Consider the following 113,761-nt stretch of genomic DNA (forward strand, 5'->3'; position numbering starts at 1 on the left):
AACGCCGACTCTGCAACACTCAAAGCTCTCGACCAAATGACCCGGCGCAGAGTCATTACCAAATTGAACGCGGACTACACAGTTGAAGTCCCTCTGGTGCGCCGCTGGTAAATGAACGAGCGCCGCTGTAAACCCAATCTCTAATCTCCAGCCTGCAATGCCAACTTCCCTCCTCACTCACGGTCGCGTCACCTGGACCAACATCGTCAAGCCGACGCAAGACGATATTAACGGACTCAGCGCCCGCTACCCGCAGTTTCATCCCCTGAATCTCAAAGACTGCCTGAGCGAATTGGAGTTCCCCAAGCTCGACCATCACGACGATTACCTGTTCATGGTGGTGCAAATGCCGGTTCATGACGACAAGGCCCAGTTCTCCCGCCCGGTGGAAGTGGACATCTTCGTCGCCCGAGGTACGCTCGTCACCTCACACAGCGGCCAACTTCCCCCGCTCGACGATCTCTTCACCCAGGCCCAGAAAGACGCCGACGCCCGTGAACGTCTGATGGGGCGCGGGGCCAGCCCCCTGCTCTATCACCTGCTCGATGCGTTTATTGGCTATAACTTCCCTCTCGTCCAGCGCCTCGACCACGAGATTCACCATATCGAAGACAATTTGTTCAGCAATGACACCCGTCACATCCTCAACGAGATCGCCCTCGTCCGCCGCGAACTGATCGCCCTGCGCCGCATCCTTAGGCCGCAATTGGATGTGATTGCCTCCCTGGCCACCGGCAACTGGCCCTTCATTCACGACGATTTGACTCTCTACTGGGGCGACATCAATGACCGGCTCAAGCAAACCCAGTCCATGCTCGACGAGCACATCGAAGTGGTGGACGGCCTCTCGGACACGATTGACACTCTGGCCTCGCACCGCATTGATGAAGTCGTCAGAGTGCTGACGATCATCACCGTCCTCACCCTGCCCCTCACCTTGCTCTCGACCATTTTTAGTATGAACGTCGTTTTGCCGTTCAAGGAACATCCGGCGTCGTTCTACGTGGTCATTGCCTTTGGCGTCGCCCTCACCGCCGCGCTGGTGTGGTATTTGCGACAACGAAGGTGGCTGTAAACAGAAAAGAGAAGAGAGAAGAGCGTAGCGATTGCCACCCCTCTCTCTTCTCTCCTCGCTCCTCTTTCAGCAGGTCTTACGGCGTCGCCAAAAACGCTTCTACAACTGGCCCGATACTTGCACGTTGAGGGATCCAGACGTTCGCCCCGCCGGGCGTGACCCACGCCGCCAGATAAGTCTGGTCAATGGCGTAAGTTGTGATCCGCGAGCGGTCAATTTTCTGCGCCGTCAAGCCGTAGGAAACGAGTTGCGGCAGAGTCAAGTCGGTCTCGAACGTGCCGGCGGCGGCAGTGTAAAGCTCCGGCAGGCGCGAAACAGCGTCAACACCGATGGCCTTGTCGCGGATGGCGAGCAGAACCAACTGCTGGCGTTTGATGCGCTCGGTGTCGTTGTCCTGATGGCGAGTGCGGGCGTAACGCAAGGCAGTGAGGCCATCCATGTGCTGGAGGCCAGGCTCGACGATCAGAGTCATGAAGCCGTAATCGTCGGTCGGGAATTTGTCGTCGTAGATGCGCTTTGGCACCTCAATGTCAATGCCGCCCAACGCGTCCACGCCGTTGACAAAGCCTTGAAAGTTGACGAGGGCGAAATGATCGAGCGGGATGCCGAAGTTGAGAGTCACAGCGTCCATCGCTTCGCGCGGGCCGCCGCCGGGCAAATCGTAAAGTTCGCCGTAGTAATAAGCAGTGTTGATTCGGCCTTCGGTGATCTTGTAGGCCTCCAGGTTGGGCAGGGCCACCCACACATCGCGTGGCAGAGCCAGCAATTTGGCCGTTTGATTATCAAAGTCAACACGAAGCACCATCATGGTGTCGGTGCGGGTGGGCTGACCGGCTTCGTCGGGACGCTCGTCCTTGCCCATGAGCAGGATGTTGACCACGCCGGTTGATGGAACTAGCGTGGCGGTGGGAACCGGAGTCGGCTCGCGAATGGTTGGCCCGGAAACCCCCGGCACTATCGTCTGCAACACTTCGAGCGGCGGCGGCGGAGTCTCGTTGGCGGCCAGAGCCTGAGAGCGAGTCCGCCAGTAAACGCCGATGAAGCCCAGAGTCAGGCAAATGTTTGCGCCCACCACCCAGGCCAGAGCAATGGTCAAAAAATGAATACACCCGGAACGTTTCCGGGCTGGCTGTCTTTGTGTTGGTTGAGGTTGTTCGTCCATCAATCCGTTGATCCTGGTAGGGGCGCAGCATTCGGAAGGAAAGTTTGCTATTCGCCAAACAATTCGCCCGAATGCTTCGCCCTTACGACCGCACTAAAAGACATTACCCGACTTGTGTTATGAGCCTTGTGACCGTAGAATTACCCGCAATGTCCCTTGAAGCCGATGTAGCTTACGTGCATTTGATTGACGGCGTTCGCCAGACTGAAGTTCCGCCCGGCTTTGCCGTGCGAGCCGCGCCCCGCCGCGCCGCCCGAAGCCGCGACCGCGACATGTTGCTCCTGGGACTCTACATGAACTCGCCCTTGCAAGCCGAGTGGCTTGACCACATTGCCAGCGTGTACTTTGGCACACCCGGCTCGGTGACGGCGGCCACCCGCGCCGCCATCAGCGCCCTCAACAGCAAATTGCTCGACACTAACCGCCTGCTCGGCGTGGACGCCGTCTCGGGCGGGCTGAGTTGCGCCGTGCTTCGCGGCAACGAACTCTACGTGGCGCAATCGGGGCCAGGGCAGGTGATCATTCTGCACGCCAACGCCGTCGAACGTTTCCCCGCCGCCTCACGCGACTCGCGGCCTCTCGGCCTGGGGCAAATGCCCGACGTGCAATACTTTCACACCTCAGTCGCCGCCGCCGATTATGTCTTACTCACTCGCGCCGCGCCGGCGGCATGGGAATCCACGTCCTTTACCAATCTGCCCAGCGCCACGCTCGAGTCGGCGGTGGCCCGCCTCACCCGGCTCTCCGGTTCTGAGGCGTGTGTGCTCGTCGCTCGTTTCGTAGCCGAAGGCATTCCGCCCGCCAGGCCGCGAAGCGCGATCACTGCCGCGCCGCTGCCGCCCGCCGAGCCGTTGGTGAAAGCGTCGGTTGAGCCGCCGACGGCGGTGACGATGCCGGAATCCGCTCCCCAACCAGTGGCGGCTGAACCGGCCTCGGAGCCGGTCATGGAAGCAATCCCGGTTTCCGAGTCCGACACCTCGGCGTTGGCTGGAATTATATCGCGGGTGCGCGCCTCGACGGCGATGGGCGACTCCTCATCCGTCGAAGTGGAAGCCGCCTCCGCGCCTGACTCGAATACGCTCCCGGCTGTCGTTCAAATTGGCGAGCATGCTTACGAGTTTGAGGAAGACGAGAACGCCGAGCCGGTTGAAGCCGACGAGGAATCGAAGCGCTTTGATCTCAAGACAACCCTAAGCGAACTGGGCGAGCGCCTCAAACGTTGGTTCACCGGCCTGCCTCTCGCCAACCTTGATGCTTCACTCAAGCGCGGCTTCTCGTCGCTGGGCGGCTCCCTCTCCGGCTCCAGCAGCAATTTGCTGGGCCGCGTTTTGCCGGAAGGCGGCCTCCGCGCCGGCGACCTTCGCATTCCAAACTCGGTCTTGATGGCAGTGGCGATCCTGACTCCGATCCTGATCGGTTTGCTGGTCGGCGTTGTCTACGTCCAGCGCGGGCGCGACAAGGAGTTCAGAGAATATCTGGAGGCCGCGAAACTGGAAGCTAGCCTGGCCCGCACCGCGCCCGACCCGCTGGCCGCCCAGCCACACTGGGAAACCACGCTCTCTCTTTTGAATCAGGCCGACATCATTTATGCCGGACGCCCCGAGTCGGCGGCCCTGCGCGCCGAGGCCCAGCAGGCGTTGGACGCAGTGGACAACGTCCAACGATTGGCGTTCGAGCCGCTGATTCAGGGCGGCCTGGCCCCGGATGCCACGCTCACCGAATTGGTCGTCAACGGCAACGAAGTGTATGCCCTCGATTCGTCGCAAGGGCGAGTCTACCGCGCCCTGCTCACCGAAGCCGACCGCTTCAGCGTTGACCGGGGCTTCGAGTGTAGCGCCGGGCCGGTCGGCTCGTATAACATCACCCACATCGTGGACATCGTCTGGCTCAACACGCCGAACATTGTGGGCAAGCCCGCCCTGCTGGCGATGGACGCCGACGGCGACCTAATGTACTGCAAGCCCGATGGCACTTTGCCCGAAGCCTCCGGTTTAATTCCGCCGGACTCTGGCTGGAAGTCGCCACAAGCCATTGAACTTTACGCCGACCGGCTGTACGTGCTCGACCCGGGCGGCAACCAGATTTGGTCGTATGATCGCGTGGGCGGCGTGTTCTCTGACCGGCCCAAGAATTACTTCACCACTCAGGTCTTCGATCTTTCAAGCGCCGTCAGCTTCACCATCGCTCAGGGCGATATTTACATTCTGCGGGCCGACGGGCGGCTCACCTTTTGCGCCCGCGACCCAAATACGCTGGAGCCAAGCTGTGTTGAAAACGCGCTCTACTCCGACTCGCGGCCGGGCCGCCCCAGCGGCGACCGTCTGCAAGACATGATCGCGCCCAGAGCCTTGTTCTACGACCCGCCGCCGGAGCCTTCGCTCTACCTGCTCGATCAGGGATTGAATGGCGTTTATCAACTGAGCCTGAAGCTGGTTCTGCAACGCCAGCAAAAGCCTGAGGCAGTTCTGCCCGAAGCAATGACGGCAATTGCCATCGGCTCGAATAAGGATATTTTCGTCGCCGCCGGAAACAACGTCTTTCGGGCACAGCGGCCTTAAATCAAACGCCAAGTATCTGGCCCGACACTTGGCGTCTGATTGCTTGACTCTCATTCTCGCGAAAGATAGAATACTGCCCATGAGCCAATGGCCCGGAAAATACGTCATCGGTCTGACCGGCAACATTGCCACCGGCAAGAGCGTGGTGCGCAAGATGCTGGAGCATCTGGGCGCGTTCGGCATTGACGCCGACGGCCTCTCGCATCAGGCCATGGCCAAGGGCGGCCCGGCTTACAACCAGGTGGTGCAGGCGTTCGGCCAGTTCATTCTGGGCAGTGACGACCAGATTGATCGCCAGGCCCTGGGCAACATTGTCTTCTCCAGCCCCAAGGCCCTGGCCAAGCTTGAAGCCATCATTCATCCCATCGTCCGCCAGGCAGTGAACATTCTGGCCGCCCGCGCCAAACAACCCGTCGTCGTCATCGAAGCCATCAAATTGCTGGAGGGTGAATTGGCCGCCCTCTGTGACTCAGTGTGGGTGGTGAGCGTGCCCGAAGAGATGCAGGTGGTGCGGCTGATGCAGAAACGCGGGATGACGATTGAGCAGGCCCGCTTGCGCATTGCCGCCCAGTCGGCACAAGCCGAGAAGATGGCCAAGGCCACCATCGTCATTCAGAACATGGGGTCGTTTGAAGATACCTGGTCGCAGGTGCAGGGCGCATGGAACAAGCTGGTGCCGACGGCGCAAAAACAAAAGGCCGAGGAGGCCGAGGCGGCTCCCCAAGCCACCCCGGCCAGGGTCGGAGCCGCGCCCGCTGTCGCCATTCGCAAAGGCAAACCGGCAGACGCCGCCGCCATCGCCAACTTTATTAATCAAACGGCAAAGAGTTCGCTCACCCGCGCCGACATCATGGCCCTCTTTGGGCAAAAGGCGTTTGTGCTGGCGCACGTCAACAACACCCTGGGCGCGCTGGCCGGGTGGCAGGTGGAAAACCTGGTGACGCGGGTGGACGACCTTCACCTGCTCAACAGCGTGCCGCCGGATGTGGTCATCGGCCCGATGTTGGACACGATTGAAGCGGCATCGCAGGAACTACAGAGTGAAGCCGCCTTTGTGTTTGTTCAGCCCGATCTTGGCAACGGGGCCAAAGCCGCCTTCGCCGGCGCCGGCTACGAGCCAATCACTGCCGATAGCATCAGCATCACTGCCTGGCGCGAAGCCGTGAAAGAGTCGCAGCCGCCGGGAACGATGACGATGTTCAAGAAACTGCGCGAAGACCGGGTGCTGAGGCCGGTGTAGCACTTCAACTTCGCTCAGGGCGCAAAAGCAGGTTGTCAAACCCCCACTGACTCTGTATAATGCAAACACTTCGGGCGGTTAGCTCAGTTGGTTAGAGCGTTGCTTTGACATAGCAAAGGTCGTAGGTTCAAGTCCTATACCGCCCACACAATCTCCAATCCTCCAATTCTCCCATCAAAAGAGAATTGGCAAATTGGAGAATTAGAGAATTGAAACGCGTTGACCGGGACGAGTAACTGTTGAGCGTGCAACAGGAAGCGGCGGCCACGGACTGAGAGCCACCGCCGGCAAAGCAACAGCCAAAACCACCCGCAAGCGTAACCCTGAACGTAGGGGCGCAATTCCTTCGCCCAACCTAGTAAGGGAAACGGGCCGGCCCGTTACAGCCGCAAGAGATGGTCTGGTCGTCCAGTAGTCTCGTGGTCTGGTAGTCAGCGTGTTGCTCGACTATTCGACCAATTGACCACTCGACCACCCGACTAAATTGGGTGGAACCGCGTGAGGAAGCTCTCGCCCCAAACTTGGGGCGAGAGCTTTTGTTTTGTGCCATTGAACCCGCAAAGGTTTCCCTTCGTTTCCTTTCTTTCCTTTGCGCTCTTCGCGTCTTGGCGTGAGGTGAACCATGCCCGAAATTTACGTCAGCACCGACATCGAAGCCGATGGCCCGATTCCGGGGCCGCACTCCATGCTCAGCTTTGCCTCGGCGGCTTACCTGCCGAACAAAACGCTGGTGAGCACATTCGCGGCCAACCTGGAGACACTGCCCGGCGCGTCGGGCCACCCGGAGACCATGGCCTGGTGGCAGACCCAGGCCGAGGCCTGGGACGCTTGCCGAAAAGAGTTGTTGCCGCCGCATGTGGCGATGAAGAATTACCTGACGTGGTTGAAGCGATTGCCGGGCAGACCGGTGTTCGTGGCCTACCCGGCGGCCTACGACTTCATGTTCGTCTACTGGTATCTCATCAAGTTCACGGGCGAAAGCCCGTTCTCGCACTCGGCGCTGGATATCAAAACGTATGCGATGGCGCTGTTGAGGAAGGAATACCGCGAGGCGACGAAGGACAACATGCCGAAGCGCTGGTTCGACCAACTGCCGCACACGCATCTGGCATTGGACGACGCCATTGAGCAAGGGGCGTTGTTCTGTAATATGCTGGCCGAGAATGTGGGGATGAAATGCGAGTGATCAGCTTTCGGCGGAAAGCAGGTCGTCTACCGCAAGTTCGAAGCCGTTGAGAAGAATTGAGCGGGCGTGGTCGCCGGAGTTGAACTGTCCCGAAAGCTTGAACGTCCGACCGTCAAGAGTGTAAACGGAAACGCGGCGAGCCTGCGGGTTGATGATCCAATATTCAGGAATGCCGGCCTGGGCGTATTCGCGAAACTTCGTTTCTGTGTCGTGCGGCTCGTTACTGGGTGAAATGATTTCTACTGCTAAATCGGGCGGCCCACTTTCTCGTTCGCCCATGCGGTCACGATTCTCATTGAGCCAGAACATAAAGTCCGGCTCGCGGTATTTGCCCGGCCACAGGCGGACAGGGTGAGGCGCGAACAAAACCTCGCCGATGTTGTTCTCTTTCAGCCAGTCAGTCACAAGATTGATGTAACGCTTCAGAATGCGTTGGTGAGTCAGGGTTGGCATAGGCAAAACCACCAGTCGGCCGTTCGAGAGTTCCATCGGGCGGTTAAAGGCTTCTGAAAAGACCAGGTAAGCCTCTTCGCTCCACACTTGTTCGCTGAGGAGTTCGTAGGCCAGTTCCTGCTCAGTCTGGGCAGTGGGCGAATATGTCTGAGGCGTAAACGGAGCGCTTACAATTGTCATTCTTTTACCTTGCCGAGAGTCTAGCACATTCGGCGAAGGACGGCAAAAGGAGGGAATATGACTAACCCCAACACCAACACTATCAAGCGGCCCCGGCAAAGGCTGTGAACCGCGCCTCTGCCGGGCCGCGCCATGTTTGCTAAAGCGGTTCGGCAGAGAAACCCAATTGTTCGTAGAGCGATTTGCCAAATCGCTCTACTGAAGGAGATCAAAAATGCCCAACCAACCGAAAGAACGCTACGAAGAGTCGGAGCTTTACAAGATTCGCCACTCGGCGGCGCACGTGATGGCCCAGGCTGTGAGCGAACTGTTCGAGCCGGGCCAGGCCAAGATCGCCATCGGGCCACCCATTGAAAACGGCTTTTACTACGACTTCGACCTGCCGCACGCCCTCACGCTCGACGACTTCGAAGCCATTGAGAAGCGCATGAGGCAAATCATCGGCGGCAACCACAAGTTCGCGCGCCAGGAAGTGAGCGCCGACGAGGCCCGCGTCCAGTTCAAAGATCAGCCTTACAAGCTGGAGCTGATTGACGGGCTGGACAAGGGTGGCGTGGACGAGTACGGCAACCCAACCACAGAAAAGCCGGTCATCTCGTTCTACACGCACGACACGTTCACGGACTTGTGCCGGGGGCCGCACGTGGAGCACACGGGCAAGATCAACCCCTCGGCCTTCAAGCTGATGAGCATCGCCGGCGCGTACTGGCGCGGCGACGCGGAGCGCCCGCAACTGCAACGAATCTACGGCACGGCCTGGAAGACGGCGAAAGAGTTAGAAGAGTATCTCTGGAAACTCGAAGAGGCTAAGAAGCGCGATCATCGCAAGCTGGGCAGAGAGCTTGGCCTGTTCTACCTCTCCGACGACGTCGGCCCCGGCCTGCCTCTCTTCACACCTAAAGGCGAGATGTTGCGCTACCAGATGGAGAAGTATGTGCGCGAGGCGCAGACGAGGTATGGCTACCAACATGTGTGGACGGGCCATCTGGTGAAAGAGGACCTGTACAAGAAGTCGGGGCACTACGACAACTACAAGGACTCGATGTTCCCGCCGATGGAAGACGAGGGCGTGACGTTCCGCCTCAAGCCTATGAATTGCCCCAGCCACATGACGCTTTACAAAGAGATGGGCCTGCATTCGCACAAGGAACTGCCTTTGCGCTTCGCCGAGTTCGCCACGCTCTACCGTTACGAGAAGACAGGCGAGTTGAGCGGCCTCACGCGCGTGCGCGCCCTGACGCAGGACGACTGCCACATCTTCTGCCGCCCGGATCAGATCGAGCAGGAGTTCACCCTCTGCCTCAACCTCATTCGCGAAGTGCTGGGCCGCTACAAGTTCACGGATTACAGTGTGCGCCTCTCGTTGCGCGGCAGTGAAGGCAAATTCGTGGCCGACGACGAGAAGTGGACGCTGGCGACGAACGCCCTCAAGGCCGCACTCGACGCGAACGGCGTTGAGTACGAAGCTGTCGAAGGGGAAGCCGCCTTCTACGGCCCCAAGGCCGACTTCCTGGCCCGCGACGTTTTAGGCCGCGAGTGGCAGTTATCCACGATTCAAGTAGACTTCATTCAACCGGCTCGTCTCGGTTGTGAGTACGTTGGCGAGGACGGCCAGGCCCACACGCCCGTGCTTCTGCACCGGGCCGTCACGGGTTCGACGGAACGGTTCCTGGGCGTCATCATCGAGCACTTCGCGGGCGCGTTCCCGGTATGGCTCGCGCCGGTGCAGGCAATGATCATTCCCATCGCCGACCGCCACGCCGAGTATGCCAACAAAGTGGCCGAGCAGTTGAAGGCCCAGGGCTTCCGGGTGGAAGTGGACTCGCGCAGTGAACGTATGCAGGCCAAGATTCGCGACGCGCAACTGCAAAAGATTCCCTACATGCTGGTAGCGGGCGACAAAGAGGCCGAGGCGGGCGCAGTGGCGGTTCGCCTGCGTTCCGGCGAAGACCTGAAGGCCAAACCACTGGCTGAGGTGATTGAAATGATGAAGAAGGCGGTTGAGAACGGCGATTAAGTCAGACCCAAAAACTACTCACGAGTAGGAAATTGGAACGCAGATTACGCAGATTTGCCGCAGATTTACGCCGATGTTTTTTGAAAATCAGCGAAGATCAGCGTTTTATCCGCGTTCATCAGCGTTCTAAGAGAGATCGATGGTAGTTACGACTCTGGAAATAAGGAGACTAACAATGACCAATCCACAACGACTTGATCTGCCCGATCCCACCGTCACAGCCAGTGGCAAGGGGCAAACGGGCATGGAGTACAAGATCATCGGCACAACGTTGCAAGCGGTGATCATGGAACTCGATCCCGGCGAGACCGTCTACTCGGAAAGCGGCGGCATGGCCTGGATGAGCGGCAACATCGTGATGAAGACCAGCGGACGCGGCGGCGGCCTGGGCGGTGTGCTCAAGCGCGCCGTCAGCGGCGAGTCGCTCTTTCTGGTCGAGTACACCAGCCAGGGCGGCAAAGGCACAGTGGCCTTCGCCTCCGACTTCCCCGGCAAGATTGTTCCGGTGACGCTTGCCGACGGCCAGCAGATGATCGCCCAGAGGTCGGCGTTCCTGTGCGCCGAAAAAACCGTTGGGCTGGACATTCACTTCCGGCGCAAGCTGGGCGCGGGCTTGTTTGGCGGAGAGGGCTTCGTCATGCAAAAGCTCACCGGGCCAGGCGTCGCCTTTGTCTGCCTCGACGGCGAGATCATGGAATACACGCTCGGCCCGAATGAGGTGCTCAAGGCCGACACCGGCCATGTAGCGATGTACGAGCCGACGGTGAACTTCGACATCGAGATGGTGAGCGGCATGACCAACATCCTGTTTGGCGGCGAGGGGCTGTTCCTGGCAACCCTGCGCGGGCCGGGCCGGGTGTGGTTGCAGACCATGCCGACGATGAACCTGGCAAAGGCTATCATGCCCTACATGCCCAAAGCTTCGGCCGGCTAAAACTCAACGGTCACCATCAAATGCCCGGCTCTTGCGCCGGGCGTTTGACTCAAGGAGCAAGATGTCTTATCTGGATGTTGCTCAACAGGGAAAGAATCAATGGTGGCGGTTTTTGATCGCCGTGCCATTTATTCTGTTCGTCTGGCTCATCGTCGGCTCGCTTCCGCTTGTCGCTGCTGTCATCATTCTCAAAGCCGATGGTAACCCGGCCACCGACGTTGACTTAAACACCGGCCAGCTTATCGGAGTCGATCCGCTGTGGTCGTTTCTTCTGTTGATGATCAGCTTCGTGATCTTCCTCGTCGGCGTCATCATCGCCGTGATCCTGATTCATCGGCGGCCCCCAAGAACATTGATCACCGCGGCCAGCGCCGTCAACTGGAAACGGGTCGGGCAGGGATTCCTGGTTTGGGGGTTGTTGGCGGCGGCCATGTCGGCAGTCGAGTCGATTCTGTATCCTGGCCGTTATCAACTCGAATTCGACCTCGCCCGCTTCATCCCGTTTGCCATCGCCTCCGTGATTCTGATCCCGATTCAAACGACGGCTGAGGAGTTTTTCTTTCGGGGCTACCTTCTGCAAGGCTTCGGCCTGCTCATCAAGAATCCGGTTGTGTTGAGCCTGTTGTCCGGCTTCCTCTTCATGTTGCCGCACCTTGCCAACCCAGAAGTCGCCGTCAACTTCTGGCTGTTGGTTCTGTTTTATTTCAGCTTCGGCACATTCCTGGCCTGGGTGTCGCTCAAGGACAACAGCCTCGAACTGGCGCTCGGCGTCCACGCTGGCAACAACCTGTTCACCGCCCTGTTCGCCAACTACAAAGGCGGCGCGCTCATCACCCCCGCCGTCTTCACGGTGGGCGAACTGGACGCCGTTTACAACCTGGTCGGCTCACTGGTCAGCATTGGCCTGTTTTACCTATGGTTTTTCGGGCCGTTCAGGCCCAAAAATTAGAACATCTGTATTGACAATCGCTCAATACAGTCGTACTATAGGTGCATTCCAATTGACCCACCTGCACAAGGCAGGTGGTAACTTACACAAGGAGACTTACCATGTACCAGAAAATCATTATCGCAGGCAATTTGGGAAAAGACCCGGAGATGCGCTACGCGCCCAACGGGGACGCCGTCACCAGCTTCAGCGTGGCGACCAGCCGCAAGTACACCGACAAGGGCGGCAACAAGGTTGAGGAAACAACCTGGTTCCGGGTGTCGGTGTGGGGCAAGCAGGCCGAAACTTGCAATCAGTATCTCAAAAAGGGGAGACCGGTGCTGATTGAAGGGCGGCTCAATGCCGACAAAGCCACTGGCGGCCCCAAGATTTTCACTCGGCAGGATGGCACCAGCGGCTCGTCATTCGAGATCACGGCTGAGAGTGTGAGGTTCCTCGGCGGTCAACGCGACGGGGAGGCCGCCGCGCCAGGGGCGCCTGTTATACACGATGCCCCCACCGACGAAGAGAACATCCCCTTCTAAACTTCAGCCGCCACTCATAAACACAGCCCTAACAGCCGTCGGCACACCACCGGCGGCTGTTTTTCCTTTTACGAAGAATTGGAAATTGCCATGAGTGATCAGCCTTCTCCCTCCCAATCGCCCGCCCCGGCCCCTCAGCCGCCCCAACAAATTCAACTGGAACTACCCATCAATCTCGACGCCATCTACACCAACTTTGCCATCATCACCCATAGCCCGTCTGAAGTGATCATTGATTACGCCCGCGTCCTGCCCAACACGCCTAAATCCAAGATCGTGGCCCGCATCATCCTCACGCCCATGAACGCCAAAGTTTTGCACAAGGCGCTGGGCGACAACCTGGCGAAATACGAGGCCCAGTTCGGCCCCATCATCCTCCCCACCGGTCTGGCCGACCAGCTCTTCAAACCGCCCAAGCCCGAATGAGGGTCAACGGATTTAGCGAATTGAACGGATGGGAGAAAAATCATGGCTAAAATAATCACGCCTCATGATGCTTTGACCTACAAGGTTATCGGGTTGGCGATGGCTGTTCATAATGAACTTGGGCCAGGATTCCCGGAAGAGTTTTACCAAAAGGCAATGGAAATGCTGATGAAAGCCGAGAAGGTGCAACACGACCGTGAGTTCCCCATAGAGATATTTTTCCGAGGACAGATTGTAGGAAAGTTTGAGCTGGACTTTGTGGTTGAACGAACGGTAGTGCTTGAATTCAAGGCAGTTGCAACCCTTGCGCCAATTCATGAACAACAAGTGCTTTCTTATCTAGCGGCATCCGGTTTACCTGTCGGCCTGTTGATCAACTTCGGCGCCGCCCGACTACAACAGAAGCGTCTCTTCCCATCCCTGGCCGTGCAAGCCTCTCCAGCTTTCATAGCTCGCCAAACCAAATCGAAATAATCATCCGTTATCTCCGTTACATCCGTTGTCAAAACCATGAACAACTTAGACCAAATCGCCTCCCGCATTCGTGACAATTTCACCGCCAAGAACGCCGCCCGCGACAAAGCACTTGAGCGTTCGCGTTCGCTCATCCGTTTCTGCGCCAACTCGATCCGCGCCGCCCACCGCGACGAGCGCGACGAGGCCCGCGCCCTGCTCGCCCAGGCCCGCCAGATCGTGGACGCCATCCGCGCCGACCTGGTTGCTTATCCTGATCTGTATCACGCCGGTTACACCCAGGACGCGCTCAAGGAGTTCGCCGAAGCCAACATCGTGCTGGCCCTGATCGCCAACGAGCCTCTGCCCGAACCGGAAGCCATCGGCGTCGAATATGCCGCCTACCTCAACGGCCTCGGCGAGGCCGCCAGCGAAATGCGCCGCCGCTGTCTCGACATCATCCGCCACGACCACTCCGCCGAAGCCGAGCGCCTGCTGGAAGCGATGGACGAAATTTACAACCTACTGGTGACGATTGACTACCCGGACGCCATCACCGGCGGCCTGCGCCGCACCACCGACCTGGTGCGCGGCGTCACCGAACGCACCCGCGGCGACCTGACGATGAGCATCCGCCAACAGCAATTGCAGGAAGCGTTGAAAAGGCACGAAGACCAAAGTTCTTAGAGTCGGCTAACCCGTTTTACAGGCTTTTTACAAGAGAAGAGTGTGAAGGAAACATGTTGCTCCTATAGTTGAAGCATCTCAAATATAAGGAGCAACGAAAAATGATCACCAAAACTATCACCACCAAAATTCTCTCTCTCGTCGTCACCGGCTTCGCCGCCTGCGCCATTGCCCTGGCCGGAATCGTGGCCGCCCCTGTTTCCGCCGCCCGCGCCCAAGAGGGCACGCCCCCGCAGGGCAACGCCAACGCCCGCCTGGAAAAGGCCTTCCAGAAACTCCAGGAGCGGCTTGAGACTCAGCAGGCCAACATTGATAAGGCCCAGTCGGGCGCAGACAAAGCGCAAACCCTGATTGATGAATTGAAGGCGAAGGGCAAAGACACCTCTGCGCTCGAAGCCGCGCTGGCAACGTTCAACGAGCAGATTGACGAGGCGCAGGCCAAGCACGACGAAGCGCAAGGCATTGTGGACACCCACGCCGGTTTCGACGACAGCGGCAAAGTGACCGACGCCGATCAGGCGAAAGCAACGTTGGAGAGCGCCGGCGCGGCCCTTCGTGAAGCGCGGCAGACTCTGCGCGACGCCACCAAAGCTCTTGGCAAGGCCGTGCGCGACTTCCGCAAGGCCAACAAGCCCCCCAAGCAGGCCACGCCACAGCCCTAACTACTGCGCCTCAAGGACGACGTAAAGCGAAAGATCGTTCGAGCGCCCATCCGAACGAAACATCTCAACGAGCGAAAGGCTCGATCTTCTTTCGCATTCGCTCGCTGTGCGTGAACTGCCAGACGGAGAGCGCCACCCGCCCGCCCGGCTTGACCACTCGCGCCAATTCGCGCACGAACGACTCTCGCTCCGGCAAATGATGCAGAACGGCAAAGCAGATGAGGGTCGGGAAAGCGCCGGTGGCAATGGGAAGCGAGTCGGAAACATCGGCCAGAACAAAGGGTAGTTTTTCAGAGGCGGCCCGCCCGATGAGTCGGGCGCTGAAGTCGAGACCCACGTAGTTGCCCCTCTCCGGCAAAACCCGGCTCACCCGTCCATCGCCACAACCCACGTCCAGCACCGAAGCGCAATCCAACATCGCCAGCGCCCGCCGGATGCCAGGGTTGATCGCCGCCCGCGAGTCGGAGAACTCGGCGGCGAAGGAGTTGTAGAAGTCACGATTGAGTTGAATAAAATCCACTGGTCTTTGCCACGAATTACACGAATTCACACGAATTTGTTTGCCCAAGAGCAATTCGTGATAATTAGCGAAATTCGTGGCTGAATTTGTCGCCCAAACTAGCAGAGACGTTTTGAATTATACTTGCCTCATGCATTCTGACCTCGCCCACTGGCGCGAAACGCATTTTCACGACGACGAACACGATGAACACATCCTGCCCATCGTGCAAGCCGTGCGCGCCTTGCCGATATTCACCGCCAACGATTTGGGCGACCTTCTCCGCCGCCACCCCAAACCCGGCGGCGGCGCGTTCAGCAAGCACCACATCGTACAAGCTTACAAGCGATTGTGCGAGGCGGGCATCATTCCTTTCGAGCGCGACACCCTCAAGCGACTGCAAATGAAACCCACGCGCACCATCTCCGGCGTGGCCCCCGTCACCGTGCTCACCAAACCGTACCCCTGCCCCGGCAAGTGCATCTTCTGCCCGACCGACGTGCGCATGCCCAAGAGCTACCTGCACGACGAGCCGGGCGCCATGCGAGCCGAGCAGAACAACTTCGACCCCTACGCCCAAACCGCCAACCGCATCCGCGCTTTTGAACTCAACGGCCACAGCGCGGCCAAAGTGGAACTGCTCATCCTCGGCGGCACGTGGTCGTCGTACCGCCGCGACTATCAAGAATGGTTCGTCCAGCGTTGCCTCGACGCGATGAATGGACGCGACTCCGCTTCTCTTGAAGAGGCGCAGCGCTGGAACGAAAACGCCGCCCACCGCAACGTCGGCCTGGTCGTCGAGACCCGGCCCGACCATGTGACATGGGACGAGATTCGCTGGCTTCGTCATCTCGGCGTCACCAAAGTGCAAATGGGCGCGCAGAGTCTGGATGATCACATTCTGGAGATCAACAAACGCGGCCACACCGTCGAGCAAACACGGGAAGCCGTCAGCCTGCTCCGGGCCGCCGGATTCAAAATCGTCCTGCACTGGATGCCCAACCTGCTCGGCGCAACGCCCGACTCCGACCGCGCCGATTTCCTGAAGTTGTGGAGCGACCCCGGCCTGCGCCCCGACGAACTCAAGATTTACCCCTGCTCGCTGTTGGCCAACGCCGAGCTTTACGACTACTGGCAGAGAGGCGAGTACACACCTTACACCGACGACGAATTGCTCGAACTCGTCGCCGATTGCCTGACGAAAGTGCCGCGCTACTGCCGGGTCAACCGCGTCATTCGCGACATTCCGGCCCCCAACGTTGTCGCCGGGAGCAAGCGCTCCAACCTGCGGCAGGATGCCGAACGACTGATTAGCGAGCGCGGCCAGAAATACGAATGCCTGCGCGCCCGCGAAGTGCGCGGTGCAACGGTTGAGGCCGCCGACCTGCACCTTGAAACCTTCACCTACGAAACCCGCGTCGGCGTCGAGCACTTCATCTCCTTCGTCACCAGCGCCGACAAAGTCGCAGGATTTCTACGCCTCTCGCTCCCGGCCCCCACCCCGGCCCTCCCCCGTCGAGAAGAACACTCGACAGGGGAGGGAGCCGACTCCCCTCTCCTGTTCGGTGCTGTTCCGAACGGCGCGCAAGCGGGGGTTGGGGGTGAGGGCCACCTCCCCGAAATCGCCGACACCGCCATGATTCGCGAACTCCACATCTACGGCCCCGCCCTCAGCCTCGGCGACGACAGCAGTGGCGAAGCCCAACATTTAGGCCTCGGCACGCAACTCCTGACCGAAGCCGAACGACTCGCCGGGGAAGCCGGATTCAACAAAATGGCCGTCATCTCGGCCATCGGCACCCGCGAGTATTACCGCAAGCGGGGGTTTGAGGTGGAGGGGTTGTATATGACGAAGAGGTTGGAATAAAGATGCGTTTGACTAGCAAGAAGGGCGTGCGTGGAAAGTGTTATCGCGCCTATCAGCAAGGCCATACAGTCGAAGTCTACCAGGAGGATGGAACGGTTAGTGTTCGTTACTTCATTCTTGCCGATGGCGCGGTGATGCTCGAACCCGATGTGCGCGAGTATTTCCCCGACTCTCAAGCCGTCAACAAGGCGCTTCGCGCGTTGATCACCCTGGTGCCGGCCAAACGCCGAAGCGTCAGCAAGGCGCGGTAAATACCCGCGAGTATTATCACTCCGCAGTTTGAGTTGGGAGCGCAGTGGGGCCGCTCTAATCCGCCCACCACCCTGTTTCTAAAATTCCCCAGCCACTGCTGAGGAGCTTCCCCCGCAGAGCAAAGGTGAAGCGTGAATCAAGGTCCCTAGCGGATTAGAGGGCCAACCCTACCTCACCTCTTGGCTGACTCATAATAAGCCGCTCCCAAAATGCGACGTTGCTCTTTGACAGGCCCTAAGTTTAGCCATATGCAGTCTCAGTCAAAGCATTCTATCAATCCAACAACATACACTCTCATAAGCATGTTGCTCGGATATACCGTCTTTTTTCTACCCTGGGTAACTCTCACTGTTCGACCCCTCCTCGGCCCCAGTCCCCTTGGATTGATCACCAATTCGCCTGCCACAGAACCAGCTAGCAACGCTCCAGTGATGCCAGAAATCGGCAAACAGTCGGAAATCGTTGCCCGTTTCTGGGAATCTCAGCCAATGCTTTTTACGGGAGAACTGTTTCCAGGTTTTAGCCCAACTTGTGGTATTGGAAAAGTCGATTGGCAAAGCGAGTCCGCACAAAAAACTTACAACTTCCTTCACCGTCTTGGTTGGGCAACTGTATTCACTGAAATAGGTATATGGCTTTCCGTTTTTATTATTAATCGCAAAGCAAAGCCCGTTATCTCTCCTCTTCAATTCTTGCTTGCTACTGCTTTTGCTTGCATAATCGGGCTGGTTGTTTTAGCATACCTTGGCCCATCGGCATCATGCCCTCAATTGGTGGGAGTGATTGTTGAAAACTTGACGCCCAATTGGCTAACAATTTCGCTGGCTCTGGCAAGCATTGGAATCGGTGTTATGGGAATTGCCACCCGTTTTTCAAACTAAGGCCGCTGCATTGATAAATTGCTTGAACTTGCCTTGACATTCCTTCCCCTCCCATGCTACCCTTTCCCTAACACCCATTAGGGAAACCATCATGGCAACCCGCACCGACACCCTCACCCGCCAGACCCAAATCACCGCCGCCGCCGAGCGCCTCTTCCGGCAGAAGGGCTATCTGGCCACGACCGTGCGCGACATTGCCGACGAACTGGGCGTGCGCGGGGCCAGCCTCTACAGCCACATCGGCGGCAAGGAAGAACTGCTGTGGGCCATCGCCAGCCGCGCCGCTGACGAGTTCTTCGCTGCCCTCGAACCTATCGCCACTTCCGACGAACCTTCGCAACTCAAACTCCGCAAAGCCATCATCGCCCACGTCGGCGTCATCACCCGCAATCTGGACGCGGCGGCGGTGTACTTCAACGAGTGGCGGCACTTAAGCACCCGGCGGCGAAACCGGTTCGCAAAGCGTCGTGATGAATACGAGGCCCTGTTCCGCGCCATTTTGCGCGACGGCATCACCACTGGCATCTTCGCCCCGGTAGACGAAAAGTTCGCCGCCCTGCTCGTCCTCTCGGCCCTCAACTGGACTCACCAGTGGTACAAGCCAGACGGCCCGCTGACGGCTGAAGAAGTGGGCCGCACTCTAGCGGATATGTTGTTGAATGGACTCTCTCGAATGGTTTGAACGTATTGCGTAATGCGTATTCCGTAGATTTACGGTTTACGCAATACGCGATACGCAATACGCGAATGTACGGTTCCACAACCTTCACCGACATCAAACAGTCCCCCATTGCGGGCGAAGACCCGGAGAAGCTGGCCGAGTTTGAGGCCCACATCGCACGCGGCGAAAAGATCGAGCCGCCCGACTGGATGCCTGCCGAATACCGCCGCCAGTTGATTCGCATGATCGAGCAACACGCCCACAGCGAGATCATGGGCGCTCTGCCCGAAGGCAAATGGATTCCGCACGCGCCCGGCTTCGGGCGCAAGCTGGCACTGGTGGCCAAGGTGCAGGACGAAGTCGGCCACGCCCAACTGCTCTACCGCGCCGCCGAGACCCTGGGCAAGAGCCGCGAGCAGATGATTGACGACCTGCTCTCTGGCAAATCCAAATACTCCAACGTCTTCAACTACCCGACTCCAAGTTGGGCCGACACCGCCGTGATCGCCTGGCTCATTGACGCCGGGGCCATCATCAACCAGAACACCAACGCCGAAGGTTCGTATGGCCCCTACTGCCGCGCCCTCAAGCGCATTTGCTATGAAGAGTCGTTCCATCTCAAGTACGGCTATGACTCGGTGATCACGCTCGCCAGCGGCACAAAGGCTCAACGGGCCATGCTACAGGACGCGCTCAACCGGTGGTGGCGGCCCATCATGCACTTCCACGGCCCGCCCGACAAGATGTCGGCCCACACCGAAATCCTCATGCGCTGGAAAGTCAAAATCAGAAGTAACGACGAGATGCGGCAGGAATTTCTGGACACGTACGTGCCGAAAATTTGGGAACTCGGTCTCACCGTCCCCGATCCCAACCTGAAGAAGAATCCCGCGACCGGCGAGTGGGAATTTTCCGACCCGGACTGGGGCGAGTTCAAGCGTGTCATCAACGGCGACGGCCCGTGCAACGCCGAGAGGCTCGGCATCCGCCGCCTGGCGCACGAAGAAGGCGCCTGGGTGCGGGCGGCGCTGGCGGCGGACAGACAGGCGACGCCAATCGTTCAATGAAAGAAACGACAAACGTCAAAGTACCGTGTCGTTTGTCGTTTGACGTTTGATGGTGTAGTTCCTATGTCTGATACGCAATGGCCCCTCTTCGAAGTCTTCCACCAAAAAGCGCGCGGCGAGCACCACGTTCACGTCGGCTCGGTGCATGCGCCCGATGCTGAAATGGCGTTGGTTCTAGCGAAAGAGCAGTATGCCCGGCGCATGGCCTGCGTCAACCTGTGGGTCGTGCGCGCCGACCACATCCACGCCAGCGACTACGCCGACTCCGATATGTTCGCCCATGCCACCGACAAGAGTTACCGCGAAGCGTTTGGCTACAAAGTGGGCGATAAGGTGAAGAAGAAAAAGAAAGAAGCGACAAAATAGAATGACCAGCCTGCCTGTCAACGAATGCTTCGCACAACGAATAAACGAACTCTTCGGCAACACATTCGTTTATTCGTTCGCGAAGCGTATTCGTTGACAGAAATATTTGAATGAACGACGAAGCTCTCAAAAACCTGCTCTTCCGCCTGGCCGACGACGAGTTGATCATGGGCCACCGCCACAGCGAGTGGACCGGAACCGCGCCCATCCTCGAAGAAGACATCGCCCTTTCGTCCATCGCCCAGGATGAGATCGGCCACGCGCAAGCGTATTACACCCTGCTCGCCGGCCTCGGCGCGGGCCAGCCCGACGACATGGCCTTCACCCGCAACGCCGACGACTTCCACTGCGCCCAACTCTGTGAACTGCCGAAGGGCGACTGGGCTTCGACCATCGCCCGCCAGTTTTTCTACGACGCCGCCGAGAGCGTGCGCCTGGCCGCCCTCACAAATTCCGGCTACGCGCCGCTGGCTCAGTTGGCCCGCAAATTGATCGGCGAAGAGAAATATCATCTCCTGCATGCCCGCTCGTGGATCAGGCATCTCGGCCACGGCACGATTGAAAGCCGCCTGCGCCTGCAAGCCGCGCTCGACACGCTTTATTCTTACGCCCTCGGCCTGTTCGAACCGCCACCCGACGAAGCCGCCCTGGTAGCCGATGGAATCCTGCCGCCCGAAAGCGAACTGCGCGACCGGTGGCGGGCGATGATTGACCCTCTGCTGGCCGAAGGGCGCGTCATCATCGTCGAAGCGCCGCCAATTTACGGCGGCAGGCTCGGCCAGCACACCGAGCATTTGACGAAACTGCTGGACGACATGCAGTTGGTGTATCGCACTGACCCGCAGGCGGAATGGTAAAAGCAGTGAACAGTAATCAGTGATCAGTCACCTCTGATTACTGTTCACTGATCACTGTTCACTGATTAGTGATGACCAGATGATCACCGAATCCCAAATCATCGCCGCCCTCCAAGACGTTCACGACCCTGAAATCCCGACGCTGTCCGTCGTCGAACTGGGCTTGATTGCCGACGTGCAAGTAGACGAGAACTCGGTGCGAGTGAAGATGACGCCAACCTTCGCCGGTTGCCCCGCCGTGGAGATGATGCGCGGCGCGATGGAGGAACGCCTGCGCCAACTCGGTTTGGCCGACGTGAAAGTGACCATCACCTACGACCCGCCCTGGAACTCGAACCGAATCACGCCCGAAGGCCGCCGCAAGCTCAAAGCGTTTGGCCTGGCCCCGCCCGCCCCCTACTCCGGCGAACTCAACCTGATTCAAATCATGGACGTTCCCTGCCCGTTCTGTGGCTCGCACAACACAACGCTCGAATCGCCTTTCGGCCCGACACTTTGTCGCGCCATCCACTACTGCCACGACTGCCAGCAGTCATACGAACAGTTCAAGCCGGTATGACTCTTCCTACTGAAGTCCTCGCCGTCTTCGATCACTTCCGCACCTGTGAATTTTCCACCATCACCAAAGATGGCACGCCGATGACGTGGCCCATGCCAGCCCATTACCTGCCGGAGCAGAAGCAGTTTCTTCTCACCACTTCCATCGGCCTGCCACAAAAAGCGTTCAACATCCGGCGGGAGCCGCGAGTCTCTTTGCTCTTCTCCAACTCGACCGGAAGCGGTCTGGCGAACCCGCCCGCCGTGCTGGTGCAAGGCACAGCCGTCGCGCCCGACAAAGTTGTAACGGCGCTTGATGCTTGTGCGGGATTGAAAGAGTATTGGCGCGACACCATCTTCGCCCGCCAGCCTGCTTCGGAAATTTTCAGCAACAACCCGCTGGCCCAGAAGATAATGGACTGGTATTACATGCGGCTGATCATTCACGTCAGCCCGCGCCGCATTTTGTGGTGGCCGAATGGCGATTTCACGCAACCAGCTCTCGATGTGGCCTAAACTGATCGAAAACCTGACTCGCTTCTCCAGCGCAGTGATCACCGCCCCCGACGCCGACGGTTGCCCCTTCAGCGTCCGGTGTGTCCCCAAACACGATCCTGTCGCCCAAGTTTTGCGCCTCCAACTTCCGCCCGGCACGTCGCTTCAGCCCGGGCCGGCCAGCCTGATGTGTCACTCTCACGACCGGCTGTTGTGGAACTTGAGCAACTTTTTGGCACGTGGCCGTTTGGAGGAAGATGCTCAGGGCTGGTTCTTCCGCCCGACGCAATTCGTCTCGGGCACTGGCTTTGCCAACCCGTTGACCGGGTTGAAAACGTTCTTCAAGGCTCGCGAGTCGGCCAAACGCTATCTCGAAAAACGCGGCCTGCGCCGCCCGGCCATTCCGTGGGAGCAAGTGAAGGCGGTGAGGGCCGAGGCAAAAGAAGAGGCAACCCCGCGAGTGGCGGCCTCCCCGTTCGGCTAGCCGCGCCCGCTGATGCTGTTCTAACGCTTTCCGCCGACAATGCTTCTCAGGCGGGGGTATAATCGTCAACAGATGAGCAATCGGCTTGCCACCGCCAAAAACATTTGGGTTGCCACCGTCCGGCCCGATGGCCGCCCGCATCTGGCGCCGGTCTGGTTCGTCACCGCTAACGGCCACTGGTATTTTGTCACCGACCCCAAGAGCGTGAAGGCGCGAAACTTGCACAGCAACTCCAGGATGGCTCTTTCGCTCGAAGATGGCAACGATCCGTTAGTTGTCGAGGGCGAAGCCAGCCCGGTTCAGCCCTCCGTCGAAGTCATTCGATTATTCAAAGAAAAGTATGATTGGGACATCACAACCGACACCCAGTACAGCAAAGTTTACGAAGTACGGGTTAGCCGTCATTTGATGGGGAAGGAGTAGTGTGCCATGATGCGCTTCGACCGTTTCAGCCAACAGGCTCAAGACACTGCCGCGCGCGCCTATGAAGTCTGCCAACGATATGGCCACAGCCAAATGGACAGTGAGCACATTCTCATGGCGCTACTCGAACAGCCGGACGGCGTCGTGCCTCGCGTACTTGGCAAGTTGTCCGTAGGTGTTGAACCAGCGAAACAGCGGCTCGACGAAGCCCTGCGGTCAATCCGGAACGCCAAAATTTTCGGCGGAGGACCAGGGCAGGTCTTCATCACCCCACGCGTGAAGCAAATCATTGACCTTTCCAACGAGGAAGCCAACTGGCTCAATGACGAATACATTTCCACCACACACATCTTTTTGGCGATCCTGTCAGAGCACGGCACGGCGGCCGCCAAAATTTTTGAAGAAACCGGGGTCACGAAGGAACGAGCCTACGACTTCGTCAAACAAGAGTCGCCAGAGGCGGCTGGAAGCACACAGGCTATTGGAAAGGCAACTGCTTTGTCGCTGGAGGCCCTGTTGGCCATCGTCGAGCAATTGCCGCTGGAAGACGCTCGAAAACTTTACCAGCAATTGGGCGAACGATTGAACAAAGAGTAAAGGACACATCACCATGATGCGATTTGACCGATTCACCGAGCGCGCCCAGGATGCCGCCGCGCGCGCTTACGAAATCCTGCAACGATACAGCCACAACCAGGTGGACACCGAACACATCCTGCTGGCTCTGCTCGAACAGCCCGACGGCGTGATCCCGCAAATTCTGGAGAAGCTGTCGGTGGACATCGAGTTGATCAAGCGCCGCATTGACGACGTGCTGAGGGCCAGCCCCAAGGTTGCCATTTACGGCGGCGGGGCCGGGCAGGTGTTCATCACCCCGCGCGTCAAGCGGATCATTGACCTGGCCAACGAAGAAGCCAACCGGCTCAAGGACGAATACATCTCGACCGAGCACATCTTCCTGGCGATCCTGTCGGAGCGCAACACCGCTGTCGCCCGAATCTTGAGCGAAGCCGGCGTGACCAAAGAGCGGGTGAACGATGCCGTGAAAGACATTCGCGGCGGACAGCGGGTGACTGACCCTCAGGCCGAGACTCGCTATCGCACCCTCGAGAAGTACAGCCGCGACCTCACCGCCGCCGCCAAAGAGGGCAAGCTTGATCCAGTGATTGGCCGCGACGACGTGATCATGCGCGTCATTCAAATCCTGTCGCGCCGCACCAAAAACAATCCGGTGTTGATCGGCGAGGCGGGCGTGGGCAAGACCGCCGTCGTCGAAGGGCTGGCCCAGAAGATTGCCACCAACGACGTGCCGGAAATTTTGCTCGGCAAGAAAGTGATCTCGCTCGACCTGGGCGCGATGATCGCCGGCAGCCGATTCCGGGGCGAGTTCGAGGAGCGGCTCAAGGCCGCCATTGAGGAGATTCAACGCTCGCAGGGCGACATCATTTTGTTCATTGACGAACTACACACGGTTGTTGGCGCGGGCGCGGCTCAGGGCGCGATGGACGCCAGCAACATGCTCAAACCGGCGCTGGCGCGCGGCGAACTGCAATGTGTGGGCGCGACCACGCTCGACGAATATCGCAAGCACATCGAAAAGGACGCCGCCCTCGAACGGCGCTTCAGTCCGGTCTTCGTCGAAGAGCCGAGCGTCGAGGACACCATCGAAATGCTCAAGGGCCTGCGCGACCGCTACGAAGCGCACCACAAGGTGACCATCACCGACTCGGCCCTGGAAGCGGCGGCCAAACTTTCGCAACGCTACGTCACCGAACGTTCACTGCCCGACAAAGCGATTGACTTGATGGACGAAGCCGCCGCCAAGCTCCGGGTGGCCTTGTACTCTCTGCCGCCTGAACTCAAGGAATTGAAAGTGGACGTGGATCGCCTGCAAGCCGAAGAAGACGCCGCCTCTGCCGCCCGCGATTACCAGCGGGCCGCCGAGATCAAAGTGCAACGCATCCGCCACGAAGACGACTTCAATCATAAACGCGACGCTTGGGAAGCCGAGCAACACCTTGACGAGAAGGTGGACGAGAAGGACATCGCCGCTGTGATCTCGCAGTGGACGGGCATCCCGTTGAACCAAATGCTGGAAACAGAGTCGGCCAAACTGTTGCACATGGAAGAGCGTTTGCACGAGCGCATCATCGGCCAGGATGCCGCCATCCATGCCCTGGCCGACGCCATCCGCCGCGCCCGCTCCGGCCTCAAGTCGCCCAAGCGGCCTATTGGCTCGTTCATCTTCCTCGGCTCGTCGGGCGTGGGCAAGACAGAACTGGCGAAGGCGCTGGCCGGATTCATGTTCGACGACGAAGACGCGCTGGTGCGGGTGGACATGAGCGAATACCGCGAGCAACACACAGTCAGCCGGCTCTTCGGGGCGCCGCCCGGCTACGTGGGCTACGACGAAGGCGGCCAACTCACTGAGGCCGTCCGACGGCGGCCTTATCGCGTGGTGCTGTTCGACGAGATCGAAAAGGCCCACCCGGACATCTGGAACGCGCTTTTGCAAATTCTGGACGATGGCCGCCTGACCGACGGCCAGGGCCGCACGGTGGATTTCCGCAACACGGTGCTGATCATGACCAGCAACCTGGGCACTGAGTTTGTGCAGAAATCCGGCTCGCTGGGCTTTTTGCGGCACGGCGAAGATAGCAAAGAGGACGAGAACCACGAGAAGATCGAGAAGGCGCTCAAGTCCACCTTCCGCCCCGAGTTCATCAACCGGGTGGACGAGATCATCATCTTCTCGCCGCTCAGCCTGGAAGATGTGGAGCGCATTGTGGAATTGCAGTTGAAGGACATCCGCGACCGCATTGGCGAGCATGGCCTGAAACTGGAGTTGACCGAGGCCGCCCGCAAGTGGCTGGCCAAGCAGGGCTACGACAAAGCTTTCGGTGCGCGGCCACTGCGCCGGGCCTTGCAGAAGTTTGTGGAAAGCCCGCTCTCGGTGCAGATGTTGCGCGGCGATTTTGCTTCTGGTGACACGGTGACGGTGGACGTGAAGGAAGACCAGATCGAGTTCCGCAAAGGCGGCGACAGCATCCCGGTCGAGCAGATGCAGACGACGGAGGCGTAGTTTTTAGACAACGGATAGAGCGAATAAAACGGATAATGGTTTTAGCAGAGACGACCCGGCGGGTCGTCTCTTTTTTTGTGGCGCCAGCGCCCTTCGGCTGCGGCCTGCAAACTACACGCAGGCCTCCGCTCAGGGTGCTACCTCGTAGGTGAGCGTCACAACCTTTTTGCCGCTACACCGACCAGATGGATTTTGAGCGACTTGGGAATCAATTGCTCCGCCCAAGCTGACAACCGAAATAACGACTCATTGAAAGCCGTGTAAGTCGGGTCAGGGATGAGGTGGAGTTGGAGGGTGAAGCCGACTCTGTTACAGAGGCGTTGAAGCGCCTTCGCCGTGTTAGCTTTGTACTGCACCGGAAACGTGTCGGCTTCGGAACGAGCGTAGAGATGGGGAACGAGTTTGCGTTGAAGAGCAGGTGCAAGTTTGCTCAGACGGTTGGCAATGAGAAGCGGGTGCAGAGCGTTAGGTGTGAGAAAGATGAAGAGGCCGCCCGGTTTGAGAATGCGCTGGATTTCATTGAAAACCGCCTCTGGCGCGGTCAGGTGTTCGAGCAACCACGAAGCGGTAACGACATCGAACGAGTTGGCCGAGAAGGGAAGTAAGTCGGCCAGGCCACACAAACGACAAACGTCAGGCGTGCGATGATCGAGGAGAGAGTCAAGGTCGGGGTCGAGGGCGGCGGCTAAACCGACGTGAAAGCGAATCCGTTCAATCAGTCCGCCGCGCCCGCCGCCGAGGTCGAGCAATCGAGTCTGCGGTGAAATCGAGTCGCGAACGAGCCGCTCGTAAACGTCGCCACTCGGTTGCCAGCCGGGGTTGAGGGCGCGGTAACGGTTGCGGTATTCGTTTTGGCGGTCGAGGGGAAGCACGTCAGGCCAGCAGGTTGCGCAGTGCGCGCTGGCGCTCGGTCGAGTCGAAGAGGGCTAGCACCGGAATGGCAAAACCGGGGATGGCGGCGCTCTTGAGCGTTGCGTTGTTGGCGCTGTCTGTTTTCACGGCCAGTTTGTAGGCTTCGCCATCAAGCAGGTATTGTTCAACCGTCTGGGCTTCGGGATCGATGATCCAATATTCGGCCACGCCGTGGGCCGCATAATCTTCAAACTTCACGCCGCGATCAACATTAGCAGTGCTGTCGGAAAGCACTTCGGCGATGAAGTCCGGGGCAGGGAAGCGCAACTGATCTGGTCGTAAATGCGCCGCCTTCTCTTTGCCGAAGAAACAGACATCCGGTTCATAGTCGTTGCGCGTGAGAGAGATCATCAATTTTTCATGACCAGTAATGCCGAGATTATTCTTCCCTGCGAAAGCGGCAATCAGTTGGTATAAAGCCCCTGAAAACTCGTTGTGCATCAATTTGACTGGCGAGTGCATTACAACTTCTCCATTGATAAATTCAACTTTGTCGCCTTCTTTGACGGTTTCGTAGAACGCCTGTCGCTTGCGCTGTTCTTCGGCGAGTGTGGCTTCCAACTGCTGAATGTACTTCGGCAGTTTTGGCGAGCGGATGAGAGGGTCAAGCACTGCTTCCATCGGTCAATCTCCGAGTTGATTCTACACCATGTCCAATTCGTTTAGAATCTCAGTGCGGCGTTGAGAGATATAGTTGGTGACGGCGCTGGCAAGGTGCGAAGCCTGGGAGAAATCAATGCCGGCCCGGAATGAATCGCCGATGGTCTTGAGGTAAACCACCGTCCCCGAAAATTCAAGTTGGGCGTTCGGGAGTTGAAAGGAGGCCTGCACCGTCGTCTGACGTTTGAGGAGGTGATCAACGCCGGGCGTGGCAAGGTGAACGCCCACGCCGTCCATGGAAATGTCAATCAGGCCGCCGTTGAGGGTCTGGCCGCCAACCCGGATCGTCACCAGGCCGGACTCTTTTGGCTCAACGCGCACGATGGCCCGCTCGCCAATCTTGCGGCCCGCGTACAAAAAGTTTGCCAGAGCCACCGTGCCCGCCGCCTTGTCCAGTTCAACGACTGTGGCGCTGGCAGCCTCATCAAGTTCGGCGCAGAGGATGTAAGTGTGGCCTTCAAGCCCCAAGCAGGCCGCCTGGCGCTTCTGAACTTTGAGAGTCGCCAGGCCGTCGCCGACTTTTACCAAAGAGGCAGTGGTGATAATGGGCAAGCCTTTGTAGCCGTTGAGAAGTTCAACGTCGGCGCCGGCCCTTGCCGCCCGCTCCAGACCAAAGAGAATTTGGTCGCCCTGTCTCATTTTTCTCGCCCCGCTTTTTCGGCCCCCACCATCTTCAACAATTCTTCTGCGCTTTGCCGGGTAGCTTCACCCTCGGTGCCCAGCATCTGGGTAATCTCTTCCACGCGCTCGGCGGCGGAAAGCGGTTGCACTTCGGTGGTGGTGCGCCCACCACCGCCCCCACCCGCCCGCCGATGCCCTGATCAATCTCGTCGAAGATCAGGGTGGGCGTGCGGTCGGCGCGGGCCAGCACCCCTTGGAGGGCCAGCATCAGCCGCGCCGTTTCGCCGCCGGAGGCGATCTTCACCAACGGTTTTAATCCCTCACCGGGGTTGGGCGCAATGAGAAATTCGATACGGTCAATGCCGGTGCTGTCAAAGGCCACCCGCTTATCCTTGTTCACCAGCGCCCCGTCGTCGGCTTCCTCCCACTGCACGTCCACGCCAAATCTGGCCCCTTCCATTCGCAGGTCGCCCAGTTCGGCTTCGATGCCTTGCGCCAGCCGTTCGCCTGCCTCGCGCCGCACCGCCGACAGCGCCTGCCCCAGCTTGCCGAGCTTTTTCAGCATGGCCTCTTCCTGTTTTCGCAGAGCTTCGATGCGTTCGCCGGCGTGGGTGATGCCTTCGAGGTCGGCCTGAGCCTTTTCGCCGAAGGCGTTGACGTCCTCTATCGTGTCCCCGTATTTGCGTTGGAGCGACTTGATCAGGTCAATTCGTTCTTCCACCTGATCGAGCCGTTTGGGGTTGAACTCGATGGCTTCGCGGTAGCCGCGCAAGTCACGCGCCAGTTCAGTGAGTTGTTCGGAAAGGGATTGGGCAGTGTCACGGTGCTGTTCGAGAGTCGGGTCAATCTTGGCCAGGCTGTTGAGGGCACGAACGGCCTGCCCCAGCAAGTCGGTGGCAGAGTGTTGATCATCCACCCCCTCAGCGGCGGCGACAATAGCTTCGTCAGCCAGAGCGGCCAGCTTTTCGGCATTTGCCAGCCGCGTTCGTTCTTCGAGCAACACTTTGTCTTCGCCGGGCTTGAGCTTGGCCGACTCAATTTCGTTGATCTGAAAGGTGAGCAGGTCGGTGCGGCGGGCGGCATCTTTCTCGCCGCGCACCAGTTCGCCAAGTTCGTGGCGCACGCCGTTGAGTTCGCGGACGGCGGTTGCCAGTTCGGCGCGTTGCGACTCTAAACCGGCATAACGGTCGAGCAGGTAGACATGCTCGCGCACGCGCAGAAGCGAGAGATGCTCGGACTGGCCGTGAATGTCCACCAGTTGCTGGCCGATCTCTTTGAGGATGGCCAGGCTGACGGTGCGCCCGTTGACCCGGCAGACGTTGCGGCCTTCGCGGCGGACTTCACGGGCGAGCGTCAACGCTTGCCCGTCACCTTCATCCTGCAATTCTTCTCGTTCGAGAATCGGGTCAACCGCCGTTTTTAGTTCGGCGTCGAGTGTGAACACACCCTCGAGCCGGGCGACCTCGGCCCCGGCCCGCACCATTGTCGCGTCGCTTCGCCCGCCCAACAGCAAACTGACGGCGTCAATGATGATGGACTTGCCCGCGCCGGTCTCGCCCGTCAGAACGTTGAAGCCGGGGGCGAACGTCAGTGTCAGGTTGTCTATGATGGCAAAGTTGGTGATGGTGAGTTCGGTGAGCATAAGCCAATTCTCAATTCACAATGCACATTTCTCATTTGAGCCTTGAGCATTGCGAATTGTGCATTGTCAGTTGATGCGAATGCCTCTCAGCCGGTAATAAAGTGTGCTGGCGCACATGACGACGTAGACGATGAGCCAAAGTGAGCTGAAGAGCGAACCGAAGCTCAGGCCCGAATCGCCGCCGGCGAACAGGCTGAACACCAGCACGATCAGCGGCAGGGCGCAGAGGGGCAGTGCGCCCAACACCACGCCGCCGACGGCGGCCCAGGGCAAATACTTGCCCCGCCGCTTTTGCACGGCCCGGAAGATCACTTCGGCGATCACGCCGCCGGCCATCGGCGAAAGAAAGAACACGAACCAGCCCAGCCGGGTGATCAGCGCCCCGGCCAGGCCGGAGAGAAAGGCCGAGACCACGGCGGCGATCACATAGTCGTACCACAGCGCCGTTTCAAAGATTTGTTGTTGCTGGTTCACGCACTCCGGGCAACGGTAGCCGGTGGGCATCCGCCGGGCGCACTTGACGCAGATGGGCTTGCCGCATTTGTTACAGCGCAAAGATGTTTCGCGGTCGGGGTGGTTGGCGCAGAAGATACTTTCTGAAGTTTCAACAGTCATAAAAAGTAATACTCAATACAGAATACTCAATACTCAATAGTTGGTTGTTATTTAGTATTGAGTACTGGGTATTGAGTATTGATAATTCATTTAGCCTTATCCGCCGTCGGGTTCTGGGTCATCCGGTCGGCTAGAGTCTTATAGAAGTGAGTGGGCGGCGTGATGCGCACAAAACGGGCGACGTAGCGGCTCGTCCTGGCCCGCAACAGGTCTTGATCGCGCAGGGGCACACTTTGCTGGCCGTCTATGCTGAAGACGGCCTGGTGATCGGTGCGCACGGCGATCTCGACGACGATGTCGGGCGGCAGAATAATGGCCCGATCCAGCGAAAGGTGAGGGGCGATGGGCACCAGCAAAATACTTTTAGCCTCCGGCGACAACACCGGGCCGCCCGCGGCCATTGCATAAGCCGTCGAACCGGTGGGTGTAGCCGCAATCAATCCGTCGGCCACGTAAGTGGTCAGCGGCGTATCGTTGACGGAAGTTTGCAGACGAATAGGCCGCACCACCGTGCCGCGCGAGACCACCAATTCGTTCAACACTTCGTAAGCGCGCAAAGTGACGCCGTTCTGGCAATGCGAGACGCTCAACATCATTCGCTCTTCAAGCCAGAAGTCGCCGCACAACATCCGCCGCAGAACGTCGGGCCAGTCGTCGGGCTGGGCATCCATCAGAAAGCCGAGCCGCCCCAGGTTGACGCCCAACACCGGTTGGTTGTTGAACGCGCCGAGTCGGCCAACCCGGAGCATGGTGCCGTCGCCGCCGAGGGCGATGAGCATGTCGGCTTCCCCGGCGCTGGCGCGTTTGGCCTTGTCGTCAATTGAACTGTATTCGGCCAGAGCGCCCTGTTTCTGAATGAAGGCCGTCATCTCTTCAGCCAGCCCCAACGACTCGTGAACTTTGGGATGGTGAAAGATGACAAAGCGTTTCGGCGGAGTCGGAGTCACGGCTTGAATTATAACGGAGAACGGGGGCGGTTATTCGTTGAGCGATTGGAAGCCGCGCCCAAGAATTTCCTGCGCCGGGGCGACGATGATGAAGGCGTTGGGGTCCTGCGCCTTCACCAGCGCCTTGAGTTGAGGCATTTCGGTGACAGTGACGGCGATCATTAGCACGTCACGCTCCTGCCGGGCGTACATGCCTTTGCCGTGCAGCGCGGTGACGCCGCGCTTCAACTCTTTGAGGATGCTGTCGGCAACTTCCTGTGGCCGGGCCGAGATAACGAGCGCCAGCAATTGTTGGCGCTTGCGCCCCGGGCGTTGCGAGGCGCGGGTCGAGCTTCGCGTTTCCGAGATCGTCTCCGACACTTCCATGGCTCGCCACAAATTGCTGAGGATGGGGAACTCGCCCCACTTGGGCAGAACTTCGCCGGTGGCTTGACTCAGGCCCGCGGTGCCAAAGCCGATGAGGAACAGGGCGCCGTTGTAGATCAGACCGGCCACCAACATGGCCCAGCCCGGCACCGGGCCAAGCGCCGACCGTTCGATAAACTCGGTTAATGAGATGGCCGGGACTGGATGCAAGAAGCTTTTCAACACCCAGGCGGCGGCGAGGATGAAGAAGATCCACATATAGTTGCGGCGGAAGCGGCGGCCAAACGCTTCCCACATGCTGATGGGGAAGTCTGGATGCAACAAACTTTCGGCCAGGCTCTCGGCCCAGTCGGCGCTGGGCGAGAAGGGCGGAACGAGCATGGCGGCGAAGAAGTCGGTCTCCATCAGGCGCACGCGATACGACCACAGTTCGTAATAACGATAGCGCCGGGCTTCGATCCACAGAAAGAGCGTGACCAACAAAGTGTCGAGGATGATGACGCCGTAATGATGATTGGGGTCGGAGAGGGCGAAGGAGATGGCGGCCCCGGCGGCGACGACGGCCCAGTTGGTAGTGGTGTCCAGCCGGGTGCGCCAGGCGTTCGAGCGTTGAATCTCGCCGCGATAAAAATGCACCATGGCCGTGTTGAACTCGGCCGGGCGCATTTGATAGCCGCGAAACGACCACACCGGTTCGCTGGGCCGCGTTGTCTCGGCGTCGTTATCAGGGTTGGGCGAGTCAGGCTGAGTCATAGATTGTGATGAGATTATAGCGGAGAATGGTGAATCAAAAGACCCGCTGAGTTCAACGGGTCTTTTGCGCATCGGGCGAAGTGAGCCACAGAGGACTCGAACCTCTAACCAAGGGCTTAAAAGGCCCCTGCTCTGCCAATTGAGCTAGTGGCCCGAGTGCGTCGCAGATTTTAACACGCTGAACATGCCCCGTCAATGTGTATAATACGCCAACTCGCCGGGCGGCTCTGGTGGAGCCTCAAGGCTCAGGCCGATGTTTCGTCGGCCAGGCGCAACTGCCAGCACAGAAGATAGAGGGTCGGATTGCATCCGACTGGCAGAGCCGCCCGGCGCCCTTCTTATGAATCTGTTCAAGTCGCTCTTCAACACTGTCTCGGGTGGCCGGTCGCCTGCCGACCTGGCGAAATGGCTCGACCTGCCGGAAGCTGAACTGCGCGAGTGGTTGACGAACAAGCCGGCCTGGGCGCGGGGCTACGAATACGCCCGCTTCTCGATCCCCAAACGGCGCGGCGGCGTTCGCGCCATTGAAGCGCCAAACAAGAAACTCAAAGCTCTGCAAAGGCGAATACTGCGCCGCCTGCTCAACCCGCTCAAGTTTCACCCGGCGGCCACCGGCTTCGTGCCGGGCCGCTCCATCGTGGACAATGCCCGGCCTCACGCCGGGCGCGGCGTGGTGATCAACATTGACCTCGCCGAGTTCTTTCCCACCATCACTGCCGAGCGGGTGACTCAGGTCTTTCGCAGTTTAGGCTGGGGCGCAGAAGCGGCGACGATCTTGACTAACATTTGCGCTTACGAAGGCCGCTTGCCTCAAGGCGCGCCCACCTCACCGGCCCTCAGCAATCTGATCTGCCGCAAGCTGGACGAAAGATTTTCGGCGCTGGTCAAACGATACAAGGGCCAATACACGCGCTACGCCGACGACATTACCTTCTCATTCCCCGGCCTGGGACGAAACAAACGCCTGCGGCCCAAACCCAAAGGCCGCCCGCCGCTGGCCCGCCCGGCTCAAGGCGGCCCGGGCCGCACTCTGCTTACCCTCATCAAAACCATCGTCGAAGAAGAAGGCTTTCGCATCCAAATGAAAAAGAAGGTTCGTGTCCAACGCCCGCACCAGCGGCAGACTGCCACTGGCCTGGTTGTGAACCGCCAGGTGAACCTGCCGCGCACCACCCGCCGCCTGATTCGTGCCATGCAACATCGTCAGCGCCTGGACCAACTCGACGCCGAAGGACAGAGACGGCTGAAAGGGCTTGAGGCGCTCATGGACATGGTCAGCCGCCAACGTGGATGATCGGCGCTCTCTTCATCTCCCCTCATTTTGACGACGCCGTCTTTTCCTGTGGCGGCCAAATCTACGACCGGGCACGGCGCGGCGAGCGCGTCGTTGTTGCCACCATTTGCGCCGCGCCGCCGCCTGCCGGTCAGCTTTCTCCCTTCGCCGCCAGCTTGCACGAACGCTGGAGCCAGTCTGGTCTGTTCAACTTTGATCGCGCCGCCGAAGATCGGGCGGCGCTGGCCGTGCTGGGCGCGACTCCGGTTCACCTCAACTTCCACGATTGCATTTACCGGCGCGCACCTGAAGGCGATTGGCTGTATGACTCTGAAGCCGCCATCTTTGGCAAGTTGTCGCCCCGCGAGTCGGCGATGGCTGACGAGGTAGCGGCGGCCCTGGCCGCCGTCGGGCCGCTGGCTCCGGGCGCAGAAATCTACCTTCCATTTGGAGTCGGCAACCACGTGGATCACCAATTGGCGCGTTTGGCCGCTGAAAGATGGTTGTCCCAAACCGGGCAGAGCTTTCATCATTACGCCGATTATCCTTACGCTCAGTCGGTGGCTGGCGGGGCCGAGGTGGCGATCACAGAATCGGCGAAAAAGGCCAAGCTTCAGGCGGTTCGAGCCTATACTTCTCAGCTTTCCAGTTTTTGGGCCGACGACGCAAAATTGACGGAATCGGCGGGAAATTGGACTGAACGCCTGTTCGACTGACTTGCTAAAAACAATTGACTGTGTTATCATGCCCGCAATCCAAACAGAACTGAGAGGCCCTCTCAGTTCTTTTCTTTACCTACACAACATTCAACCTATGGCCGAGCAAGTCACTTACCTGACCCACAAGGGTCTCAAAAAGCTGGAAGAAGAACTCGAATATCTGCGCACCGTCCGGCGCGCCGAAGTGGCCGACCGTTTGCACCAGGCGATGGAAGACGGCGAGCTGATTGAGAACGCCGAATACGAAGCCGCCAAGAACGAACAGGCATTTGTCGAAGGCCGCATTCTCACCGTTGAGACCATCCTCTCCGAGGCGGTGCTCATCGAAGAAGAAGAACGCTCGACCGGCATCGTCAACGTCGGCTCCAAAGTGCGCGTGCAGGAAGACGGCAGCAAACCCGAAGAGTACACCATCGTCGGCGCGGCCGAGGCCAACCCGGCCAAGGGGCTGATCTCCAACGAGTCGCCGCTGGGCAAGGCTCTGCTGGGCCGAAAGACGGGCGACGAAGTCAAGGTGAACGCGCCCGCCGGGGTGCTGTCGTTTCGGATTGTCAGGATTGATTAATCCTGCTCACCAGAAACACATTAGCCCTGCGCGTCGCGATGCGCGGGGCTTTTTTTTAACTTTGAGGGCATTATGCGCGAGTATTCCGAGATTGAAAAATTCCGATTAGCAAAACTGGAACGTTTGCGGGCGCGGGGCGAAGAACCTTACCCGCCTCGCCTTCAACGCACTCACACCACCGGGGAAGCCGTCTCGGCCTACAAGGCCGCTCTGGCGGCGAGCGGAGCGAGCGCCGACCCGCACGACTCGCAAGTCAGGGCCATCGTCTGTGGCCGCATCCGTTCAATTCGGACGATGGGCAAGTCGGCCTTTGCCCACATTGAAGACGGCGCGGGCAAACTGCAACTCTACTTCCGCGCCGACGAAGTTGGCGTTGAGGCGCTCAAGAACTTTCAGGCCGACCACGACCTGGGCGACTTTATTCAGGCCGAGGGCGTGATGGTGCAGACGAAGGCCGGCGAGATCACCCTGCGAGTGGCCTCGTTCCGCATGTTGGCTAAAGGCATCAGCCCCCTGCCTGCCGCCAAAGAAGAAGTAGTGGACGGTGAACGCAAAGTATATTCGGCCTTCGACAACCCCGAAGCCCGCTACCGCCAGCGTTACGCCGATTTGGCCGTCAACCCTGAAGTGCGCGACATCTTCCACGCCCGGGCCAAAGTCGTGGCCGCCTTGCGCCGCTTTCTCGACATCAACGGCTTTCTGGAGGTGGAGACGCCGATCCTGCAACCGCTTTACGGCGGGGCGGCGGCGCGGCCTTTCACCACCCATCACAACCAACTGCACCAGGATTTGTACCTGCGAATTTCGTTCGAGCTTTACCTGAAACGCCTGCTGGTGGGCGGCCTTGAGCGGGTGTACGAAATTGGCCGCGACTTCCGCAATGAGGGCGTGAGCTTCAAACACAATCCGGAGTTCACCCAGCTTGAGTTCTATATGGCTTACGCCGATTACAACGACGTGATGGCCCTCACCGAGTTGATGTTGTCAACCGTGGCTGAGGAAGTTCTGGGAACGCGCAAAGTGACTTATCAAGGCCACGAGATTGACTTCACCCCGCCCTGGCCGCGAGTCACTATTCACGACGCAGTGCTGGAACGGTCGGGTATTGACCTGACTCAGTTCCCCGCCGCCGAGGCGCTGGCCGAGGCCATGATTGCCAAAGGCCACAAGCCGGAACCAAAATCCACCCGTGGCAAGCTGATTGACAGTCTAATCGGCCACTACGTCGAGCCGAATTTGATCCAACCGACGTTCCTGCTGGATTATCCGCGCGATATTTCGCCGCTGGCCAAGAGCAAACCGGGCGACCCGACGACGGTCGAACGATTTGAGTTATACGTGGCCGGCTTCGAGTTATGCAACGCCTTCACCGAGCTGAACGACCCGCTTGATCAGGAAGCGCGCTTTTTGGAGATGAGCCAGGATTACGCCGCCGGCGACGAGGAGCAACACCCGCTGGACGAAGATTATTTGCAGGCCATGCGCTACGGCATGCCGCCCAACGGCGGCTTCGGCATGGGCGTTGACCGCCTGACGATGTTGCTAACTGACAAGGCCACCATCCGCGAAGTGCTGTTGTTCCCGCATTTGCGGACGAAAGAGGAGTGACTCAGAAGGCCAATTGACAGGTCTTTTCGAGAGGCGTATCATCTCCTCACGCTATCGGGCAAGTCGCAAGAGAGTGAAAAGATGACAAACCTTCAACTTCCAGATAACTTAGCAAAGCAGATACGGGAAACGGCTGAAGCGATTGGGATAACGATCCCTGATCTGCTTCGCCAACTCATTTCAGATTACCGGCACAAACAGAATCAAGCTTTACCCGCCAGGCAACAAAGTAATGCAACTTCACCTATAACCGAGCGTTTGAATGCAATTTATATAAAAGAGACATCGCCGTTGGACATGGCCCTATTCAAAATGCAAACCCTTTCGCTGGGCCGTGAACAATGGTGATTGAGCAGGGTGACATTTGGTGGGCAGAATTACCAGAACCGGCAGGATCTGAGCCTGGCTACCGACGGCCAGTCATCGTTGTTCAAAGCAATGATTTCAATCGGAGTCGTATCCGCACAATTGTTTGTGTAGCACTCACTTCAAATGTAGCGCTGGCGGAAGCGCCAGGCAATGTTTTTATGCCCAGCAGCCTGACTGGCTTGCAACGCGATTCTGTTGCGAACGTATCGCAGGTTGTCACTCTTGATCGAGGCTTTCTTACCGAGCGTGTTGGCCAGCTTGACTCCGATTTGCTGGAAGGAATTTTGGATGGCATAGAACTTGTCATAGGTCGGGGCCAATATTCAGGAGTTTAACTGAATCTTTACTTGACGCATTCATCGCTCGCGGTATAATCGCCCCAACTTTATAACCCAAAGACATAAAGAGACGTGTCACCGGGCAACTTTTCAGAGAGCCGCCGGACGGTGCGAGGCGGCAAGCCAACCAGGTGATTTCCACTCTTGAGGCCAGAGCAAAAATGGCCTGTCGCCCCCGAAAGGTGTGGCCGGGTAAGCCCGTTATAGCGTTTGAGGTCGCAACTCCCACCCGACCCTCCCCCATTTTCACCCAACGAAAATAGGGGAGGGCAAGAGAAGGGTTCCGACAAAAGCAGGTGGCACCACGAGCGGCCCCTCGTCCTGCAAACGGATGAGGGGCCGTATTTATTTACTTGAAGGAGGCCATCATGCTCGATCTAAATCTCGTTCGCAACCAAACTGACCTGGTCAAAGTGTCCATGAGCGCCAGGCGCTTTGACGCTCCAATTGACCGCGTGCTTGAACTCGACAGCCAGCGGCGGACTCTGCTCACCGAAGTGGAGCAACTCAAAGCCGAGCGCAACGCCGTCTCCAAAGAGATCGGCAAAATCAAGGACGCGGCGGAGAAGCAGGCTAAGATCGCCGAGCAGAAAGGCATGGGCGACCGCATCGCAACGCTCGACGAGCAGGTGCGGCAGGTAGAGGCAGAAATGGACGCCCTGCTCAGCGCCATCCCCAACCTGCTCGACCCGCGCGTGCCTGACGGCGACGACGACAGCCAGAACGTCGTCATCAAAACCGTCGGCGAGCCGAAGCAGTTGCCCTTTGAGACTAAGCCGCACTGGGACTTGGGCCAACAACTCGGCATCATCAACTTTGAGCAGGGCATCAAGCTCACCGGCTCGCGCTTCTACGTGCTTCACGGCGCGGGCGCGCGCCTGCAACGCGCCCTTATTTCCTGGATGCTCGACCTGCACACGCGCCGGCAGGGCTACACCGAAGTCTATACGCCCTTCATGGTCAAAGAGGCGACGATGTTCGGCGCCGGGCAACTGCCTAAATTCAGAGACAACCTGTACCGCGACGCCGAAGAGGATTTGTGGATGGTGCCGACTGCCGAAGTGCCCGTTACCTGCCTGCACCGCGACGAAATTTTGGCCGCCGCTGATCTCCCCAAACGCTACTCAGCCTACACCCCCTGCTTCCGGCGCGAGAAGATGGCCGCCGGGCGCGACGTGCGCGGCATCAAACGCGGCCACCAGTTCGACAAAGTGGAAATGTACATCTTCTCCCTGCCCGAAGAGTCAGACAAGGCGTTGGAGCAAATGCGCCAAGACGCCGAGCAGACCTGCGCCGAACTGGGGCTGGTCTATCGCGTCAAGCAACTCTGTTCGGGCGACGTGGGCTTCAGCGCCCGCACCACTTACGATCTTGAAGTTTGGGCGCCGGGCCAGAACGAGTGGCTTGAAGTTTCGTCCGTCTCAAACTGCGGCGACTTCCAGGCCCGCCGGGCCAACGTGCGCTTCCGCCGCGAGCCGGCGGCCAAACCGGAGTTCGCCCACACCCTCAACGGTTCCGGCCTGGGCCTGCCGCGCACCATGATCGCCGTCATGGAAAACTACCAGCAGGCCGACGGCTCTATTATCGTGCCGGAAGTTCTGCGCCCGTGGATGGGTGGAATTGACGTGATTCGTTAGAATAACGAACTTGCCTTGCACAGTTTTACCGCAGAGAACACAGAGAAGACTCTTTAGTTTAGACCGACGCGGCTGCTTCGCAAAACCGCGTCGGTCTAAAGTGTTTGTTTCTGGATGGAACTCAACGAAACCACCCACTTCTTCATTGGCTTTCTGGCGTTTCTGGTCATGGCCGTCGGCCTGATCGGCACCCTCCTGCCCGCCCTGCCGGGCATTGAACTGATCTGGCTGGCAACGCTGGGCTACGGCGTCTTCAGCGGCTGGGGCAAGTGGGGAGTCTTCCTCTTCATCCTCATCACGCTCACCCTCGTCGTCGGCGAAGTTGTCATCTGGTGGCTGACCAACACCACGGCGGCCAAAACCGGAGCCTCGTGGCAGGCTGTTCTCCTCAGCATCATTCTGGGATTGATCGGCATGTTCGTCATCCCCGTGGTTGGCGCGCTCATCGGCGCAATGCTGGGCGTGTTTCTGGTGGAATATCGTCGGCGGCGAGATTGGCGCGAGGCGCTCAAAGCTACGACCGGCGTGTTGTGGGGCGCGGGCCTGTCGTTCGGGGCGCAAGTGATCTTTGCCCTGGCGATGATGGGTTTTTGGGGATTGTGGTTTTACCTGCGGGCGCTCGAAATCGGAGTCTGAGTCACGGCTTGAAATAGACCTGCCCCACGCCCATCGCTTCCAATCCCTCATCGGCCCAGTAACTCACCAGCATCGAGTCATCTTCCAGCGCCTTGAAAAGCGCCGGGATGGCCGCCGGGTCTTTGATATGAGCCAGGGCGCGGGCGGCCAGCCGCCGCGTGGCCGCATCCTCAGCCTGCAAGGCTTCGAGCAACGCCGGAACTGCCGGCTTGCCGATCTGCTCCAGCGCGTCGGCGGCCAGGCGAGCCAGGAAGTCGCTGGAGTCTTTCAAGGTCTCGACGAGGGTTGGGACTGCCGAAGACTCGCGGCGCTGACCGAGGGCGACGATGGCGCACGCCCGCACGCCCGGATCGGGATCGGCGGCGGCGGCCAACAACGGGGCAACCGCCTCCGGTGTGGGCAACGAGGCCATCGCCCGGAGCGCCCACCAGCGAATATCGGGCGACTCCGAGCGAGAACGTTCAATCAATTGAGGGAAATCTTCAGGAATGATGTGAGACAGGCCGGCTTCGGCGCGGCTGTCATCGCCTGCAAAGAGATCGTCCAGCATAGTTTTCCGTAGAGCAAGTTGGCAACTTGCTCTACTAATCGGCCGGCGGGGGAACCGGCAGGGCGTCTTCGGCGGTGTTCACCCACTTGTCGCCCACATCAATCAGCATTACCGGAATGTCATCACGAATCGGGTACTTCCGTTTGCAATCGGGTTCCTGGCAAACCAGCCAGGTATCTTTCACCAGCTTGAGCATGCCCTGCTTCTCACGCACACAATGCGGGCATCGCAGAATATCGAGCAAATCTTGACTGACCATTTAGGTTAAGCCTCCGTTGGCGCGAAGTATACCAGACACCCGGTGATTCAAACCAAGACCCGGCGGGTTTCAGAAACCCGCCGGGTCTTTATGGTTCTAATCACGGTTGCCAGACTGGCGAGAGGTCGGGGTCGAGTTTGGCCGTCAACCGCGTTGGTTTCTTGCCGTCGGCATCCATCACGTAAAGCTCAGGGTTGCCGTCGCGTTCGGAGATGAAGATGATCTTCGTGCCGTCGGGCGACCAGGCCGGGCTGTAATCTTTACCGGCGCTGTCCGTCAACCGGGCCGGTTCCGAGCCATCGGCATTCATGGCGTAAACCTCTTCGTCGCTCGTCTCGTTGGAATAAAACAGAATCTTTGCCCCGTCTGGCGACCAGGCCGGGCCTTGATAGTCAACCGTGTCTTTCGTCGTCAGCCGGGTCTGTTCCGAGCCGTCGGGGTTCATCACGTAAATTTGCCAGTGGCCGTCGCGGTTGGAGGCAAAGGCAATCTTCGAGCCGTCGGGCGACCAGGCCGGCGTGCTCTCACGGGCAAAGTTGCTGGTCAGCCGGGTCTCGTCGGAACCATCCGCGTTCATCAAGTAAACTTCCGCGTTGCCGTCGCGAAAAGAGATGTAGGCGATCTTCGAGCCATCGGGCGACCAACCTGGCTCGACATCGTTGAAGTCGTTGCTCGTCAGCCGCGTCTGCTCCGAGCCGTCAGCGTTCATGGAATAGATTTCGGGTTTGCCGTTGCGGGCCGAGTGGAAGGCGATCTTCGTTCCGTCGAACGACCAGGCCGGAGAACGATCCTCAGCCGGGGCATCCGTCAGGCGAGTCACGCTGGCGTCGGTGCCTTTGCCCGCCGTGAGCAAATAGATTTCGTAATTGCCGTCGCGGTTGGAGACGAAGGCGATGCGGCTCGTGCCGCCGCCAAACTGGGTCGGGGCGCTGGTGGGCGTCGCGGCAGCGGTCGGCGCTTCTGTCGCGGTCGCGGGCAGAGGTGTTTCGGTTGCGATCACGGCGGGTGAGGTCGGGGTGGCGGCCACCACCTGGGTGGCGGTGGCAACGGCTACTGGAACCGCCGTCGGCGTAGCCGGCCCGGCCAGCAGAGTCATCAATCGTCCCCAACCGCCCGTCACCGCCAATCCGATTCCAATCAGCACGATGCCGCCGATGATCGCCAATGCAATCTGAGGCAGGGCCATTCGTCTTTGAGGCGGCTGGGGTGAGTCGCCTGCGCCTTCTTTCGGCAGGCGGGCGGTTTGCATGGGGTCTACGCCGGTTCGCAGGCTGGCCCGCATGTCTTCCGCGTTCTGAAAACGCTCTTCGGGGTCAATGGCGAGCGCCTTGTCTATCACTTCGGCCAGGGCCGGGCTGACGTTCAACTCGCGGCGGGCCAGCGGCACAAACTTTTGCGGCTTCATGATCCGCGAGAGGGCGTCGGCGGGCGCTTCGCCGCTGAGGAGGGTGTAGAGCGTTGCGCCGAGCGCATACAGGTCGGAGCGGGCGTCGGTGTGGCCCATGCCGTACTGCTCCGGCGAGGCAAAGCCGGGGGTGAGGCCGCGCGCGCCGGTGGTGGTCACGCCGCCCTGCGTTCCCATTTCTTTGGCAATGCCAAAGTCCACCAGCACCGCCTGGCCCTCAGGCGTGATTTTGATGTTGGCCGGTTTGATGTCGCGATGGATGATATTGCGCTTGTGCAAATAGTCGAGCGCGTTCAAGACCTGCTCGCCCCAGTGCCTCACGTCGGCTTCGGGCAGGGGGCCGAGGCGCTCCAGCCGTTGTTTGAGGTCGTCGCCTTCGATGAAGTCCATCACCAGATACTGGCCCTGGCCGGGGATGATGAAGTGATCGGTGACGCGGGGCAGGTTGGGGTGGCGGAGCGCGGCCAGCAGGCGGGCCTCGCGCTCAAACTGCTTTTGCGATTCTTCAGCGCCCAGTTGATTCTCTTTGATAGCGCAACGAATGTTCAAGCTTACGTCATGGGCGTCGTACACAGCGCCCATGCCGCCCTGGGCCAGAAAAGCATCAATTTGATAACGGTCGTGGAGGAGTTGGCCGGGAGAGAGGGGCATAAGATGTTATTGATGATTTTTACCACAGAGTTCACCGAGAACACAGAGAAAACTCTGTGGGCTTTGTGCTCTCCGTGGTGAAACGATTCTACACAGAGTTGAGCCGTCTTTTGCAGGTTTGAAGTATACTCCGCCCTACCAAAACGGCAAGGGAACTTTCGTCATGATTCCAACTGATAACTTTCTGAAAGTGAACGGCCTGCGCCTGCACACTCGCGACTGGGCCGGCGCGGGGCAGGCTGTAATTCTCGTTCACGGGCTGGCTTCCAACGCCAAAATCTGGGATCGGGTTGCGCCGATTTTAGCCGGGCGCTTTCGCGTCCTCGCCCTGGATCAGCGCAGTCACGGCCAAAGCGAAGCGCCCGCCAGCGGCGATTACGGCTTCGACTCCATTTGCGCCGACCTGCATGGCGTGATTGAGGTTTCAGGTTTCTCCAGGCCGGTGATCGTGGGCCACTCGTGGGGCGCGAGCGTGGCCCTCGAATACGCCGCCCGCTGGCCGGACGGGGTGAGCGGCGTGGCGCTGGTGGACGGCGGCTTCCTTAGCCTGGGCAAACGCATGACGTGGCCCGAAGCCGAACAGCGGCTGGCCCCGCCGAGGCTGGCCGGGACGCCGCTGGCCGAATTCCGCGAGCGAGTCAAAACCTTCAGCGGCGAACTTTACAGCGAAGAACTGCTGGACATCATTCTCGGCAACTTTGAGGTAATGCCGGACGACACCATCCGCCCGCACCTGGCTTTTGAGAATCACATGAAGATTGTGCGGGCGATGTGGGAAGAAGACGCCGAGCGGTTGTACCCGCGCGTGCACTGCCCGGCTCTGTTCCTGCCTTGCCTCCCGCCAGAGCCGCGCGACGAACAAGCGGCGAACTTTATGCGCTTCAAGCGCGAGGGGGCCGTGCTGGCCGAGCGCCTCCTGCCCCAGGCTCGCATCGAGTGGCTGGCCGACTCCATTCACGACGTGCCACTACAAAGGCCGGCGTTGGTGGCGGAGAAGGTGGGGGAGTTTGTGGAGAGTGTGCGCGGCGGGTGAAGGGTTCTCCACATCAAAATTCTGCGTGTAATATCTGCCCTGATCTATATCCTGAGCGAAGTCGAAGGAGAAGTTGAAGGGTCTGCCCACCTTCCACGCGCGTGGTCATGTTGCCATTGGCATCATACGAGTAGCTCTCGCCCGTCGAGAGGCCAGTGACGGCGTGCTTGTGAGCCGTGTCGCTGTAGGTATAGTTTGTATACTTCCAGTCCTGCTGGCCCGGGCTGAGCGCGCCGCGAATGAAGGAAGAGATGGCGCCTGAGGCGCTGGTGAAGCCGATGAAGTGCCCGCGATTGTTGGTGCCAATGCTGGCCGCGCCGAACGTGCCAGAGTTGGTGGCTGTGCCAACAAAAGCGTTGGGCCAGATGCTAACTCGCAGGATGTTGCCGAGTTCGTCGTAGTCGCAGGAATGCTGGTAAAGCGTGACGTTATTTTGGACGGTCAGGGTTTCCAACTCGGCATATATTTGGAAATATCCCTAACTACAAGAGTTACTGTATTTGTACAAATGTCCGCAACATACAAATTAGAAATATCAGTGTCACTAGAGATAAAAGCAATATGTTGACTATCAGATGCCCAGCTAAAATCACGCACATCTAAGCCTTTTCCTTCTGCTATAACCTTTTGATTAGCTCCATCAGCATTCATGACAAGAATGGAATTACCTGTTATTTCTCGATGTGTATCGGTAGTAATTGCTCCATATGCAATCACATGACCATCCGGTGACCATAGGGCTTTTATTTTGAGGGTATCGGTGCTCGTCAATTGTTTTCGCTCAATTCCACCTGGACTCATCACGTAAACCTGTTCGGGGCTGAATCCTGGCCCAGGCACCGATATAAACAAGATTGCCTTGCCTGATAAATGCCATTGAGGAATGGTTTCGCTAAACCCCTGGGATGGTAACTCTCGCAAGCCCAAGCCATCAAGTTCGATTGTATATATTCGCCGGACTACACCTTGGCTATCTAACGCTGCATCAAAAGCGATGGTTCGACCATCTGAGGCCCAATCAGGGCGAGAAGGCCCAAATACTAGTCCCTTTGTCAAATTCGTTAGCACGAGCTTTTCGATATTTAGAATGTACAGATCGTTTGTTTCATTATTATCCAATCCGATGAGAGCAATCTCTTCGCCATCATCAGACCAACTGAATTCTTGTAGGGTTTTCAAGTTGGGAGTCAGCACACTTCTATTTGAGCCATCCGAATTTATTACGTACAGTTGATAGGCTTCCCAGGAACTTCCAGAGGCAAAAGCTATTCGTTGTCCATCTGGAGACCAAACAGGAGCAACGTCGTCTATGTTATTGTAAGTGATTTGTGTCAATTCGCCCCCATCTGCCCGCACAGTGTAAATCTCCTGGTCGCCATCCCATTTTGCAACAAATACAATAAACATCGAGCCCAGATCAGGCACTTTTGAGACCATGCACGGATTAACAGTGGTAGGTTCATAGGTAGGAGTGAGAGTCCGTGTAGGTTGTGGAGGCAATGTCTTCTCGGCTAGCACCGGGGTAGCAGTATTTGAGGCTTCCGTCAAATGAGTAGGTTGTCCGTCAACAGTGATTGAGGGGGCGCAAGCCGCAGACAATACTAAAACGGTGACAAGCGTGAGCAAGCAAGTATTTTTCATATCCAGAGTCCGAATTGATAAACTGGGGAGTTGCCAATATGAACTTTCTAATTGTATTGGAACTGGTCAGCAATAACTGCCTTTCCCACAGCCCGACGATTTTGGTATTAACTGATAGACTGTTGCGTTGTTGCGCTCTGCGATCTGGAACCAGCTTGTTGAGTTAGCAAAGCCCACGCCAACAAACAGATCAAATCGCTGGCCTTTGATTGCTCCACCCCGATCCTGTACTTCAAAAACACCATCATAAGGAGTATGAGAAGCGAGAGCTGGTGCGTAAATTAAAGTGCCTTTTTCTAACTCTTTGGGTCCTGCGACTGAGTAGTAGGGTGTCAAGTTTCGAGCCAGGCCGAGCTTGAACATAGCATCTCCGGGATTGCCTACATGGTCAACATCAGATACTGTCCCGTCTTCACGCACATAATTACCGTTTCTCCAATCGACTCTATAGTTTTCTTTATCCGCCCAATAGAGTTGGCTGGGGTTATCAATATGAATATATTGTCCTGAGTCAAGTAGCCCTGTACCCTGCATGACCACCCCGCCTCTCCCAAAAAGAAAATCTTCCTTTGCTTGCATATCTGGAATCCCTGGAATATCGGTTCCCGAGCCGGAGAAATAACCGCTTTTTTCATCCGCATACACATAAGCAGAAAATGTATATTCCCCAAGCAACTGGAGATCGTAGTCGTCGAAGGGATTAGGAATATAACTACTATTGTCAGTACCCTCTTCGCAATCTTCTTCAAAGGCATATTCGCTATCACAATAACTATGCCCAGTAGGATCAATGAATTTCAACGGATTATTGATCGCGTAGCTGTATCTGTTCAAACTTTGTGGGTTCTTCCAATCCGGCACCACCGTATCCGCGCTAATGAACCTCCCCAGCTTTTGCGAGTAGAATCTCGCCCCAAAGCTGTATATCCCCAGCCCGGTGTCAATCTGCCCGGTGAACAAATGCGCCGTCTTCAGGTCGGCTGTTGTGATGCGGCTCTCGCCAAACGGGTAATATCGTTGCTCGCCATTCGCCTCAATCGTCCCATCGGATTTCAGCAGAACACTGGCTGACCCCAGATGGTCACTCAGCATGTAATACACCGTGTTCGTCCCGCCCACGATGTCCACCCGCATCGCGCCGCCGGCAGGGTAATACGTCGTCTTCTTCGTCACCGTCCCGCCCGCGCTCAACTCAACTTCGTAGCTGCCAAGATAGAGCGTCGAAGTTCCATCCGGCTTGACCTTCTTCACCAAAGCGCCATCGGCATCATACACGAACGTCGTGGTCTGCGTGCCAACCACGACGGACGCAAGCCGATTTTCAACGTCAAAGGTTTGGGTATAAGTCGAGCCACCTTCCACGCGCGTCGTCATGTTTCCATTCGCATCATACGAATAGCTCTCGCCAGTGGAGAGGCCGGTGACGGCGTGCGGCCTCACCGCGCCTGGGCCGCTGGCCGGGTAGGTATAGTTTGTGTACTTCCAGTCCTGCTGGCCCGGGCTGAGAGCGCCGCGAACAAATGAGGAGATGGCGCCTGAGGCGCTGGTGAAGCCGATGAAGTGCCCGCGATTGTTTGTGCCCACGCTGGCCGCGCCGAAGTTATTGGTTGGTGAAGGCGAATTCGGCAATCAGGCGGTCAAGTGAGTCCCCCGAATCCACGGATAAGAACCTAAAAAATGCTTTTCGCTCAGCAAACTCGGCTTTATATACAAAACCGGTTTTCACCTGTTGGGCGCAAGACTGAAGCGCACTATTCACCTATTTTCGTAGGCTGATCAGTGATTTTCAGCTAGATGCCCTATCCGCAGATCCGGGTTATTCATTTTGTGGTTCAAGTAGTTTGGAATCGAACCATACATCTTCGTAATTTTGTGCAAGTAGAAACCGCCAACCAGGTGGCAGTCCAAGGTATGGAACAACTTCTGGATACCATGTCTCAAGGTGAGCAATGTGCAACGGCTTAAAGAAACTTGGATCATCAGAAGGCTCTCCCTGCCCCGCCCAAATATACCAACCAGATGTATCGCCCTCGGAGCGAATACGCAAGCCATTTAGCGGGTAAACGTGCTCTTTCGTATTCTCAGTTATGCCTATCTTCGAATTGATTAATACCGGTTCATAGATAGCACCATGTTTTCTGCAAATCTCTTGTTGGCTACGAGCTATGTCAGGATTCATTTTGTTTTTCCAAAGAGCAACTGTTTCATAAATTTTGAAAATTGACTGAGCCGCCCTCCTTGCCGATAAGAGCAATCAGGGCAGTGTGATTGAACAGCATCTACACTCTTCATGCGCGTTGTATCAATTTCCCCAGTCTTATAGTATTCTACAACAAGAGCCTCTTTGTGATCGGCAAACATGGTATCTGCTGTTTACCGCACTCCACGCAAGGTTGGCCTTGCACCGCTTTTCTTTGAGCAGCTGTTACAGAGTTTGAAGAGCACGGATTGGCAGAATGTTCGGATTCTGATCAGTTCATTCTGCTAATCCGTGCTATCTCACGACGGGTCTCCCGACTTTAACGGGAATGGGACGCGGATTCACGCGGATGAACGCAGATTTTGTTTTTTATCAGCGAAAATCAGTGTTCATCTGCGTCCCAAAACTTTTTTGGCTCTACCAGATTGAGTGTGAAAACCCTTAACACAAAGGCGCTAAGGCGCAAAGCCGCTAAGAAATAAACTGGTTTTTCTTTGCGCCCTGGCAACTTTGCGGCTTTGCGTTAAAAAATCCCGTTAAACCCGGAAGAGCCACTTTTTCACGTTAAATTTGGGAGAGCCCTCACGACTCAAAAAGCACGGTTTGCCCGGTTGAAATTAGGCAAGCCATGTTTTTGTTGGGCGCTACCGAACGGCTCATAACTCCGTGTCAGGGTCACAACGCCGCCCGCATTCGCCAATTGTCTCACACTCCCCAGCGCATCCGGCAGGTGGTAGGCAAAGCCGCCGGGTTGTTGACTGATATATAATCCGCCGCATGGCAAAGACCCTCCTCAAAAACCTCGACATTCTCACCCTCGACGACGCCGGAACGATTCTGCGAAACAGCAACATTGCCATTGACGGCAAGATCATCGTTGCGGTGGGCGAGGCGCCTCCCGACTTCAAACCGGACGAAGTCATTGACGGCTACAACCACCTCGCCCTGCCCGGCTTCTTTAACGCCCACTGCCACGCGGCCATGACTTACGAACGCGGCTGGGCCGAAGACCTGCCCTTCGAGCGCTGGCTCAACGAGAAAATCTGGGTGGCCGAGGCGGCGCTGACGCCCGACGATGTGTACTGGGGCGCGGCCCTGGCGGCTTGCGAAATGATTCGCGGCGGAGTCGTCGGCTTCAACGATCACTACTTTTATATGGATCGGGTGGCCGAGGTGGTCGAGCAGTCGGGCCTGAAGGCCGGGCTGACCTGGTGCGTGTTCGGCATTGGCGACGATAAGGAAGTGGGCGCGAATTTGGACGGCGCACTGGCGTTCATTGATCGCTGGCAAGCGCGAACGCAAGCCGATGGCCGACTGCGACTCCTGCTCGGCCCCCACTCGCCCTACCTTTGCCCGCCCCACTTTTTGCGCCGGGTGGCCGGTCTGGCCGCCGAGCGCGGCCTGACCGTTCACCTGCACGTGGCCGAGTCGCAGGAGCAAGTGGACAACTCGCTCAAGGCGCACGGCAAGACTCCGGTTGCCCACTTAGAGTCGCTCGGCATCCTCGATAACCCTTGCATCGCCGCCCACTGTTTGCGCGTGAGCGACGATGATTTGCAGATCATGGCCTCCCATTCAGTGACGGTTGCCCACACCCCGATCACCTACATGAAGCTGGCGATGCCGGCCAACGATCTCTCGCGCTTTGCCAAACACAACGTCAACGTCGCCATCGGCACCGACGGCCCGGCCTCCAACGCCGACATGGACATGCTGGCCGCCATCCGCCAGACCGTCATCCTGCAAAAATATGATCAGCGCAACCCTGAGGCCGTGCCGGGCGACACAGCCTTGCGCATGGCTTCGCAGAACGGCGCGCGAGCTATGGGCTTCGCCAACTCGGGCGTGATTGCGCCCGGCCTGGCCGCCGACCTCACCTTGATTGATATGGATAAGCCCCACCTTCTTCCCCGTCACAACCTTGTCGCCAACGTGGTGCACTCGGCCAAAGCCGCCGACGTGGATCACGTGTTTGTGGACGGCAACCTGCTCTACCGGAAGGGCGAGCTATTGACTCTCGACGAGGCGAAGATCAAAACAATGGCCGAACGTGGCGCGCTGAACATGGTGAGCCGCGACATGCGAAGCGTGAGGGAATATAAAGGATGACGGCCAATCAATCCCCGGAAGTTACCCCAAGTCTAATAACCAGGCAAGTGTTGTCCAATCGCAACTATCCCTTGACGTAGGACAATTTTTCGCAGATGGAACCGTTCTTCACCTGGAATATATCAACTCCTCGGACATGCCCCTTTTTTCCTGCCACATCTACCCAGTCGTATCTCCAGCGCATAATGCACCGAATGCCAAAGCCAAAAATCTCCTCGATTTCGATGTGGGCATGGGGCGACTCACGGAAGAAGTCCCGCCAAAACTGAGTGACTGCTTCCTTCCCCGAGTACACAGCGCCGTCGGGGGCCGGATCAGTGTTTTCGAAGACGCAATCGTCGCTCATAAGTTGCATCATACCTGCGACATCATGACGGTTGAAGGCCTCATTGAACTCAAGGACGACTCGGATCGCCGCTTCTAACCGTGACATGCGGGTTGAACTCATATAAATAGCACCTCCTTCAGTAGAAAGCCGATTGGCCGCCCAACAAGAAACATCTAACTTGAAACGCCCGCCTGCCAGGTGTTAAAAAGCGACGGGCCTGCACTACTCAGGCCCGTCGTCCTTTGTTTACGATATCCTATCCAGCCTTGCAACACCCGTCCGACATTGTGTTGGATGGCGCTCGTTCAGGCTGTTGAAGATGGTGCAGAGATGCCCACTACAGGGCCATGCGCTCTTCGCCCGCAAATTGGGGCAAGCCTATAAGTGAGCGACTCTATCCAGCCTAATGTCGTCCGACCACTGGTGCGCCGAACAACTGCTGACATCGTAAACCTTGCAAGCGATTTTATTTTCACTTGCATCATACGACTCTCTTCATGCCGCTGTCAACTGATTCATGTCACTATTTTGGAATCTGTAATTTTTCTCATGTGCTTGAGTCTAAACCAACACTCGTGTCGCTTCCGCGAAGATGATGCACTCGACCGGGCTATTATTTTAGGGAGGCGACTAAGGTCCATCGGATGTTGGCGGTTGGTAGAGCCGGAGTATGGCCGCAATCAGCGGCGTCCCCATAGCAAACGGCGCGATGACACGGGTGGTTTCAGGATAACCGAGCGCAACCGAGCTTAAAGCCAGCATCCCAAAGCCAATCAAGGGCAGAAGGATAATCCACTTTCTGATCCGGCCCAGCGGCTTGAATGTGAGCCTTTGCTCAATCAGCCGGTACAGAGCAGAAATGGTAAAGGTGGTGACCAGCCAGCCAACGTAATTTTGGAAAGGAACGCCGAAATACGGGCCGCCATCCAGCCATACCCAGGCTTTTAGCTCATTCACCAGAGCCGGGTCCATCGTCAAATCCCAGGCCGTGATCACCATCGCCGTCAACAGGGCGCTCAACAACAGCCATACTATCGCCTGCCGTCGGCTGAACGGAGTCCCCTGGATGACCAGATTAGCGATCAGGTGGCTGGGGTATAACACCATAAAGTAGCCCAGGGGAATGACAGCCGGAACCACGCCTAGCAATCTGTAGCCTAGAACATCCGTGTAGTAATAGCGGCCAAAGATCAGGCCGGTGCGCTGGCCGACATATTCAAAGGCAAAGGCAACGGCTATTGTCAACACATAGAAGATCAAAGCGGGCCGCCAGCCAAGCATGTAAATGGCATGGGCCAGCACAAACGACGAGAAAATGACGGTCAGCACCGGCCACGGCACGCGCGCCTCCGCCGGGAGTTTGGCCGTGATGTGATACAGGTTGATTCCAATATGTGCCACGAAGAGAAGGACAATGGCGGCAAGCAGAATCAGTTCCAACGTGCGGTTGATCTTGGCTTCGTCGGCGTTCATTTATGGCTTCCAGCTTGGGTCGGCGTCGAAGGCGGTGTTGTCGGTCACGCGAGTGACGGCCAGGGTTTCAAGGTCGAGCAAGTATAGCTCGTAATCGCCCTCGCGGTTCGAGTCGAAAAGGACGAGCTTGCCGTCGGGCGAGTATTCGGGTGAAGCGTCCACGGCCAGGTTGCCGGTGAGGTTTTGCACGGCAGCCGTGCCCAGCACCAGGCGGTACAAGTCAAAGTTGCCGTTTCGATCCGAAGCGAACACAATTTCTGCGCCGCCAGGACTCCAGGTCGGGTAAGTGTCGTTGCCGGGGTCGTTCGTCAGGCGTTGCAGTTGAGCGCCGTCAGTGCGCATCACATAAACCTCGTAGTTCTTCTCGCGATTGGAGGAGAAAACAATTTGCGAGCCGTCAGGCGAATACTTGGGGAAGAGGTCGAAGCCGCGATCGTTTGTCAGGCGAACTACGTTCGTGCCATCCGGTTCCATGCTATAGATTTCATAGTTGCCGTCGCGGTTCGAGGCGAAGGCAATGTTCTGCCCGTCCGGACTCCAGGCCGGGGCTTCGTCCTCAACGCCGTTGTTGGTGATGTTGAAGACGTTCGAGCCGTCGGTGTTCATGATGTAAATGTCGCGGTCGCCGTCGCGGTTGGAGACGAAGACGATGCGACTGCCGTCGGGCGAGAAGCGTGGGGTGATGTCTGCGCCTTCGGCGTTGGTCAGGTTGATGGGCTGAACGTCGCCAAATCCAAAAAGATAGATGTCTTCCTGGCCAGGCGTGGTTGAGGAGTGATAGACGAGTTGGCCGGAGTTGCCGATGGGAGTCGGTGAGAGAGGCGGACTCGTAGAAGTTGGAAGCGTGGGAGTTTGGGTGGAAGTGGGGGTCGTCACTGTGGGGGTAGCGGACGCAACCCCCGTTGCCGCCGGCTGAACCGTAGGAGGCGGGGTGGGGGTCGGGTCAAGCACCGAGCGCGGGGCAATGCCCATCGTGCAGGCCAGGGTTGTCAATATCAATATGAAGATAAAACCGCGAAGGCGCGAAGCTCGCGAAGAAAAAATCCAGAAAGAACTTTGCGCCCTTTGCGTCTTTGCGGTGAAGAATTTCTTTTCAGGCATAGGGCAGGGTAAAGGTGAAGGTTGAGCCTTTGCCGAGTTCGGAATGCACGGTGATGTCGCCGCCGTGAGCGCGGATGATTTGCTGAGCGATGGTCAGGCCGAGGCCGGAGCCTTCGACCGGGCGGCCTTTGACGCGGCGAGCGCGATAGAGCTTGTCGAAGATGTGGGGCAGGTCGTCGGGCGGGATGCCTTCGCCGGTGTCCTGCACCGAGCATTCGATGTAGGGGCGAGTCTCGGACTCGCCCTTACGAACGGTAACAATAATCTCGCCGTCGGGCGGCGTGTATTTGAGGGCGTTGTCGAGCAGGTTGAGGATCACTTGTTTGAGGCGGGCGCGGTCGCCTTCGAGGCGCGGCAAGCCGGGCGCAAGGTTGAGGCTGAGAGCCAGCCGCCGCTCTTCGGCCAGATCGGAAATTTGCAGGATGGCTTCTTCGAGCAGGCCGCCGAAGTTGAGCGGGGCGCGATCAATGGTGAACGAGGGCGACTCGAGGCGAGAGAGGGTGAGCAGGTTGTCTACGAGTTGGGTGAGGCGCTTGGCTTCGTCGGCGATGATGCGGCGCGAGGCCAGGAAACCTTCGCGGTCGTCGGGCGCGTCGCCAATTTTTGCGGCGTGGCCCTGGATGACGGTGAGCGGCGTCTTGAGTTCGTGGCTGACGTTCTGGATGAAGTTGCGATAGAAGGCTTGCTGGCGCTGGGCGGCGGCCATGTCTTCGAGCAGAACCAGCGTTTCAGTTTTGGAGAGTCGGATGGCCCGCGCTTGAAATGATTGGCCTTCCACCGCCGGGATGTTGCGGACGATGTTCTGCCCGTTGTGAAGCGAGTCGGCGACGAGGGCGATGGCGTCGAGATTCTCACGCCAGGCTTCGGCGGCGGTGTTGTGGGCGGCGAGGTGGTTGCGCTGAAAGAGCAAGGCCGGGTAAGGGAAGCCGTCGAGCAGGCGGCGGCGCTGGCGAGTCAACGATTGCCGCTGGCGAAAAAGGATGATCGCCGTTGTGAGGCCGATGAGGGCCAGAACAATGGCAATGAATTCGAGAGGGCCGAAGTAGAAGATAACGTCAGGCATAAAGGAGACGACAGACAACGGACGAAGGACCTTCGTCCGTCGTCTGTCATTTGTCGTCAACTCACATCAAACTTGTACCCCACCCCGCGCACGTTCACAAGATAGCGCGGCTCTTTCGGATTCGGCTCAATCTTTTGGCGCAAGGCCCAGATGTGCTTTTCGAGAGTCTTGGTTTCAATGTCGCTGTCGCCGGGGATGTCGAAGACAGCTTCGAGGAGCGCCGTGCGGCTGAGGGGGCGACCGGCGTTGGTGACAAGGTAGTTGAGCAGGTCAAATTCGCGCGGGGTGAGGTCGGCGGCCTCCCAGCCAGAGTCACGCTTGACGCTCACGACCCGGCGCAAAGTATCCACCCGCAGGTAGTTGTCGAACTCCTGCACGGCTCTTGGCAGTCGCGCCTTCACCCGCGCCAGCAGTTCGCGAATGTCGAACGGCTTGGGCATGTAGTCGCTCGCGCCGAGCGAGAAGCCGAACTCAAGGTCGCTCACGCTGTCGCGCACGGTGAGGAAGATGATGGGCACGGTGTCGCCCGCGTCACGGATTTTGCGGCAGACGGCCAGGCCGTTCGGGTCGGGCATTTCGATGTCGAGGATGAGCAGGGCCGGATGCTCAGTCTCCCACTTGTATAGCGCCTCAGCCCCGTCGGCGGCGGTGACGACCGTGTAACCCTCGCGCTCCAGCGCCGGCTGGACGAAGGAGAGGATGTTCGGGTTGTCGTCGGCCAGCAAAATTTTGGGCGGCATGTGGGGGATTATAGACATGGTGAGTCTGGAGGGCAAGTAGGTAGTGGCCGGTGGTCAGTGGTCAGTGAACAGTGATTAGTAGCCAGTTGTTAGCGCACTTTTCACTGTTTACTGATCACTGTTCACTGTCTTACGGCACCGCCCAAACCCTCACCGCCCCCTCCACGCTGGTGCTCACGATGAACTTGCCGTCGGGGCTGAAGGCGAGAGCGGAGATCGTGTCTGTTTGGTAGTCGGCGACCAGTTCGCCCGTGTCGGTGTCCCAGACCAGCAGTGTGCCATGCGCCAGGGCGGCCAGGCGAGTCTTCTGCGGGTTGAGCCAGAGGGTGCGTCCGTGAGGCGCGCTGGGGAGTCGGTCTGGGGTGAGAGTGGCGGTTTGGTTGCGGTGCTCGGCCACGCCGGTTGGCATCAGGGCGCTCAGGTTGATGTCGTCGCGAGTGGCATCCACCATTGCCAGGCCGAGAATGGATAGAAAGGCCAGGGTGAATAGAACGGCTTTTTGGAACATGATGACCTCTTGGCAACAACGGGTCTGCCGAATTCAACGGATCAAATCCGTTGAATTCGTTAAATCCGTTGTCCTACTTGATCGCCCCCAACACCATCTCCTCAAACGTCAACCCGCCCGTGACGCCGATGATGGGGTAAAAGTCATCGCCGGAATACGGATAGTAGCGCGGCAGGTTGTAAGGTTCGGGGTCGCCGAGCGCCACGCTCCGGTCATGGCGAGTGTGGCCGCCGACGGCAAATTTGTAGCCCAACGTTTCAAGGATAGAGAAGGCGGCGGGGTTGGGCGAGTCGAACGGATAGCAAATGCCCAACGCCGGTTGGCCGATCTTCTTCTCAATCAGTTTCTTCGAGCGGCCCGCGTCCATGGCGATCTGCTCCGGTGACATGGTGGTGTAATCAATGTGCGACCAACTGTGCGAGCCAACCGAGATCACGCCTTCCTTTTGCCACTCGGCCAGCCTCGGCCAGCAGGCGTTCTCGCCGTCGCACTCGTCCAGCGTCCGGCTGGCCAGCACGAAGAAGATGGCGTGAAAGCCATACTGCCGCAAAGCCGGGATGATGACGTTCTCATAGTCGTCGAACTTCGAGCCGCCGACATCAAACGTCAAAACGACGGAGCGTTGAGGCGGCGCAAACGTCCCTTCGACAAAAGTCGCAAGCTGTTCGGCAGTGAGCGTCGTAAAGTTGTTCTCGGACAGCCAGCGCAGTTGATCGTCAAACCACTCCGGCTTCATGGACACACCCTTGCCCATGCTAAAGTAGGAATAGTGATATTCGATGATGGGCAGGCGGATGGCAGTTGGCTCCGGCGAGGCGGCGAAGACGACGTTGGGCGGTTCACTGCCAACGGGCATAGCCGGGGCAAACGCCACTGTTTGAGTGGCGGCTTCCACCAGTGAAACCGGAGTCGCGATCCGGCGCGGGCGCATGGCCTTCATCGTCAGCTCGACCGGCTGGGTCTCATCAACCGCAACCGCGCTGACCAGAGTCGTCAATAGCAATGAGAGCAAAAAAAGTTTCCGAAACATAACGGGCCTCCTGAGTGAGTTGCTCTCACTTTAGGAGACCCGGTTCACCGCCAGTTCCGGCCAAAGTTACGAATGATTAACCGTCGCGGTAACTTTGGCGTAACCCTGAAACAAAATTCTGCTATGATGAAGTTGAGGGGTTGGAAGATCGCTAACCAGGAAAGGATGCCCTCATGAAAGCGCCGCTACCTGCAAACGAACCGGAACGGCTGGCCGCTCTGCGCCGGTACAACCTTCTCGACACCCCGCCCGAAGAGGCCTTCGACGACCTCACCCTGCTGGCCGCCAAAATTTGCGAAACGCCCATTGCCCTTGTCACCCTTATAGACGAGAACCGCCAGTGGTTCAAGTCAAAGGTGGGCCTCGCCACGCCGGAGACCTCGCGGGACGTTGCCTTTTGCGCCCACGCCATTTTGCGCCCCGACGACGTGATGGTCGTGCCCGACGCGCTGGCCGATGAGCGTTTCGCCGCCAACCCGCTCGTCACCGCCGAGCCGCACATTCGCTTTTATGCCGGCGCGCCTCTCGTCACTCGCGACGGCCACGCTTTAGGCACGCTCTGCGTGATTGACCGCGTGCCGCGCGAACTAACATCGGAGCAGTTGGCGGCTCTGCGAGCTTTGCGCCGGACGGCCATCACCGAATTGGAACTGCGCCGGGCGATGGAGGAAATGGCGCAGACGGTGGCCGAGCGCGACCAGGCCCAGCGAGCCGAAGAGGAGCACGCCCGCATCACCAACATCCTTGAAAACATGGGTGACGCCTTTGTGGCGCTGGACGCCGACTGGCGCTACACCTACATGAACCACAAGGCCGGGCAGATTTTCAACCGGCGGCCCGAGGACATGATCGGCAAACATATTTGGACTGAGTTCCCGGAGGGCATCGGCCAGCCCTTTTACAAGGCTTACTACAAGGCCGTCGAGACACAAACGCCCGTCCACCTCGAAGAATATTACCCGCCCTACGACCGCTGGTTCGAGAATCGTATCTACCCTTCCAAAGACGGCCTCGCCATCTTCTTTCAGGACATCACCGAACGCAAACAGGCCGAGGCCGCACTGCGGGAGAGCGAGGAGAGATTCTCCAAAGCGTTTCATTCCAACCCGGCGATGCTCGTCCTAGCCACGCTCGACGGCAAGAATGTGGATATCAATCAGGCGTATGCAGATTTCCTCGGCTATTCCCCGGAGGAGATTCTTGGGAAGAGCGTTGTGGATTTGCAGATCGTCAGCCTGGAGGAGCGCCAGAAAATAATCGAACTTATCCAGCGCACTGAAGGCTCGTTGCGTAATGCCGAGGTCGCTGTGCGAGTTCGCGACGGCAGTCTTCGCCATATTCTGCTTTCAGCGGATACAATTTCGCTCGACAGTGTGCCACATCGCCTGACGACTTTGCTGGACATCACCGACCGCAAGCAGGCCGAGGCCGCGCTCCGCGAAAGCGAGCGGCGCTTCCGCGAAATGCTGGCCGATTTGCAATTGATCGCCGTCATGCTGGATTTGGAAGGCCGGGTCACATTCTGCAACGATTATCTGCTCACGCTCACGGGCTGGCAACGCGCTGAGGCGTTGGGCCAGGATTGGTTCGCCATGTTTGTGCCGGGCGAGCGTGGCGAGGTCCGCCAGACCTTCGTCGCCGCCCTGTCCGCTGGCGGCGTATCGGCCCACTACGAAAACCCCATTCTCACTAAGAGCGGTGAGCAACGAGACATCTTGTGGAACAACACCATGTTGCGCGACACAGCGGGCAACGTCATCGGCACAGCCAGCATCGGCGAAGACATCACCGAGCGCAAGCAGGCCGAAGAGGAGCAGGCTCGTCTGCACGAGCAAATCCAGCGCCGCCTCAAAGAGCTAACCGCCATTCACCGGGCGGGCCGGCAGTTGCAGAAACTGCTCTCACCTGAGGCGCTGGCGCAGGAAGTCATCCGGGTGCTTGAAGAGGTGCTCGATTATGAATACGGCGCGGCGCTGTTGATTGAAGAGGCAACGGGCCGGCTTCTGCCGTTTGCCGTCAGCGACAAAGGGCTAGGCCCGGCTTATGTTGAAGCCGACCGGGTTTATATTGAGTCCCATCAGATTCGGCCCGGCTGGGGCATCACCGGCTGGGTGGCGCAAACCGGGCAAAGCATTTGCGTGGGCGACGTGCGGCAGGAGCCTCATTACTATTCAATGCGCGACGACATCCGCTCAGAGTTGTGTGTGCCGCTTCGGGTAAGCAACAAAGTCATCGGCGTGATCAATATTGAAACAGCCCGGCTCAATGCTTACACGAGCGCGGATCAAAACGTGCTGGAAACGGTAGCGACCCAGATTGCGACGGCAATCCAGAATGTGCGCCTGTTCGACGAGTTACGCGAGAGCCGCGAACGTCTGCAAGCCCTTTCCAAGCAACTGCTGGAGGCGCAGGAAGCCGAGCGCCGCCGCATCGCCCGCGAACTGCACGACGAACTCGGCCAGGCGCTCACCGCCCTGAAACTTAGTTTGCAATCTTTGGAGCGCGCGCCCGCCGCCGGGCTTGAACCGCAGATTCAAGAGAGCATTGACATCGTCGAACACGCTCTGCAACAAGTGCGCAATCTGTCGGTGGAGTTGCGGCCTTCTCTGCTCGACGACCTGGGCCTCGTTCCGGCCCTGCGCTGGCATTTGGATCGTTACACACAACGAACCGGAACCGCCGTCCACTTCATGGCCGACCCGGCCACGGGCCGCCCGCCGCCTGAAATTGAAACCGTCTGCTTTCGGGTGACGCAGGAAGCGTTGACCAACGTGGCCCGCCATGCTCAAGCCGGGCAAGTGTGGGTGGACTTGCGGCAAAGCGGTGATGAATTGCGCCTCACCATCCGCGACGATGGAACGGGGTTTGAGGCGCGGGCGGCGCGGGCGCGCGCCGCTCGCGGCGGCAGTTTTGGCCTGCTGGGCATGGAAGAGCGCGTTTTGCTCATCGGCGGTAAGATTGAGATCGACTCCGTGCCGGGCGAAGGGACTGAGATAAAGATTAGCTTTCCGTTGCCGTAAGATGAGCATTGAGATGAGGTCGCCCGTCTAATCCGCCAGGTTCCCTGGTTCTCGCTTCACTATGACCACTCCCATCCGCATCCTCCTCGCCGACGACCACGCCCTGGTGCGCGCCGGGATTCGGGCGCTGCTGCAGAACATGCCCGACGTGGAAGTGGTGGCCGAGGCCGGCGATGGCCGCGAAGCCTTGCGCCTGATCGAGCAACACAAGCCCGATCTGGTTCTGATGGACATTGCCATGCCGGGGCTGAACGGCCTGGAGGCCGCCGCCCATTTGAAAAAAGATTTTCCCGACGTGAGGCTGATCATTCTCTCCATGCACACCAACGAAGAATACGTGTGGCAGGCTCTGCACAGCGGCGCCAGCGGTTATCTGTTGAAAGATGCCAACCTGTCCGAGTTGGAGATCGCCGTGCGGGCCGTGGCTCGCGGCGAGATGTACCTCAGCCCGGCCGTGTCCCGGCGCGTGGTAGACGACTACATCCAACGCGTTGGCGGCCAACCCGGCGAAGCCGGCGAGGAGCCGGGCGGCCAGGTTCGCCTCACCCCGCGCCAGCGCGAAATCCTGCAACTCATCGCCGAAGGCAACACAACCCAGGCCATCGCCCAAACACTCAACATCAGCGTCAAGACCGTCGAAACGCACCGCGCCCAACTCATGGAGCGCCTGAACATTCACGACGTGGCCGGACTGGTGCGTTACGCGATTCGAATTGGGCTGATCACGTCGGATAAGTAGCGCTCAGTTTAGCCGGTCTAATCCGCCCACACCCTTTGGTTCTAAGTCGCTCCCTATTCTTCTGGGAAGCTCCCCCTGCAGAACCAAAGGTAAGGCCAGACCGACGCGGTCTTCAAGACCGCGTCGGTCTATCAGGGTTTCCCCGATAACGCCCCGGCTTGTTTTAGCATAAAGTGCGCTTGAACATGAAGCCAATTCGCACTCTGCTGGTGGACGATAGCCCCGAATTTCTAAAGTCAGCCGCCAGGTTTCTCGCCGCGCAAAGCCGGGTTGACATCGTCGGGCAAGCGCACTCGGCCTGCGAAGCGCTGGAACTTGTCTCGCGCCTTCAACCTGATCTGGTGCTGATGGATTTGCGCCTGCCCGGACTCAACGGTCTGGAGGCGACCCGCCGCCTCAAAGCCTCGGTTCAGCCGCCTCGCGTCGTCATCCTCACTCTGCACGACCAGGCCGAATATCGCCGCGCCGCAACCGACGCCAAAGCTGACGGCTTCATCGCCAAAGCCGAACTCGCCGTGCAGTTGATGCCGCTGATAGATCGCCTCTTTGCCCCTCCATCCGACTGAGCCGAGCGTGGAGCAAATTGGCAATTTGCTCCACATTTAAGTCTTTCCCCGCGCCCGCTTCGGGTTTCCCCTGATTCCGCCATTGTCCGTTCAGGCGTATCTTAACCCCATGAAACCTATTCGCACCCTACTGGTTGACGACAGCCGCGAATTTTTGGAGTCTATCAAACAGTTTCTGGTCGGGCAACACTGGCTCGAAATTGTGGGCGAGGCGCACTCCGGCGGCGAGGCTCTGGCGCTCGTGGCCGCTCTGCGCCCCGACCTGGCCCTGATTGACTTGCGTATGCCGGGCCTGAACGGCCTGGAAGCGGCGCGTTGCCTCAAAGCCCGCCCCAACTCGCCGCGCATCATCATCACCACGCTGTACGACAACCCGGAGTATCGCGCCGCCGCCCTCGCGGCCTGCGCCGACGGTTTCATTGCCAAATCGGAGCTTGGCGCTCAACTGCTGACTCTGGTAGAGCGCCTATTCTCCGGGCAGGAGCAAAGTGAGAAAGCCATGTTCCCAGAAAATGAGCAACACGACTGCGAAACAGCCCTACTCAAAGATATGAGCGGCGAACTCCGGGCCTGCCGTAGCTCCGGTGAAGCAGGGGCCATCATCGCACATTTTGCCCGGCAGTTATTCCCAACCGTGCCAGGCGCGCTCTACATGCGCCGCGCCGACGATGGCTTTTTTGAATTGGCCGCCTCGTGGGGCGGGTTCCCGGCCACCACCGGCGACGGCGCGTTCTCAGCCTACGAGTGCTGGGCGCTGAGAAGGGGTTACGCTCACACAAACAGCCGCCCCGGTTGTGCCTGTGAACATATTAGCCGGGGCGAGGCTCATCAGCCAGATCAGTCGCAACGCTATCTGTGCCTGCCCTTCGCCACGTTTCAAGGGGATGTGTTAGGCCTCTTGCACTTCCGTTGCCCACTGCAAGCCGGGTCTTCCATGTCCCGGAAGCCGACACCTTCCACCTTGCGCCTGGCGATGATCATGACCGACTACATCGCTTCGGCCCTGGCAATGTAGCTTGCTCAACAAGGTTATTCATGGCTGACAGCATCAACGTTCAACGAACCAACGCCGCGCCCCGCGCGGGCGAAGCGCATTACCGCGCCCTGGTCGAGCACAGCGCCGACGCGGTCTCTTTGGTGGCCGCCGACGGTGCGGTGCTCTACACCAGCCCGGCCACCACCCGAATACTTGGCTACACCCATGACGAATTCGTTGGACAGAACGCCTTTGAGTTAATCCATCCGGACGATCTGCCGCCCAGCGCCGCCCTGTTCGCCCAATTGACCCAAACGCCGGGCGCAACCGTGGCCAGCCAGTTTCGCTTCCGGCACAAAGACGGCTCGTGGCGCTGGCTGGAGGCAACGGCGAGCAACCACCTGGCCGAGCCTGAAGTGAACGCGATCGCCGTCAACTTCCGCGACATCACCGGCCGCAAACAGGCCGAGCAAGTTCTGCGCGACTCGGAAGCGCGTTACCGTTTGCTGTTCGACAGCAACCCGCACCCGATGTGGGTCTACGACCTTGAAACACTGTCCTTCCTCACCGTCAACGACGCCGCTATTCACCACTATGGCTATTCGCGAGAGGAGTTTCTGGCCATGATCATCAAAGACATCCGCCCACCCGAAGACCTGCCCGCCCTGCTCGACAACCTGGCCCAACCGCCGCAGAAACTTGAGCGAAGCGGCCACTGGCGGCATCGCACCAAAGATGGCCGCCTCATTGACGTGGAAATCACCTCGCACGAAATGCGGTTCGACGGCCGGCCGGCCCGGTTGGTCATGGCGAACGACATCACCGAACGCAGGCAAGCGGAGGCGGCGTTGCGCGACAGCGAAGACCGTTATCGCGATCTGGTGGAACACAGTCAAGACTTGATTTGCACTCACGACCTGCAAGGTTTTATCCGGTCGGCCAACTCGGCGGCGGCGCGGCTCCTGGGTTACAGCCTCGACGAGTTGCTCAGGATGAATATCCGTGACGTTTTGGCGCCCGAGGCTTTGAGCGAGTTTGAGCTTTATCTGAGAAGAATGCGAAAGAGGGGCGTTGTGAGCGGAGAAATGGTGGTGCAAACCAAAGCTGGCGAAAGGCGCGTGTGGGAATACGATAATTCTCTGCGCACCGAAGGCGTCAACGAGCCGATTGTGCGCGGCATGGCGCGTGACATCACCGAACGCAAGCTGGCCGAGGAAGCTCTGCGCGAGAGCGAAGAGCGTTTCCGGGCCACCTTCGAGCAGGCGGCGGTAGGCGTTGCCAATGTCAGCCCGGATGGGCGCTGGCTGAGAGTCAACCAGGCGTTGTGCGACATCGTCGGTTACAGCCGCGAGGAGCTACTGCAACTCACGTTTCAAGACATCACCCACCCCGACGACCTTGAAACTGATCTCGATCACGTCCGCCGGATTCTGGCCGGGGAAATGCAGACGTATGCCCTGGAGAAGCGTTACATCCACAAAGACGGCTCCCACGTCTGGATCGGCCTGACCGTCGCCCTCATGCGCGAGCCGTCGGGCGCGCCCAAGTATTTCATCTCCATCATCAAAGACATCAGCGAACACAGGCAGGCCGAAGAAGCTCTGAGCCAACACGCCTTCTACCTGGCGCGGCTCAACGACATCACCCAGGCCGCCGTCGGCGCCCTCGATTTTCAAACTCTCATACAAACTCTGGCCGACCGGCTGGGCGAGCTGATCCACGCTGACGGCTGTTACCTGACGATGTGGGATGAGGCCCGGCAACTGCCCGTCCCCACTGCCGCCTCCGGCGAACTACGCGAGAACTATTACACAGCACGCGCCGCCGACGGCGAGTTGACGATGACGGCCTCGGTCCTGCGCGCCGGTCACGCCCTGGTCGCCGACGACGTTTTCAACAGCCCTTATCTCAGCCCGCGCATCGCCGCGCAGTACCCGGCCCGCTCGGTGCTGGGCCTGCCGCTGATCGCCGACGGCCAAAAACTGGGGGCGGCACTGATCGCCTTCAACCAGCCGCACCACTTCACCCCGGACGAGATCGCCCGCTGTGAGCAGGCCGCCGGGCAGATTGCCCTGGCGATTGCCAAAGCCCGCCTGCTCGACGATGTTCAACGCGAACTACAGGAACGCAAGCAAATGGAGGCGGCCCTGCGGCTGGCAGAGGCCAAGTACCGGACACTGGTGAATCAAGTTCCGGCCATCATTTACGCCGCCGCCCTCGACCGGCCGTACACCGAAACCTACATCAGCCCGCAAGTGGAAAGGATGCTGGGATTCTCGGCAGACGAGTGGCTGGCTCAACCGGATTTCTGGATGCAACGGCTTCACCCCGACGATCGTGAGCGAGTGCTGGCGGAGCTGGACAGGACCGCGCACAGCGGCGAGTTCTCCCCGCTTGAATACCGCCTGCTGGCCCGTGATGGCCGCGCCGTCTGGATTCATGATGAAGGAGTGGTGGCCAATGATGGATTCGACCAATTGCAGATCGTGCAAGGCGTGATGCTGGACATCACCGAGCGCAAGCTGGCTGAAGCCGCACTGGAGCGCTCACTCTCCGTGCTCCAGGCCACGCTCGAATCCACCGGCGACGGTATTCTGGTTGTCGGCGGCAATCAAATCATCAACTTCAATCAAAAGTTCGCGGCTATGTGGGGCATTCCAAGTCACATTCTCGAGACCCGAAATAGCCAACAGGTGATGGCCTATGCCCTGCCTCGACTACGCAACCCGGAAGACTTTCTGGCCAAAGTGGGCATCTTGCGGGCCGACCCGGCGGCCATCTTCCAGGACACGATAGAGCTTAAAGATGGCCGGGCCGTCGAGGTTTACTCCCAGCCTCAAGCCATCGGCGACACAATCATAGGCCGAGTGTTGAGCTTCCGCGACATCACCGAGCGCAAACAGCACGAACGCGAGCGCGAAGCCATTCTCGCCGTTGCCACTGCCTTGCGCGTCGCCCAGTCGCGGGCCGAGATGTTGCCCATCATCCTCGAACAACTGCTCGCATTGCTGGGAGTGGACAGCGCTGCGGTAGGAATGCTCGACTCTGGCGCGGGCCAGGTGGTGATTGAACTGGGGCGCGGGGAATGGGCAACCGCCACCGGTTTGCGGCTCCCGCCCGGCGAAGGCATCGGCGGCCTGGTGGCCGCCACCGGCCGGCCCTATCTGACCAATGACGTGCGAGGCGAGGCCCCGGTCGTCCACCCCGAATTCTTCAAGAAAACTTCCGCTGTCGCTTGCGTTCCGCTCATCGCCCAGGGTCAAACTATCGGCGTGCTGTGGACGGGCCGGGGCCAGGCCGGCGGGCCGGCCATTTTTTCAGACATTACCCAGGACGACCTGCGCCTGCTCACCGCCATCGGCGAAATTGCCGCCAACGCCATTCACCGCGCCGCCCTGCACGAGCAGACCCGGCAACGCCTTGAACAATTGAAAGCTCTGCGGGCCATTGACACTGCCATCAGTTCCGGCTCTGACTTGCCTGGCACGCTCGACATTGTCCTCAGGCAGGTAGTGGCCCAGTTGGGCGTGGATGCCGCCACTGTGCTCCTGCTCGACCCGCAAACGCAGATGTTGAAATACGCCGCCGGGCAAGGATTCAGCTCCAAAATCATCGAAGAGACACGTCTGCATTTGGGCGAGGGGCACGCCGGCCGGGCCGCCCTGGAACGGCGCATTGTCGCGATCCCAAATTTGGCGGAGGCTCAGAGTGATCCTCTGCTCACGCCCCTTTTGCAAGCTGAAGGCTTTATCAGCTATTACGGGGTGTCGCTCGTCGCCAAAGGGCAGGTCAAAGGTGTCTTTGAAGTTTTCCACCGCGCGCCGCTCAAGCCCGACCCGGAATGGCTGAACTACCTGGAGACTCTGGCCGGTCAGGCCGCTATCGCCATAGACAATGTGGAACTATTCGAAGGCTTGCAAGATTCCAACAGGGAACTGGCCCTGGCCTACGATGCCACCATCGAAGGCTGGTCGCGCGCGCTCGATCTGCGCGATAAAGAGACCGAGGGCCACAGCCGGCGCGTCACCGAAATGACCATGCGGCTGGCGCAGGCGGTGAGCATGAGCGAAGCCGAACTGGAACACGTGCGCCGCGGGGCGCTTCTGCACGACATCGGCAAGATGGGCATCCCCGACGCCATTCTGCTGAAGCCGGATAAATTGACGGACGAGGAGTGGGGGGTCATGCGTAAGCACCCGCAGTATGCTTACGACATGCTCTCGCCCATCACCTACCTGCGCCCGGCGCTCGACATCCCCCGCTACCACCACGAGAAATGGGACGGCTCCGGTTATCCGTTCAGGCTGAGCGGCCAGCAAATACCAGTGGCCGCCCGCCTCTTCGCCGTCGTGGACGTGTGGGACGCCTTGCTCGCCGACCGGCCTTATCGTCAGGGCTGGCCGAAAGAAAAAGTGCTCGAGCACATTCGAGAACAGTCGGGCAAGCACTTTGATCCGCAGGTGGTGGAGTTGTTCTTGATGCTCGTGACGAACGAGTAAGTTGCGCCGCCTGAAGCAGGGCCGGCAACACCTCACCTGCCAGGCCGCGCAGAACATAAGTTGCATCTCTCACTCCGGTGGCAATCCGTTTCCCGGGGCAGGCTGGCTTTCATTTCCCATTCATTCCGTCTACTCCATTTCTAAACAACTGTTCAGTACAGTAACGGCTTCTCAGCATTGTCTCAGTTTTGCCGCAGAAAATAATGCTATAGTGGGTCTTGCTGATTGTGATGGTTCTGCCAGGTTCAACGTAAAAAGAAATGGGTCTCCCGGCTTGAGCGTGAATTGGGACGCAGACGCAAAGCGCGCAGATGAACGCAGATTTTGTTTTTTATCAGCGAAAATCAGCGCGCAGAGCGTCTGCGTCCCAAAACTTTTTTTCACGTTAAATCTGGTAGAGCCAAAAATAAATCTGCGTTTATCAGCGTGAATCTGCGTTCCATTTCCCGTTAAAGCCGGAGACCTCGCTGAGATTCAACAGAGGCGTTTCCCGAAGGGCCTTTTCCTCACAAGCAAAAAAGAAGAGCAATGAACGAGCCGTTCGCTTCACAACCTGTGTCGTGGCGACCCCGCCTCCTACGCCTTCGTCGGCGCGCCCGAAGAGCCTTGCCGTTCGCCGCCGGCATGTTGGCCACGCTTGTGGCACTCGCGCTCTATAACCTTCTCCTTCCCGCCCCTCGCCCGCTGACGATAAGCGAGATGAATGAAGTCGTTGCCCAGGCCCTGGCCTCGGCGACGCCGCCCCCCACCTTCTCGGCCCGCGTGTACCGGGTGATACAACCTTCGCTCGTTCTCATCGAAACACAGGGTTCGGGCCTGGACGATGGAGAAGGCCGCCTGGGGAGCGGCGTTGTGATTGACGACCTGGGCGATATTCTCACCAGCCTGCACGTCGTCGCCAAAGCCTCAGCCATCCGGATCACATTTGCCGATGGCACTCAATCCGGCGCGCAGGTGATTGTCGAACAGCCGGAAAACGACATCGCCGTTCTGCGCGCCAACCGGCTCCCGGCGCTGTTAGTGCCCGCCATCCTGGGAAACCCCGATGCCAGTCGTGTCGGCGACGAAGCCTTTGTCGTCGGCAACCCCTTTGGCCTTTACAGTTCGATGAGCGCCGGGGTGATCTCCGGTTTCGGCCGATCGTTTGAACAACCGGATAACGGGCAAATCTTACAAGGCTTAATTCAGGTGGACGCCGCCGTGAATCCCGGCAACTCCGGCGGCCCGCTGCTCAACCGTGACGGCCACGTGATCGGCATTATCACCGGAATTGTGAATCCAACCGAACAGGATGTTTTTATCGGAATCGGCTTTGCCGTGCCCATCGGTGAAGCCGCCGCCGCCGCCGGTTCACCGCCTCATTAACAAAGGAGATGATGATGGATCAAGTTGCCAAGCCCGAAAACCGATCCCCGATGGAGCGCGTCTTGTACGAAGTGAAGAAAGTCATCGTCGGGCAGGATCACCTGCTGGAGCGGCTGGTCGTGGCGCTGTTGGCTCGAGGGCATATCCTGGTCGAAGGCGTGCCGGGCCTGGCCAAGACCCTGGCGATCAAAACCCTGGCCGAGGCCATTGGCGGCGAATTCAAGCGCATCCAGTTCACGCCCGACCTGGTCCCGGCTGATTTAATTGGCACCCGCATTTACAACCAGAAGACGGGGGAATTCAACACCTCGCTCGGCCCGGTCTTTACCAACCTCCTGCTGGCCGACGAGATCAACCGCGCCCCGGCCAAAGTGCAAAGCGCCCTGCTCGAAGTGATGCAGGAAAGACAGGTGACCATCGGGCGCGAGACCTTCAAGGTGCCGCATCCCTTCCTGGTGCTGGCCACCCAAAACCCTATTGAAACCGAAGGCACTTACCCTTTGCCCGAAGCCCAGGTGGACCGCTTCATGCTCAAGGTGCTGGTCGGCTACCCCAGCCCCACTGAAGAGTTCGTCATCGTCGAACGGATGACGGGCGTGTTGCAGGCCGTGCAGAAAGTGTTGACCACCGAACAGTTGGCGAGCCTGCAACAAGCCGCCGACCAGGTGTACGTAGACCCGGCTCTCATTGACTACGCCGTCCGCATCGTAACTTCGACGCGCCGCCTCAAAGAACACGGCCTGAAAGAATTAGAGCACTACGTCATGTTCGGCGCCAGCCCGCGCGCTTCAATTAACTTGATCCTCACCGCGCGGGCGTTGGCCTTTGTGCGCGGGCGCAACTACGCCCTGCCGCAGGACGTGCTGGACATGGCGCTCGACGTGTTGCGCCACCGCCTGGTGCTTTCCTATGAGGCGCTCTCGGACAACGTGGCCGGCGACGACCTGTTGAAAAAGATTCTCGACCGCATCCCGATCCCGGTGGTGCCCCTGCACGAGCATGTCAATGTCCGCGTCAACGCCTGAGCGGGGAATGCCCGACCGGATTCTGCAACGCCTCGACTGGCAGGTCATCCGCCGCCTCGACGGCCTTTTGCAGGGCGACTACCGCAGCCTCTTTTACGGCTACGGCGTGGATTTTGCCGACCTGCGCGAATATCAACCAGAGGACGACATTCGCTACATTGACTGGAACGTCACGGCACGGATGGACACGCCGTATGTCCGCCAATATGTCGAAGATCGCGATCTCACCGCCTGGTTTCTGCTCGACCTGAGTCCGTCCATGGACTTTGGCACGACCCAGACCCGGAGTTTGAAGCGGACGGTGTTGATTGATTTCGTCACCACCCTGGCCCGCCTGCTCACCCGTCACGGCAATCGCGTTGGGGCAATGTTCTACGGCGGTCGGGTGGAGCCGCTGCGCGCGATCCCGGCCCGGGGCGGGCGGCTCCAGGTCTTGCGCCTGATCAACGATCTGCTCAAGCAACCACGTCTGCCCAAAGCGCCGTTCACCAACCTGTCTCCGCTGATCGAAGCCGGACTGCAAGCCATCAAGAGGCGCTCGTTGATCTTCATCATCTCGGATTTTATCAGCGCGCCAGGGTGGGAGCGGCCCCTGAGCCTGCTCAACCGGCGGCACGAGGTTCTGGCCGTTCGCCTGTGGGACCTGCGCGAAGCCGAGCTTCCAGACATCGGCCCGGTCATCATGGAGGACTCAGAGACCGGCGAGCAACTCTACGTGGATACGCACGACCAAAGCTTTCGCCGGCGTTTTCAAGAGGCGGCCCGGGAGCGCGAATCAGAATTGGGCGCGGCGTTCAAACGAGCCGGCGTGGATGCGCTGTCGCTCTCGACCGAGGAAGACCTGACGCGAGCCATTGTGCGTTTTGCCGGCCTGCGGCGGCAACGGCGAAGATGAAAGCGAATTGACCTATGACCTTCATCTGGCCGGTGATGTTATTTCTTCTGGTGGTGATTCCACTGTTCGCCGGGTTGTATTGGCAGCGGCTGGAACAGCGACGGCGACTGGTGGCGCGCTACGGCAGTCTGGGGCTGGCGCAAGCGGACTCGGGCCGCCGGCCCGGTTTGCGCCGCCATTTGCCCCCGGCGCTCTTCATGCTCTCGATCGCCATTCTCATCATCGCCCTGGCCCGCCCGCAAGCCGTCGTCAGCCTGCCGAGGGTGGAAGGCACGGTGATCCTGGCCTTTGATGTCTCCGGAAGCATGGCCGCCGATGACATGCAACCGAGCCGGATGGAAGCGGCCAAGGCCGCCGTCCTGGACTTTGTTCAACGCCAGCCGCCCAGCGTGCAGATCGGCGTTGTCGCTTTCAGCGACAGCGGCTTTGCCGTGCAAGCGCCGACAAACGATCAGGAGCTAATTCTCGCCGCCGTCAACCGCCTGACCCCGGCGCGTGGCACGTCGCTGGCCAACGGAATCTTTGTTTCGCTTAACACCCTTGCCACGAATGTAGCGCAAGACCCGCTTCTCCTCAGCAATCTGACTCCGGCGCCCACCCTGGCCCCCACGCCAGTGCCGCCGGGCACTTACTCGCCCGCAGTCATCCTATTGCTTAGCGACGGTGAGAACAACGTGTCGCCAAACCCGCTGGTCGCCGCCCAGGCCGCCGCCGAGCGCGGCGTGCGTATTTACACAGTCGGCATTGGCAGCGCGGCGGGGACCACCCTGCAAATTGACGGCTTCAACATCCACACCCAGTTGGACGAGGCCATGTTGCAACAAATCGCCCAACTCACTGGCGGCGCTTACTACAATGCTCAAGATGAAGAAGACTTGCGCGCGATTTACGAAAACATCGATCCGCAGTTGGTGATCAAACCGGAAACAATGGAAGTTACCTCAATTTTCGCGGGCGTCAGCATCCTCCTGTTGCTGGTTGGCGGCGCGCTGTCGCTCTGGTGGTTCAGCCGCTTACCGTGAAAGGTGAAAGATGGACTGGCTCTGGCCCGCTTTCTTATTCCTGCTGGGATTAATTCCGCTCGTCGTCGTGGCCTACGTTTGGATGTTACGGCGGCGACAGCGTTTTGCAGTGCGCTATTCCAGCCTGACTCTGGTGCGCGCCGCTCTGCCCCGCCACTCGTTCTGGCGGCGGCATTTGCCGTTTGCCCTGTTCGTGATGGCGCTGTCAAGTCTGGTGGTGGCGCTGGGGCGGCCGGTGACGATTGTCAGCGTGCCCGCCGGGCGAACGACGGTTATTCTCACGTTGGATGTCTCACGAAGCATGTGCGCCACCGACATTCCGCCCAACCGGCTGGAGGCGGCCAAAGCCGCGGCGCGGTTGTTTATTCAACGCCAAAGCGCCACGACTCAGATCGGCATCGTCGCCTTCGCCGGCTTCGCCGAGTTGATCCAGCCGCCCACTACCGATCAGGAAGTGCTGGAAGACGCGGTTGACAGCCTGCTCACCGCCCGCCGGACGGCGATTGGCAGTGCCATCCTCGAGTCGTTGGATGCCATAGCCGAAATTGATCAGAGTGTTGCGCCGAGTGTGAGCGGATTAGCCTCCGGCGTTCAGCCCACGCCCGTGCCACAGGGCGCTTACGCTCCGGCCATTATTGTGTTGCTGACTGACGGCGTGAGCAATACCGGGCCGTTGCCGCTGGAGGCCGCGCAACAGGCGGTTGACCGGGGCATCCGCGTTTACACGATTGGGTTTGGCACGGCCAATGAGAGTCAGTCACTGCCGTTTTGCGGCCAACCCTCTCAGGGCGGAGACCCTTTTGGCGGTGGCCTTTTCTTTGGCGGCGGGGGCGGTGGTGGATTTCGCCGGGGGATTGATGAGGCGACGTTGAGGCAAGTTGCCGAGATGACCGGCGGGGAATATTTCTCGGCGGAGAGCGCGGGCGAACTTCAGGAAGTTTTCCAGAACCTGCCCATCCATTTGATTACCCGGCACGAAACCACCGAAATCAGCGTCGCGTTTGCGGCCCTCGGCGCGCTCCTGGCGGCGCTGGCCGTCGCCCTCTCAATGATCTGGCATCCACTGCCCTGAGAGTTTCTCAGAGTATCCCTAAAGTCGCGGAGTCTGCGCTCCAGGTGCAGGCATCCGACGGCATCTGGGGATGCCGCCTCCTCATAACAGCTTTGGGAAAGCCCTGAAGAGTTTCTGAACTCAAGCCGGAATCCTGCCGCGCGCTTGTCAACACCGGCGAGCGCGCCCGGCCTATAACTCGTCGCGGCTGTGCTTGCCCTTCTGTAGAATCTTCTCGACGTAGCCGATCAACAGCAATCAATCTTCGGGCATCAAGTCTTTGGCCGTGAAGCGCGGCAACAGGCTGTAGATTTGGCGCGTTGGCAAGCAGTTTACTTGTCGTTGACAGCCACAACAAGGTTGAAGTATATTGCCGCAAGCGCAAGAGGTGATCAACCGCGCCACCGGTCTAAGCCAAGAGGATGAAACTCTATGCTCGAACAAGTTGATCTCAATCAGTCGGTCTCCAAGACCGAATACAAGAGCCGCCTGCCGGAACTGCAACAGCGGTTGTACGACCTTGAGCACGCGATGTTCAAGGCGAACGCGCCGGTGGCCGTTGTGTTCGAAGGGTGGGCCGCCGCCGGCAAGGGAAGCACGATTAACACCCTCACCGAACAGCTCGACGCGCGCGGCTTCCGGGTGGTGCCCATCTCGCCGCCCCGCACGAGTGAGACTCGTTATCCCTGGCTGTGGCGCTTCTGGCAAAAGACTCCGGCTTACGGGCAAATGGTGATGTTCGACACCTCGTGGTATCGCCGGGTGCTGATTGACCGTGTAAGCAAGACAGTAAAGAAGCGTGAATGGGGGCAAGCCTATCAGGACATTGCCGAGTTTGAGGAGCAGTTGGCGAACGACGGGACGGCCATTGTCAAGTTCTGGCTTCACATCAGCAAGAAGGAGCAAGGCAGGCGATTCAAGAAACTGCTCAAGGATAAATTGACGGCGTGGCAGGTGACTGAGGAAGACGCCGCCCAACACAAAGCTTACGATAAATATCTGACAGCGGTGGAAGAGATGCTGGCCCGCACCGACTCGCCTTACGCGCCGTGGACGATTGTGGAAGCGACCGACCGCTACTTTACCCGGATCAAAGTTTACGAGACGCTGATCCGGTCACTGGAAGGGCGGCTGGGGCTTCAACCGCCGCCTGAACCAGCCAAAACAAAACGCAAGCCGAAGGAGGCCGCCCATGCTTGAGAACGTGAATCTCAAATTGCGGCTGGCGCGAAAAGACTACGACGTCGAGCTTGAGCGCCTGCAGAACGAATTGCACCTGCTGGCTTACCAGGTCTATGCCCAAAAGCGGCCAATGGTGATCGTGTTTGAAGGTTGGGACGCGGCGGGCAAGGGCGGCGCGATCAAACGGCTGACAGCCAAAATGGACCCGCGCGGTTACGTGGTGTGGCCCATTGCGGCCCCGTCAGGCGACGACAAGACACGGCACTATCTCTACCGCTTCTGGCGGCGACTGCCGGAGCAAGGACAGATCGCGATCTTTGATCGCTCGTGGTACGGGCGGGTGCTGGTGGAGCGGGTGGAGGGCTTTTGCACCGAGGCGGCCTGGAAGCGGGCCTACAGCGAGATCAATCAGTTCGAGCGACAGTTGCGAGACTTTGGGACGATCATTCTCAAGTTCTGGTTGCACCTCAGTCAGGAGGAACAACTGCGGCGCTTCAAAGAGCGGGAGAAGACCGACTACAAGTCCTGGAAGATCACCGACGAAGACTGGCGCAACCGGGGCAAGTGGGAAGATTACGAGCGGGCCGTTGAGGACATGTTACTCAAGACCAGCACCCACGCCGCGCCCTGGACAGTTGTGGAAGCCAACGACAAATGGCATGCGCGGGTCAAGGTGTTGAAGACGACTGTAGACAAACTCAAGCAGGAATTGGAATGACAGTTGAGAGAAGGAACCACAGACGCAAAGCGCACAGATTTCACAGATTTTTTCAATCTTGCAAAAGATCATGACTGATCAATCAAACCGCTATTTCTGCAATCATTGTGGGCAATATCATGAAGGCCCACCAATGAGTTACGGATCCTATGCACCAGAGTCTTGGTACGGCATACCGAAAATGCTTCGGTACGTCTGGGGGCATTTAGATGAAGAAACTTGTGTGATTCGTGGCGATGACTTTTTCAAAAAGAACTACTTTATCAAAGGCAATATCGAAATTCCAGTGCAGGATTCTAGTCAACCTTTTGCTTACACAGTGTGGGTTTCCCTTAGCAAGAAAAATTTTAGCCGAGCGCTTAAACTCTGGAAGGATCCCCAACGCACTAAGGATCCCCCGTCATTCGGCTGGCTCTGTACCAACTTACCTGTATATCCGAACACAATCAATTTGAAAACACAGGTTCATATGAGGGAGGTTGGCGTTCGCCCTTATATTGAACTCGAACCGACAAAACATCCTCTGGCAATCGAACAACGGGAAGGGATAACAATGGCTCGCATCAAAGAAATCGCCGAATTGATCTTGCACGGGTGGGGTTAGCTGCGTGCAAATGCCCGTACTTTCGTTAGCGAATTATGAGCGAAGCTGACGTTATCGCTCGCACCCAAACTCCGGCAACCGTTGACTCGCTGGCGAGCAACTTCGCCGCGTTAGGCGTTGCGTCCGGCATGACCCTGCTTGTGCATTCATCCGCTGAAAAATCATCTTGAACCATGACTCTCCCAACTTTCCAACAAACCGTCTCCCGCTTCGTGCAAGCTCACAACCTCGAAGCCCCCGTTCACGCCCGCCTGCTCGATCTCACTTCTGAAGTCGGCGAGCTGGCGAAGGAAGCGTTGAAGGGATCGAACTACGGCCACGAGTCATTTCAACCCACAGCGAGTTGGGAAAGCGAACTGGCCGACGGTTTCTTCTCCCTCATCTGCCTGGCCAACAGCACCGGGGTGAACATGGAAGCGGCGCTGGCCGGGGCGCTGGAAAAGTATCAGGCGCGGCTGGCGGCCGCCGGCGATTCCGGGTCGGGCCGGTGAGGGCAGACTTTATCGAATCGAAAAGGAAAGATATGCTTGAAATCGGCCAAGTCAAACTTGTGCAAGTCCAACGCGCGTCACTGAAGTTCGGGGAGCGCCCGAACCGCTATTACGATCCTTCGCCCCTGCTCGTCGTCGAGCGCCTGCGGGTCTTGGCCGAGGGCGCGGTCGGGGAAACCGCCGACGGCGGAACCGTCGTTGACGTTCATCACACCAGCCACCCCGACTCCAAAAACATCAAAGGCGCAAACGGCCTCTCCCTCGGTTTCACCAGCCACTATCGCCAGATGCAGGCCCGATACGGCGATCACGTATTTGACGGCTGTGCCGGCGAAAACATCATCGTGGAAGCAAATGGAAGCTTTGGACTGGATGATTTGGGCCACCGGCTCGCCATTCAAAATTCCGCCACCGGCCAGTTTGCTTACTTCACCCGTCTGCTGGTCGCCGCCCCCTGCGTCGAGTTCAGCCACTTCGTCAACCGCGACTCCAATCCGCTCCCAGCCGGGGAACTCAAGGCCACGCTCCAATTTCTGGACGACGGCAGGCGTGGTTTCTATGCCACGTTAGAAGGTCAGCCTCAAGTCGCCATTCAAGCTGGAGACAAAGTCTTTAGAGTGGACAACGGATGAAACAGATACAACGGATTTCTTATCCGTTCAATTCGTTCAATCCGTTGTCTAAAAACCAACCGTGACTCAAACTCAAGAATCCGAAAATCAGTTTGTCCGCTTTGCCCGCTTTCTGCGCTCGCCGCTCTTCCCGATCTTCATGATCATGTTCGTGGACGTGCTGGGCGTTGGCATGACCATTCCTGTTTTGCCGTTGTTTGCCCAAAACCAGTTTGGGGCTTCGGCCTTTCAGATCACACTCATCACTAGCGCCTACTTTCTGGCCCAGTTCATCGCCTCGCCGCAGTTGGGGCGCATGTCTGATAAATTTGGGCGCAGGCCGGTTTTGTTGGTAAGCCAGTCGGGCACGCTGGCGGCTTTTCTCATCAGCGGCGCGGCAGTTGCCCTGCCCTTCCTCTACCTGGCCCGGATCATTGACGGCTTCACCGGCGGCAACATCTCGGTCGCCCAGGCCTACCTCAGCGACATCACCGATGAGAAGAACCGGGCGCAGGGCATCGGCCTCGTCAACGCCGCCTTCAGCACCGGCTTCCTGTTCGGCCCGGCCTTCGGCGCATTTATGGCCGCCCAGTTCGGGCCGCGCACCGCTTACTTTGCGGCGGCCTGTTTCTCAATCACTACCATCTTGCTCACCTACTTTCTCCTGCCCGAGTCGCTCACCCCGGAGCGGCGGGCGACGATGAAACCCAAAGAGGGCGCAAAGAAAAATAGTTCGCTGGAGATGCTGCGCCTGCCCGGAGTCGCCATCCTGATGATGGTCGCTTTCGTAGGGCAACTGGGCTTCTTCGCCTTCCAGAGCGTCTTCGTGTTGTGGTCGGAGAAAGTGATGTTTGTCAGCTACAACGCCAAGTTCGTCCAGCAGGCCGTCGGCTTTATTTTGACGTACGTCGGCGTTGTCGGCATCATCACCCAGACGTTCCTGGTCAAGCCCATCGTCAGCCGTTTTGGCGAGCGGATGATGGTGGCCGGCGGGCTGCTCACCCGGAGCCTGGCCTTTGCCATCATGGCCCTCTCGCCTCTCATCCCGCTCGTCATCGTCACCGTGCCGCTCATCTCGTTTGGCAACGGCCTGCTCATGCCGGGCCTCATCGCCCTGCTCACTTACCTCGTGCCGCCCGGCGAGCGCGGCTATGCCATCGGCCTGGCCGAATCAGTTCAAGGCCTGGGCCGCATCAGCGGGCCGCTGGTGGCCGGGTTTCTCTTCGACCGGGTGAACCCCAGCGCGCCGATGGGCTTTGCCGCCATCGTCGGCGTGCTGGGCGTGATCGTTTCATTATCTTTGTGGCGGATCACAAAGAAGAGAGCTCCCGACTTTGGCGGGGATTGATCCTGACTCGCTTCGCGGGGCGGAAGTTGTAAATGCATGATGCTCGAAATGGGGTATTATGTGGAACAACGATTGAGTTACAGAGGTGTTGGGCACACGAAGGCAGAATTAATTGAAACGACACTTATACGAGGGTGTTAGATGAAATGGTTTACTCTGTTGGATGTAGTAGAGAAAATTCTTAGCATAATTGTTTCTCTAACTGTGCTAGCTGGAGCTTCGCAATTATGGCTCCGATCGGATGTAGTAGAGAAAATTCTTATCATAATTGTTTCTCTAACTGTGCTAGCTGTAGCTTCGCAATTATGGCCCCGATTTCATTCACAATTGCGCAGGTTCGGAATTCTGTTGATCGTGCTTTTTTCTCTAGTTGCGCCGTTAATACCCTTACAGTGGCTTTCTGTATATCTTGCGATCAAATTCATAGGTCAAGCTTACTCAGTTGAGGAATACGTTAGCCTATATGCAAATACATATGCTCTGTTCTCCCTAACTTGGGGAAGCATATGGGCACCCTTTCTCTGCCAAAGGTTGTATCGCTGGTTAGAAAGAGCGTGGCCCCGCCAAAACATAAAAGAACAAACCGATGATAAATCAACGAAACTTTCTACTCGCAACTCTGATGATGTTAATGACATTGCCGATAATTAACGGCTGTGCTCAGATTATTCCTACTCCTACTGTAACTCCTAGTATTATTGCGCCTGTTCCTTCATCGGCATCAACTATTCCAATAATAACATTTGAACCGACTCAAACTTCGGCATCCTTTGAGACCGCTACTGTCACAACTCCACCAACCTCGACTGCATCTCCCACAAGGCAAATCAGTGAAACACCAACTGCGATCTTAACCGATACCGCAACTGTTAGTCCGACCACTATCCCTACAGAATCCAACGACGGATTAATGGTTCTTGATGTAAGCTATAACAGAACTCTTGCAAAGGATGCCACCCAAGAGCATAGTTTTTCAGGCATCGCCAACACTCCTCTAAAGTTGACCCTTCAAGGGGAAAGCGGCCTAAACTATTGGGTTGAGATTCTGGACTCCAAGGGCATCTCAAGGTTCAAGACAGGGACCTACAATGGGCCCAACATTTATGAAATCCCTTTCACTCCCGCCGCCAACGACACTTATACATTACGCCTGACTGGAACTTACGGTTTCGGCGATTACGTCGTCAGTCTCAGCTTAATTGCTTCTCCTAATCGCACTCCAGGCGCTCCAATGGCAACGCTTGATCTCACTAATAGCGGAAGGGGCTCCCTTGCACTTGGCTCATTTGATATCTATCTATTTCAAGGCGTCGCCAACACTCCTCTAAAGTTGACCCTTCAAGGGGAAAGCGGCCTAAACTATTGGGTTGAGATTCTGGACTCCAAGGGCATCTCAAAGTTCAAGACAGGGACCTATAATGGGCCCAACATTTATGAAATCCCTTTCACCCCCGCCGCCAACGACACTTATACATTACGCCTGACTGGAACTTACGGTTTCGGCGATTACGTCGTCAGCGTCAGCAAGTAGAAGTGCAGAATAAGAAACTAGAGGCCAAAGAGACCTTTGCCAAAATCACGAGTGAATCATTCGTTTGGCGGCCTCGCACAATTTCAACACACGAGTCTTTTCATTGATAAGACGCTCCAACGCGAATCAAATCATAGCAGTGACTGTGAAGGGACGCCCGCACCGTATCGATCTTTGATCATTAGGCGCAACTCCAGCGACCTGTTGGTCGTGAATTGAGCTTTATCCCCTCATGGAAACCCAATCTCTTCTAAAACGCCTCGATGAGGTCGGCCATTCGCTCGAACAGAGCGGCCACGCCCTGGCGTTGATTGGCTTAGGCTCGGTTGGCCTTGAGCTGGATCGCCTGGATGCCTATTCCGACCTGGACTTCTTTGTCATCGTGGAGCCGGGGCACAAACGTTCTTACCTGGAAAATCTGCATTGGTTAAGCGCACTCTGTCCCATCGCCTATTGTTTCCCCAACACCGGCGATGGCTATAAGCTCCTCTTCGCCGACGGGATTTTCTGCGAGTTCGCCGTTTTTGAGCCGGACGAGTTGCAGGCGATTCCCTTCGCCGGGGGCCGCATCGTCTGGAAACAGCCGCAGGCCGCCGAGACGCTCGGCCAGCCGATCCGGGGATTACCGAGCCAACCGAAACGCAGTCAGGAGTGGTTGCTGGGAGAGGCGCTGACGAATTTGTACGTGGGCATGGCGCGGGAGAAACGCGGGGAGCGATTGTCGGCCATGCGATTCATTCAGGGGTATGCCGTCGAGCGCCTGCTTGAGCTTGCCGACGAGGTGGAGACGCCTCGGGCTGTGGTCAGCGACGGGTTTGCGCCTGAACGGCGATTTGAACTACGCTATCCGAGAGTAGCTGGCCGCCTGTCAGGGTGGATGCAAGGCTATGAGCGGAATCGGGAATCGACGTTGGCTATCCTGGCATTTTTGGAGCAACAGTTTGAAGTAAACGAGGCGATTGGCGGAGCCATCCGCGAACTTTGTGAGTGATCATGGGCAACTAGAGCGGATTCCTGATCAATATACGGCATCCTTCGACTTCGCGGCGCAAGCACCCTGAGCGAAATGCGGTGTAGTTCCGCATGAAGTCGAAGGGTGCGCCGCTTCGCTCAGGATGCTGGGCCGTAAACCCAACAGGAATCTACTCTAGTAGTCAGCCAAGCCTGTTTTGATGGGTGGCAGTTGCACTGCCGCCCACGCCGCAGTCTAGACTTCCGAAGTCTTGAAGACTTCGGAAGTCTGGGCGGACGATGTCGCAAACCAACCTGGAAACCGCTCTAGTTTGCCTCGAGGTTAAGAACACATGCGCCAAAAGATCGGCCACATTGCTTTGCTCGTTCGAGATTACGATGAGGCGATTGCCTTTTACACCCACAAGCTCCGTTTCACCTTGCTCGAAGATACCAACATGGGCGAAGGACGGCGCTGGGTTTTGGTCGCGCCGCCGGGAGGCGCGGAAACCTGTTTGCTCCTGGCCAAAGCTTCGTCGCCCGATCAGGAGAATTACATTGGCAATCAGACGGGCGGCCGCGTATTTCTTTTTCTGCACACCGACGATTTCTGGCGCGACTATCGCGAGATGAAAGCAGACGGCGTCGTTTTTCTTGAGGAACCCAGAGAGGAAGCTTATGGCACGGTTGTCGTCTTTGAGGACCTCTATGGAAACAAGTGGGATCTCCTGGAATTAAAAAATGCCTGAGTTACGACGCACCGTGATTAAACCGCCGGGGGCCTACTTCACTTCCAACAACTCAACCTCAAAAATCAACGTCGCATTCGGCGGGATGATGTTGCTCGCGCCGCTGGGGCCGTAGCCCAGCTCGGGCGGGATCACCAACTGCCGCTTGCCGCCGACTTTCATGGTAGACAAGCCCTCATCCCAACCGGGAATCACCTGCCCGATGCCGACCACAAACTCCAACGGCTCGCCCCGGTCGAGTGAACTGTCGAATTTAGTGCCATCGGCCAGCCAGCCGGTGTAGTGCACCACCACCAGATCGCCGGTCGCCACGTCCTCACCGGCGCCCACTTCAAAATCGTAATACTTCAGGCCGCTGGTTGTGGTCACGTAATCGCTCTCGGCTACTGTTTGAGGCGCGTCAGGCGAGCCGGGTTGAACGTCCAACAACTCCACTTCAAAAATCAGAGTCGCGTCGGGCGGGATCACCGTGCCAGCGCCGCGCGAGCCGTAGGCCAGGTCGGGAGGGATGACGAGCGTGACCTTGCCGCCCTTCTTCATCAAGGCAATCCCCTCGTCCCAGCCTTTGATCACTTTGCCCTTGCCCAGCAGAAATTTGATCGGCTGGTTTCGGGCATAAGAACTGTCGAACACCGTGCCGTCTTCCAGCTTGCCGATGTAATGAACCGAGACCAAATTGCCCGCCTGCGGCGCTTCGCCGTCGCCAGACGCGACTTCGATGTACTTGAGGCCGCTGTCGGTGATTAGACCTTCTTCTTCAGTCGGCGCGGGCGTGATGGTAGGCGGAATAGGCGACGGGGAAGCCGTCACTGTCGGGGTGGCGGTGGGTGCTTGAGCGCAGGCGGCCAGTAGTGTTGTCAATAAGAGGGAAATCAAAAAGAGTCGTTTCATATAAACCTGATGTCTCACCCTCTCACCGCCGCGATCACCAGGCACGCCCACCCGGCCAGAAAGGCCAGGCCACCAAAAGGCGTGATCGCTCCCAACCAGCGCAGGCCGGTGACAGCAAGCAAATACAAACTGCCGGAAAATAAAATTGTGCCGGCTACGAATAGCCAGCCGGCCAAGACGGGCCAATTAGAACCCGGCCATTTTGAAACGGCGGCGGCCACGACCAACAAGGCCAGTGCGTGATACATGTGATAGCGCACACCCGTCTCAAATGTCGCCAGCAGGTCTGCCGTCAGCCGCGCCCGCAGGCCGTGCGCCCCAAACGCGCCCAGCGCCACCGCCAGCCCGCTCAATATTCCGCCGATAATATAGAAAACTCTATCCATGGCCTTTTACCACGAAGACACCAGGGCACAAAGTTTCACCAAGTTTCTCTTTGTGAACCTTACTATCTTCGTGCCTTGGTGGTGAATCGCTCTACAAGGCAATCACCTTCAACTTAGTCTGCGGCGTGCTGATCCATTCTACGCCGTCGTCAGTCACCAGCACGTTCTCCTCAAGATAGACACAGCCCTTGCCCGGCACTTGCGCCCCAAGCTCAATGGCAAAGACATTGCCGGCCTCGACGGGCAAGTTCGGAGAATTGCCGTAGCGATCCCACTGCGGGCCGAGCGTCACGCCGCCGTCGTGCGCCACGCGGCCCACGTTGTGGCCGTAAGCGTGCAGGTATTCGGGCAGATCGTGGCGAGTGAGATATTCGCGGGCCACCGCATCCACTTCCCAGCCCAGCACGCCCGGCTTGAGGGCCATCATCCCAGCCATCAACGCCCCGCGCACGATCTTCCACGTCCGGTGAACATCGGGCGGCGGCTCGGTCTCGCCCTCGGCCAGCACGTACCACATCCGCTGAATGTCGGAGCAGAAGCCGTCCTGCTTGATGCCAAAATCAAAATGCACCAGATGCCCCGGCTGAACTTTGAGGTCGCCCGGCGCGGCGTGGCCGATGATCGACTCCGGGCCGGTGTTCACAATCGGATTCATCGCCCAGTCCCACGACGTGCCCAGGCCCATTTCCTTGAGGCGGCCATGCAGGTAATCGGCCAGTTCGCGCTCGGTCACGCCCGGTCGAATGCGCTGGCCGATTTCGGCGTACAACTGCTCGGTGGTCGCCACCGCCTGCCGGATCAATTCGATCTCGCCGGGCGACTTCTGGCCGCGCAAACTGCTCAAAAATTTCTCGGAGGCAACAATTTGAGAGTCGGCTACCCCGGCCTCGGCCAGCGTCTCGTCCAGAGTCCGCTTCATGCCAAAAGTCAGGCCGTCCGCCGCCGGGTCGCTCTCCGAAAAGTTCAACGCGATCCTGCGCGGCGACATCCGCCGGATCATGTCAATCAGCGCCGGGCGGATGGATTGGTCGTAGCCAACGACGTGCAGGTAGGCGCCGAGTCGTTCGACGTTGTCGGCATCGTAACGGCCCACAATTGCCGCCGTCTCGCCGCCCCGGCCCACCAAAAACGCCGAGTGCCAGGTCAGGTCGTAAGGATAGATCAACTCCAGCGCCGGGTCTTTGCTCAAGCTCGTCTCACGCACAAACGTCAGCCAGAGATCAATGTCGTGCTTCTCCAACAACGTCACCGCTTGCGCCAATTTTTCTTGAACAATTTGTTCGGGAGAAATTGTCATGGCTACCTCTCGACCGGAAATTCCGCTGATTGTACCCGATCTCCATGCTATACTCGCCTCATGCTCGCCATCCAATTGCTGGGCCAGCCGCAAATTTTGCTCGACGGGCAGCCGCTCAACATCACCCGCCGCAAGAGCCGGGCCATCGTCTACTATCTGGCCGCTCATGAGAAGCCGCTGAGCCGCGAACACTTGCTGGCCTTCTTCTGGCCCGACCTCGACCGGCCCGCCGCCCAGCAAACCCTGCGCACCACTTTGCACGGCCTGCGCAAAACGCTCGGCCCGGCCCTGCTCGTGGCCGACGATAAAGTTGGCCTTGAAGCCGATGTGGACGTTCGCCGCTTCTTCGCTTCCAGCTCACAATCTCCACGCGAAGCGTCCAATCTCCAACTCTATTGCGCCGACTTCCTCGACGGCTTCACCCTGCCCGACTCGCCCGCCTTCGGCGATTGGGCCGCCGTGGAGCGCGAACGGTATCGCCGCCTGGCCGTGCGCGGCCTGACTCGACTGAGCGCCCTGCGCGAAGCCGACGGCAACTTTGCCGAAGCGCTGGAGGCCCTGGAGCGCGCGCTGGCCTTTGACGCTCTGCAAGAGGATTTACAACGCGCCGCGATGCGCCTGCACTACCTGGCCGGCGACCGCGCCGCCGCCATTCGCCGCTACGACTCTCTGCGCCGCCTGCTCGACGAAGAAATGGGCGTGCCGCCCATGGCCGAAACGAGGGCGCTGTACGACTCAATCATCACCGACAAGTTGGAGATTCCAAAACCCAAAATCCCGGCACAGCCCGCGAACCCCTTCGGGACGCGAAACCCCAAACCCCAAATTCTCTCCCCCGCGCCCCGCACCGCCGCGCCCCTGCCTTTCACTGGCCGCGACTCTGAACTGCAAATCTTGCGCGGGCTTGTCACTTCACACCGCCTGGCCCTCATCGAGGGCGAACCCGGCATTGGCAAGACGCGGCTGGCCGAAGAATTTATCAACAGCGAGACCCCCATTGCTCTCGTCGGCGTCGCTCACGAGTTGGAGCACACGCTTCCTTATCAACCCCTCATTGACGCTTTGCGCGGCCTGCTGACCCGCGCCGACTGGCCGGCCCTGCTGGCCGCCGCCCGCGCCAACCTGCCGCCGGTGTGGCTGACCGAAACAGCGCGCCTCCTGCCCGAACTTGGCACGGCGTCCCCCGAACCACCGGCGGCTTCCCCGGCCGACGAGTCGCGGTTGTGGGAAGGCCTGCACCAGTTTCTGCTCGCCCTCGCCCGGCAACATCCCGTCGTCCTCTTCCTCGACGACTTGCAGTGGGCCGACGCTTCGTCGCTGGCGCTGCTGGGCTATCTCATCCGTCAATCGCAAACCGTTCAATCTTCCGTCTTCTATCTCGCCGCGGCGCGGCCCGCGCCGCCGCGCTCACCACTAGCCACGCTTTTGCAAACGCTCACCCGCGAAGAACGGCTGACGCGCCTTACGCTTCAACGTCTCAACCCCGGCCACGTGGCCGACATCGCCAACCACCTCAGCCCGGCCAACATTCAGTTTGCCGAGTGGCTGGGCCGCGTCTCCGAAGGCAACCCGTACGTGCTGGCCGAACTCGTTCGTTATGCGACAGAGCGCGACCTGTTGAATAACTTGAGCGCCCTGGCCGACTCGCCCGTTGTGCCGCAAACGATCTACTCTTTAATTCAATCACGGTTGAGCCGTCTCTCCGACCCGGCCCGCCGGGTGCTCGATGCCGCCGTGGCCGCCGGGCGCGATTTTGACTTTGAAGTGGTCTACCACGCTGCCGGACTCTCGGAGAGCGCCGCCCTCGACGCGCTCGACGAACTGCTCGCCGCTACCCTCGTTCGCCCGGATAGAGACGACCCGTCCGGTCGGCTCTACATCTTCGATCATACGCTCACCATGGAAGTGGCCTACCGCGAAGTGGGCGAGGCCCGCCACCGGCTTCTACATCATCGCATTGCCGAAACATTGGAAGGTCAGCACAGCCGCCGGCTCGACTCGATGGCCGGCATCATTGCCTCTCACTTCCTCGAGGGCAACGATCCCGACCGGGCCGCGCCTTATGCCTGGCGCGCCGGGCAACATGCCGCCGGGCTGGCCGCCTGGAAAGAAGCAGTGGCCTTCTTTGAGCAAGCCCTGGCCGCTCAGGCCGAAGACAACCAGCGCCGGAAGATTTATATGGAACTGGGCGAAGTTCGTTTCCGCGCCGGCGAAGGAGCGCAGGCCTCCGAAGCCTTCCGGAGCGCGCTGGCGCTCTCCCGCCCCGACTCGGCTGAAGCCGATGAGGCCCGACTCGCCCTGGCTCGCTCATTCCTGCTCCAGGCCCGCTTCGGCGAAATCCTCGATCTCCTCAAACAGGTGCGGGCCGTCAATCGCCCCGATCACGCCGCGCAGGCCGAATTTATTCGCGGCACTGCGCTCTCCATCGAAGGCGCCGACCTGGCCGCCGCCGCCGAATATTTGCAGAAGGCCGAATCCATTTTGAACCAGCTTGGCGAAGAGGCCGACGTTGTCTATCGTTCTCAAGTGAAGTTCGAGATGGGAAGCGTGGCCGCCCAACAGGGCGATCTGCAACGAGCCGTTGCCCTTTATAAAGAAGCGCTCACCATTGCCGAGCAGGGCGACCCGGCGGCCACCCTGCCGCAACGAATCCTGGCCCGCAACAACCTCGCCTATCACTTGCATTTGCTGGGCGACCCAACTGCCGTTGAACATGCCCGCGCCGGGCTGGCCCTGGCTCAGGAACAGGGCGGCCTCAGTCTTGAACCGTTTCTGCTTTCGACGCTTGGTGAGATTGCCCTGGCCGCTGAAGAATTTGAAACTGCCGAGCGTTACTTTGAAGACGGCCTGGCTTTGGCCGAACAACTCTCCATTCCCGAACGAATCACCGGGCTGACCGCCAACCTGGGCCTGGCGGCCCGGGCCACCGGCCAGACCGACCTGGCCATCCACCATCTCTCCACCGCGCTTGCCCGCGCCGACTCGCTGGGCTTGCGCCACCTGGCCGCCCAGACTCGCCTCTGGCTGGCCCCCCTCCTGCCTCCGGCTGAGGCCCACGCCCGCCTGGCCGAAGCCCGCGCCATTGCCGAAGCCAGTGGCCGCCGCAAACTGCTAGAACAGGTGGGGTTGCTGGAAGTTGGAAGTTAGAGGTTGGAAGTTGGAGGCGAAGCCTGGCCCAATCTCCAACTTCCAATCTCCAACATCTAATCTGTTTACGCTCCTGTTTACGCTCCAGTCACGCCGGGCGCTTATCATGTGGGCATCAAACCAAAATTCAATTCTTTCAAGGAGAACTTCCCTATGTCCTGGATTATCGATCCTGCCCACACCCGCGCCGAATTTGCCGTCAAACACATGATGGTAGCCAACGTTCGCGGCCAGTTCACCGACATCACCGGCCTCGTTGACTTCAACGAGCAAGACCCGGTCAAGTCAGCGGTGGATGTGAAAATCGGGGTTGCCAGCATCAACACCCGTGAGGAAAAGCGCGATGAGCACCTCAAATCGCCCGATTTCTTCGATGTTGCCAATCACCCTTACATGACTTTCAAGAGCAAGCGCATTGAGAAGACCGGCGATAACACAGGCCGCGTCATCGGCGACCTGACCATTCGCGGCAAGTCCAAAGAAGTGGCGCTCGACGTTGAGTACAACGGCCAGGCCAAGTCACCCTGGGGCACCACCAATGCCGGGTTCACTGCCACCGCCAAGATCAACCGCAAGGATTGGGACCTGAACTGGAATGTGGCCCTCGAAACCGGCGGCTGGCTGGTGGGCGACACCATCAGCCTCAACCTCGAAGCCGAGATCGTCAAGCAGGCCGAGGCCGCGCCTGCCGCCGCAACCGCCTAAACTTCAGCCAACCAGCAAGCTAATTTCAAAACGCGCTGTGGCTCAACCTGGGCCACGCGCGTTTTGTTTTGCCAATTCTCAAAAGAAACAGCCATGTCCACTACTACTTCCAGTTCTTCAGTTGTTTCGTCCCCCAAAGTCGCCCTGGGCAAATTGCTCTGGGTCGGCCCGCTGGCTATCGTCGGCTCTGTCGTCGCCAACGTTTTCGTGAGGTTCGTCGCCGTGGCCGTTCTCAATCCACCGGCAGAGTTTCTGCCGCTCAACATTGCTCAACCCATCGTCCTCACGGTCGTCGGCGTGGTTTTGGCAATTGTGGCCTTTGCCCTCGTAGCCCGTTTTGCTCGCAACCCCATCCGCACTTATCAAATCGTGGCCGCGGTGGCCCTGGTCGTGTCACTGGCGCCGGACGTTTTGCTGTTGGCCAACGCCGGCTCTGCGCCTTTCCCCGGCGTCAACGTCGGCACGGTGGGCGCTCTGATGCTCATGCACGGGGTCGCCTGGGCCATCTGTGTCGCGATGTTTACCAACCTCACGCTTGAGAAATAAGGCTGGTTGACGAATTGCGTATTACGTTTTACGCTTCTGGCATCTCGCCCAAAGAGGTTTAAGTAACCATGCTTCCTCCTAATCTTGCGCTCGGCTACGTCCATCTCACTGTCTCCAGCCTCGACCGGTCGCTGGCGTTCTACCAGAAGTCGCTCGGCTTCAAAGTACGCCAGCATGACGCGGCGGCGGGCACGGCTTATCTCGGCGCGGGTGGCCCCGACCTGCTGGCTCTCACCGAACTGCCGGGCGCGCGCCCTGCGCCCCGCCGCACCGGCCTCTATCATTTCGCCATCCTCGTCCCGTCTCGGCTGGAACTGGCCCACTCGCTCAAAAACATTGCCAACACCCAAACGCCGGTGCAGGGCTTCGCCGACCACCTGGCGAGCGAAGCCATTTACTTGCCCGACCCCGACGGCAATGGCATTGAAATCTATCGCGACCGGCCTCGCAACGACTGGTATGACGCCAACGGCAACTTTCGCATGGGCACCGAGCCGCTGGACATTGATGGCGTCATCGCCGAACTGGAGGGCAACAGCCCCGAGTGGAACGGCCTCGACTCCAAAACAGTGCTCGGCCACATGCACCTCAAAATTGCCAGCGTCCGCGACAGCCAGCCGTTTTACTGTAACGTGCTGGGCTTCGACCAAATGGCAAGCTGGCATAACGCCCTGTTCATCTCCGCGGGCGGCTATCACCACCACCTGGGCTTGAACACCTGGGAGTCGTCGGGCGCGCCGCCGCCCCCGCCCGACGCGGCTGGCCTGCGCTATTTCACCGTGCAAGTGCCGGAGAAAAAAGAGTTGGACAAGATTCTGGATCGGGTGCGCCACGCCGGTTTGCCCGTCGAAGAACATCGGCAAGGCGCGCTCGTCCGCGACCCGTCGCAAAACGCCATTGTCTTTGGAGTCAACTGACATGCACGACTCCGTCGTTGCGCCGCATTTTCTTCAGTGTCAGCCCTTCCAGCATTTCCCGGCTGAGACCTTTCCCAGCATTCACCCGGTGCACTGGCTACACTCGCATTTCGCCGTCGGCGGCTGGAGTCCGCTTCAACGACTGAGCGGCATGCTCACCGCCCACATGACGCGCATCGCGCCGCGCAATGGTTTCACCTGGCATCCGCATCGCGGCCTCGAAATTTACACTTGGACGCTTGACGGCACCCTTCATCACGAAGACTCCACTGGCGGCCAGGGCGACCTCGACCCTGGCGACCTGCAACGCATGTTCTCCGGTGACTGGATCGAGCACCAGGAACTTAACCTCACCGACCAGCCGGTGCGGGTCATTCAAATCTGGTTTGCCGCCAATCTCAAGCATCGCGGCCTGCCGCCGCACTACCAGCAATTGGGGCGCGACGAACTACCCAAACGCCGCCTCGGCGAAGCAACCGTTTACAGCTTGATTGGCGACGACTCGCCAATGGCCCAACATATGATTGGGCGACTCACCGCCACGACGGTTGACCCCGGCGGCTCGACTCAAGTGGAAGCCGCCAACCCGGACGAAAGCCTGTTTCTTTACATCACCGACGGCGCGGGCCAGGTAACGCATCCTGATCAGCAAACTACGCTCGGCCAGTACGACGTGATCCTCGCCCGCCCCGACTCGCCGACGACGACCCTCACCGCCGCGCCCGACCGGCCCCTGCACTACCTGAGTTTCTACCTGCCACGCTTCCTTTCATAATCCCGTTTTATAATGGGGGCCATGTACCAAACCAAAATCGGCCACGCCCATCTCAAAGTCCGCGACCTGGATCGCGCTATTGAGTTCTACACCCGCTTCTTCAGCCTCAAGCTGATCGAGCGGGTGGAAGACCTCTATGCCTTCCTCAGCGGCGGCGACTTTCACCACGAGATTGCCCTGCAAAATGCCGGCCCCCACGCGCCCCAACCGCCTCCCAACGGAACCGGCCTCTACCACGTCGCCTTCGAAGTCCCCGACAAAGTTTCGTTTGCCCGCGCCTACAAAATGCTCATCAACGGCGGCGTGTTCGTCGCCACCGTCGATCACCTGATCAGTTGGGCCATGTACTTCGACGACCCCGACGGCAACGGCCTGGAGATTTACTGGGACACGCGAAACGAACCGGGCGGCGAAACATTGTGGCGCGGCGTCAACGTCGCCCTGCCGCCGGAAAAAATTCTGGCTGTGTTAGAGCAAGGCTGATGTCAGTCCGAGGCGCGAGCGATAAGATCAAAGATGCTCTGCTTGGCTGGCCGGGCGTTGAGGCTCACCCGCACCGCTTCGGTGGCATTGAATATCGAATCGGCAAACGCGAGATCGGCCACATTCACGGCGACTCGTTGGTGGACATTCCCTTTCCCACCAAAGTCCGGGACGAGATCATCGCCGCCGGCCGCGCCGAACCGCACCACATCCTTCCAGAGAGCGGTTGGATCAGCTTCTATCTTCGCCAGCCCGACCATGTTGAGCAAGCTATCGAACTGTTCTGCCAGTCTTACGAAATTGCGCTCAAACAAAAATCGAAGGCGTCAATTGGTCCAGTGGTCGAATAGTCCAATAGTCAATCGCTCGACTACCCGACCACTCGACCACCAGGCTACCAGACCCATGACCATCTCCGGCCTCCATCACATTACTCTCGGCTGCGCCGACGCCCAACGCACGGTGAACTTTTACGTTCAGGTGCTCGGCCAGCGCTTCGTCAAGCGCACCGTCAACTTCGACGACCCGGCCACCTATCACCTTTACTTCGGCGACGAAACCGGAAGCCCTGGCTCGGCCATCACCTTCTTTGAGTGGCCGGGCGCGCCGCGTGGCCGGCCCGGCATCGGCGGCACGCACCATTTTGCCATGCGCGTCGCCAACTACGACGGCCTGCTCAAATGGAAGCGGCGGCTGACCGGCCTCGGCCTCAGCGTGGACGGCCCGCTCGACCGCCACTACTTCAAGTCAATCTACTTCAACGATCCCGATGGAACGATTCTGGAGATCGCCACCGACGGCCCCGGCTGGACGATGGATGAAGCCGCCGACTCGTTGGGCAACGAATTCCGCGCCCCGCCCGCCGAAATGATCGTCAACAACCGCGACGAGGCGCGGATTAAGGCCGAGACCTGGCCCAAGCCCGTGCCGGCCATCACGCCCGACATGGCTCTGAGCCGGGGCATGCACCACATCACCGCCATCGGCGCCGACATCAAACGCACTCATGCCTTTTTCGGCGAACTGCTCGGCCTGCGGCGGGTGAAAATGACCAACAACTTCGACGACCCGAATTCGGCTCACTGGTACTGGGGCGTCGGCAACGGCAAGCCGGGCACGCTCATCACTTACTTCGAGCGCGACCCGCGCCAGGAGCGGCGGGCGCAAATGGGCGCCGGCCAAACTCATCACTTCGCCCTGGCCGTGCCCGACGAAGAAACCCAACTTGAGTGGCGCGAGAAGTTGATCAACGCCGGCCATCGCGTCTCGCCCGTCATGGATCGCATCTACTTCAAGAGCATTTACACTAACGACCCGGACGGTCACATCGTCGAGCTTGCCACCGCCGGCCCCGGCTTCCCGGTGGACGAAGACGTGAAAGACCTCGGCCAGTCCCTCAAACTCCCGCCCTGGCTGGAGCCTCACCGCGCCGACATCGAACGCACCCTGCGCCCGATCACGCTTCCCGAAAGAATCTAAGCGCCTCATAAGAGCCTCACACACTTTGCCCCTTTGAGGTTAAACTTGGGGCATGGCTTCAACAAACCCAAAACGCTGGTGGACATTCAGTGTCGTGGCTCTATTTTTGGCCGCTGGCTGGGCCTGGCTCTCGCGTGTGCCCGATTCAGCCGCCTCGACCGGGCGCATCGCCAGCCCACGCGAGGGCTTCCCCGCGCCCGACTTCACGCTGGCAAACCTCAACGGCGACTCGGTGGCGCTCTCGGAACAACAGGGCAAAGTCGTCATCGTCAACCTGTGGGCCAGCTGGTGCGGGCCGTGCCGCGCCGAAATGCCCGCCATCCAAAAGTTGTACGAAGCCAACAAGGATCGCGGCCTCGAAGTGCTGGCCGTCAACAGCACCTTTCAGGACACCGAAGCCGACGCCCGCGCCTTTGTCAAAAGCCTCAGCCTCACCCTGCCCGTTCTGTTCGATAAAGACGGCGCAGTGAGCCGCCGGTATCTATTGCGAGCCATGCCCAGCACCTTCATCATTGATCGCCAGGGCATCATCCGCGCCGTCATGATTGGCGGGCCGGTAAGCGAGGCGGTTCTGCAAACCAAGATCGAACCGCTTTTAAACGAAGCGCCATGAAGACGAATTTCCAATTCGCAATTCGCAGCTCACAATGCGCAAGCTGGCAATTGCGCATTGTGAATTGAGCATTGTGAATTCCTCTCTATGTTCCCCATCCTCCAACTCGGCCCGCTTGCCATTCAAACCCCCGGCCTGGCTTTGCTCATCGGCGTGTGGGCCGGCCTGGCCCTGGCCGAAAAAGAAGCCGCCCGCCTCAAACTCAACCCGGACACGATCTACAACCTGGCCCTCACCGGTTTGGTGGGCGGCATCATCGGCGCGCGGCTGGCCTACGCCGCCCGCTACTTCGGCATCTACGCCGCCGACCCGCTCAGCCTGTTCTCGCTCAACCCGGCTACGCTCGCCCCAACCGAAGGCGCTCTCATCGGCCTCACCGCCGCGCTGGTTTATGGTTCTCGACACAAACTGCCTCTGCGATTAACGCTAGACGCGCTGACGCCGGCCCTGGCGGTGATGGGCATGGCCATTGCCGCCGCTCACCTCGCCAGCGGCGACGCTTTTGGCGCGCCCGCCCACCTGCCCTGGGGCATTTATCTGTGGGAAGATTACCGGCATCCGTCACAGGTCTATGAATTGATGGCGGCAGTAATAGTGTTGGGGATGTGGTGGAGGACACACCGGCGGCTCAACCCGGGAATCCCGTTCTGGAGTGTAGCCGCCGCCTCGGCCTCCACCTGGGTCTTTCTGGAAGCGTTCCGGGGCGACAGCCTGATCACCGTTGGCGGTTTGCGGCTGGCTCAACTTTGGGGAATCGCTTTGTTGGGAACCAGCCTGGCGATGATTGGCGTCTGGAATCAAAAAGCGGCAGCTCCCGCCGCCGCTCTTGAGAACGCCCAACATGATTAGATGTTGGAAACAATGTTCGAGAAGACGTTACCAATTGCCGGGCCGAGCAACGCCAGGATAACGATGACGACGACGGCTACCAAAACGAGGATCAACGCATACTCAACCAGACCTTGACCTTTTTCGCGCGGAATGAATAACATTTTTACACCTCCTTTCATTTCATAATTTCCGAGTTAGCAGTATAGTATCCCAAAACCAGGAATTTAACTGTTGGGTTTCAGAGGAAACTGTTGGTGAAAGTTGGCTTTATGCCGGACTCTGAGCAACCTGATTTGCAGGCGGAAAATGCTCATAACCGCCAACTAAGACTGCTGGCCGACATCACGCGCCAACTGGTCGAGCCTGGCACGCCGCAAGCGTTGCTGGACGAAGCCGCCCGGAGCCTGCACCGGCAATTTGGCTTCGATCTCGTTTGTTGCCTGACAGTGGATGCCGGGCAACTGGTTTTGCGATCCATGCACGGCGTGTTGGCCGCACCGCTCCAGCTTGGGGACCAGATTCCTCTGGGGACGGGCCTGGTGGGTCAGGCGGGCCTGACCGGCCAGAAGCAATTGGCTGAAGGCGAAATCGCCCTCCCTCTTCACGCCGACGGCAACACCCTGGGCGTGCTGGATGTGCAAAGCCAACAGCCAGGCGCTTTCAGCCCCTTCAACATCTGTCTTTTGGAAACTGTGGCCGCCTCGCTGGCGGCCAATTTACACGCCCGAACGCTGACGCTTGAACTTGGAACCCGTGAGCGCCTGGCGAAGGCATTAGAGCGCATCAGCGCAACAGTGAATGCCTCCCTTGAGCTTAACGCCATTCTGGGCACAGTCTGCGCCGAAATCAAGAACGCTTTGAGCGTTGACGGCGTTGGGGTCTGGATGCTGGAAGACGATGCCGAGACTCTTCGCCTTTCGGTTATTCACAGCCTGAATGCGCGAACCCGTCTGGGCGAGCGCCTCGCCCTGTCCGACCCGGCCTCCATCGTCGCCCGGTCGGCGCGCGAGCGGCGGCCCATCTTCCTGAACAACGCCCAGGAGTCTGCCGACGGTTCGGATCGCCTCGAGCGCGGAGCGGATGTGCGAGCCTTGCTGGCTGCGCCGATTATCAAGGACGAGAAACTACTCGGTGCGCTGTCTATCACCGACAGCCATGAGGCCAACCGCTTCGGCGAAGCAGACGTTGCGGCGGCCATCCAGTTTAGCAATCATGTTGCCGTTGCCATTGGCAACGCGCACGCCTTCGCCAAAATCCAGCGCCGGGCCGCTCAGTTCAGCCTGCTCTACGATGTCAGCCAACATGCCTCCAGTTCGCTCGACGAGGCCGAGATATTACAGCGCATTATGACGGCTCTGGTGGATCGATTTGGATTCACGGAAGCCGCTTTGCTGGCGCCGGTTGAGAAAGACTTTCTGGAAGTAGTGGCCCTGGCGAATCTGGAAGAGATGGGCGTGGGCCTGGGGTTCCGCCAAAGGATTGGGGAAGGCGTCGCCGGGCAGGCCGCCAAAACCGGCGTCACCTACCTGACTAACGACATCAGCAACGACCCCTTTTACTTCAGCCCAAGAAGCCGCAAGAAAGGTTCGGCGCTTGCCGTCCCCATTTTACGTGCGAGCAACTTGCTGGGCGTGTTGTACATCGAGAACGCCCGGCCCGGCGGGTTTGGCCCTGAAGATGCTTTGGCAATGGAGACGTTGTCTCGTCATATTGCCACAGCCATGGAAAACGCCCGCCTTTATGCCCGCGCCAACGATCGTCTGCGCGAGATGACGGCGCTTCAATCTCTCTCCAGGGCGGTGGTTTCTTCGCTGGATTTGAGCCAGATTTTTCAGACGGTAGCCCAGCTTCTGCACGTCGCTTTCAATTACAAGTATGTGGTCGTCGGCATGTTGGAAGGTGAAACGCTGCACGTTGGCGCTCAGGTGGGTTACCCAGCCGCCGCCCCAATTGCGGCATTGCCAATCACGGCCGGTATTGCGGGCCGGGCCGTGCGCGCCAGCCAGATTCAGTTTGTTGCCGATGTAGCCGCCGACCCGGACTACGTTCGCGCCGCCCTGGACGTGGAAAGCGAAGTCTGCATTCCGTTGCTGAAAGACCAGGTGGTGTTGGGTGTATTGGATGTTTCGTCCACCACGAGCCGGCCTCTCACTGAAACCGACGCAGACCTGCTGTCTCTTTTTGCCGGGCAATTGGCGGTGGCCATCGAAAACGCGCAACTTTATAAAGAGAGCCAGCGCCGCGCCGAAGAACAACAACTGTTGTTCAACGCCACTCGCGACTTTACGGCCGGCCTGACTGAAGGCGAAGTCTTGAAGGCGGTGGCCTCTCATCTGGTCAACGTTATTCACGTGGCCGAATGCAACATTTTGCGCTGGGAGCGGGCGGCCAACCGGGTTATCTCTTTACTTGACTACGATGGCAAAGAATTCGTGTCAAACTATGCGCCGAGCGCGAATGAAGACCTGGGCAATTACCCGGCAACGGCCCACGTTCTGGAGAGCCGTCAGACGCTCGTCGTCCGGGCGGACGACCCGCAGGGCGACCCGGCCGAGCGCGCTTTGATGCAACAATTCGGCTACCACAGCCTGCTCCTGGTTCCCCTGTTCACCGGCGGCCAAACCTTCGGCGTCGTCGAACTTTACCGGAATGTCTCTCAGCCGGTCTTCAGCGACACCGAGATTCAGTTGGCGCAGAGTCTTGCGGCGCAGGCCGCCGTTGCCATGTTCAATGCGCGCCTCTTGGCCGAAACCCGCCGCCAGGCTGAGGAGCAAAGCATTCTCTTCCAGGCCATCCGTGACTTCACCTCGGCTCTCGACGAAGATGCAATCTTCAGCGCGATTGCCCGTCACATGACCGATGCCCTGGGCATGATTTCGTGCGCCATCTCGCGCTGGAATCGGGGCAGTAACCAATACAACACTGTGCTTTATCACGACGCAACAGGCCGCGCCGGGGAAGGCATCACCGGCCTGTTCTTGCTGGACGATTACCCGGCCACTCGTCAGGTGCTCGAAACCGGCCAGTTCCTGATCGTTCATGCCGACGATCCGAACGCCGACTCGGCAGAACGCGCTTTCCTCCAAAAGCACAACTATAAGTCTGTCCTTTTGATGCCGCTCATGGCTCGCGACAACGTGATCGGCCTGGTGGAGTTATATCCTCTGCCGGGCGCCTCGCCGTTTTCTGAATCGGCGCTTCAACTGGCCCACAGCCTGAACGCTCAGGCCGCCATCGCCCTTGATAACGCCCGCCTTCACGCCCACGAGAAACAACATGCCCACGAACTGAATGCTTTGCTGACTGCCAACTCTGCCCTGTTGGTTACCCTTGACCTTGAGCCGTTGCTCAACAACATCCTCGCCGCCGCCATCAACACCATCCCCTGCGCCGAGAAAGGCTCGATCCTGCTGAGCGACCCGGCCACCAATCGGTTGCAGATCAGGGCCCTCATTGGTTACAGCGACCCCCGAATAAAAACGCTTGCCTTTGCCGGCGATGACGGTTATTCCGCCAAAGCGGCCCGAGAGCGACACCCGATCATCATCTCCGACGCGCGGGGCGACGCCTCCACTCGTTATGACGGCGACATCCCCGAAGTGCTTGGCATTCATTCCGCCATCGTTGCCCCGTTGATCTTTCAAGAGGCTTTGGTGGGCGTCATCGCCCTGGACTCAACCCGGCGCTCGGCCTTCACCGACTCTGATCTTAAATTGCTTGAGGCCTTTGCCTCCACCGCCGCCGCCACCGTCAACCACGCCCGCGCTCATGCCGAAGCTCAAAACCTGGCCGACACCGACGGTCACACCGGTCTGGCCAACCGCCGCGCCTTCGATCGCGTCCTCACCCTCGAACTCAACCGCGCCGAACGATACGGCTATCAGCTTTCGCTCATCGTCCTTGATATTGACAGCTTCAAAAGCTACAACGACACTTACGGTCACCCTGCCGGCGACGAGCGCATCAAAGCTTTGGCCGACCTGTTGCGCGCCAACCTGCGCGACACGGACTTAGCCGCTCGTTACGGCGGCGAAGAATTTGCCATCATCCTGCCACACACCGACAAGGCCGGCGCCCTGGCTCTGGCCGAACGCATCCGCGTTGCCGCCGAAGCCTCCGCGCCGGAGCCTTATGCCCTCAACCATCCCATCCCCGGCTACACCATCAGCCTCGGCGTCGCCGCCTTCCCTGCCGACAGCCACACCCCGAGCGGCCTTCTCCTGGCCGCCGACAACGCCGAACTGTTGAGCAAACGCTCCGGCAAGAATCAGGTCTCTGCCGCTCGGGCGCTCGATCTGCAAACATGAGGCCGCAGACTTCCGAAGTCTCGCCGCTCTTTGGCGCTTCGGAAGTCTGCGCCAAAATAGAATTTCAAACCATGAAATACTTACCCGACATTCACACTGCCCAGAACAACCCCGAAGGACTCGAGCAACTCTATCAAACCGCCCGCAAAGAAAACAACGCCGCCGAGTTCAAGGCCGACCTGCTGGCTTGCTACGACGAAGCGCCGCAGAACGTTTTATACGCGGCCTGGTTCTACCGCTTCCAGCAATCGTCGGAGGCGCACGAGAGCGAACACAGGCACGTCAACTGGAAGCTGGCTATTCCGCTCAGCATCCTCACCGCCCTGATCCTGTGGCTGTTGTCCGACGATCAAAAATTGGCCTTCCGGCAATTTGGGAGCTTCCTGCCTTACATCGCCCTGCTGTGGGCGCCCATCGTGGCCGCGCTGGTCATCACCTTCATCGCCCTCACCGCCAAAGCCGGCTACCGGCGCTCCTGGCTCATGATCGCCGGGCTGGCCGGGGCGGCGCTTTACGTGATGCTCTTATCGCCGGCGCGGGCAAATTACCGGGAGTTGATGATCCCCCACCTGCCCCTGCTGGCCTGGGCCGGGGTGGGCGTCGGGATTCTCGGTCTGCGATCATCGCCGCAAAACAAGTTTGCCTTTCTGATCAAGTCCATCGAAACGGTGGTCACCGGCGGCGTCTACCTCATCGCCACCTACATCTTCGCCGGCATCACCTTCAGCATGTTCCAGGCGCTGGACATCAGGATTCCCGATCTCCTTAACCGGTTGATCTTCGTCGGCCCCGCCGGACTGCTTCCGCTCATTGCCGTCGCCACTGCCTACGACCCGGCTCTGCCCCCGGCCGCCCAGGAATTCAAACGTGGTGCCGGCCGCCTCATCATCACCTTCCCCCGCGTCCTGTTAGGACTGTCGCTGATCGTGCTGGTGATCTACATCGTCGCCATCCCCTTCAACTTCATGGCCCCCTTCGAAAATCGGGACGTGCTGATTGTCTACAACGGCATGTTGTTCGCCGTCATGGCCTTGCTGGTCGGAGCCACGCCTGTCAACGCCGACGATTTATCCGACCGTTATCAAACGATATTACGAACCGGGATTCTGGCGGTGGCGATTCTGGTGGTCGTGGTCAGTCTCTACGCATTGGCCGCCACTGTTTATCGAACTTACCTCGGCGGCCTCACCATCAACCGCCTGACCATCATCGGCTGGAACAGCGTCAACATCGGCCTGCTGGGGCTGTTGATTTACAAGCAAACCAAAAGCGGCAAGGTTGCCTGGATCGAGTCCCTGCAAGCCACGTTTCACATCGGCAGTTTTCTGTACGTGGCCTGGGCGCTCTTCCTCCTGCTCGCCACGCCCTGGCTCTTTTAGATGGACCTCTACGACTCCCTCTCCCGCTTCTACGACCTCGAAAACGCCGACTTCACCGAAGACCTTGATTTCTGGGTGGGGCTTGCCAAAGACAGCGGCGGCCCGGTGCTCGAACTCGGCTGTGGCAGTGGCCGGGTCACTCAGCAAATTGCCCGCGCCGACGTGAGTATCGTCGGCCTCGACAATTCAGAGGCAATGCTGGCCCTGGCCCACGCCAAACTCAACCGCAAGCCGGAACTGGCCGCCCGCGCGGCACTCCTTCACGGCGACATGACGAACTTTGACCTCTCCTCACTGTTCACTGTCCACTGTTCACTGATCATCTGTCCCTTCAACACCTTCATGCACCTGACGACGACCGCCGAGCAGTTGGCCTTGCTCACCTGCGCCCGCCGCCACTTGAACCCCGGCGGCCAACTCGTCCTCGACCTCACCAACCCAGCCCCGGCTTATCTCGATTCCAACGAGTCGCTCACCCTCGAGCGCACCTTCCGCGACGACGAGAATAACCTGACCATCCAACAATTCGCCACCACCCGCGTAGATCGTACTGCCCAGATCGCTCATATTCTCTGGCAGTACGACGCCCTCGCCGCCGACGGCGTGTTGAAGCGGACTTTAGTTCCCCTCACGCTTCGTTACACCTTCCCTGCCGAAATGAGTCTTTTGCTGGAACGCGCCAACTTCAAGCTGGCGCACTTGTATGGCGGCTACGACGAATCGCCTTTGACCGATGAGAGCGAGAGGATGATTGTGGTGGCGGAGGCGGCATAGAGTTTTTAACCACAAAGTCACCAAGTCACGAAGTTGCACAAAGAGAAAAGAAAACTTCGTGAACCTTTGAGTCTTGGTGGCTTCGTGGTGAGGAGTCGTCAATGAAAAAACTGCTGATTCTCGCGGTGTTGTTTCTGACCGCCTGCTCACAGCTTGTAGCAGCGCCCACGCCAACTCCCCCACCAACTCCAACATTGGTTCCACCGACGGCGACGTTGCCGCCGGCAACGGCCACTTTGCCAGCGCCAACAGCCACCCACGCCGTGCCGCCAGTTGCTCCCACCGCGCTTCCCACGCCCTCCGAGCCAACGGACTTCACCTTCGCCGCGCCCGACGGCGTTCAACTCGCCGTCGCCTACTATCCGCCAATCGTCCGGCCCGCGCCCGCCGTTTTGCTCCTGCACATGCTGGGCCGCAGCAAGGCCGACTGGGATTCGTTCGCGCGGAGTTTGCAGAAGCAGGGTTATGCGGTGATGGCGATGGACTTGCGCGGCCACGGGGCCAGCGCCGGGCCGGTGGATTGGACGAAGGCCGACGACGACACCCTGGCCGCGTGGCAAACGTTGACGGCTCGACCTGAAGTGGACGCCAACCGCACCGCCATCGTCGGGGCCAGCATCGGCTCCAACCTGGCGTTGATCGCCGGGGCAACCGAGTCGCGCATCAAAGCCGTCGTCGCCCTCTCGCCCGGCGAAGACTACATGGGCCTCAAGCCCGGCGACACGATAGCCAACTTTGGCGAGCGGCCTTTGTTGCTCGTGGCGAGCGCCGACGACGCCTATTCATTCGACTCGATCCAGAAACTTGCGCCCAGAGCTTTGGCCGCCGAAAAGAAAGAGTTCACCAACGCCGGCCACGGCACAGCCATGTTCGCCGACCCGACTCTGGAGCCGAGTTTGATTGAGTGGTTGAATAAGAACGTAAGGGACTTGAAGTGAGCAATCTCCAATTCTCTAATTCTCAAGTTTGAGAATTGGAGAATTGGAGAATTTATTTTGCCCTGACGACTAACACCGGCCTCGGGCACTCGCGGATGATCTGGTCGGCCACGTCGTCCAGCAGGAGCCTGCGCCACAGGTCGCCGGTGGGCGGGTGATGGGCGCCGATGACGAGCAGATCGTAATCGCCCTCTTCAATCTCGGCGATGATTTCGTCCAGCACCAGGCCGTGCCGAATCTTTGGCCCCACATCGCCCGTCGCTCCGCCCTCGCGCACCAGCCCCATCAACTTCTGCAAGTGCTGGCCCTCGCGCGTGCTCTGAGCAATCGCCTCTTCGGCGCTGTCCTGCAAATCTTCCAGCTTGGCGTTTCTGGCCAGGGCCAATTGCGACATGACATGCAGAACCGTCACGCTCGCGCCCGTCCAGGCGGCGACTCGCCCGCCCCAGCTTGCGCACGACTCGCCGGGCCGCTCGCCGCCGGTGCAAATCAGAATCCGCTTCACCGACTCGCGCCGGCCTTTGGCGATCAACAACGGCAAAGAAGATTGCTTTGCCAGACGGGATGAAGTAGAACCCAGGAACAACTTTGCCAGGCCGCGGCCACTGCGCGTGCCGATGACGATCAGATCAAAACTCCCCCGCGCCGACTCGGTCAGGATTTGTTCTACGGGGTCGCCGTCACTGACCCTGAAGTGCGTTGCTTCGGCCCCGGCCAGGCGGGCCAGCGCAGAACCAAGCCGCCCCGCCACGTCGGCGGCTTCCGAGCCTTTATCGCAGATCAAAAATTTCATCGTCTACCTCACCAGCATCAACGCCACCGGAACGCCCACGATCACCAATAAGAATATCGCCAGGTTTCGTTTGGAAGCGCCGATGACTTCCACGACGCGAAGCACGGCGCGCTCGTAAGGCCGATAGGCCAGAACAAGAATCACAAGCGAGACCAGAGCCACGCTCGCCATTTCGACCAGCACCACGGTGAAAGCCGGCGGGTTGTTGAGCAGAAGCGCGGCCACAAGTGTATCAATAAAGGTGGTGATGTTCGCGCCCATAATATACGGGATGACATTTTCGCGGCGAATGTAGCCGCGCGCCGAAAGCGGCACCAGCACCGAGAGTGACACCGACACCGACATGGTGATGCTGGTGATTGCCAGCCCCAGAGCAAAGGTGACAATAGGCCGGTAGAGCATCCGGGCCAGGCCGCTGAAGGCGCTCTCTTTTAGTTTCATATCGGGCAAAGCGCCGTCAATCAGGTTCAGGCTGTACCACAGCACGCCGAAGCCAAGCAGGAACACAACCCAGCGCGGCGCGAGGGCGACGGCAAAGTCAATGAGGGGATCGAAGACCACGTCCACCAGCGACACCACGCCGCCGCTCACCGCCGGGTGCAGCCAGTCGAAGGCGCCAATTTGCAGCAGCCACCAGCCGACGGCCAGCGCCGGCGCGTACACCGTGAACGTGACCATGAGCGACAACAAGCCCATGGCTAAACTGCCTTTGCGTTCGTGGCCGCGCAACGAATAAACGAAACCCAGAGCCAGAACGACGAGCGAGGCTCCGAAACGGCTCCCGGCGATCATCGCAAACGCGCCGAGGCGATCAATTGCGCCGGCGTCGAAAAACGTCAGCGCGGTGGCGGCCACCGGCGACCCCGACAGCACAAGGTAGGCAAACAGCCAGCCAAAGCCGAGGGCGTTGGCCGGGTTCTGCACGGCCAAGCCTTCGCGAATAAATGGAACCAGCGCCTTCGCCCCGCTTTTGAGCAGTTGGATCGAGAGGATAAATAAAAAGAGCGCAAGGAGAAACATGCCTGCCTTGCGCCAATTAATCTGACGGAGCCACGCCAGGGCGGCGATCATGCTTCGCCTCTCACTTCACGCCCCAGCCGCTCGAAGTAACCGGCCAGGTAATGCCGGCGCTCTTCGGCCAGCGCGCGAGCCGAGGCGGTGTGGAAACGCACGCGCGAAAGCTTGAAGAGGAATTCGTGGTGCGGCGTGTGCGGCTCGCCCGGTTCCTTCTCTAAAGTTGCTTTGAACTTTGCTGAGACATCGGCGGTGAGCGGCTGACCGGCGAGCGCGGCATAGGCAAAACTGCGGGCCACGCCGATTGCGCCCAGCACGTCCAGCTTGTCGCAATCGAACAGAATTTTGGCTTCCAGTGTTTGCGGCGCTTCACTGCCGCGAAAACGGTGGGCGCGAATGCAATGCTCAACCGCCTCAATTCGTTCTTTGGCCCAGCCTTCCTCAACCAATACTTTGCGGGCAAACTCGGCAGAAGCGTGTTGATGCGTCGGGCGATCGGACTCGCCATTCGGTTCAGCATCAGCCGAGTCGTGGAGCAGAGCCGCCGCCAGCAAAATTTCCAGGTCGGCCCCTTCGGCCTGGCCGATTCGTTCGGCCAGCCGGTAGACTCGCAGAACGTGGGCGAAGTCGTGAACCGGGTCGGCGCCGGCGTACCACTGGCGGGCCTGTTCCAGAGTCGGCATGGAACCTAATCGCGCTGTCGCAAGATGAGGGTGGCCGCCACGCCGAGACCCAGACCAACCAAGAGGGCAACAATACCGCAAATGCCGGCCAGCGTTAGCGATTCAACGGTGAGGAAAGGATTGGGAGGTGGAACAGGCGTGATAAACGGAGTCGGGGTGAGGTTGAACGACGAAAAGGGAGTCGGTGTCGGGGTCACCGTCGCCAGTTGGGGCGGCAGGGCAGTGACCGTCCCCGTCGCCGAGAGCGATAGGATGATACCCTCAAGCGATTGAACAGCCTCCGGTTCCTGTCCCGAGGCGGCAGTGATTTCGGCGATGGTGGTTTCGTCTACAGGCGCAATAGGAACGTAATTATCCTGGTTGAGCGCATACACCGGCAGAACCGGATCGCCGAGGGCGTAGAAAATATAATGGTCGCCAACCGAAAGGGCGAGCGAGCAGTTGGCCGACTGGATGATGTTGAGTTGGAGATTGGGCGAAAAACTACTGTTGCTTTTTTTGAAATACTGCACCACTTGAACGGCGACGATTCCGCCATCGGTCTGAGTGACAACACCTTCGGCGACGACGTCGGCGGCCTGAGTGTGTTCGGCAATGCTATGAGTCGAAGCGCAAGGAACGGGGGTGGCCGACAGAGTAAAAAGCGTGGCGGCGGCTTGGGTTAAGATGACCGACTGTCCTGCCGGATCGGTTGCATAAGCCGCCACTGCCGCATTCGAGGTGGCATAGACTTCGGTGAGAATGGGAGATCGGTCGAGTGTGGGCGCGGGCGTGCCATCCGAGCCACGCACCGCCGCGACTTGAGTCAGGATCGGTTCAGCCGGCGAGAGGAAGATGGGCTGTTGCCCCGACGCGGCGGCGGCTTCGGCCAGAGTCTGCGAGTCGGCGGGGGCAATCGAGTCAAATTGGCTTAGATAAAAAGCCTGGTAGCCGTTGACATCATCGCCGCTCACGTAAAAGACAAAGTGATCGCCGAGCACAACCGACGACAGGCACACCGATGATGGGCCATAGCCTGCGACTTTGATCGTGGACGGCCCGTTGCCTTTGATGTACTGAACGATCTGAATGGTAGCTATCTCTGGAAAGTATTGCCCCGCAGTGGCAATAACCACGCCTTCGAGAACAATGGGCGCGGCGTTCACATGATCGGTGACCGAAAAGAACGGCAGGCCGCCGGGCGGCGGGGTGCAGGCGAAGGCAATCGAGCGCGGCACGCCCAACGCGAACAAGATGAGGACAACGGCGGCGAACCGCCAGAAATGGGAAAGCATGGAGCTACTTTTCTTCTGCCGGCTTGCTGCCGATTTCCACCAACTGTACTTGCACCTGGTAACGCTTGCCGTCAATCTCCAGCTTGTGGTTGGCATAGAAACCGCGCGAGCCGGTCTTGAACACTTTGGCCGCCGCCGTCATCACGCCCAACGGCTTGCCGTCATCAGTTTTGAATTCGACAATCACATTCATTTCGCCCTCTCAAGAATTCACCACAGAGATACAGAGTTTTTTTGTTTTCTCTGTGTTCTCCGTGTCTCTGTGGTGAGATTAATCTCTCGCTACTACAACCGCAATCGCATGCTCGTGGGTGTGGCTCAGACTCACCGACCACTCGCGCCAGCCAAGTTGTTGCGCCAACGTCCGGGCATTGCCAATCAGCTTAAGCGCCGGCTCGCCGCGCTCGCCGCGCACAATCTCCAGTTCCTTCCAGGACACGTCGCCGATGCCCGTGCCAAGCGCCTTGGCCGCCGCCTCTTTGGCCGCGTACCGCGCCGCCAGCGCCGGGGTGCGCCCGTTGGAATCGATCAACTCCTGCTGGGTGAAGAAGCGGCGAAAGAACCGATCACCGTGCCGCAAAATGGCCCGGTCAATCCGGGAAACTTCGATCATGTCCACGCCACTCCAGATCATCAACAATAACCAATAACCAGTAACCAGTAACCAGTAATTGGTTATTGGTTATCAGTTATTGGCCCCGCCACCGCCAGCGCGTATCGTTCCGGGTCGAGATACCTGGCCGCCGCCGCTTGCGCGCTTTCGCGAGTGATGGCGTTGATGAGCGACGGGTAGCGGCGCAAGTAGTCGAGGCCCAGGTTGTAGAGTTCGATGCTCTCCAACATGGCGGCCACCCCTTCGTTCGTCTCCAACTGCAAGGGCAGTCGCCCCACAAAGAGCGACTTGTTGTCGGCCAGTTCAACCGGCGTCACCTTCTTTGTCGTCACTCGCTTCATCTCGCTCACGATCAACTCGACTGCCAGGTCAACGTTCTTTGGGTTTACGCCCGCCGAAATTTGCCAGGGGCCGGGGCCGATGCCGCCCGTCACCTGGCTATAAACGTAGTAGGCCAGGCCGTGCTTCTCGCGCACTACATCGCCCAGCCGCCCGTACATGCCGAACACGCCGAAGATGTTGTTGGCCATGCGCGCATCCAGAAAATCAGGGTCACTGCGTTGAGGCCCGACGCAACCCAGCATGATGTCGGACTGCGACTTGCCGGGGATGGCGATGCGCGTGCTTTTGATTTCGGGGATGCGAGGCGCGGGCGGCAGGGGAAGCCGACTCGGTTGGGATGGCATCCAATCGCCAAAATGCTTTTGCGCCAGCGCCACCGCCTCTTCGGCCTTCACCGCGCCGACGACTACGACGATCATGCCCTTCGGCCCATAATGAGCCTTGTGAAAGTTCACGATCTCCTCACGGGTGATGGTCGCAACCGTTTCGGGGTAGCCATCGTCGGCCAGACCGTAGGGATGGCCGGGATAGAGCAAATCGTCAAAGGCCATCGAGGCCATCGAACCGGTGTCGTGGGCGCGAATGGCGTAGCCGGTCATCATCTCGCCGCGCACTTTCTCCACGTGCTCAGGCGGGAAGGTCGGGCGGCGCAAAGCGTCGGCGGCCATGCCCAGCAGGAAGTCCAAATCTTCGGCCAGGGCCTTGCCGCCGAAGCCGGAGGTGTGCGTGCCGCCGCCGAACGACAGCCGCGCCCCGATGGACTCGATCTGCTCGTAGATGTCGGCGAAGGCGTAACGCTCGGTGCCGCGCATGAGGCAGGCGGCAGTAAATCGCGCCAGCCCGGACTTCTCACGCGGCTCATCGAGCGCGCCTACTTGCAAACTGCCGTCAAACACCACCGCCGGGCTGGTGAAGTTCTCGCGGGCCAGCACCACAATGCCGTTCGGCAATTCGACGCGCGTCGTGTCATCCGGGCCGGGGAGGGAGGAGGTGTCGAGGGTAGGGGCAGTAGCTCTTACTTTTGGATTTGGCGGTTTGCGATTCGCAATTGAAGATTTATTTTTCTTCGCGGGCTTAATCATGTTTGTTCTGCCCTCCACATTTTATTTCAGTCAAGTATGAAGTTTCTCAACTGTGATTTTGTCAACATGAATCGCTCCACTTCCTGGAAAATAAAGAAGGTGTATTCTCAAGTGTGGTGTTTGCGTACTTGTATAAAGCATGGAAATATCTTGCCACTCACCTTGAGGGATAACCTTTTCGGAATATCGGTTCTTTGGATTTGCAGCCAAGTCATGACACCACAACTGAATACTTGCCGAAGTTCCGGGGACTGACCGAACTCGAACTGTCACTTGGATCGTTTGTCCATAAACTAAAGAATTGACTAGATCCTTATAAGCACCACCACGACTCATATAATGGTTAGTGGCACTAAATTGAGACTCATCGCCACTTAACACCAGATAATGATCATTCCCTGTCGGCAAGGGCACATAAGAGTAATCGGTAGGCTTCCACTGCCCCCAAAAATCTAAAACCCAGCCCAAGCCGGCCGGAACGTTCTCAAAGTCATCAAAAAAGAGGATTTCTTTCCGTTCTTGCGGGATTGAAAATGGATAAGATTCCTGGAAAACTCTAGGGCCATCAAAGTCTTTCATAGTTACAAAATGCCCGCTGTACTCAAGCGATGCTATCTGTACTTTATACTCAGGCAACTGAGCAATAGGTAGCAAAGTAAAAACTATTGTCTCTTCAGGAGGCAGATTTACTCTTCGTTTAATCTTGAAATTGATTGGGTGAAATCCACGGCTGGGCACTTCTGCAATGCCAGTTATTAATATGCGGGTAATCCGCCCATGGCCCACGTTGTGAAGAGCAATTCCCAAGTAGCCAAAGTCCGTATCAGATGTTTTTAGTTTCTGTGAAGGCGCGACTCTTTTCAGATATTCTGTATTGAAGCCAACAAGCTCTTCAGGCAAATCGAATTTAGGAATAGGCAGTGGAAGAGGATCTACTGAAAGAATTGGGAAAACTTCCAGATAAGGATAGTTTTCCATATATCGCAATTGTCTCTGCTCAAGAGAGTTATAAGCAGCCGCAAGCGCTGAACTGGCAAAAGCTAACGCCGCAATCAAAACAGCAGATGTTTTTATCCAAAAAGAGCCGAAGGTTTCCCCAAGCGGCACGATTTGGGGCTGTGAAAACAGCAAGTAGAAAAAAAGCCCCATGATAACTGCAGAAAATAGCGCAAGGACTACTACAATTACCCAAAAGATTTTCTTTGAACGCTCAATGTTCATGAAGTCGTTCCAGATAAATGTCCAATGGTAGGCTTCAGACTGTAATAGAGAACATCTGGGTCTATATCTGCGCCATTATCCCAGCCAATTGTATTGCTAACAACCTTCACTGAACGGAATACCGTAATGTCGTTGAGAATCGGCTCAAAGACTGGGCCATGCAGGTATGGCTCAAGGTCAATATCCTTTTTTACACCATTGGCAAATGTGAGGCGCACGTTGAAACCATTTAGAGGTTTCACCGCCTGGGTGCGAACTAACGGCCCTAAGCGCTCCATTGGAAAATCGAGGCGATCCGCTGAATTCCCCAAATCCGTTGTCTCACTTCGGCTGATACCACCCCACCGTCCGGTTGCTCCGCGTCAGGTATTTCTGTGCCACGCGGTGAACGTCGGCCACCGTCACCTGAGTCAGGCGCTCGAGGTAGTTCTCGAACCATTCGTAGGTGTCCAGGATTTCGGCGAAGCCGTACCAGAAGCCGAGGTTGGTCACGCTCTCGGCGCTGAAGGCGAACATGGCTTTGGCTTGCTTGATGGCCTTCGCCAGTTCGGCTTCGGTCACTGGCTCGTTGAGCACGCGATCCATTTCCGCGTCGAGCGCCGTTTCAACTTCGGCCAACGTGTGGCCCTGGCGCACCGTGGCGACGATGGAAAACAGGTACGGGTCAACCGAGGCCGTCAGCCCCCCACCCACCCCGGCGGCCAATTCCGTTTCTACCAGCGCCTTGTAGAGCCGGCTCGATTTGTTCGACGTGCCGCCGCCGAAGGCGTTGAACGATCCCGCCCCGGCCAGAATCGATTCCAGGACCACCATTGGATAAAAGTCTGGATCAGTGGCGGCAGGGGCGTGGTAGGCGGCTTCGATATAAGCCGTCTTGTCCTCCCCTTCCACCATCACCCGCCGTTCCCCTTTTTGGGGCGGCTCGGGGCGAGTGAACGGTTGGATGGGCAGGCCGCGCGGGAGGCCTTCGTACAACTCTTTGATCCGCTTGAGCATCTTTTTGGCGTCGAAGTCGCCGACGACGACGGCAATGGCGTTGTTGGGCGCGTAGTAAGTGCGATAGTGGGTGTAGAGGTCGTCGCGGGTCATCGTGTGCAGATCGGCCATGTCGCCAATGGTTTCGTGGTGATAGCCGTGAACGGTGAAGGCGGTCTTGCGCACTAATTCGCTAAGTTGAAACATGGGTTCGTTTTCGGAGCCTTCGCGCTCGGAGATGATGACGGTGCGCTCCGACTCGACCTCTTTGGGCGGGAAGAGGCTGTGGGCCATGCGGTCGGCTTCGAGCCGTAGGCCGAGATCGATTTTGTCGGCGGGCATGGTCTCAAAGTAAGTCGTCCAATCAATGTAGGTCATCGCGTTCCAGGTTCCGCCGTCGCGCGACACGGCCTTGTCGAGCAGGCCGGCCGGGAACTGCTTTGTCCCTTTGAACATCATGTGCTCCACCCAGTGCGAGGCGCCGGTGAGGCCGGTGCGCTCACTGCGCGAGCCGACGCGATACCACACCCACCACGTCGTTACGGGCGTAGTGTGGGCTTCTTTGAGAATGACCGTCATCCCGTTCTTGAGCTTTGTTTTGAAAACGCCGTTTTTGCTCATGCCCCATCCTTGTCGAAAACAGAGTCTTGGCGATCATACCACAGCGACCCCCGCCCCCAGCCCCTCGCCCACGATGCACGATGAACGACACATCGCAGGAGAGGAGGATTGGGGGCGAGGCGGTATAATCCCCCCATGCCCGACTGGCTCGTTGTCGCTTCTTACTTTCTTCATTTCGTGGCCACCGTCGTGTGGGTGGGCGGCATCCTTCTCATGGCCCTCGTCGGCTACCCGGGTCTGCGGCGCGCGCTGGGGCTGGGGCCACAAAGCGGGGCCGCCATCGCCGAACTTCAACGTCGCCTGGCTCCAATGTATCTACTTTCTTTAATCACGTTAGGGCTGACCGGCCTCCTGCAAATGTCGGTCAATAGCAACTACAAGGGGTTTCTGGCTATCGGCAACCTCTGGTCAATCGCCATCCTGCTCAAGCACATCGTCTTCTTTATCATGTCGGCCATCACTGCCTATTCCATTTGGAATCTATCGCCCGCCCTCAACCGGCTGACCCTGCTCGAAGCCAAAGGCAAAGCCGGCGGCGGTGAATTGACAGCACTTCGCAACCGGGAAGAGCGGCTCAACCAACTCAACGTCGCCTGCGCCCTGATCGTGTTACTATGCACAGCCATCGCCCGCTCGGTATAATTACTCACTGTTCACAGTTCACAGTTCACTGTTCACTGCCCACTGGAGCCCCCATGCCCCCCCTCACCCACCACGAACCCCGAGTCTTCCGCAATCGCGGCGTCGAAATCGCCCTGGCCCCCCACTATGAAGAACTGGAAAAACAAACCCTGGCCGCCGTCGAGCCGCTGTGGAAGAAATTCCCCAAAGCGGCCAGGGTCTGGGAATTAATCACCCGCGACCCCGAAGTGCGCGCCAACTGGGACATGGCCGACTACCTGACCGTGACCAAACTCAACTACAACGATCACGGCGAGGCCCACGCCCGCCTGGTGGCCGCTAACAGCGTGCTGATCTATCACCTTCTGCTGGAGGCGCGAGTGATGCCCGACGTGGCCCGCTCCGGCGCGGGCGACGAGGACGACGCCTGCGCCGTCGTCGTGGCCGCCTGCCTCTTGCACGACATCGGCAACCAGGTGCACCGCCAGCAGCATGAATTGATCGGCGTCATGCTGGCCCGCCCCATTCTCGACCGTCTTCTGCCGGAAGTGTATCCCGACATTGAGCGCCGCATTGAACTCCGGGCCTTCATCCTGCACGCCATCCACGCCCACGACCTCAGCCATATGCCGCTCACCTTCGAGGCCGCTCTCGTCGCTCTGGCCGACGGCACCGACATCACCAAGGGCCGGGGCCGCACCGCTTTTGATTTGGGCAAGGTGGACATTCACTCGGTCTCGGCGCTGGCGATTGACGAAGTGCGAATTGCAAAGGGCGAACGCCACCCGGTGGAGATCACGGTGGTGATGAACAACTCGGCCGGCATCTTCCAGATCGAAGACACCCTCACCCGCCGTTTGAAGAACAGCCCTCTCGCCTCACACGTCAACATCATCGCCCTGACCCACCCCGAAGACTCCAAGAGCGACATGCGCATCATCGAGCGGCTGTCGTTGCAGAACGGCACGTTCAAGACCGAATGACAGACAAGGAGACAAGGTGAAAGGGAGACAAGGAGAACTTCAAATCACCTTGTCTCCTTGTCCCCTTGTCTCCCCTTCTTGCAAAGGGCGTTCCTAATTGTTTGAGATCCTCTTCCTCGGCACTTCCGCCTCCGCGCCTTCCGTCCATCGCGGGCTGTCGGCGCAGGTCATCATGCACAACGAGCACCGCTTCCTGGTGGACTGCGGCGAAGGCACGCAACGCCAGATTTTACAGAGCGGCGTCGGCTTCAAGCGCCTCAACCGGATTCTGATCACCCACGGCCACCTCGATCACATCCTCGGCTTGGCCGGGTTGTTGTCCACCTTCACCCGCTGGGAAGCCATTGACTATCTCGAACTCTACGCCGGCAAGTCGGCGCTGGAGCGCGTGCACGATTTGCTGTACGGCGTGGTTTTGCGCGGGGTGAAACCGCCGATGCCGATTGAATTTCGTGAGATTAAGCCCGGCCTCCTCTTCGACGAGGACGATTTCACCGTGGCTGCCTTCCCCGTCCACCATCGCGGCCCGGACTGTTTCGGATTCGCCTTTGAGGAGAAATCACGCCGCCCGTTTCTCAACGACCGGGCGACCGAGCTTGGCGTGCCGTTCGGCCCGGAGCGGAAGACGCTGGTCAACGGCCAGCCCATCACCCTGACCGACGGTCGCACCATCCGACCCGAGGACGTGTTAGGCGAAATCCAACAGGGCACAAAGTTTGTGTTTATGGCCGACGTGGGCCGCACGAACGATTTGGTGGATGTTTGCCGGGATGCCGACGGCCTGGTGATAGAAGCCACCTATCTCGACGAAGAAGCCGACATGGCCAAGCAGTTCGGCCACCTGACGGCCAAACAGGCCGCCACTCTGGCCCGCGACGCGGGTGTGAAGCAACTCTACCTCACCCACGTCTCGCGACGCTACCGCGAGCGCGACATCCTTGACGAGGCCAAAGTTATCTTCCCCAACACGGTCGTGGCCCGGGATTTTGATCAGTATAAGATTGCGCGGGAGAAATGAAGCGGGGCGGAGTGTGATGGCGCTTTAGTCAGCAGGGTTTCTCAGGGTGCGTAGTTGAGTAGGCGTCTTGTGGGTGGGAGGTTTTTCGTCTTCAGGTCTATGCTTCCATGAACCTTTTGGCAAGGACAGCCGCATTCGCTCGACGATGGCGACTTTCTCTTCCCAGGATAACGCCGCCAGCGCCAATCTTCGTTGCGCTTTGGCGGAAAAAATGCCGGAGAGGTCTGGATAGGTCTGCATAAGGCGTTATCCGTTCTCTTCCAGGAATCGCCTGCGAAAACTCTCCCACTGTGGCGTCAAGCTGTGACGCGCGACGATTTCTTCTAAAGCCGCCTTGTTGAGCGCGTTGAACTCAAAGAACTGGATTAGCCGCGCATGATCTTTGGGCCGCCCCGTTTTCAGCATGATAGCGGCCAAATGCTCCGCGCTCAAGACGCGCGTGGGTGTTGAGCCGAATTTCACCTCGACTGCTTCAGCCAACGCTTCTTCCGTCAACTCATCATAAACCGGAAGAAACTGCACCGGCCAGTCTTCGATGACAATGGCCTCGCCCTGCGGCGGGTGACCACGCTGAGTGAGATAGGTGTAGATGGGGGTGAGCGAAATCAATCCTGACGGCTCAACCGGAAGTATCACAAAGATGTCCAAGTCATAAGTTTGAACAGGCTCAATGTACCGCGTGGCGGCGATTGCTCCACCGATTGCGTAGCGTCCGATGAGGCCTTCCTGCTCCAGCTGGTTGATGACCGCCAGCGTCTTTTCCATAGCAAAAGTATACCAGCGATTGCCTAGGGGGAAATGATAGAATGACCCTATCTAGAAATCAAGGAGCAGGTAATTTGCGTCAATGTATAACCACGAACCGCCCAACTATAGTTGCCCCTTCTGCCGCATTATCAAAGCCGCAACCGTTGCCCGGCTTCCTGCCCCCCAAACCGACATAATTTATCGCTCAGAGACGGCGACTGCATTTTTAGGGCTTGGACGCTGGCCTAAGAATCCGGTTGATGTGCTGGTCGTTCCCAATCAACACCTTGAGAATCTTTATGACCTTCCTTTCAACCAGATTGGGCCTCTCCACTTGTTGACGCGAGCGATGGCTTTGGCGCTGAAGGGAGTTTATGACTGTGACGGGATTTCCACGCGACAACACAATGAACCCGCAGGCGGCCAGGATGTCTGGCATTATCACGTGCACGTCACACCGCGTTTTACCGAGGACGGGTTTTATCACAGCGGCAAGGTAGATTTTCCAGAGGCTGAACGATTAGAACACGCCGACCAGTTACGCAAATACGTTCACGCCCATCATGATGAACTTTTCAACACGTAAGATGTCTGCAAAATCACCCGCGCAATAATTTCTCCACCCTCTCACACACCGCCTCCGCCACCTCGGCCTTGCTCATCAGCGGCAGGGTCTGCGCCCCGCCGCCGGCATCAATGATCGTCACCCGGTTGGTGTCCACAAAGAAGCCGGAGTCTTTGGCGGTGACGTCGTTGGCGACGATGAGCGAGAGCTTCTTCTTCAACACTTTCTCGCGCGCGTTCTCAATCAGGTTCTGAGTCTCGGCGGCGAAACCGACGGCGATCGCCGGCTTGCCGGTTCTCTCTTTGCGCTCGGCTACAGCGGCCAGAATGTCAATCGTCTTTGTTAGTGTGAGATGGTAGCCGTCGAGTCCGCCGCGCTTGATTTTTTGCTCGGCTTCGGTCTCCGGTCTAAAGTCGGAGACGGCGGCGGCCATGATCAGCACGTCGGCATCGTCAACGGCGGCCAGCACAGCTTCGGCCATCTCGGCGGCGCTTCGCACATCCACGCGCTCGGCGCCGGTGGGTGTGGGCAGGGTGTTCGGGCCGGTGATCAGAGTCACGCTCGCGCCGCGATCCAGCGCCGCTTGCGCTATGGCAAACCCCTGCTTGCCCGACGAGTGGTTGGAGATGAAACGCACCGGGTCAATGGCCTCCTGCGTTCCCCCGGCAGTGACGACGACCCGTCGCCCCGCGAAAGGGCCGCCCGCTTGGCGGGCCAGAGCCAGGCGAATGTGTCCGATTAAGTCTCCCGGCTCCACCATCCGCCCTTTTCCCGCCAGCCCGCTCGCCATTCGTCCCTCAGCCGGGCCGACGATGATTGCGCCGCGCGCGCCCAACACTCGCAAGTTGGCCTGCGTGGCCGGGTTCTCAAACATGCCGCCGTCCATCGCCGGCGCGATGAGAATCGGACAGCGAGCCGCAAGCGCGGTAACGGTGAGCAGGTTGTCGGCCAAACCGTTGGCCAGCTTGGCAATGGTGTCAGCAGTGGCCGGGGCGATGACCAACAAGTCCGCCGACTCGGCCAGGCCGACGTGAATGATGTGAGCGTCGTCACCCCACAAGTCGGCGTGCGCTTTGCGACCGGTGACGGATTGAAAGGTAAGCGGCGAAACAAATTTGGTAGCCGCCTCTGTCAGAATAACGTCCACCTGCGCCCCGGCCTGGGTGAGCTTGCTGGCCAGGTCGGCGGCTTTATAGGCGGCGATACTTCCAGTGACACCAAGAAGTATCTTCTTCTCGCGGAAAATTGGAATCGCCGTCATCAGAGTCTACGCCTTTGGTGTCGGAGATAGACGATGACTACTGTGTCGCCTTCAAACGAGACTTGGTAAATGACTCGATAATCCCCGACGAGCAACTGACGATACTTCGCCCAACGCCGAGCCATTTGTGGGCCAAGAAAGGGAAAGAGACTCAGTTGCTCAACACGCCTGAGAATATCCTGTTGTGTCCGTTCGGGCAATTCTCGTAAAGCGCGTTTAGCCGTATCGGTCCAAAGTATCTCAACCATTGCGGCGTTTGCGAACTGCTTTGACAACATCGGCATGATGGGTCAACCGCCCGGCCTTGATGTCTGCTTCTCCCTTCTCCAGCAGTGCCAGCGCATCAGGCGCGCTTTCTTCTTCGCGCGTGGCAATCTCGCCGAGTCGCTTCTGCATATCCCTAAACTCATTAATGTCTAACAACACGGCCACAGCTTCGCCTGCCTCGGACATGACCCAACGTGGCTCCGTATTTTTTCGCTTGCGTTTAGTGCTTGTTTTCATTTTGATTCATCTCCTGTGTTGATTTTATGCCCTTTGACAAACAGCGCCAACCCCGGCCCAACTTTTTCAACCGTCTCAATTTGTACGAGACCGGCGGCGGCGAAAAGTGCTTGCGCCTCTTCAACGCTCAGGCGGCGGTTGGCTTCGGCGGCGCGCGCCCAGTTGACGAGCGAGACGCGGGCTATGCCTTCCAGCTTCTGTTCGTTCGCCTGCGCCTCGGCGGCGGCGACGGACATTTTGGGCGAGGGGTTGAGCATGGCGACGAGGCCGCCCGGTTTCACGGCGCGTGTCATTTGCCGCAAACCCGCCAGCGGATCGGGCAGAAGGAAGATGACGTTGGTCGCCAGGGCAACGTCGAAAGCGCCATCGTCAAAGCGCAAATGGCGCACGTCGCCGACTTCAAAGGTGACGTCGCTCACTTCGGTCGCCAGATATTGGGCGCGATCAATCATCAACGGATCGGCGTCAATGCCGGTCACGGTGTGGTCGTCTCGCGCCAGGTGGCGGGCGAGGCTCCCCGGCCCGCAACCCACGTCCAGCACGCGCGAGTTCGGCGGTAGGGCGACGAAGCGGGCGAAGGACTGGATGATGGCGTCCCAGCCGGGAGTGGCCTGGACTTGAGCGAAGTAATCGGCGAAGGATGGGTCAGTCATTTTGGGTCAACGGATTGAACGGATTTAGCGGATGAGCTTATTGATTTAGTTGATAGATAATTTTCAATCCATCCAGCGTCAGCCAGGGGGCGATGATTTGAATGACATCGGTTTCTTTGGCGAGCAGTTCGGCCAGGCCGCCGGTGCCGATGACTTTCATGGCCGGGCCAAGCTGGGCGCGGAAGCGGGCGACGAGGCCTTCGACCAGGCCGACGTAGCCGAACAGCAAGCCGGACTGCATGGCGTGCACC

General features: G+C 58.8%; 116 protein-coding genes, 2 tRNA genes and 1 pseudogene (1 of these 119 cut by a window edge). 72 read left to right on the forward strand and 47 right to left on the reverse strand.

The annotated features are described in order from the left end of the window. The first annotated feature begins 157 nt into the window (after positions 1-157). Complete coding sequence (locus HYZ49_18295) at positions 158-1,075, forward strand: magnesium transporter CorA family protein (GenBank protein ID MBI3244235.1); 918 nt, start codon at positions 158-160, stop codon at positions 1,073-1,075. Between the two features lie 76 nt (positions 1,076-1,151). Here HYZ49_18295 and HYZ49_18300 read toward each other — a convergent pair whose 3' ends face one another. Further along, entirely contained in the window at positions 1,152-2,171 is a 1,020-nt protein-coding gene (locus HYZ49_18300; protein MBI3244236.1) for an LCP family protein, read from the reverse strand. A gap of 215 nt (positions 2,172-2,386) precedes the next feature. On the opposite strand from HYZ49_18300, the gene HYZ49_18305 reads away from it, so the two are divergent. From HYZ49_18305 to HYZ49_18320, 4 genes are all read left to right on the forward strand, one after another. Next, the gene (locus HYZ49_18305; protein ID MBI3244237.1) at positions 2,387-4,795 is read left to right on the forward strand and encodes a hypothetical protein; all 2,409 of its coding nucleotides are present in this window, start codon (positions 2,387-2,389) and stop codon (positions 4,793-4,795) included. Positions 4,796-4,874: 79 nt separating this feature from the next. Further along, positions 4,875-6,035 (forward strand): dephospho-CoA kinase, encoded by a 1,161-nt coding sequence (locus HYZ49_18310; GenBank protein ID MBI3244238.1) that lies wholly within the window; start codon positions 4,875-4,877, stop codon positions 6,033-6,035. 72 nt (positions 6,036-6,107) lie between these two features. Then, positions 6,108-6,181, forward strand: a tRNA-Val gene (locus HYZ49_18315). Positions 6,182-6,657: 476 nt separating this feature from the next. After that, complete coding sequence (locus tag HYZ49_18320; protein MBI3244239.1) at positions 6,658-7,221, forward strand: exonuclease; 564 nt, start codon at positions 6,658-6,660, stop codon at positions 7,219-7,221. On the opposite strand, the gene HYZ49_18325 is transcribed toward HYZ49_18320, so the two are convergent. Further along, positions 7,222-7,854, reverse strand: coding sequence for a Uma2 family endonuclease (locus HYZ49_18325; protein MBI3244240.1), 633 nt, complete (start codon positions 7,852-7,854; stop codon positions 7,222-7,224). Between the two features lie 214 nt (positions 7,855-8,068). Between HYZ49_18325 and HYZ49_18330 the strand changes: the two genes are divergently transcribed. The 8 genes from HYZ49_18330 to HYZ49_18365 all read left to right on the forward strand — a co-directional run bounded on the left by HYZ49_18330 (position 8,069) and on the right by HYZ49_18365 (position 14,506). Next, on the forward strand, positions 8,069-9,871 hold the full coding sequence (locus tag HYZ49_18330) for a threonine--tRNA ligase (protein MBI3244241.1): 1,803 nt from the start codon (positions 8,069-8,071) through the stop codon (positions 9,869-9,871). Between the two features lie 175 nt (positions 9,872-10,046). Beyond that, positions 10,047-10,805: a TIGR00266 family protein gene (locus HYZ49_18335; protein ID MBI3244242.1), complete on the forward strand. Its 759-nt coding sequence runs from the start codon at positions 10,047-10,049 to the stop codon at positions 10,803-10,805. A gap of 61 nt (positions 10,806-10,866) precedes the next feature. Next, positions 10,867-11,754: a CPBP family intramembrane metalloprotease gene (locus HYZ49_18340; protein MBI3244243.1), complete on the forward strand. Its 888-nt coding sequence runs from the start codon at positions 10,867-10,869 to the stop codon at positions 11,752-11,754. Between the two features lie 101 nt (positions 11,755-11,855). Continuing rightward, positions 11,856-12,278 (forward strand): single-stranded DNA-binding protein, encoded by a 423-nt coding sequence (locus tag HYZ49_18345; GenBank protein ID MBI3244244.1) that lies wholly within the window; start codon positions 11,856-11,858, stop codon positions 12,276-12,278. Between the two features lie 90 nt (positions 12,279-12,368). After that, complete coding sequence (locus tag HYZ49_18350) at positions 12,369-12,704, forward strand: DUF3467 domain-containing protein (GenBank protein ID MBI3244245.1); 336 nt, start codon at positions 12,369-12,371, stop codon at positions 12,702-12,704. Between the two features lie 42 nt (positions 12,705-12,746). Next, a complete protein-coding gene (locus tag HYZ49_18355; protein ID MBI3244246.1) occupies positions 12,747-13,178 on the forward strand; it encodes a GxxExxY protein in 432 nt (143 codons plus the stop codon). 36 nt (positions 13,179-13,214) lie between these two features. Further along, entirely contained in the window at positions 13,215-13,844 is a 630-nt protein-coding gene (locus tag HYZ49_18360) for a haloacid dehalogenase (protein MBI3244247.1), read from the forward strand. A 101-nt stretch (positions 13,845-13,945) separates the two neighbouring features. After that, positions 13,946-14,506 carry a hypothetical protein gene (locus tag HYZ49_18365; protein ID MBI3244248.1) on the forward strand — a complete coding sequence of 187 codons (561 nt, stop codon included), beginning with the start codon at positions 13,946-13,948 and terminating at the stop codon, positions 14,504-14,506. A 64-nt stretch (positions 14,507-14,570) separates the two neighbouring features. Here HYZ49_18365 and HYZ49_18370 read toward each other — a convergent pair whose 3' ends face one another. Continuing rightward, positions 14,571-15,026 (reverse strand): class I SAM-dependent methyltransferase, encoded by a 456-nt coding sequence (locus HYZ49_18370; GenBank protein ID MBI3244249.1) that lies wholly within the window; start codon positions 15,024-15,026, stop codon positions 14,571-14,573. Between the two features lie 130 nt (positions 15,027-15,156). On the opposite strand from HYZ49_18370, the gene HYZ49_18375 reads away from it, so the two are divergent. From HYZ49_18375 to HYZ49_18435, 13 genes are all read left to right on the forward strand, one after another. Next, positions 15,157-16,872: a tRNA uridine(34) 5-carboxymethylaminomethyl modification radical SAM/GNAT enzyme Elp3 gene (locus HYZ49_18375; GenBank protein ID MBI3244250.1), complete on the forward strand. Its 1,716-nt coding sequence runs from the start codon at positions 15,157-15,159 to the stop codon at positions 16,870-16,872. A 2-nt stretch (positions 16,873-16,874) separates the two neighbouring features. Continuing rightward, positions 16,875-17,123, forward strand: coding sequence for a hypothetical protein (locus HYZ49_18380; GenBank protein MBI3244251.1), 249 nt, complete (start codon positions 16,875-16,877; stop codon positions 17,121-17,123). Between the two features lie 432 nt (positions 17,124-17,555). Then, positions 17,556-18,005 (forward strand): hypothetical protein, encoded by a 450-nt coding sequence (locus tag HYZ49_18385; GenBank protein MBI3244252.1) that lies wholly within the window; start codon positions 17,556-17,558, stop codon positions 18,003-18,005. Between the two features lie 91 nt (positions 18,006-18,096). Continuing rightward, positions 18,097-18,687: a TetR/AcrR family transcriptional regulator gene (locus tag HYZ49_18390; GenBank protein ID MBI3244253.1), complete on the forward strand. Its 591-nt coding sequence runs from the start codon at positions 18,097-18,099 to the stop codon at positions 18,685-18,687. Between the two features lie 65 nt (positions 18,688-18,752). Beyond that, positions 18,753-19,733, forward strand: a complete 981-nt coding sequence (paaA, locus tag HYZ49_18395; GenBank protein MBI3244254.1) for a 1,2-phenylacetyl-CoA epoxidase subunit A — start codon at positions 18,753-18,755, stop codon at positions 19,731-19,733. 63 nt (positions 19,734-19,796) lie between these two features. Next, entirely contained in the window at positions 19,797-20,099 is a 303-nt protein-coding gene (paaH, locus tag HYZ49_18400; GenBank protein ID MBI3244255.1) for a 1,2-phenylacetyl-CoA epoxidase subunit B, read from the forward strand. Between the two features lie 110 nt (positions 20,100-20,209). Next, the gene (gene paaC, locus HYZ49_18405; protein ID MBI3244256.1) at positions 20,210-20,956 is read left to right on the forward strand and encodes a phenylacetate-CoA oxygenase subunit PaaC; all 747 of its coding nucleotides are present in this window, start codon (positions 20,210-20,212) and stop codon (positions 20,954-20,956) included. A gap of 79 nt (positions 20,957-21,035) precedes the next feature. Further along, positions 21,036-21,515, forward strand: a complete 480-nt coding sequence (gene paaJ, locus HYZ49_18410; protein MBI3244257.1) for a phenylacetate-CoA oxygenase subunit PaaJ — start codon at positions 21,036-21,038, stop codon at positions 21,513-21,515. Further along, positions 21,512-22,009, forward strand: a complete 498-nt coding sequence (locus HYZ49_18415; protein MBI3244258.1) for a pyridoxamine 5'-phosphate oxidase family protein — start codon at positions 21,512-21,514, stop codon at positions 22,007-22,009. Before paaJ ends, HYZ49_18415 begins: the two co-directional genes overlap by 4 nt. Then, positions 21,972-22,472: a hypothetical protein gene (locus tag HYZ49_18420; GenBank protein ID MBI3244259.1), complete on the forward strand. Its 501-nt coding sequence runs from the start codon at positions 21,972-21,974 to the stop codon at positions 22,470-22,472. The genes HYZ49_18415 and HYZ49_18420 overlap by 38 nt, the downstream gene beginning before the upstream one ends. Positions 22,473-22,544: 72 nt before the next feature. Then, positions 22,545-22,895, forward strand: a complete 351-nt coding sequence (locus tag HYZ49_18425) for a pyridoxamine 5'-phosphate oxidase family protein (GenBank protein MBI3244260.1) — start codon at positions 22,545-22,547, stop codon at positions 22,893-22,895. A gap of 6 nt (positions 22,896-22,901) precedes the next feature. Further along, entirely contained in the window at positions 22,902-23,492 is a 591-nt protein-coding gene (locus HYZ49_18430) for a hypothetical protein (protein ID MBI3244261.1), read from the forward strand. A gap of 16 nt (positions 23,493-23,508) precedes the next feature. After that, entirely contained in the window at positions 23,509-25,977 is a 2,469-nt protein-coding gene (locus HYZ49_18435) for an AAA family ATPase (protein MBI3244262.1), read from the forward strand. Positions 25,978-26,132: 155 nt separating this feature from the next. Here the strand turns inward: HYZ49_18435 and HYZ49_18440 are convergent, their stop codons facing one another. From HYZ49_18440 to HYZ49_18475, 8 genes are all read right to left on the reverse strand, one after another. After that, positions 26,133-26,849 carry a methyltransferase domain-containing protein gene (locus tag HYZ49_18440; protein ID MBI3244263.1) on the reverse strand — a complete coding sequence of 239 codons (717 nt, stop codon included), beginning with the start codon at positions 26,847-26,849 and terminating at the stop codon, positions 26,133-26,135. Between the two features lies 1 nt (position 26,850). Continuing rightward, entirely contained in the window at positions 26,851-27,510 is a 660-nt protein-coding gene (locus tag HYZ49_18445; protein ID MBI3244264.1) for a Uma2 family endonuclease, read from the reverse strand. A gap of 21 nt (positions 27,511-27,531) precedes the next feature. After that, on the reverse strand, positions 27,532-28,188 hold the full coding sequence (locus tag HYZ49_18450; GenBank protein MBI3244265.1) for a PilZ domain-containing protein: 657 nt from the start codon (positions 28,186-28,188) through the stop codon (positions 27,532-27,534). Between the two features lie 34 nt (positions 28,189-28,222). Further along, positions 28,223-29,812: a DNA repair protein RecN gene (gene recN / locus HYZ49_18455; GenBank protein ID MBI3244266.1), complete on the reverse strand. Its 1,590-nt coding sequence runs from the start codon at positions 29,810-29,812 to the stop codon at positions 28,223-28,225. Between the two features lie 66 nt (positions 29,813-29,878). Beyond that, the gene (locus HYZ49_18460) at positions 29,879-30,427 is read right to left on the reverse strand and encodes a B-box zinc finger protein (GenBank protein ID MBI3244267.1); all 549 of its coding nucleotides are present in this window, start codon (positions 30,425-30,427) and stop codon (positions 29,879-29,881) included. A gap of 86 nt (positions 30,428-30,513) precedes the next feature. Then, on the reverse strand, positions 30,514-31,374 hold the full coding sequence (locus tag HYZ49_18465; protein ID MBI3244268.1) for an NAD(+)/NADH kinase: 861 nt from the start codon (positions 31,372-31,374) through the stop codon (positions 30,514-30,516). A gap of 30 nt (positions 31,375-31,404) precedes the next feature. Continuing rightward, positions 31,405-32,493, reverse strand: a complete 1,089-nt coding sequence (locus HYZ49_18470) for a DUF2270 domain-containing protein (protein ID MBI3244269.1) — start codon at positions 32,491-32,493, stop codon at positions 31,405-31,407. An 81-nt stretch (positions 32,494-32,574) separates the two neighbouring features. Further along, positions 32,575-32,647 (reverse strand) — tRNA-Lys (locus tag HYZ49_18475). Between the two features lie 186 nt (positions 32,648-32,833). Between HYZ49_18475 and HYZ49_18480 the strand changes: the two genes are divergently transcribed. From HYZ49_18480 to HYZ49_18515, 8 genes are all read left to right on the forward strand, one after another. Further along, positions 32,834-33,787 carry an RNA-directed DNA polymerase gene (locus HYZ49_18480; protein ID MBI3244270.1) on the forward strand — a complete coding sequence of 318 codons (954 nt, stop codon included), beginning with the start codon at positions 32,834-32,836 and terminating at the stop codon, positions 33,785-33,787. Further along, positions 33,784-34,482, forward strand: a complete 699-nt coding sequence (locus HYZ49_18485) for a PIG-L family deacetylase (GenBank protein ID MBI3244271.1) — start codon at positions 33,784-33,786, stop codon at positions 34,480-34,482. Before HYZ49_18480 ends, HYZ49_18485 begins: the two co-directional genes overlap by 4 nt. 97 nt (positions 34,483-34,579) lie before the next feature. Further along, positions 34,580-35,050, forward strand: a complete 471-nt coding sequence (gene greA / locus HYZ49_18490) for a transcription elongation factor GreA (protein ID MBI3244272.1) — start codon at positions 34,580-34,582, stop codon at positions 35,048-35,050. Between the two features lie 72 nt (positions 35,051-35,122). Further along, positions 35,123-36,658: a lysine--tRNA ligase gene (gene lysS / locus HYZ49_18495; GenBank protein ID MBI3244273.1), complete on the forward strand. Its 1,536-nt coding sequence runs from the start codon at positions 35,123-35,125 to the stop codon at positions 36,656-36,658. Between the two features lie 81 nt (positions 36,659-36,739). Further along, positions 36,740-37,006, forward strand: coding sequence for a hypothetical protein (locus tag HYZ49_18500; GenBank protein MBI3244274.1), 267 nt, complete (start codon positions 36,740-36,742; stop codon positions 37,004-37,006). Further along, positions 37,000-37,362 carry a type II toxin-antitoxin system PemK/MazF family toxin gene (locus HYZ49_18505; GenBank protein MBI3244275.1) on the forward strand — a complete coding sequence of 121 codons (363 nt, stop codon included), beginning with the start codon at positions 37,000-37,002 and terminating at the stop codon, positions 37,360-37,362. The genes HYZ49_18500 and HYZ49_18505 overlap by 7 nt, the downstream gene beginning before the upstream one ends. 371 nt (positions 37,363-37,733) lie before the next feature. Beyond that, a complete protein-coding gene (serS, locus tag HYZ49_18510) occupies positions 37,734-39,002 on the forward strand; it encodes a serine--tRNA ligase (protein ID MBI3244276.1) in 1,269 nt (422 codons plus the stop codon). A 114-nt stretch (positions 39,003-39,116) separates the two neighbouring features. Further along, positions 39,117-39,638 carry a DUF456 domain-containing protein gene (locus HYZ49_18515; protein MBI3244277.1) on the forward strand — a complete coding sequence of 174 codons (522 nt, stop codon included), beginning with the start codon at positions 39,117-39,119 and terminating at the stop codon, positions 39,636-39,638. A 1-nt stretch (position 39,639) separates the two neighbouring features. Here HYZ49_18515 and HYZ49_18520 read toward each other — a convergent pair whose 3' ends face one another. The 3 genes from HYZ49_18520 to HYZ49_18530 form a co-directional block, all read right to left on the reverse strand. Continuing rightward, positions 39,640-40,188, reverse strand: coding sequence for a HEAT repeat domain-containing protein (locus tag HYZ49_18520; protein MBI3244278.1), 549 nt, complete (start codon positions 40,186-40,188; stop codon positions 39,640-39,642). A gap of 34 nt (positions 40,189-40,222) precedes the next feature. Further along, positions 40,223-40,447: a Trm112 family protein gene (locus tag HYZ49_18525; protein ID MBI3244279.1), complete on the reverse strand. Its 225-nt coding sequence runs from the start codon at positions 40,445-40,447 to the stop codon at positions 40,223-40,225. Positions 40,448-40,547: 100 nt separating this feature from the next. Continuing rightward, positions 40,548-42,503 (reverse strand): serine/threonine-protein kinase, encoded by a 1,956-nt coding sequence (locus HYZ49_18530; GenBank protein ID MBI3244280.1) that lies wholly within the window; start codon positions 42,501-42,503, stop codon positions 40,548-40,550. 163 nt (positions 42,504-42,666) lie between these two features. Here HYZ49_18530 and HYZ49_18535 point away from each other — a divergent pair, with 163 nt between their 5' ends. Continuing rightward, the gene (locus HYZ49_18535; protein ID MBI3244281.1) at positions 42,667-43,536 is read left to right on the forward strand and encodes an alpha/beta hydrolase; all 870 of its coding nucleotides are present in this window, start codon (positions 42,667-42,669) and stop codon (positions 43,534-43,536) included. A gap of 13 nt (positions 43,537-43,549) precedes the next feature. On the opposite strand, the gene HYZ49_18540 is transcribed toward HYZ49_18535, so the two are convergent. The 5 genes from HYZ49_18540 to HYZ49_18560 all read right to left on the reverse strand — a co-directional run bounded on the left by HYZ49_18540 (position 43,550) and on the right by HYZ49_18560 (position 47,538). Then, positions 43,550-43,990: a hypothetical protein gene (locus HYZ49_18540; protein MBI3244282.1), complete on the reverse strand. Its 441-nt coding sequence runs from the start codon at positions 43,988-43,990 to the stop codon at positions 43,550-43,552. Next, on the reverse strand, positions 43,978-44,973 hold the full coding sequence (locus HYZ49_18545; protein MBI3244283.1) for a PD40 domain-containing protein: 996 nt from the start codon (positions 44,971-44,973) through the stop codon (positions 43,978-43,980). Before HYZ49_18545 ends, HYZ49_18540 begins: the two co-directional genes overlap by 13 nt. 270 nt (positions 44,974-45,243) lie before the next feature. After that, complete coding sequence (locus HYZ49_18550; protein ID MBI3244284.1) at positions 45,244-46,806, reverse strand: hypothetical protein; 1,563 nt, start codon at positions 46,804-46,806, stop codon at positions 45,244-45,246. 187 nt (positions 46,807-46,993) lie between these two features. Then, entirely contained in the window at positions 46,994-47,344 is a 351-nt protein-coding gene (locus HYZ49_18555; protein ID MBI3244285.1) for a hypothetical protein, read from the reverse strand. 8 nt (positions 47,345-47,352) lie between these two features. Continuing rightward, on the reverse strand, positions 47,353-47,538 hold the full coding sequence (locus HYZ49_18560; protein ID MBI3244286.1) for a hypothetical protein: 186 nt from the start codon (positions 47,536-47,538) through the stop codon (positions 47,353-47,355). A gap of 616 nt (positions 47,539-48,154) precedes the next feature. Here HYZ49_18560 and HYZ49_18565 point away from each other — a divergent pair. Next, positions 48,155-49,486 (forward strand): amidohydrolase, encoded by a 1,332-nt coding sequence (locus HYZ49_18565; protein MBI3244287.1) that lies wholly within the window; start codon positions 48,155-48,157, stop codon positions 49,484-49,486. 64 nt (positions 49,487-49,550) lie between these two features. On the opposite strand, the gene HYZ49_18570 is transcribed toward HYZ49_18565, so the two are convergent. The 7 genes from HYZ49_18570 to HYZ49_18600 all read right to left on the reverse strand — a co-directional run bounded on the left by HYZ49_18570 (position 49,551) and on the right by HYZ49_18600 (position 55,729). Beyond that, positions 49,551-49,934 carry a nuclear transport factor 2 family protein gene (locus HYZ49_18570; protein ID MBI3244288.1) on the reverse strand — a complete coding sequence of 128 codons (384 nt, stop codon included), beginning with the start codon at positions 49,932-49,934 and terminating at the stop codon, positions 49,551-49,553. Positions 49,935-50,444: 510 nt separating this feature from the next. After that, the gene (locus HYZ49_18575) at positions 50,445-51,287 is read right to left on the reverse strand and encodes a carotenoid biosynthesis protein (protein MBI3244289.1); all 843 of its coding nucleotides are present in this window, start codon (positions 51,285-51,287) and stop codon (positions 50,445-50,447) included. Continuing rightward, positions 51,288-52,286: a PD40 domain-containing protein gene (locus HYZ49_18580; GenBank protein MBI3244290.1), complete on the reverse strand. Its 999-nt coding sequence runs from the start codon at positions 52,284-52,286 to the stop codon at positions 51,288-51,290. A gap of 94 nt (positions 52,287-52,380) precedes the next feature. Then, positions 52,381-53,451: a hypothetical protein gene (locus tag HYZ49_18585; protein MBI3244291.1), complete on the reverse strand. Its 1,071-nt coding sequence runs from the start codon at positions 53,449-53,451 to the stop codon at positions 52,381-52,383. Between the two features lie 56 nt (positions 53,452-53,507). Beyond that, positions 53,508-54,209: a response regulator transcription factor gene (locus HYZ49_18590; GenBank protein ID MBI3244292.1), complete on the reverse strand. Its 702-nt coding sequence runs from the start codon at positions 54,207-54,209 to the stop codon at positions 53,508-53,510. Between the two features lie 112 nt (positions 54,210-54,321). Continuing rightward, a complete protein-coding gene (locus HYZ49_18595; protein MBI3244293.1) occupies positions 54,322-54,699 on the reverse strand; it encodes a hypothetical protein in 378 nt (125 codons plus the stop codon). Positions 54,700-54,772: 73 nt separating this feature from the next. Continuing rightward, positions 54,773-55,729, reverse strand: coding sequence for a polysaccharide deacetylase family protein (locus HYZ49_18600; GenBank protein MBI3244294.1), 957 nt, complete (start codon positions 55,727-55,729; stop codon positions 54,773-54,775). 173 nt (positions 55,730-55,902) lie between these two features. Between HYZ49_18600 and HYZ49_18605 the strand changes: the two genes are divergently transcribed. The 18 genes and pseudogenes from HYZ49_18605 to HYZ49_18690 all read left to right on the forward strand — a co-directional run bounded on the left by HYZ49_18605 (position 55,903) and on the right by HYZ49_18690 (position 79,072). Continuing rightward, a complete protein-coding gene (locus HYZ49_18605; protein ID MBI3244295.1) occupies positions 55,903-58,749 on the forward strand; it encodes a PAS domain S-box protein in 2,847 nt (948 codons plus the stop codon). A gap of 61 nt (positions 58,750-58,810) precedes the next feature. Then, the gene (locus HYZ49_18610) at positions 58,811-59,488 is read left to right on the forward strand and encodes a response regulator transcription factor (GenBank protein MBI3244296.1); all 678 of its coding nucleotides are present in this window, start codon (positions 58,811-58,813) and stop codon (positions 59,486-59,488) included. A gap of 185 nt (positions 59,489-59,673) precedes the next feature. Next, complete coding sequence (locus tag HYZ49_18615; GenBank protein ID MBI3244297.1) at positions 59,674-60,054, forward strand: response regulator transcription factor; 381 nt, start codon at positions 59,674-59,676, stop codon at positions 60,052-60,054. Between the two features lie 109 nt (positions 60,055-60,163). Beyond that, positions 60,164-61,069, forward strand: a complete 906-nt coding sequence (locus tag HYZ49_18620) for a response regulator transcription factor (protein ID MBI3244298.1) — start codon at positions 60,164-60,166, stop codon at positions 61,067-61,069. Between the two features lie 20 nt (positions 61,070-61,089). Continuing rightward, positions 61,090-65,529, forward strand: a complete 4,440-nt coding sequence (locus HYZ49_18625) for a PAS domain S-box protein (protein ID MBI3244299.1) — start codon at positions 61,090-61,092, stop codon at positions 65,527-65,529. A 624-nt stretch (positions 65,530-66,153) separates the two neighbouring features. After that, complete coding sequence (locus tag HYZ49_18630; GenBank protein ID MBI3244300.1) at positions 66,154-66,894, forward strand: trypsin-like peptidase domain-containing protein; 741 nt, start codon at positions 66,154-66,156, stop codon at positions 66,892-66,894. Positions 66,895-66,905: 11 nt separating this feature from the next. Then, on the forward strand, positions 66,906-67,919 hold the full coding sequence (locus HYZ49_18635; protein MBI3244301.1) for a MoxR family ATPase: 1,014 nt from the start codon (positions 66,906-66,908) through the stop codon (positions 67,917-67,919). Further along, a complete protein-coding gene (locus HYZ49_18640; GenBank protein ID MBI3244302.1) occupies positions 67,900-68,814 on the forward strand; it encodes a DUF58 domain-containing protein in 915 nt (304 codons plus the stop codon). Before HYZ49_18635 ends, HYZ49_18640 begins: the two co-directional genes overlap by 20 nt. Positions 68,815-68,828: 14 nt before the next feature. Then, on the forward strand, positions 68,829-69,836 hold the full coding sequence (locus tag HYZ49_18645; protein ID MBI3244303.1) for a VWA domain-containing protein: 1,008 nt from the start codon (positions 68,829-68,831) through the stop codon (positions 69,834-69,836). Between the two features lie 10 nt (positions 69,837-69,846). Continuing rightward, positions 69,847-70,908 (forward strand): VWA domain-containing protein, encoded by a 1,062-nt coding sequence (locus tag HYZ49_18650; protein MBI3244304.1) that lies wholly within the window; start codon positions 69,847-69,849, stop codon positions 70,906-70,908. 411 nt (positions 70,909-71,319) lie between these two features. Continuing rightward, positions 71,320-72,787: pseudogene (locus HYZ49_18655) on the forward strand (hypothetical protein). 70 nt (positions 72,788-72,857) lie between these two features. After that, positions 72,858-73,391: a DUF2199 domain-containing protein gene (locus HYZ49_18660; GenBank protein ID MBI3244305.1), complete on the forward strand. Its 534-nt coding sequence runs from the start codon at positions 72,858-72,860 to the stop codon at positions 73,389-73,391. 173 nt (positions 73,392-73,564) lie between these two features. After that, positions 73,565-73,882 (forward strand): nucleotide pyrophosphohydrolase, encoded by a 318-nt coding sequence (locus HYZ49_18665; GenBank protein MBI3244306.1) that lies wholly within the window; start codon positions 73,565-73,567, stop codon positions 73,880-73,882. A gap of 32 nt (positions 73,883-73,914) precedes the next feature. Next, positions 73,915-74,514, forward strand: a complete 600-nt coding sequence (locus tag HYZ49_18670; GenBank protein MBI3244307.1) for a hypothetical protein — start codon at positions 73,915-73,917, stop codon at positions 74,512-74,514. Positions 74,515-74,575: 61 nt separating this feature from the next. Beyond that, positions 74,576-75,841, forward strand: coding sequence for an MFS transporter (locus HYZ49_18675; protein ID MBI3244308.1), 1,266 nt, complete (start codon positions 74,576-74,578; stop codon positions 75,839-75,841). Positions 75,842-76,463: 622 nt separating this feature from the next. Then, entirely contained in the window at positions 76,464-77,372 is a 909-nt protein-coding gene (locus HYZ49_18680) for a hypothetical protein (protein ID MBI3244309.1), read from the forward strand. 232 nt (positions 77,373-77,604) lie between these two features. Then, entirely contained in the window at positions 77,605-78,363 is a 759-nt protein-coding gene (locus tag HYZ49_18685) for a hypothetical protein (GenBank protein ID MBI3244310.1), read from the forward strand. 313 nt (positions 78,364-78,676) lie between these two features. Then, positions 78,677-79,072: a VOC family protein gene (locus HYZ49_18690; GenBank protein MBI3244311.1), complete on the forward strand. Its 396-nt coding sequence runs from the start codon at positions 78,677-78,679 to the stop codon at positions 79,070-79,072. A 33-nt stretch (positions 79,073-79,105) separates the two neighbouring features. On the opposite strand, the gene HYZ49_18695 is transcribed toward HYZ49_18690, so the two are convergent. The 3 genes from HYZ49_18695 to HYZ49_18705 form a co-directional block, all read right to left on the reverse strand. Beyond that, a complete protein-coding gene (locus HYZ49_18695; GenBank protein MBI3244312.1) occupies positions 79,106-79,963 on the reverse strand; it encodes an FKBP-type peptidyl-prolyl cis-trans isomerase in 858 nt (285 codons plus the stop codon). 14 nt (positions 79,964-79,977) lie between these two features. After that, positions 79,978-80,349, reverse strand: a complete 372-nt coding sequence (locus HYZ49_18700; GenBank protein MBI3244313.1) for a DUF423 domain-containing protein — start codon at positions 80,347-80,349, stop codon at positions 79,978-79,980. Positions 80,350-80,440: 91 nt separating this feature from the next. Then, positions 80,441-81,646, reverse strand: a complete 1,206-nt coding sequence (locus HYZ49_18705) for an aminopeptidase P family protein (protein ID MBI3244314.1) — start codon at positions 81,644-81,646, stop codon at positions 80,441-80,443. Positions 81,647-81,706: 60 nt separating this feature from the next. Between HYZ49_18705 and HYZ49_18710 the strand changes: the two genes are divergently transcribed. From HYZ49_18710 to HYZ49_18755, 10 genes are all read left to right on the forward strand, one after another. Further along, positions 81,707-84,793 carry an AAA family ATPase gene (locus tag HYZ49_18710; protein ID MBI3244315.1) on the forward strand — a complete coding sequence of 1,029 codons (3,087 nt, stop codon included), beginning with the start codon at positions 81,707-81,709 and terminating at the stop codon, positions 84,791-84,793. A gap of 153 nt (positions 84,794-84,946) precedes the next feature. Then, positions 84,947-85,498 (forward strand): polyisoprenoid-binding protein, encoded by a 552-nt coding sequence (locus HYZ49_18715; protein MBI3244316.1) that lies wholly within the window; start codon positions 84,947-84,949, stop codon positions 85,496-85,498. A gap of 93 nt (positions 85,499-85,591) precedes the next feature. After that, positions 85,592-86,044: a hypothetical protein gene (locus tag HYZ49_18720; protein MBI3244317.1), complete on the forward strand. Its 453-nt coding sequence runs from the start codon at positions 85,592-85,594 to the stop codon at positions 86,042-86,044. A gap of 68 nt (positions 86,045-86,112) precedes the next feature. Continuing rightward, positions 86,113-86,961 (forward strand): VOC family protein, encoded by an 849-nt coding sequence (locus HYZ49_18725; protein ID MBI3244318.1) that lies wholly within the window; start codon positions 86,113-86,115, stop codon positions 86,959-86,961. A 1-nt stretch (position 86,962) separates the two neighbouring features. Next, positions 86,963-87,736 carry a pirin family protein gene (locus HYZ49_18730; protein MBI3244319.1) on the forward strand — a complete coding sequence of 258 codons (774 nt, stop codon included), beginning with the start codon at positions 86,963-86,965 and terminating at the stop codon, positions 87,734-87,736. 21 nt (positions 87,737-87,757) lie between these two features. Next, complete coding sequence (locus HYZ49_18735; protein ID MBI3244320.1) at positions 87,758-88,219, forward strand: VOC family protein; 462 nt, start codon at positions 87,758-87,760, stop codon at positions 88,217-88,219. After that, positions 88,219-88,569: a DUF5519 family protein gene (locus tag HYZ49_18740; GenBank protein ID MBI3244321.1), complete on the forward strand. Its 351-nt coding sequence runs from the start codon at positions 88,219-88,221 to the stop codon at positions 88,567-88,569. The genes HYZ49_18735 and HYZ49_18740 overlap by 1 nt, the downstream gene beginning before the upstream one ends. Positions 88,570-88,624: 55 nt before the next feature. Next, complete coding sequence (locus tag HYZ49_18745) at positions 88,625-89,698, forward strand: VOC family protein (protein MBI3244322.1); 1,074 nt, start codon at positions 88,625-88,627, stop codon at positions 89,696-89,698. Between the two features lie 52 nt (positions 89,699-89,750). After that, positions 89,751-90,311: a TlpA family protein disulfide reductase gene (locus HYZ49_18750; GenBank protein ID MBI3244323.1), complete on the forward strand. Its 561-nt coding sequence runs from the start codon at positions 89,751-89,753 to the stop codon at positions 90,309-90,311. Positions 90,312-90,398: 87 nt separating this feature from the next. Beyond that, positions 90,399-91,160, forward strand: coding sequence for a prolipoprotein diacylglyceryl transferase (locus HYZ49_18755; GenBank protein ID MBI3244324.1), 762 nt, complete (start codon positions 90,399-90,401; stop codon positions 91,158-91,160). Here the strand turns inward: HYZ49_18755 and HYZ49_18760 are convergent. Continuing rightward, on the reverse strand, positions 91,157-91,303 hold the full coding sequence (locus HYZ49_18760; protein MBI3244325.1) for a Flp family type IVb pilin: 147 nt from the start codon (positions 91,301-91,303) through the stop codon (positions 91,157-91,159). The genes HYZ49_18755 and HYZ49_18760 overlap by 4 nt on opposite strands. A gap of 93 nt (positions 91,304-91,396) precedes the next feature. On the opposite strand from HYZ49_18760, the gene HYZ49_18765 reads away from it, so the two are divergent. The 4 genes from HYZ49_18765 to HYZ49_18780 all read left to right on the forward strand — a co-directional run bounded on the left by HYZ49_18765 (position 91,397) and on the right by HYZ49_18780 (position 98,540). Continuing rightward, the gene (locus tag HYZ49_18765; GenBank protein ID MBI3244326.1) at positions 91,397-95,449 is read left to right on the forward strand and encodes a GAF domain-containing protein; all 4,053 of its coding nucleotides are present in this window, start codon (positions 91,397-91,399) and stop codon (positions 95,447-95,449) included. A 71-nt stretch (positions 95,450-95,520) separates the two neighbouring features. Next, entirely contained in the window at positions 95,521-96,828 is a 1,308-nt protein-coding gene (locus HYZ49_18770; GenBank protein ID MBI3244327.1) for a hypothetical protein, read from the forward strand. Continuing rightward, positions 96,829-97,602: a class I SAM-dependent methyltransferase gene (locus HYZ49_18775; protein MBI3244328.1), complete on the forward strand. Its 774-nt coding sequence runs from the start codon at positions 96,829-96,831 to the stop codon at positions 97,600-97,602. It abuts the gene before it with no gap. Positions 97,603-97,703: 101 nt separating this feature from the next. Then, complete coding sequence (locus tag HYZ49_18780) at positions 97,704-98,540, forward strand: alpha/beta fold hydrolase (protein MBI3244329.1); 837 nt, start codon at positions 97,704-97,706, stop codon at positions 98,538-98,540. A 52-nt stretch (positions 98,541-98,592) separates the two neighbouring features. On the opposite strand, the gene HYZ49_18785 is transcribed toward HYZ49_18780, so the two are convergent. The 10 genes from HYZ49_18785 to HYZ49_18830 all read right to left on the reverse strand — a co-directional run bounded on the left by HYZ49_18785 (position 98,593) and on the right by HYZ49_18830 (position 107,158). Then, complete coding sequence (locus HYZ49_18785) at positions 98,593-99,333, reverse strand: universal stress protein (protein MBI3244330.1); 741 nt, start codon at positions 99,331-99,333, stop codon at positions 98,593-98,595. Between the two features lie 3 nt (positions 99,334-99,336). Then, a complete protein-coding gene (locus HYZ49_18790) occupies positions 99,337-100,404 on the reverse strand; it encodes a hypothetical protein (protein ID MBI3244331.1) in 1,068 nt (355 codons plus the stop codon). Continuing rightward, positions 100,401-101,030, reverse strand: a complete 630-nt coding sequence (locus tag HYZ49_18795) for an HD domain-containing protein (protein MBI3244332.1) — start codon at positions 101,028-101,030, stop codon at positions 100,401-100,403. The genes HYZ49_18790 and HYZ49_18795 overlap by 4 nt, the downstream gene beginning before the upstream one ends. A 5-nt stretch (positions 101,031-101,035) precedes the next feature. Next, positions 101,036-102,304: a hypothetical protein gene (locus tag HYZ49_18800; protein MBI3244333.1), complete on the reverse strand. Its 1,269-nt coding sequence runs from the start codon at positions 102,302-102,304 to the stop codon at positions 101,036-101,038. Between the two features lie 4 nt (positions 102,305-102,308). Further along, complete coding sequence (locus HYZ49_18805) at positions 102,309-102,497, reverse strand: hypothetical protein (GenBank protein ID MBI3244334.1); 189 nt, start codon at positions 102,495-102,497, stop codon at positions 102,309-102,311. A 78-nt stretch (positions 102,498-102,575) separates the two neighbouring features. After that, entirely contained in the window at positions 102,576-102,938 is a 363-nt protein-coding gene (gene acpS, locus HYZ49_18810) for a holo-ACP synthase (protein ID MBI3244335.1), read from the reverse strand. Between the two features lie 41 nt (positions 102,939-102,979). Next, positions 102,980-104,341, reverse strand: coding sequence for an insulinase family protein (locus tag HYZ49_18815; GenBank protein MBI3244336.1), 1,362 nt, complete (start codon positions 104,339-104,341; stop codon positions 102,980-102,982). Positions 104,342-104,371: 30 nt separating this feature from the next. Further along, entirely contained in the window at positions 104,372-105,562 is a 1,191-nt protein-coding gene (locus HYZ49_18820; protein MBI3244337.1) for a hypothetical protein, read from the reverse strand. After that, positions 105,559-105,840 carry a DUF2442 domain-containing protein gene (locus HYZ49_18825; protein MBI3244338.1) on the reverse strand — a complete coding sequence of 94 codons (282 nt, stop codon included), beginning with the start codon at positions 105,838-105,840 and terminating at the stop codon, positions 105,559-105,561. Before HYZ49_18825 ends, HYZ49_18820 begins: the two co-directional genes overlap by 4 nt. Before the next feature lie 43 nt (positions 105,841-105,883). Next, positions 105,884-107,158, reverse strand: a complete 1,275-nt coding sequence (locus tag HYZ49_18830) for an insulinase family protein (protein ID MBI3244339.1) — start codon at positions 107,156-107,158, stop codon at positions 105,884-105,886. 135 nt (positions 107,159-107,293) lie between these two features. On the opposite strand from HYZ49_18830, the gene HYZ49_18835 reads away from it, so the two are divergent. The 3 genes from HYZ49_18835 (at position 107,294) to HYZ49_18845 (ending at position 109,780) form a co-directional block, all read left to right on the forward strand. Continuing rightward, positions 107,294-107,800 (forward strand): hypothetical protein, encoded by a 507-nt coding sequence (locus tag HYZ49_18835; GenBank protein MBI3244340.1) that lies wholly within the window; start codon positions 107,294-107,296, stop codon positions 107,798-107,800. A gap of 53 nt (positions 107,801-107,853) precedes the next feature. Beyond that, the gene (locus HYZ49_18840; GenBank protein MBI3244341.1) at positions 107,854-108,762 is read left to right on the forward strand and encodes an HD domain-containing protein; all 909 of its coding nucleotides are present in this window, start codon (positions 107,854-107,856) and stop codon (positions 108,760-108,762) included. 97 nt (positions 108,763-108,859) lie between these two features. Beyond that, positions 108,860-109,780 (forward strand): ribonuclease Z, encoded by a 921-nt coding sequence (locus HYZ49_18845; GenBank protein ID MBI3244342.1) that lies wholly within the window; start codon positions 108,860-108,862, stop codon positions 109,778-109,780. A 24-nt stretch (positions 109,781-109,804) separates the two neighbouring features. On the opposite strand, the gene HYZ49_18850 is transcribed toward HYZ49_18845, so the two are convergent. Together HYZ49_18850 and HYZ49_18855 are read right to left on the reverse strand one after the other, a co-directional pair. Further along, on the reverse strand, positions 109,805-110,020 hold the full coding sequence (locus HYZ49_18850) for a hypothetical protein (GenBank protein MBI3244343.1): 216 nt from the start codon (positions 110,018-110,020) through the stop codon (positions 109,805-109,807). 6 nt (positions 110,021-110,026) lie between these two features. Beyond that, the gene (locus tag HYZ49_18855) at positions 110,027-110,545 is read right to left on the reverse strand and encodes a hypothetical protein (GenBank protein MBI3244344.1); all 519 of its coding nucleotides are present in this window, start codon (positions 110,543-110,545) and stop codon (positions 110,027-110,029) included. 82 nt (positions 110,546-110,627) lie between these two features. Between HYZ49_18855 and HYZ49_18860 the strand changes: the two genes are divergently transcribed. Next, entirely contained in the window at positions 110,628-111,113 is a 486-nt protein-coding gene (locus tag HYZ49_18860) for an HIT family protein (protein MBI3244345.1), read from the forward strand. Positions 111,114-111,126: 13 nt separating this feature from the next. Here the strand turns inward: HYZ49_18860 and coaBC are convergent, their stop codons facing one another. The 5 genes in view from coaBC to HYZ49_18885 are tightly spaced (at most 37 nt apart) and all read right to left on the reverse strand, a layout consistent with a single transcriptional unit that may run on beyond the window. Beyond that, positions 111,127-112,353, reverse strand: coding sequence for a bifunctional phosphopantothenoylcysteine decarboxylase/phosphopantothenate--cysteine ligase CoaBC (gene coaBC, locus HYZ49_18865; protein MBI3244346.1), 1,227 nt, complete (start codon positions 112,351-112,353; stop codon positions 111,127-111,129). Next, positions 112,353-112,601, reverse strand: coding sequence for a type II toxin-antitoxin system RelE/ParE family toxin (locus HYZ49_18870; GenBank protein MBI3244347.1), 249 nt, complete (start codon positions 112,599-112,601; stop codon positions 112,353-112,355). Before HYZ49_18870 ends, coaBC begins: the two co-directional genes overlap by 1 nt. After that, on the reverse strand, positions 112,594-112,857 hold the full coding sequence (locus tag HYZ49_18875) for a hypothetical protein (protein ID MBI3244348.1): 264 nt from the start codon (positions 112,855-112,857) through the stop codon (positions 112,594-112,596). The genes HYZ49_18870 and HYZ49_18875 overlap by 8 nt, the downstream gene beginning before the upstream one ends. Continuing rightward, entirely contained in the window at positions 112,854-113,510 is a 657-nt protein-coding gene (locus HYZ49_18880) for a class I SAM-dependent methyltransferase (GenBank protein ID MBI3244349.1), read from the reverse strand. Before HYZ49_18880 ends, HYZ49_18875 begins: the two co-directional genes overlap by 4 nt. 37 nt (positions 113,511-113,547) lie before the next feature. Further along, on the reverse strand, positions 113,548-113,761 hold the 3' portion of the coding sequence (locus tag HYZ49_18885; protein ID MBI3244350.1) for a type III pantothenate kinase. Its footprint extends 551 nt past the window's final position; 214 of the gene's 765 nt are visible here — the last part of the coding sequence; its start codon lies beyond the right edge, outside the window — the gene reads right to left on this strand; the stop codon is at positions 113,548-113,550.

The organism is Chloroflexota bacterium, assembly GCA_016197225.1.
Classification (GTDB): Bacteria; Chloroflexota; Anaerolineae; order Anaerolineales; family VGOW01; genus VGOW01.

Coding starts and splice junctions, on each gene's coding strand:
- HYZ49_18295 (MBI3244235.1), top strand. CDS start 158: ATGCCAACTTCCCTCCTCACTCACGGTCGCGTCACCTGGACCAACATC.
- HYZ49_18305 (MBI3244237.1), top strand. CDS start 2,387: ATGTCCCTTGAAGCCGATGTAGCTTACGTGCATTTGATTGACGGCGTT.
- HYZ49_18310 (MBI3244238.1), top strand. CDS start 4,875: ATGAGCCAATGGCCCGGAAAATACGTCATCGGTCTGACCGGCAACATT.
- HYZ49_18320 (MBI3244239.1), top strand. CDS start 6,658: ATGCCCGAAATTTACGTCAGCACCGACATCGAAGCCGATGGCCCGATT.
- HYZ49_18325 (MBI3244240.1), bottom strand. CDS start 7,854: ATGACAATTGTAAGCGCTCCGTTTACGCCTCAGACATATTCGCCCACT.
- HYZ49_18330 (MBI3244241.1), top strand. CDS start 8,069: ATGCCCAACCAACCGAAAGAACGCTACGAAGAGTCGGAGCTTTACAAG.
- HYZ49_18335 (MBI3244242.1), top strand. CDS start 10,047: ATGACCAATCCACAACGACTTGATCTGCCCGATCCCACCGTCACAGCC.
- HYZ49_18340 (MBI3244243.1), top strand. CDS start 10,867: ATGTCTTATCTGGATGTTGCTCAACAGGGAAAGAATCAATGGTGGCGG.
- HYZ49_18345 (MBI3244244.1), top strand. CDS start 11,856: ATGTACCAGAAAATCATTATCGCAGGCAATTTGGGAAAAGACCCGGAG.
- HYZ49_18350 (MBI3244245.1), top strand. CDS start 12,369: ATGAGTGATCAGCCTTCTCCCTCCCAATCGCCCGCCCCGGCCCCTCAG.
- HYZ49_18355 (MBI3244246.1), top strand. CDS start 12,747: ATGGCTAAAATAATCACGCCTCATGATGCTTTGACCTACAAGGTTATC.
- HYZ49_18360 (MBI3244247.1), top strand. CDS start 13,215: ATGAACAACTTAGACCAAATCGCCTCCCGCATTCGTGACAATTTCACC.
- HYZ49_18365 (MBI3244248.1), top strand. CDS start 13,946: ATGATCACCAAAACTATCACCACCAAAATTCTCTCTCTCGTCGTCACC.
- HYZ49_18375 (MBI3244250.1), top strand. CDS start 15,157: ATGCATTCTGACCTCGCCCACTGGCGCGAAACGCATTTTCACGACGAC.
- HYZ49_18380 (MBI3244251.1), top strand. CDS start 16,875: ATGCGTTTGACTAGCAAGAAGGGCGTGCGTGGAAAGTGTTATCGCGCC.
- HYZ49_18385 (MBI3244252.1), top strand. CDS start 17,556: ATGCCAGAAATCGGCAAACAGTCGGAAATCGTTGCCCGTTTCTGGGAA.
- HYZ49_18390 (MBI3244253.1), top strand. CDS start 18,097: ATGGCAACCCGCACCGACACCCTCACCCGCCAGACCCAAATCACCGCC.
- paaA (MBI3244254.1), top strand. CDS start 18,753: ATGTACGGTTCCACAACCTTCACCGACATCAAACAGTCCCCCATTGCG.
- paaH (MBI3244255.1), top strand. CDS start 19,797: ATGTCTGATACGCAATGGCCCCTCTTCGAAGTCTTCCACCAAAAAGCG.
- paaC (MBI3244256.1), top strand. CDS start 20,210: ATGAACGACGAAGCTCTCAAAAACCTGCTCTTCCGCCTGGCCGACGAC.
- paaJ (MBI3244257.1), top strand. CDS start 21,036: ATGATCACCGAATCCCAAATCATCGCCGCCCTCCAAGACGTTCACGAC.
- HYZ49_18415 (MBI3244258.1), top strand. CDS start 21,512: ATGACTCTTCCTACTGAAGTCCTCGCCGTCTTCGATCACTTCCGCACC.
- HYZ49_18420 (MBI3244259.1), top strand. CDS start 21,972: ATGGCGATTTCACGCAACCAGCTCTCGATGTGGCCTAAACTGATCGAA.
- HYZ49_18425 (MBI3244260.1), top strand. CDS start 22,545: ATGAGCAATCGGCTTGCCACCGCCAAAAACATTTGGGTTGCCACCGTC.
- HYZ49_18430 (MBI3244261.1), top strand. CDS start 22,902: ATGATGCGCTTCGACCGTTTCAGCCAACAGGCTCAAGACACTGCCGCG.
- HYZ49_18435 (MBI3244262.1), top strand. CDS start 23,509: ATGCGATTTGACCGATTCACCGAGCGCGCCCAGGATGCCGCCGCGCGC.
- HYZ49_18445 (MBI3244264.1), bottom strand. CDS start 27,510: ATGGAAGCAGTGCTTGACCCTCTCATCCGCTCGCCAAAACTGCCGAAG.
- HYZ49_18450 (MBI3244265.1), bottom strand. CDS start 28,188: ATGAGACAGGGCGACCAAATTCTCTTTGGTCTGGAGCGGGCGGCAAGG.
- recN (MBI3244266.1), bottom strand. CDS start 29,812: ATGCTCACCGAACTCACCATCACCAACTTTGCCATCATAGACAACCTG.
- HYZ49_18460 (MBI3244267.1), bottom strand. CDS start 30,427: ATGACTGTTGAAACTTCAGAAAGTATCTTCTGCGCCAACCACCCCGAC.
- HYZ49_18470 (MBI3244269.1), bottom strand. CDS start 32,493: ATGACTCAGCCTGACTCGCCCAACCCTGATAACGACGCCGAGACAACG.
- HYZ49_18480 (MBI3244270.1), top strand. CDS start 32,834: ATGAATCTGTTCAAGTCGCTCTTCAACACTGTCTCGGGTGGCCGGTCG.
- HYZ49_18485 (MBI3244271.1), top strand. CDS start 33,784: ATGATCGGCGCTCTCTTCATCTCCCCTCATTTTGACGACGCCGTCTTT.
- greA (MBI3244272.1), top strand. CDS start 34,580: ATGGCCGAGCAAGTCACTTACCTGACCCACAAGGGTCTCAAAAAGCTG.
- lysS (MBI3244273.1), top strand. CDS start 35,123: ATGCGCGAGTATTCCGAGATTGAAAAATTCCGATTAGCAAAACTGGAA.
- HYZ49_18500 (MBI3244274.1), top strand. CDS start 36,740: ATGACAAACCTTCAACTTCCAGATAACTTAGCAAAGCAGATACGGGAA.
- HYZ49_18505 (MBI3244275.1), top strand. CDS start 37,000: ATGGTGATTGAGCAGGGTGACATTTGGTGGGCAGAATTACCAGAACCG.
- serS (MBI3244276.1), top strand. CDS start 37,734: ATGCTCGATCTAAATCTCGTTCGCAACCAAACTGACCTGGTCAAAGTG.
- HYZ49_18515 (MBI3244277.1), top strand. CDS start 39,117: ATGGAACTCAACGAAACCACCCACTTCTTCATTGGCTTTCTGGCGTTT.
- HYZ49_18520 (MBI3244278.1), bottom strand. CDS start 40,188: ATGCTGGACGATCTCTTTGCAGGCGATGACAGCCGCGCCGAAGCCGGC.
- HYZ49_18525 (MBI3244279.1), bottom strand. CDS start 40,447: ATGGTCAGTCAAGATTTGCTCGATATTCTGCGATGCCCGCATTGTGTG.
- HYZ49_18530 (MBI3244280.1), bottom strand. CDS start 42,503: ATGCCCCTCTCTCCCGGCCAACTCCTCCACGACCGTTATCAAATTGAT.
- HYZ49_18535 (MBI3244281.1), top strand. CDS start 42,667: ATGATTCCAACTGATAACTTTCTGAAAGTGAACGGCCTGCGCCTGCAC.
- HYZ49_18545 (MBI3244283.1), bottom strand. CDS start 44,973: ATGGTCTCAAAAGTGCCTGATCTGGGCTCGATGTTTATTGTATTTGTT.
- HYZ49_18560 (MBI3244286.1), bottom strand. CDS start 47,538: ATGTTTGCCGATCACAAAGAGGCTCTTGTTGTAGAATACTATAAGACT.
- HYZ49_18565 (MBI3244287.1), top strand. CDS start 48,155: ATGGCAAAGACCCTCCTCAAAAACCTCGACATTCTCACCCTCGACGAC.
- HYZ49_18570 (MBI3244288.1), bottom strand. CDS start 49,934: ATGAGTTCAACCCGCATGTCACGGTTAGAAGCGGCGATCCGAGTCGTC.
- HYZ49_18575 (MBI3244289.1), bottom strand. CDS start 51,287: ATGAACGCCGACGAAGCCAAGATCAACCGCACGTTGGAACTGATTCTG.
- HYZ49_18585 (MBI3244291.1), bottom strand. CDS start 53,451: ATGCCTGACGTTATCTTCTACTTCGGCCCTCTCGAATTCATTGCCATT.
- HYZ49_18590 (MBI3244292.1), bottom strand. CDS start 54,209: ATGTCTATAATCCCCCACATGCCGCCCAAAATTTTGCTGGCCGACGAC.
- HYZ49_18595 (MBI3244293.1), bottom strand. CDS start 54,699: ATGTTCCAAAAAGCCGTTCTATTCACCCTGGCCTTTCTATCCATTCTC.
- HYZ49_18600 (MBI3244294.1), bottom strand. CDS start 55,729: ATGTTTCGGAAACTTTTTTTGCTCTCATTGCTATTGACGACTCTGGTC.
- HYZ49_18605 (MBI3244295.1), top strand. CDS start 55,903: ATGAAAGCGCCGCTACCTGCAAACGAACCGGAACGGCTGGCCGCTCTG.
- HYZ49_18610 (MBI3244296.1), top strand. CDS start 58,811: ATGACCACTCCCATCCGCATCCTCCTCGCCGACGACCACGCCCTGGTG.
- HYZ49_18615 (MBI3244297.1), top strand. CDS start 59,674: ATGAAGCCAATTCGCACTCTGCTGGTGGACGATAGCCCCGAATTTCTA.
- HYZ49_18620 (MBI3244298.1), top strand. CDS start 60,164: ATGAAACCTATTCGCACCCTACTGGTTGACGACAGCCGCGAATTTTTG.
- HYZ49_18625 (MBI3244299.1), top strand. CDS start 61,090: ATGGCTGACAGCATCAACGTTCAACGAACCAACGCCGCGCCCCGCGCG.
- HYZ49_18630 (MBI3244300.1), top strand. CDS start 66,154: ATGTTGGCCACGCTTGTGGCACTCGCGCTCTATAACCTTCTCCTTCCC.
- HYZ49_18635 (MBI3244301.1), top strand. CDS start 66,906: ATGATGGATCAAGTTGCCAAGCCCGAAAACCGATCCCCGATGGAGCGC.
- HYZ49_18640 (MBI3244302.1), top strand. CDS start 67,900: ATGTCCGCGTCAACGCCTGAGCGGGGAATGCCCGACCGGATTCTGCAA.
- HYZ49_18645 (MBI3244303.1), top strand. CDS start 68,829: ATGACCTTCATCTGGCCGGTGATGTTATTTCTTCTGGTGGTGATTCCA.
- HYZ49_18650 (MBI3244304.1), top strand. CDS start 69,847: ATGGACTGGCTCTGGCCCGCTTTCTTATTCCTGCTGGGATTAATTCCG.
- HYZ49_18660 (MBI3244305.1), top strand. CDS start 72,858: ATGACTGATCAATCAAACCGCTATTTCTGCAATCATTGTGGGCAATAT.
- HYZ49_18665 (MBI3244306.1), top strand. CDS start 73,565: ATGACTCTCCCAACTTTCCAACAAACCGTCTCCCGCTTCGTGCAAGCT.
- HYZ49_18670 (MBI3244307.1), top strand. CDS start 73,915: ATGCTTGAAATCGGCCAAGTCAAACTTGTGCAAGTCCAACGCGCGTCA.
- HYZ49_18680 (MBI3244309.1), top strand. CDS start 76,464: ATGATGTTAATGACATTGCCGATAATTAACGGCTGTGCTCAGATTATT.
- HYZ49_18685 (MBI3244310.1), top strand. CDS start 77,605: ATGGAAACCCAATCTCTTCTAAAACGCCTCGATGAGGTCGGCCATTCG.
- HYZ49_18690 (MBI3244311.1), top strand. CDS start 78,677: ATGCGCCAAAAGATCGGCCACATTGCTTTGCTCGTTCGAGATTACGAT.
- HYZ49_18695 (MBI3244312.1), bottom strand. CDS start 79,963: ATGAAACGACTCTTTTTGATTTCCCTCTTATTGACAACACTACTGGCC.
- HYZ49_18700 (MBI3244313.1), bottom strand. CDS start 80,349: ATGGATAGAGTTTTCTATATTATCGGCGGAATATTGAGCGGGCTGGCG.
- HYZ49_18705 (MBI3244314.1), bottom strand. CDS start 81,646: ATGACAATTTCTCCCGAACAAATTGTTCAAGAAAAATTGGCGCAAGCG.
- HYZ49_18710 (MBI3244315.1), top strand. CDS start 81,707: ATGCTCGCCATCCAATTGCTGGGCCAGCCGCAAATTTTGCTCGACGGG.
- HYZ49_18715 (MBI3244316.1), top strand. CDS start 84,947: ATGTCCTGGATTATCGATCCTGCCCACACCCGCGCCGAATTTGCCGTC.
- HYZ49_18720 (MBI3244317.1), top strand. CDS start 85,592: ATGTCCACTACTACTTCCAGTTCTTCAGTTGTTTCGTCCCCCAAAGTC.
- HYZ49_18725 (MBI3244318.1), top strand. CDS start 86,113: ATGCTTCCTCCTAATCTTGCGCTCGGCTACGTCCATCTCACTGTCTCC.
- HYZ49_18730 (MBI3244319.1), top strand. CDS start 86,963: ATGCACGACTCCGTCGTTGCGCCGCATTTTCTTCAGTGTCAGCCCTTC.
- HYZ49_18735 (MBI3244320.1), top strand. CDS start 87,758: ATGTACCAAACCAAAATCGGCCACGCCCATCTCAAAGTCCGCGACCTG.
- HYZ49_18740 (MBI3244321.1), top strand. CDS start 88,219: ATGTCAGTCCGAGGCGCGAGCGATAAGATCAAAGATGCTCTGCTTGGC.
- HYZ49_18745 (MBI3244322.1), top strand. CDS start 88,625: ATGACCATCTCCGGCCTCCATCACATTACTCTCGGCTGCGCCGACGCC.
- HYZ49_18750 (MBI3244323.1), top strand. CDS start 89,751: ATGGCTTCAACAAACCCAAAACGCTGGTGGACATTCAGTGTCGTGGCT.
- HYZ49_18755 (MBI3244324.1), top strand. CDS start 90,399: ATGTTCCCCATCCTCCAACTCGGCCCGCTTGCCATTCAAACCCCCGGC.
- HYZ49_18760 (MBI3244325.1), bottom strand. CDS start 91,303: ATGTTATTCATTCCGCGCGAAAAAGGTCAAGGTCTGGTTGAGTATGCG.
- HYZ49_18770 (MBI3244327.1), top strand. CDS start 95,521: ATGAAATACTTACCCGACATTCACACTGCCCAGAACAACCCCGAAGGA.
- HYZ49_18775 (MBI3244328.1), top strand. CDS start 96,829: ATGGACCTCTACGACTCCCTCTCCCGCTTCTACGACCTCGAAAACGCC.
- HYZ49_18780 (MBI3244329.1), top strand. CDS start 97,704: ATGAAAAAACTGCTGATTCTCGCGGTGTTGTTTCTGACCGCCTGCTCA.
- HYZ49_18785 (MBI3244330.1), bottom strand. CDS start 99,333: ATGAAATTTTTGATCTGCGATAAAGGCTCGGAAGCCGCCGACGTGGCG.
- HYZ49_18790 (MBI3244331.1), bottom strand. CDS start 100,404: ATGATCGCCGCCCTGGCGTGGCTCCGTCAGATTAATTGGCGCAAGGCA.
- HYZ49_18795 (MBI3244332.1), bottom strand. CDS start 101,030: ATGCCGACTCTGGAACAGGCCCGCCAGTGGTACGCCGGCGCCGACCCG.
- HYZ49_18800 (MBI3244333.1), bottom strand. CDS start 102,304: ATGCTTTCCCATTTCTGGCGGTTCGCCGCCGTTGTCCTCATCTTGTTC.
- HYZ49_18805 (MBI3244334.1), bottom strand. CDS start 102,497: ATGAATGTGATTGTCGAATTCAAAACTGATGACGGCAAGCCGTTGGGC.
- acpS (MBI3244335.1), bottom strand. CDS start 102,938: ATGATCTGGAGTGGCGTGGACATGATCGAAGTTTCCCGGATTGACCGG.
- HYZ49_18815 (MBI3244336.1), bottom strand. CDS start 104,341: ATGATTAAGCCCGCGAAGAAAAATAAATCTTCAATTGCGAATCGCAAA.
- HYZ49_18820 (MBI3244337.1), bottom strand. CDS start 105,562: ATGAACATTGAGCGTTCAAAGAAAATCTTTTGGGTAATTGTAGTAGTC.
- HYZ49_18825 (MBI3244338.1), bottom strand. CDS start 105,840: ATGGAGCGCTTAGGGCCGTTAGTTCGCACCCAGGCGGTGAAACCTCTA.
- HYZ49_18830 (MBI3244339.1), bottom strand. CDS start 107,158: ATGAGCAAAAACGGCGTTTTCAAAACAAAGCTCAAGAACGGGATGACG.
- HYZ49_18835 (MBI3244340.1), top strand. CDS start 107,294: ATGCCCGACTGGCTCGTTGTCGCTTCTTACTTTCTTCATTTCGTGGCC.
- HYZ49_18840 (MBI3244341.1), top strand. CDS start 107,854: ATGCCCCCCCTCACCCACCACGAACCCCGAGTCTTCCGCAATCGCGGC.
- HYZ49_18850 (MBI3244343.1), bottom strand. CDS start 110,020: ATGCAGACCTATCCAGACCTCTCCGGCATTTTTTCCGCCAAAGCGCAA.
- HYZ49_18855 (MBI3244344.1), bottom strand. CDS start 110,545: ATGGAAAAGACGCTGGCGGTCATCAACCAGCTGGAGCAGGAAGGCCTC.
- HYZ49_18860 (MBI3244345.1), top strand. CDS start 110,628: ATGTATAACCACGAACCGCCCAACTATAGTTGCCCCTTCTGCCGCATT.
- coaBC (MBI3244346.1), bottom strand. CDS start 112,353: ATGACGGCGATTCCAATTTTCCGCGAGAAGAAGATACTTCTTGGTGTC.
- HYZ49_18870 (MBI3244347.1), bottom strand. CDS start 112,601: ATGGTTGAGATACTTTGGACCGATACGGCTAAACGCGCTTTACGAGAA.
- HYZ49_18875 (MBI3244348.1), bottom strand. CDS start 112,857: ATGAAAACAAGCACTAAACGCAAGCGAAAAAATACGGAGCCACGTTGG.
- HYZ49_18880 (MBI3244349.1), bottom strand. CDS start 113,510: ATGACTGACCCATCCTTCGCCGATTACTTCGCTCAAGTCCAGGCCACT.